The following is a 115343-nucleotide window of genomic DNA, read 5'->3' as shown; positions in this document are numbered from 1 at the left end:
ATTTATTACGTATAGCCTTGCATATTTAGACCGTGCAAACTATGGGTTTGGAGCAGCGGCAGGGTTGGCAGAAGATCTTCATATTACGCCAGGTATTTCGTCTTTATTAGGATCGCTCTTTTTCTTAGGTTATTTCTTTTTCCAAATTCCAGGCGCTCACTATGCTGAAAATAAAAGCGCCAAAAAGCTGATTTTTTGGTCTCTGATTTTATGGGGAGCACTTGCTACAGCTACGGGTATGGTAAGCCACGTCGGATTTTTGTTTGTTATTCGGTTTGCTTTAGGAGTGGTCGAAAGTGCCGTTATGCCTGCTATGCTGGTATTTTTAAGCCACTGGTTTACAAAAGCAGAACGTTCTAGAGCCAACACGTTTTTAATTTTAGGAAATCCGGCAACCGTTCTTTGGATGTCTATTGTTTCTGGGTATTTGCTAGAATCGTTTGGCTGGAGATGGATGTTTATTTTAGAAGGTTTTCCAGCTGTTATTTGGGCATTTTTATGGTGGAAACTAGTAAACGACGAGCCAAAAGATGCAGGCTGGCTGTCGAAAAAAGAAAAAGCAGATTTACACGATGCGCTGCAAAAAGAACAAGAAGGAATCAAACCTGTTAAAGGCTATAAAGAAGCTTTCAAAAATCGTACTGTCATTTTATTAAGCATTCAATATGCTTTATGGAGTATTGGCGTCTACGGATTTGTTATGTGGCTGCCGTCTATTATTAAAGCAGCGCCTAACATGAGTATAGTGAAAACAGGTTGGTTAGCGTCCGTTCCTTACGTATTAGCAGTTGTATTAATGTTAACGGTTTCATATCTATCAGATAAGTTTTTAAAACGAAGCGCATTTGTATGGCCGTTCTTATTAGTAGGAGCGCTTGCTTTTTACGGATCTTATTTAGTTGGCACAAGCAACTTCTGGCTTTCCTTTGCTTTACTCGTTATTGCCGGAGGAACGATGTACGCTCCGTACGGACCGTTCTTTGCGATTATTCCTGAAATTTTACCGCGTAATGTTGCCGGAGGAGCAATGGCTTTAATTAATAGCATGGGCGCACTTGGTTCATTTGCCGGTTCTTATATTGTAGGATTTTTAAATGGATCAACAGGAGGATTTGGCGCTTCATATATCTTTATGGCTGGATCATTATTCCTTGCGGCAGTTTTAACCATTGTGGCAACGAAAAAGCCAAGAGAAGTTCAAAGTGTAAAGCCAGTCGAAACAACGGCTTAATGTAACGATAAAAAAGGAGAATTGAGATGCATATTGAGAAAATTACAAGTAGCGGTATTGTAGCGGTCATTCGAGGAGCAAGTGCTGAGCGAATTATTCCACTTGCCTACGCATTAAAAGAAGGCGGAGTAACAAACCTAGAAATTACAATGGAAAACCCTGCTGCCGTAGAGGTTATTAAAGAGTTGAAAAATGAATTTGACGACTCGATGTTTATTGGAGCAGGAACTGTTCTAGACGAAGAAACAGCACGAATTGCCATTATGGCGGGAGCGTCATTTATTTTTTCTCCTACGGTTAATGAACGAACAATTAAAACGGCTAAAAGGTACGGAGTCATTAGCGTGCCGGGAGCTTTTACACCAACTGAAATACTAACAGCCTATGAATGCGGTGCAGATATGATTAAAGTCTTCCCGGCAAGCGTAGTAGGCCCCGCTTATTTTAAAAATATAGCAGGACCGCTTCCTCATATTCCATTAATGCCAACGGGCGGCGTTACGGCTGAAAATGCGGGCGCTTATATTAAAGCTGGAGCAGCTGCTATTGGGGCAGGAAGCACATTAGTGGATGGAAAGCAGCTTCCAACTCCTGAATACTTACTTCAAGTAACAAAGGAAGCGAAGCGTTTTACTAATGAAATTCAAGAAGCTAGGCTTGCGTACGCTTAATAAATAAAGCCTTCTGCTAGCAAGAAGGCTTTTCCTTTTTCGTTTTTTTCGTTTACACTAGGAGTAGCATAATTTTAGGGATTGAATGAAAAGGACGGATTATGATGCGAAAAGTTACTATGCTGGACGTTGCAAAAGCAGCAAATGTCTCCAAAAGCACCGTATCACAATACATTAACAAACGGTATGAATATATGGGCGAAGAAACACGAAAGAAAATTAAAGAAGCGATTGATACACTCGGCTATCAGCCCAACTATCTAGCAAGGAGCTTAAAACAAAAGCGAACGTCAATGATTGGGATTATTGTCGCAAATATTATGCACAGATTTTCTACTGAAGTCATTCGTGCAATTGAAGACTATTGCCATTCACAAGATATACATGCCATCATCTGTAACGCAGATGATGACCCTGATAAAGAAAAGAAATATATTAATATGTTAAAAGCAAAGCAAGTAGATGGGCTTATTTTATTTCCAACGGGAGCCAATACTTCTCTTTATGAGCAGATGATCAAAGAAGAATATCCGGTTGTTATTATGGACCGTAAAATTCATGATGTAAAAGGAAAAATTCCATCCGTAGTGGCAAACAACCAAGAAGCCACAAAACAGGCTATTTTGCATCTCCTCGAGCTTGGACATAAGCATATAGCGATTATTACAGAACCATTAACTATTACACCCCGGATTGAACGTGTAGAAGGGTACAAAGAAGCGTTAACATCAGCCAATATGCCTGTAAATGAATCCATGATTATCAACTGCAAAAAAGCGGACATGCAAAAAGCGCTTGAGAAGCTATTTGCAGCCGATAATCCGCCGACAGCGCTGCTTGCTGGAAACGATTTAGTATTCATTGAAGTGCAGAAATTTATTAAACAACACGGATTTAATATCCCAAATGATTTATCTTTAATTGTTTATGATAATATTCCTTACGCAGATGTAGCAACGCCTGCCGTTACGACGATTTCGCAGCCCGCTTTTGATATGGGAACAAAAGCAGCAGATTTACTTATTAAACAAATTTTGAAAGAAAAGATAGCTTATGAAGAGTACCAGTATGAGTGTGAATTAATTATTCGAGAAACAACTTTGTCGCATTAAGCTAAAAAGAGCGCCTATGGCGTGCTCTTTTTAGCTCATCAAAATATTGGTTTTTTTTACGTTATTACTAAATCGGTTTAGTATAAAGTGAGGAGAAAAATATGAAGATACAATTAGCATTAGATCGCGTCACAATTGAAGAAGCTATCATCCTTGCCAAGCTGGCAGAACCCTCTGTTGATTGGATTGAAGTAGGTACATCTCTTATAAAAGAGTATGGAATTGAAAGTATTTATAAAATCAAACAGGCATTTCCGCACAAGACGATTGTAGCAGATATCAAAACGATTGATAACGCGGAGTATGAATTTACAATGTGCTATCAAGCAGGAGCAGATATAGCAACAGTCATGGGCGTATCACCTTTACCTACGATAGAGACTTGCGCAAATGTCAGCGAAAAATGGAATAAAAAAATGATGGTGGATTTATTAAACACGTCAAGCAGCTCGCAAAAACAAGTAGGTACTTATAGAAACGCTATTTTTTGCCATCATATCAGCAAAGACGAGCAAGAAAAAGAAGGGAAATCGCTGAGTCGAATAAATTTGCGGCAGTATTTTCATTCAGATGCCCAAATAGCAGTAGCAGGAGGAATTAATCCAGCCTCAGGAGCATCATTACTTCAAATGAAAGCGGACGTCGCGATTATTGGATCAGCGATTACAAAAAGTGCGGATGTGGCAAAGGCATCTGCTGAATTTCAAGACTTATTTATGAGCAGGGGGAACGTATAATGACAAAAACACAAACGATTTTAGACGAAATTACGGCCGTAATGAATCACATAAAAGAACCGCAAATAGAAGAAGTAGCGTTTTCACTTTACCAAGCGAAACGAATTTTTGTTATAGGCGAAGGCCGCTCTGGGCTAATGGGCAAATCATTTGCAATGAGACTGATGCATTTAGGTGCGACAGTATATGTTGTAGGGGAGACCATTACTCCTTCGATTGCAGCAGGTGACGTGTTGGTGGCCGTATCTGGTTCAGGAAAAACACAGCAAGTGGTGAGTGTAGCTAAGAAAGCTAAAGAAGTAGGATGTTCAGTTATCGGCATTTCAGCTAGTACAGAATCGCCGTTAACTGCTCATACTGATGAGCTGCTGCACATTCCCGCTGCAACCAAATATCGAAGCGAAAATGAAGCAGCTTCCATTCAGCCACTTGGCTCGTTATTTGATCAATGTGCGCACGTTGTATTTGATACCATTTGTTTAGAATACGGGAATTTGAATCACACGGATCATGAACAGGCGTTTAAGCAGCATAGCAATTTAGAGTAAATGGAAAGAGGCTAGAACAAAAGTAGGTTATTTAAAAGAAAATCCGAACGAATCCAGATTCTTGATAAAGAATCACATTCGTTCGGATTTTTTCATTGGTATTGGTGAGCTTAGGTTTCATGTGTGTAGTTGCTTCTAGCCGTTGATTGAATCGATGTAGTTATGCCTCACTCTCTTTTGATACAGATAAGTCTAAGTCTGAACGTTTACTTCAGTTTTGTTTATTGCGAGTATATTCCTTCTCTTAAAAGTAAATAACAGCATTTTTATGCTGAAATTGCTATAATATACAAGCCGGTACATATACTAAGGCGACTGAAAATAAAGGAGTTTTGATTAATGACAAAAATAAAATTAATTTCACATAACGATTTAGACGGGGTAAGTCCAGCACTATTGGGTCGGTTAGCGTTTGGCGATGATAACTTTGATTACAGCACGGTAAGCATTGGCCGCATCAATGACACTGTGACACATTTTATTGAAGAAGAAAATGATGGAGACACAGCTTTATACATAACGGATATTAGCGTAAATGAGGAAGTAGCGGAAAAATTAAATGAACTGGTAAAAAAAGGCCAGAAAATCACTCTTATTGACCATCATATCTCTGCTCTTCCACTAGCTGAGAAATACGATTGGGTTCATGTTATTGCAGAAGACGAAAACGGTAAAAAGACGGCAGCTACATCTCTTTTCTACCACTACTTAGTGCGCAACAACATGCTTCAAAAAACGGCGCTGCTTGATGAATACGTAGAACTTGTACGCTTATTTGATACGTGGGACTGGTTCCATGAAAATAATTTGAAAGCAAAGCGCCTTAATCACCTATATTATCTAATCCCGCATGAAGAATTTAAAGAAACCATTCTAGAAACACTTCGTGAATCGTATCATACTGAAAATCAAGAATTTACATTTACGGACAAACACGAAATTTTACTAGAAGCAGAAGAAAAAAAGATTGAAAAATACATTTATGACAAACAAAAACAAATCATAAAAGAAAGTGTTGAAATTGATAACACAGCGTACAATGCAGGAATTGTATTTGCAGATACATATCAGTCTGAGCTAGGAAATGCACTGTGTCTAGAAAACGAAGATATCGACTTTTCCGTTATGGTGGACATGGGACGCCAAAAGATTGGCTTCCGTGCAGTAAAAGACGAAATCAACTTAGCAGAAATTGTTGGACACCTTGGAGGAGGAGGTCATCCAAAAGCTTCTGGATGCAAGCTAACGGCTGAAACATTTGCTCTTTTCGTCACGGATCACTTGTTTAAAGACGAAGAAAAAAAGTGAATAAAGCGTATAAGGAGGAGATGATATGTCGTTTAAAGATTTAGTTGTTGTTGTTACCGGAGCTGCGAACGGAATAGGTAAAGATGTATCCCGCGCATACGCGAAACAAGGAGCAAAAGTGGTACTGGCAGATGTGGACGAAACCGAAGGAGAGCGTCACGCAGAAGCTATTCAAAGACAAGGCGGAGAAGCCATTTTTGTGAAAACAGACGTCCGAAAAGAAGACGACATTTTAAATCTCGTTGAAAAAACGGTCAGTACGTATGAAACGATACATATTTTGATTAATAATGCAGGCGTTTCCCGCTGGAAATCACCGTATGAGCTAACCATTGATGAATGGGATGATATTATCAATACGAACCTGCGCAGCGTGTTTCTATGCTCTCGCGAAGCAGCTAAGGTGATGAGAAAAAACGAAAGCGGAGGCTCCATTGTAAACTTAGCTTCTACGAGAGCTACAATGTCTGAACCTCATACAGAAGCCTATGCTGCTACAAAAGGAGGAATCGTTGCTTTAACTCATGCACTTTCCATTTCACTTAGTGATGACAACATCACGGTAAATGCTATTTCTCCAGGATGGATTGAGACATCTGACTACGATGGCCTTCGTGAAATCGATCATACGCAGCATCCGTCTAATCGGGTGGGAACGCCAGCCGATATCTCAAGAGCGTGTATGTACTTAACAAACGCCGAAAATGATTTTGTAACAGGAACTAACCTCGTAGTAGACGGGGGAATGACGCGAAAGATGATTTACGAACATTAAGTATCTATAAAAAAGGCTGAGATAAAAATATTTTAGACGAAGTGAAAAAATGAACCCTTGATCAAAATTTTTGATTAGCGGTTCGTTTTTTTATTACGGTGAACGGGTTTCACCTGTTTCGTTCCTTCTAGCAGTTGATTGAAGGGCACGACGAAGACTCCTGCGGAAAAAGCGGAACAGATGAGACCCCGCAGGAACGCAAGTGACGAGGAGGCTCAGCGGCCGCCCGCGGAAAGCGAAGTCGTGCACGGAAATCAACTGCGGTATCAAAAGCGGTTCAGCTCATATATCCCATTTGTTTATTTTAGATTGGATTCATTTCGTTATGTCTCAACCTCTTTTGATGATCAACAAAAAAAAATAATTTTTCTGTTGACAGGTAATAATAATCATTGTAAAGTAAGTTACATAAAGTAATTAAATTTCAATTAATATTTTTTTAGTTTAATATCTCGAATTAGAGATATAAGAATTCATTATATCTTGTTTATCTCCTTTTATCAGGGGGAAGGGTATAAACATGCAATTTAAGCTTAAAAAAAACAAACAATTAGGAGTGTGGAAAATGGGTTTTTTAGATAAATTATTTGATAAATCAAGTGATCAACAACAGGTTGGAAAAGATTTTTATGAAGCAATTAAAAACCGACGTTCTATTTATGCAATTGATAAAAATGTAAAAATGTCAGAAGAAAAAATTGAAGAAATTATTAACTTTGCGGTGAAACATACTCCTTCAGCATTTAATTCCCAAAGCGCACGCGTAGTCGTTTTATTTGGCGAACAGCATGATAAAGTGTGGAATATTACGAGAGAAACGCTTCGTAAAATTGTTCCAGCTGAAAATTTTTCAGATACGGATCAAAAAATGAACTTATTCGGAAGCGGCTATGGAACAGTTCTTTTCTTTGAAGATCAAGAAGTAGTTGAAGGGCTGCAAAAGCAGTTTGCATCTTACAGCGAAAATTTCCCGGTTTGGTCTAACCAATCATCAGGCATGCTGCAACATGTGATCTGGACAGCTCTTGAGCTCGAAGGCCTAGGAGCAACTTTACAGCATTACAATCCATTGATTGACGATGAAGTAAAAGCAGCTTGGCATATTCCAAGCTCATGGAAATTAATTGCCCAAATGCCATTTGGTAATCCTGTGTCACCTGCGGGAGAAAAAGAATTTCAACCGCTAACTGAACGTGTAAAAGTATTTAAATAAGCAAAAAAAGAGGTACGGACAAAATTATTTTAGTTGAAGCAAAATCCGAACGATGAATCGTTCGGATTTTTTTATTGGTATGGCAAGCCTAGGTGTTGCGTATGTAACTGCTTCTAGCGGTTGATTTCGTTATGTCTCAGCCTCTTTTTTTCGGTAAATAGTTTGAATATTCTTTTATGTTTAACCTAAGAAAAATGCGGTTAAATAGGAGGAGTAGTCCTCAAATCTTCTGTGGAATTTATGCGCTATACATAAGCAATTCAACGATGTTTTACAAAAAAATAAAGTTTTTAACTTGGTTTTTTAGAGAATATTTGTTAACATATCCACTTGTGAGGTCTTAGTAAGAGGAGGATGATGTAAAGAATCCCATATCGGACGCAAGGGCGTAGATGTGTGGAGTGGAAATTTTAAAGGAGGATATTATGTCTGATCAAGGAAATCAAGGAAAGTTTAAAAAATCAATATCGTTACTTGACCTAACGTTAATTGGGATGGGGGCTATTTTTGGTTCCGCCTGGTTATTTGCGGTTAGTAACGTAGCGTCAAAGGCTGGTCCAGCCGGAAGTTTTTCGTGGCTGATTGGCGGAGTCATCATTTTACTTATCGGTTTAGTGTATGCTGAACTTGGAGCAGCGCTGCCGCGTACCGGTGGAATTATCCGTTATCCGGTTTACTCACATGGTCATTTAGTGGGTTACTTAATTTCATTCATTACCATTATTGCTTACACAAGTTTGATTGCCATCGAGGTAACGGCTGTACGTCAGTATGTTGCGTTTTGGCTTCCTGGTCTAACTAAACATGGTTCTGAATCGCCTACTACAGTCGGCTGGTTATTTCAGTTCGCGTTATTAACGCTATTTTTTATCATTAACTACGTAAGTGTAAAAGCATTTGCTAAGTCAAATGTTATTATATCTGTGTTTAAATATGCGGTTCCTCTTACAATTATCGTCGTGTTAGCTTATCACTTTAAATCAGCTAACTTTACAACTGGCGATTTTACTCCGTTTGGTTTTAATGGTATTCAAGCAGCCATTTCAACAGGTGGCGTTATGTTTGCTTACCTAGGACTTCACCCTATTGTTTCTGTAGCCAGTGAAGTTAAAAACCCGCAGCGTAATATTCCAATCGCGCTCATTATCTGTATTGTACTTTCAGCGATTATTTACACAGCACTGCAAGTATTGTTCATTGGTAACATCCCGGCTGATATGCTATCAGGAGGATGGGGAACAATTCAAGAGCAATTCTCTTTACCATTTAAAGATATTGCACTTATTTTAGGCCTTGGCTGGTTAGTAACGCTTGTTATTTTTGATGCTATTTTATCACCAGGCGGTAACGGGAACATCTTCATGAATACAACTTCTCGTTTAGTTTATGCTTGGTCTCGTAATGGAACATTATTTAAACGTTTCTCAAAAGTAGATAAGAAAACAGGAATTCCACGTGCGTCACTATGGCTATCATTTGGAATGTCCGTATTCTGGACACTGCCATTTCCTTCTTGGGAAGCGTTAGTAAACGTATGTTCAGTGGCACTTATTCTGTCTTATGCGATTGCGCCAATTTCAGCTGCTGCATTCAGAGTAAATGCAAAAGACCTTAAAAAACCTTTTAAATTAAAAGGCATGAGCGTTATTGCTCCTGTTTCATTTATTTTCTGTTCATACATCGTATATTGGTCAGGGTGGACGACAATTTCTTGGCTGCTAGGATCACAGCTTCTAATGGTTGTTATCTACGTAGCGTTTAAGAGATACGTACCAACTGACGTTGTAAAATTTGCACAGCAGCTTAAATCTGCTTGGTGGCTAGTTGCTTATTATATTATTATGCTTGTTATCTCTTATCTAGGTTCATTTGGTGGAGGACAAGGTGTGCTAAGCAACCCGCTTGACTTAATTTTAATTGCTCTTGTTTCACTCGGTATTTTCTACTGGGCGAAATACACAGGTTTACCAAAAGCAGTTATCGATACAGATGATTAATAAAAAACACGGCATGAATTCATGCCGTGTTTTTTATTTGTAGAGTACTTACTCTATTTATTTATCAAACAGCCATGTTTTTAAAATAGCAGCATACTCACGAAAGTAGGCTTGAAGTTTAATTGAATTTGGTGTTTTTGCACCTAAAGGATAAACGTCAAAGCCTTGACGTTTGGCAATAATAGAGGCGCGAAATAAATGAAAATCACTGCTAACAAGCACGACTTTTTTGTGTTGAATATCAACTTTCTGTTTAGTAAAAGTGAAATTCTCAAAAGTAGAAGTTGACTGATCTTCTTTTATAATTCGATTCTTTTTAATTCCTTCTTTTCGCAGAAAACGATAGGCTGCTTCTGCTTCAGAAATTTCTTCATCAGATCCTTTTCCGCCCGTTACGATAACTTTTGTCTGTTGATTTGCTTGTAAATAAGATAAAGCCGTCTTTACTCGTTCTTTTAAACTAGGAGACATTTGATCACCATCTACTTTAGAACCTAAAACGAGCACATAATCCGCGTTTTGTGGAACAGACTTGTGAGCAGTTTGATACATACAAAAAGATATGATTGCTATATAAAGAACAAACACGCTGATAAAGACATAAATGATTTTTTTCTTCAACTGTGAGCACCTTCCTAGCTATTCCATAAGATGTTTGGAAAATAATTGTTATTATAGCATACGAGACCCAAATAAGTATAAACACAGTAATATATAATAATAGAAGAAAATCGTTATTGTGAATGGTTATAAAATTCGTTACAATAAAGAATAAATAATTTTAAAAGTGCCTCTAAGGAGGATAATAGGGAAATCGGTGTAAATCCGGTGCAGCCCCCGCTACTGTAAATGTGGATGAACCTGCAAAGACCCACTAGTCAAACTAGGAAGGGTGCAGAAGTAAAATGAAGCATAAGCCAGGAGACCTGCTTTTAAAAACCCCTTATTTTTCGGTGGGAGAAATAAGTCAAGACAATGTGTTAATGAGCGCATGACCAAACCTTGACTTTTACAGTTAAGGTTTTTTTATGTGGTAGGGAGTGGAAAAAGTGAAAAAAGGAAAACCGCTTATGATTCAAGGAACGCACTCAGACGCTGGAAAAAGCATGATTGCTACAGCATTTTGCCGTATTTTTAAAGAAGACGGCTATCAAACTGCACCGTTTAAATCGCAAAATATGGCGCTTAATTCATACATTACAATGGATGGAAAAGAAATTGGCAGAGCGCAAGGAATTCAAGCAGAAGCGGCTGGAGTAGAAGCAACAACCAATATGAACCCTATTTTAATTAAACCAACTCGTGATCATGAATCTCAAATAGTTGTTCATGGAAAACCGCTACGTAATATGTTTGCTTTTCAGTATCGGCAAGAATTTTTTAATGAAGGTTTGAACGTTATCACGGAAGCTTATAAAGAGCTTGCCAATCATTATGATCGAATTGTGATTGAAGGCGCTGGAAGTCCTGCTGAAGTCAATTTGAACGATCGGGAACTCGTAAATATGCGCGTTGCAAAAATAGCAGAAGCGCCTGTTGTGTTAGTAGGAGATATTGATAAAGGTGGCGTTTTCGCGAGCCTAGTCGGTACCCTTCAATTGCTTCCAGATGAACACAAGTCTAGAGTTATCGGGGTGTTAATTAACAAATTTCGAGGAGATTTAGAACTTTTAAAACCAGGGTTAAAGTGGTTTGAAGAATACACGGGTGTTCCGGTGCTAGGAGTTATTCCTTATATGAACAACGTGGAAATTGATGCGGAAGATTCGTTATCACTTAGAAATTACTCAACGCTTGTGAATCCGTTAAAAGAAATTGATATTGCGGTCATCTCGTACCCGCGCATCTCAAATTTTACAGACATCGATCCTTTAAGCTTAGAAGAAGACTGTCACGTGAGGCTTGTAACCAAGCCGTCGCAATTAGGTACGCCTGATTTAATTGTTTTGCCAGGAAGCAAAAATACGATTGAAGATGCTCAGTTTTTACAAGAAAGCGGCCTGGCTCTAGCCATTAATCAAGTCTTGAACACAACGAACGTTCACGTCATTGGCATCTGCGGAGGATATCAAATGCTAGGGGAGACAATTACAGACCCTGATGCAGTAGAATCTCGGATTGAATCCATTAAAGGGCTGGGCTTGCTTCCAGTGGAAACCGTTATGACAACCAGCAAAAAAACAGAAAGAGTTTCTGGGTATGTCCAGTTAGAAAATGAAAGAGTTTTGATTGAAGGCTACGAAATTCATATGGGAAAGACAGTTTCTAAGAGCACCACGAAAGCTTTTGCAGTGGTAGAGCATGAAAAAGAAGGAACGGTTAAAGACAACGTTATTGGCACGTATGTTCATGATGTGTTTCATAACGATTCTTTGCGCAGAGCTTTGCTTAATCAAATTCGCAAACATAAAAAATTGCCGCCTATTACGGACACATTCAACAGTCGCCTGCAAAAAGAGGAGTCTTTTTCAAAAGCAGCAGCATATGTGAGAGAAGCCGTAGATATGGAAAAGCTATATGAGTTAATAGACAACTATAAAAGCCCGGAGCAAACACAAAAAGTATAGCTTGTAGAGGCTTTCGCTTGTTTTTTTACCGAGAACTTTAGTACGCTATTCTATGTTGCCTAAGTTCAACAGTCTAGCACTCGTAACAAAGAAAAGATGATTGTTTCCAACTTAATGCATGGTGGAAGCATGGTTTATGGACAGGAAAATGAATGGTTAATGTAATGTAAAACATCACGCCTCGTTTCCTAGAGGAGCTGAACGTATTGATTTTTAAACGTATTTTTTTAAACAAAGCATCTATTTTATACATAGTCAGTTTATTTATTGTATGTACTTCGGTAATTATGGCCGTATTTATTGGTACAGTTTCGTTAACCGTAGGAGATACAATCAAAATTATTCTTGGTCACCTTACCGGGCTATCCTTATATCACGGTCCGGAAAACATGGATTTAATCATTTGGCAAATTCGTTTTCCAAGAGTACTGGTGGCATTTTTAGTAGGAGCTTCGCTTTCAATAGCAGGGGCTGCCTTTCAAGGGCTATTAAGAAACTCGCTTGCTGATCCTTATACGATCGGGGTTTCCTCAGGTGCAACCCTTGGCTCTGTCATGGCAATTTATTTTCATTGGAGTATTTTTGGTTTGTCTATCTTCACGCTGCCTGTAGTCGGCATTGTATCTGGTTTTATTACTCTTCTTTTAGTTTTTGGTATTACGAAACTCGCAAGCGGCAATTTGGCCAATGAAACCATCATCTTAGCGGGGATTATTTTATCATCCTTTATGAGCGCACTTATTTCATTAATTGTGGCTCTTTCTCCCGAAGAAGATGTAAGGCAGGTTTTATATTGGCTAATGGGAAGCGTATCAATGAGAGGATGGTCTCATATTCAAATTTTAGGGCCGTTCTTTTTGATCGGTACAATTATGCTGTTGTTACATGTAAAAGAGCTGAACGGCTTAGCATTTGGCGATCAATCCGCTCAGTTTATGGGAATAGACGTAAAGAAGAAAAAAAGAATGATTTTAATAGGTGCATCCGTATTAACAGGAGCTGCGGTATCAGTATCTGGGGCAATTGGATTTGTTGGCTTAGTTATCCCCCACGTAGTGCGTCTCGTAGCGGGAGCTAATCATAAGCATGTACTGCCGCTTTCTATTTTAATTGGAGGAAGTTATTTGGTTTTAGCAGATTTATTGGCACGAACGATATTAGAACCTCGTGAACTGCCTATTGGAGTCGTAACCGCCTTAATTGGTTCGCCGATTTTTACCCTGCTCCTTGTAAAAGAACGTATGCGGAAGAGAGGAATATCATGATTGAACTATATAATGTGACAGGAGGATACGATAAGCAGCAGCCGACCGTTCGTGACATCACGTTCACCGTAGACAAAGGTTCTTTTGTCGCTTTACTAGGACCAAATGGAAGCGGGAAAACAACGCTTATTCGCTTAATTATGAATGTATTAACCATTCAATCAGGAGAAGTGAAGGTGGAAGGAAAGTCAGTGAAGGCTTATTCACCAAAACAACTGGCGCAAAAAGTTGCAGTCATGACGCAAGAAAATCAAATTGGGCTAGAATTTACGGTTCAAGAAATTGTTTCACTTGGACGTTACCCTTATCAGGCAAAAGGATTGTTTAGCACTGTATCAGCACAGGATGAAGAAGTGGTGGAAAGTGTGATGAAATTAACAAACGTCTGGCACTATAGAAATCATACTTTTCAATCGTTAAGCGGTGGAGAAAAACAGCGGGTTTTACTGGCTAAAGCACTAGCCCAAGAACCTGACTACTTACTTCTTGATGAACCAACGAATCACTTAGATGTAAAACATACAATGGAACTGCTTCAGCTGTTAAAAACTTTACAGCAGGAAATGAGCTTAACGGTCCTGGCCATCTTGCATGATCTCAACATCGCCTCGCTGTTTGCAGATAATGCCGTGTTACTGAAAGATGGAAGAGTAGAAGAAACCGGGATGGATGCCATTTTTCAGGATGCAGCTACGTTAAAAAGAGTATATGGCGTTGATTTGCACGTATTTCACCATCCCGCTGTGAATAAGCAACAAATTGCTTTTGTGCCGCCGTATCAATATCCAGAGACGGACTTCGATGAGTTGTATCAGTTGCAAAAGGAACCGGGCAAGCTATGTTTATCCTTTATTCGTCCTTTGAGAACTCTTTCACTGGGTTCCAATGAAACAGGTCTAGACTGGTGTCAAGAAATTGTTCAACAGCAAAGCAGTGCTAACGCGGCGTGGAAATCTGCGTCTTTATCTAGTCATGAAGTTCGCTTAAAAGACGATAAAGGTTACTCGTGGCTGACTGTACTGACACATGGACAAAAAGAGAATGAAATGAATATTGTTCTACTAACAAATACACCGCTTTCGGACGCGAACTTACTTCATGCTGCGATGAAGGTAATTGAATACCGGGCTTTCTTAGGAAAAACAGGCCGTATTGTTGTAGCATCATCTCATCATAAAGAAGAAAATCAAGAAGAAATTTCAGCGTTCTTAATGGAACGCCTACAGAAAGAATTACAACTATTTATGGAAACAAAAATGACCGACAATTGCTTTAAATAAGCAGTAGCGGTCATTTTTTATTCTTCGGAGTGATCAGGCTTTTCTGTTTCACCTCCTGAACTCATCGTTGTCTCAGTTGTATGTTCATCAATCTTTTTTTCTTTTAGCTTAACAGAGAATAAGTCTTTGACTTCTTCATCCACTTGATCAGAGTCAGCGCTGTAAGTTGTACCAATGTTTAAGTGGCCGGTCAAATCTTTAATTCCTAGCTGGCCAAAATTATTACTAAGGTCAATTTTGTCTAACAATACTTTTTCCACCATAATTTTTTCAACAACAATGGACTGCTTTGGCTGAGTTACTTCATCAATCTTTTTGTCAAGAGTTTTCACCATCTCATATAAAGCTGTATTGGACGATTCTTCCTTTAACGCAGAGAGCTGATTTTGAATGTCTTCGAAATTAGGAGCTGACTGCATAGTCGAAAGTAAATGAGCTGTTTGCTCGTGCAGTTGAGACAATGATTGAATAAGATGAGCTGATTCATGTAATTGCTGATGAAGCTCTTCTATTTTAGGAATCGCGTCGGTTAAACGCGTCACTTGATCAATAATTCCCTGCAGGTTCAGCGCTGAATCTGACGAATGAACAGGTTTTGTGAATTCAACTTCATCAGATGTCTTAGGCTCCGTTTGGCTCGGCAACTTCTTTGGCTGCTGAGGGGGTTTCTTTAGATTAGACTGTTTTTTAGTTTTCATCTTTTCGGGTAATTCTTTCCGCTTTTGATTAGAGCTTTGGTCTATGGGACTTACTTTTTTTTTGGTTGGAAGGGAAGACGGATTTATTTTACGGACTGTTTCAATTTTAGGCGATTGTTTAAACCACTTAGAAAACATGAAATTCCCTGCCTTTCATGCTACGTATAGTTCTGCACAATAAATTACAAATCAAATTTCACGTGCAATAGACCATCTTTAAATGATGCGTGACACGGCGCTTCCCCTACAGCAGGTGGAAGGATGATTGATCGTTGAAACGTTCCTTCACGTCTTTCTTTGTGAAGAACATTTGCATCCTTCATCGTTAAAAGAGATGAACCGGATATGTGTAAAGTATTTTCATGCATGGTCAATTCGACGTCTGTTCGTTTAGCACCGGGTATTTCAATCACAACTAACAGTTGATTTGCCCATTCGTATACATCAATTAAAGGATAATCTCGATACTCATTTACAATTTGAGGAGAAGCATCTGCTTCCGTATCATTCTTTTCTTCAGGATCATCGTCAAAAATCTTTTCCCAAAATTTTGTATGGTTTTCTTCTTGTAACGTTTCTGCCCACTTTTTAAACTTTCCATGATTCATATTTGTCACCTTCTTTAAAAAAATAAAACAAGGCCTTTTGCCGCTTTCTATTTTATATGTATGCATGAAAACAGAAAAAAACGTCCACTTTAATCTAAATCGTGGACGTCTATTTGAGACATAGGAATATTAACATGTTTAGGCATCCGGATTTCCAACACCCCGGAACGATATACGGCGCGTGTACCTTTTTTGCGAACCGAACAAGGAAGCTGAATTTCTTCTTTGAAGGATTCTTCTCCATCTATTCCTTCAATCGTACACACGTATGGAGTATGATAGACTTTAATGCTTGATACAATATCGCGGTTAGGAATTTTTAACTGAACAATGCATTCGTCTAATGTATTAATGACGTTTGAATCAAATCTTCTTAGCTGTTGTCCATGACCTTCATTTCCCACATCCTGCTGTTCTTTCATCATGTCTTGGGCTTGCTTAAAGAATTCATTTCCTTGCATAAAATCCGGAAAAGAATGGGACATCGTAGAAGAAATCATTTGCTGAATATATTTATTCATGTCTTTAGATGCCATTCCTTTTGGGATATTTTCCATCATTCCTTTAAACGGAGACTTTCCAAATGGAAACATATTTACACACCTCCTTGTAATGTGCCAAGTAAAACGACAAAATCGTTAAATCTAAATTTGATTTCCAATTGGAGCTGAAGGGTTTGCAATTTGATCTTGATCGCTTACGTCAGGATCTAACACGCCCGTATTCATTTGAGAGCAAGTAGGAGAGAAGTTACCTAAAGAGAAATTTGCGCCGTTAAACTTTGAGTTCGCCGTGTGACTGTTTTGAATGGTGGAACCGAAATCAATATTTGCGTTTTGTGTGACACCGTTTGTTACGATATTAAAAACGTTAATTTGAAGAGGCATAAAGAGACTCCTTACTGTTTTTATTCATTCTACTCCAACGGCCTATTGCGTTCAGAGAGAATGTATTCACCGTTTGTCGTCATGCTGTTGACAAGCATTGCCCTATATCACTGCTGATAACCATTGACATGATCAACGTTTGCAATATCTGTTTGGTCATTTGTATCAGGATCGATATAAATGTTTCGCATTTTCGAGGAAGCAGGTGAGACATCGCCATAAGAAGAGTTCGTACCAGTGGATTTTGAATGAGCCGTGTGACTGTTATGGAGTGCTTCGCCAATGTTGACAGAACCGTTGCTTGAGATACTGTTGATCTTTAAATTATAAATGTTAATAACACTTGGCATAGGCTCTCACCCTTTTCTATGGTTGATTAATGTATCCTATGATGATAAGTGCCTAAACGTTCACAATTCCTCATAACTAAAATCGCCTTTTCCGATTGAAGGAAAAAGCGATTGAGAGAGGATTACTTAATGATATGATGGGCTTATGAAATGGGTGCAATACGATAATTCTTTTTTTCTAAAATGTAAGAGATGCTTTGTTGGACAGTGGAAAATGTTCGCCAATTAAACTGAGAATCTACAAGCGACAGAGCCATTTTTGAAGAAAGACCAACAATAAGGCAAGTGGTACCAATCAAACGCAAAGCATCGTGGAGCGTGTTAATATAATAACCGTGTTCTTCATCTAACGAATGAAGGGAAGATAAATCAATAAGCAAATAGCGCGCCTGTTCTTTTACAACTGCCTCCAATACCGTTTCAGTTAGCTTCTTTCCACGTTCTATATCCATCTTACCAGTAATGGGCACAGCTAAAACCTCGTCCCATATCTTTAATAAAGGAGTGGACAAATCCTCAATTAACCGTTCTTTTTCAAGCTCTGCTTCGGCTTGATCTGTAAAGTCTAATAGCATAAGCAAGTAGCCATAACGCTCGCCGTCTTTTGTATCAATGGGGTGAATCACAGCTTCTGCTACGTATTGACTGCCAATTGTTATACGCGTTCTGTAAGTTGTATGAAGAGAGGTGAGTAATTTTTCCGCTTCTTCAGAATTGGAATGAAAGAAGTCCATATGCTTTCCAATTAACTCTTCGATATGAGATAACTGGTAGATTGGGAGTACTGGCTGGAGTGTTTCAATTGCTCTTGCATTCATCCACTGCACACGATAGTCTTTATCTGCAATGATCATGGTTTCTTGAATATTTTCTAAAATCAAATGTCCATTAAGCTTTTGTGGAAGTCGTCCAATTCCATTCATTCTCCATCTCTCCTTATGCGTGTAGTAAGTTTATGTACATCTACTTTATATTTTACAGTGAAAAGAATAAAGAAGGCTATAAGAAATTTATTAACGTGTATAGGGATTATGGTATGTAAAAAAACGTTGGAGTAAGTACTCGCTTCAATTAAAAAACTCCCCTGTGCAAAAGGGAAGGCCACTTTACTCATATGATTTAATAAAATCAACGTTGTATTTTTCAACGCTTGATAGGTAGGAATCTCTAAATGATGAATCAGGCGTATACCATGACTTTTCATAAAAATAGGCTTGAAGATCTTTCGATTTAAATACATACCCATGCCGCGCATAGATTTCATTTCGAGCTAGCCTTAGTTCACTCGAGCTCAAACTGCTAATATCACTATAGCTTAATTTGTAAGAATCCGAACCAGGAAGAATATAAGAGCTTGAAGTAGCATAAGAGCGCGGCCCAGGCACGATCACTTCTCGTTCTTTTATGACGGTTTTTTCCTTTTCAACGGGTGGCGTTTGTATATTTAACATAATACTTTCTTCACTTTGAATAGTGTAGGGACTGCTTTTGAACGTTGTGCCGTCTTTTTGCACTTCTGCATGAACAGTGACGCTTCCATCCGTGGCAACAGGCCCTATTTGTGATGAGCTATTCATCTGCAGTCCCGTGCTTTTTCCATTTACGAATAAAATAGCGTCATCTCTATTTGATGAGATTGTAACGTAAGCCCCTTTAAATACCACAGATATATTTTCTTCTTTTTGCCGGTGAAAATTTACAGTGGTTTGGTCTGTAAGTTTTCCGTAAGAGCTTTCATAAGAAGCCGTAAGCGGGTAATTTCCAATCATAAAAGGCCCTATTTTTTGCGTTTGATTCTTGGATATCGATTGTTTTGTATCATTGACTGTAACCGTTGCATCCTCTGGCGTGGTGAGGGAGATATAATATGATGACGGCACAACCACGTACTGTTTTTTGAAGAGTAGTGAATGTTTCTGTTCTTTTATTGTAAAGTAGATACTCGATTTATTTTTTAAATCATTTTCAATGTCTCGTAAAATAGAACCATCGGAAGTTGCGTCTAACAGAGCTTGAATAGATGTGTCATTAATAACTATAGTAGACTGCGAAGAATCTAATAACTCTCTTAACACAGCTGTATCTTTCGATTCTAATGCCTCAATAAAGCGGTCAGCCGTCTTTTCTTCTGAGCCAGAGAAAAAGAAATAAAATACAAAAGTTAAAAGAAGTATAAGCGCAATACCCCCGCCAATATACCAGCTCTTTTTATACTTAGCTGCAGCTGGCGACACGGTGAAAGAAAAGCCGCAGTTATTGCAAAATAATTGGTTTGTGCTTGCACTGGCCCCGCATTTTGGACATTGATTCATTCTCACCATTCCTTTCTATTTGTTCCATTAAATGTATGGAACGTGTAGGTAAAACAGACCATTAAATTGGAAAAAGAATAGATTCAATAAGAAAGATAAACACACCAAACATGCACAGAAAAGGTGAGGTATGCTATGATAAGAACTATATATTAATCCGATAGGGACACTCTGTCATATAAAAAGGAGATGAAGCAAATGAGTGTTTCATTTGTAAATAAAAATCAAGAGTCTACGTATGAAAAATTGCTGCCTCTAGTCGAAAAATTTAAGAAACGAGCTTTTAAAATAGATGAAGAAGGTACGTTTCCCTTTGAAAATATTCAAGAGTTAAAAGAAGCGGGCTATACACGTCTTTCTCTCGAAAGCAAATATGGCGGAAATGAATTACGCCTTTATGATTTTTTATTATTTCAAGAATTAATTGCTCAAGGAGACGCTTCTACAGCTCTTAGTATTGGATGGCATATGGGGATTACAATGGACTTGCGTGAAAAACAGCCTTGGAATCAGCAAATGCTCGATTTTATTTTTAAAGAAATAGAAAAAGGTGCACTTATTAACACCGCCGCTACTGAACCGAAGACAGGAAGTCCTACTCGAGGAGGAAAACCGGAAACGACAGCCGTAAAAACAAAAGAAGGCTGGCGAATCAATGGCCGAAAAACATTCACGACGATGTCTCCAGTGTTAAATTACTTTTTGGTAAAAGCAAGCATTGAAGGTGAAGAAGAGATCGGCTTATTTTTAATTCCTCGTGAAACAAGTGGACTTTCAATAGAAGAAACATGGGATATGATTGCAATGCGCGGAACAGGAAGTCACGACCTTGTGCTAGAAAACGTCGATATTAAACACGACTTTCTTGTTGAACGCCTCGGTGGTTTTAAAAAGAATGAGCCAAGCGGCTGGCTGCTTCATATACCAGCTTGCTACATGGGTACAGCCATCGCAGCAAGAGATTATGCTGTCGCATTTGCTACAGAATATTCGCCTAATAGTATTGAAGGAACGATTAGCGAGTTGCCAAATGTGCAGCGTTTAGTAGGAGAGATGGAACTTGAACTTATGCAGGCGCGTCACTTTATGTACAGCGTGGCAAGTAAATGGGATGAAACCAGCGACCGAGCAGCATTAGCGGGAGAGTTAGCAGCTGTCAAACACGTAGTGACCAATAGTGCCTGTACGGTTGTCGACAAAGCCATGCGCATAGTAGGAGCACGTAGCTTGCAGCGCAGTAATCCGCTGCAGCGCTATTATAGAGACGTGCGTGCTGGCCTTCACAACCCTCCAATGGATGATATGACAATTGTTAATTTAGCGAAGCAGGCGTTTACTAGATAAAACTTAATAACATGTTAAATGATGAAAAACTGCTTATTATAGGCTATTCTATAATAAGCAGTTTTTTCGTTGCAAGAGGAGGAATTGAAGATGAAGTCCATGAGAGAAATTCAGCTGACACCCTATAATATCGCGTGGGAAAAGGAATTTTCAAAAGAAGCTGCCACCTTAACAACTATAATGTCAGCTCAAGTTTTAGAGGTTCATCATATCGGAAGCACTGCTGTTCCCGGCTTAAGCGCAAAACCGATTATTGATTTACTTATTGAAGTGAAAGATATAAAAAAAGTAGATACGTATAATCAGAGGATGGAACAGCTTGGTTACGAAGCGAAAGGTGAAAACGGCTTAAAAGGAAGACGATACTTCCAAAAAGGCGGGAATGAAAGAACGCATCATGTTCATATTTATGAAAAAGGCCACCCAGAAATTAATCGGCATATATGGTTTCGAGATTATCTGCGTACTCACCCTGATGCAGCAAAAGAATACGAAACGCTGAAAATAGAACTAGCGCATCGCTATCGCTTTGAACCAGAAAAATATGTAGAAAATAAAACGAATTTTATTCATAAAATAGATGGGCTAGCTTTAAAATGGAGAAAGGGAAGCAGCAATAAGAATAGGAAAGATGATCTTAGATAAAAAGGAGGAACGAGCTTGACTCCAGTTCTAAATCGACAGACAAATACAGGAAAAAAGAAAAAAACAATATGGATCAGCCTGATATCCTTTGTTATTCTTTGTTTTGTACTTTGTACGGCAATTTCTCTTTATGTAGGCATAAGCCTGACAAAACTAGATAAAAATCCTGCTGTGAAAAATCCTAGCGATTACGGCATGCACTATAGCAATCAAGTATTTTTGAGCAAAGACGGGATAACCCATTTAAAAGGATGGATGATTGAACCAACGGAACAGCCAAGAGCGACCATTATTATGTCACATGGATACGGAAATAACCGTGAAGCACAAGGAGCTGGCTTTTTGCCGCTGAGTAAAGAATTTGTAAAAGCGGGATATCGAGTAGTCATGTTTGACTTTAGAGATTCAGGAGACTCAGAAGGAAATCAAACGACGATTGGTGTAAAAGAACAGCTCGATTTATTAGGCGTTATTCAGAAAATGAAAGAAACAACAAAAGAGCCAATTGTGCTCTACGGCATTTCAATGGGAGCCGCCACTTCTTTATTAGCAGCCTCTCAAGATGACGACGTAAAAGCAGTGGTAGCGGATAGTCCTTTTAGCGATTTAACCTCTTATTTAAAAGAAAATCTATCTGTATGGTCTCATTTACCAAACTTTCCGTTTACACCGCTAACCATTGCTATTCTTCCTGTTATTGCAGATGTAAATCCTGCTGAAGCTAGTCCTATTAAAGCAGTCGAGCATATTTACCCTCGACCCATTTTATTTATACACAGCACAGGAGATACAAAAATTCCTTACACTGAAAGTGAAAAAATGGCTAAAACGCACCCGGATGCTTTTCACTTCTGGAAAACTGATAAAGCAGAACACGTTCAAAATTATCATGTATACAAAAAAGAATATGTAAAGCGCGTATTATCTTTTATTGAGCAATCGCTGTAAAAAAAGAGGCTGGGACAAAAATATTTTAGACGAAATGAAAAACGAACCATTGATCAAGACTTTTGATTAGTGGTTCGTTTTTTTGTTAAGACAAACGTAGATTTCATTTGTGTAAATCTTTAGATGGAATTCATTTCGTTATGTCTCAACCTCTTTTAGCCGTTGATTTTACTTTGTTCTATAAGCTCAGCATATAAATTACGAAGAATGTAGGTTTTATAACTTTCTAGCTTTCTTCCATCAATTTTAGAGATATTGGCCGCTTTTAACTGTTGAACAAACCAGCCCTTGGAATAGATATAAGCCATCGTTAACCACTCCTTTAAAAAAGATGCACGCTAAATAATTAACTATATTCATAAAAGGAACTTAAAAGAAGTAAACAAAGCAAATGAATTGACGTTCATTTTTTACAGCGTTATACTGCTCTACAGCTACTTATAAAGGAGGAAATGAACAATGAGTAAACAGTATATAAACGTAAATGGGGTTAATTTGCACTACATAAGCAAGGGACAAGGAGATCTTATGCTATTTCTTCATGGGTTTCCTGACTTTTCGCATATTTGGCGACACCAGATAGATGAATTTTCTAATGATTTTCACACAGTTGCTTTGGACTTAAGAGGATATAACTTATCTGAAAAGCCAAGCGGACTAGAATCATACGAGATTGATGTATTAGTAGAAGATATTCGCCAAGTGATTGAAGGCCTAGGATATAGCTCCTGCACGCTAGTTGTACACGACTGGGGAGCAGGAATCGGCTGGACATTCGCTTATCGCTACCCGGAATATGTACAAAAATTAATTGCTTTTAACGGTCCGCACCCTTATACATTTATGCGTGAGCTTAGAACAAATAAAAATCAGCAAAAAGCAAGTGAGTATATGAAATGGTTTCAAAAACAAGAAGCACAGGACTATATGGAACGAGACAACTTCTCAGGTTTGCGTAAGCTTGTGATCGACCCAGGTGTAAAAAAAGGATATCTAACAGCTGATGATGTTCAAGCATACATGAACTCTTGGGAAAATGGCTCTGTGCTGTCTATGCTAAGTTATTACCGCAATTTAAAGATTTTTACAGAAGAAGACCTTCAAAGAAAATCTTTGTTTCCGTTAGAAGAAAAAGTGTTAAACATCCCGGTACAAATGATTTGGGGAAATCAAGATCCTACTTTTATGCCTGAAAACTTAGATGGTATTGAAGAATATGTGCCAAACATATCTGTTCACCGATTAGCTGAAGCATCTCATGCCCCTCAGCATGAAAAGCCTCAAGAAGTAAACGATGTGATGTGGAATTTTTTAAATAAGTAAAGATAAAAAAAGGCTCAGACAAAAGTAGTTTAGTTAAAAGAAGATCCGAACGATGAATTGAGATTCTTAATGGAGAATCCAACTCGTTTGGATTTTTTTATTGCGCAGGTTTCATATATATAGTGGTTTCTAGCCGTTGATGGCGAAGACTCCTGCGAGAAAGACCCTGCAGGGCGCAAACGACGAGAAGGCTTAGCGGCTGCCTGCAGAAAGCGAAGTCTTGAAAGGAAATCAACAGCGGTGTTAAAAGTGATTCATACTAACTCATTTATCCCATTTGTTCGTCTTTAAATTGAATTTATCTTGTTATGTCTCAATTTCTTTTTCTGTTAAATTTAAAATATTTATTCAAAAAGTGATCCAAATGAATAAGGTGTTCGTTAGGTAAGTAGAAAAGGAAGTACTTCTTAAGAAAAGGCGGTTAAAAACTTTTTTAAAAAAAGTGATCTAACTGAAGAAGGCGTTCGTTAGATAAGTAGAGAGGGAAGGAATTCTTCACGAAGATGACATTTAAAAAAATTTTAAAAAAGAGTGATCCAACATCACTCAGCAATCGTTTAGTAAATAGAAAGAGAATACTTCCTAAAAAGGATCATTAAATGTGAGGGAACATGAAAGGTTAATATATAGAATATTCAAAATGTTCAATCTATTTAATGGTTTAAGATGTAGTAAGAATGAAAAAAGTGGCGTACATCAACTAAAAATGAGGAGAGTGGAAAATGATGAAATTAAGTAAAAAATTAATGATCCCTGTACTAGGAGCTTCACTATTGATGCCGACTATTGCAAATGCAGAGGAAGCAAAACCAACGGCAGTAACAAAAGCTTCAGATCTACGAGCGAACTTAGACTACCTATTATCTGAACACTTTACGCTTGCCGTTGCTGCTATGACAACAGCCTATGACGGTTCTAAAGATGCTGACGCTGCGTTCAAAGCATTGGATCAAAATGCCGTCGACATGGAGCCAGCTATTGCTTCTATCTATGGTGATAAAGGAGCAGCTGAATTTGAACGAATTTTCAGAGAACACAACAATTACACAGATGATTTTGTAAAAGCAACAAAAGAAAACGACAAAGAAGCCATGGCGGAAGTAGATAAAGAAGTAGATCAATTCGTGAATGAATTTGCTAAGTTCTTAAGCACTGCTACGGAAGGTAAACTACCTGAAGATGCAGCAAAAGAAGCGCTTCGCGTGCACGAAGATCAAGTAAAAGAAACGTTTGAAGATTATGTAGAAGGTGACTATGAAGCGGCCGCTAAAACATACCGCGAAGGATATCAGCAAATGTTCGCAATTAGTAAAGCGTTATCAAATGCAATCGTAACGCAAATGCCCGATAAATTCGACAATACCAAAGTAGATACACCAGCAGCAGATTTACGTTCTTCATTAAACAGCTTAGCAGCAGAACATTTTGCTTTAGCAACAATGGGAATGGAAAAAGGGTTTAACGGTTCAAAAGATTACGACTATGTTAGCTGGTTAGAAAATGCTAACACAGCAGATTTTAAAGCTGCAATCGGTTCAGTATATGGCGATGAAGGGGCTGCGCAATTCGAAAAAATTTGGCAAGGAGATCACATCAATGCCCAAGCTGAACTAGTAAGTGCACAAGTAAAAGGCGATGAAGCAGGAGAAAAAGCTGCTAAAGACAAGCTCCATAAATTCGCGCAAGAATTTGGTACATTCTTAGGAACAGCAACAGATGGAAACCTTCCAACTGCAGACGCACAGGCAGCTATAAAAGCACATGAAGATACGGTTATTAAAACATTTGAGCAATATGCATCCGGCGACTACGCTGGAAGTTATGATACGTACCGTGAAGGGTATAAATTAATGTTTGGTGTTGGTCAAGCTTTAGGTGAAGCGATTGTAAAACAAAATCCCGATAAATTTGCTGAGACAGCTATGCCAACAGATATGCCGAAAACAGGTATGGGCGGGGCGTCTGAATCAACGATGAACCCACTAACAGCGATCTATATTGCACTAGGTTCGTTAGCTGTATTAACAGCTGGAGTTATTTTACGCAAGAAACCAGTAAGTAAATAATATTTTTTCTCCTTTTCCTTATGAATTACAAGTCAAGAGTCCTAAAAAAAGAAGAGAGGTTGTTCTCTCTTCTTTTTTATAAACAGCTGTGAAACGAGGTGACGATGTGAAAAAAGCGATTGTTCTCGCCTACTGTATATTAAGTTTAGTCCTGCTTGTTAGCGGCGGACTATATTTTAAAGAACAAATGGTAGAAGCAAAAGAAATGAAGCAACAGAATGCAGCTAAGCAAAAAGAAAAAGAAACACAATCAAAGGATTTAAAAAGCCGGGTAACGCTTGAAGAAGAATTTGCTGTATTAAAAAAGCATAAAACAGAAGCCAAACAGTTAAACAAAGAATTCAAAGGAATCATTCCTGCAAAAGTGTCCATTCCAGCTATTCATGTGGAGACTTCAATTGAACAAGTAGGGTTATTAGACAGCGGTGAAATGGCAGCGCCATCTACAGAAAATGGAGTTGCTTGGTTTGAACCAGGAGCAAAACCTGGCGTAAAAGGAAATGCTGTATTAGCAGGACACGTAGACAGTAAAACTGGTCCTGCCGTCTTTTACAATCTCAAAAACTTAAAAAAAGACGATGAAATTACCATAAGAGATGCACAGGGGACCACGCTTACCTTTGTTGTTAAACGTACAAAAAGCTATCCGCGAGATAAAGCACCTCTAAACGAAATTTTTGGGTACAGCAACAAACGTAATTTAAATTTAATTACGTGTACAGGCACGTTTGACCGTGCGGAAGGAACCCATCAAGAGAGGTTAGTTGTCTATACAGAACTAAAAGCTGACCAAGCAAAAGAATTGGAGCGTGAAGCAACTGCACCAAAACCTCCTACACATGTAAAGATGAGCGGTAATTTACTTACGTGGTACGCGGTACGAGAAGGCAATATTATCGGTTACCGAATTTACAAAAAGAATCCAGGCGGAACATTTGTCCATATTGGCAGCGTTTCGGAATTTGAGCGAAAAAGCTTTGCCGACTCCGACGCATCTCAGTCTCGTTATTATGTAACAGCTGTTAACGAGTCAGGAAAAGAGTCTGCTCCATCTAGTATAGCGAAATAACAAAAAGCTCTCTTCACACGGAGAGCTTTTTGTTATTTTTGATGGTCGATTAAAAAGATATCTTCTGGCTTTCTATTTATCTAAATGCTATTAGTTTTAATAGATAAATAAAAATTCCTTAAAAATAATACTTGAATAATATAAATATTCAGATTATTATGTACTAATAGTCTTTTTGGTAATTAAAAGGAAAAAAAACCAAAAAGAATCTAAAAGAAAAAGGAGAGAAAGTATGGCACAACCTAATTTGCAAACAGAGCAAAAATCACATCCAACAACCTTTCTAAACAAACTATTAGGAAGAGTAGAAGCATTCGGAAACAAACTACCTGATCCTTTTATTTTGTTTGTATGCTTAGCGCTTATTATCGTATTAGCGTCTGTTGCTATTAATAGTATGGGAGTAACGGTGGTCCACCCTGGTACTAATAAGACTCTTCCAATTGAAAGTTTGTTGTCGCATGAAGGCATTCAGTATATCTTAACATCGATGCTGACAAATTTCACTGAATTTAAGCCCCTAGGACTTGTACTTGCTATGATGCTTGGAGTCGGACTTGCAGAAAAAGTAGGTCTGCTTGAAGTGGCCATAAAGAAAACGATTTTAAATGCTCCAAAAGCTCTTATTACATACGCCATCATTTTTACAGGAATTATGGCCAACTTAGCCGCAGATGCTGCTTTTGTCATCGTGCCTCCGCTTGCCGCAATGATATTTTATACAGTAGGAAGACATCCGCTTGCTGGATTAGCAGCAGGGTTTGCTGGGGTGGGATCAGGCTTTACAGCGAATCTTATTATATCCGGAACCGACGGATTGTTATCAGGCATTTCTACTGAAGCTGCTAAAACAATTGACCCAAGCGCTGCTGTCAGCCCTGCAGCGAACTGGTACTTCATGGCGGCTTCTGTATTCGTTTTAACTATTATAGGAGCGATCGTCACTGAAAAGATTGTAGAACCTAGACTGGGTAATTATAAAGGAAAAAAACGCAATGATTTTGGTGAAATCAGTGAGGTAGAAGCAAAAGGATTAAAAAACAGTATCGTTGCTACATGTATTTATGTCGTTGTACTAGCTGTTTTCTTATTTTGGCCCAACTCTCCTTTACGAAATGAAGACGGTGGGATTGTTCCATCTCCTTTTTTAGATGGTATCATTCCGATTACACTGCTGTTTTTTGTGGTAGTTGGCTCTGTTTATGGAATAACAGTAGGGAAAATCAAAAGTTCTAGAGATATACCTGCTTATATGACTGATTCGATGAAAGATATGGCTAGCTATATTGTCCTTATTTTTGCCGCCGCTCAATTTATCGCTTACTTTAATTGGACTAATATTGGAACGTGGATTGCAGTAGAAGGAGCGGATGCATTAAAAGCACTAAATCTAACTGGACTTCCAGTTGTGGTTGGTTTTGTATTTTTAACTGTTGTTTTAAGCCTTCTTATTTTTAGCGGCTCCGCTCAATGGGCACTAGAAGCACCTATTTTTATTCCATTATTCATGCTGTTAGGATACAATCCTGGATTTATTCAAGCAGCTTACCGAATAGCAGATTCGTCTACGAATGTAATCACTCCTTTAAATCCATATATGATTGTCATTTTAGCCTTTATGAAAGAATACGAGCCGAAAGCAGGACTTGGAACCATCATTTCACTTATGCTTCCTTATACTTTAGCCTTCTTAGGAATTTGGATTATAATGTTGATTGTTTTTGCTGTATTCGGTATTCCTCTAGGACCAGGTGTATATATGTATTTGTAAAGAAAAATCCTCTTCTACTCCAAGAAGAGGATTTTTTATGTTAGAAATTCTAACAATCATAAATGATATTGCAGCTTATGTGTACATAGAAGAATAAATAATAAAAAGAAAAGAGTCTAAAAAACAAAAGTTTTCTGAATAAATTTGCAAAAAGTAGTTGCTAAATACATATAAATCAAATATGATAGTAAACATAACAATAGATGTTATATAATCTAACATTAAATTTAGGGGTTATTTATTCGTACTTAAGGGGGAAATCATCATGCAAATGGGCGATTCAGTATTTATGTTTTTTTCAGCATTATTGGTTTGGATTATGACACCAGCTATTGCATTGTTTTACGGGGGCATGGTTCGAAGTAAAAACATGTTAAGTACCGCGATGTATAGCGTAGGTTCCTTAGCTGTTATATCCGTTCTTTGGATAGTAGCAGGCTATTCGTTAGCTTTTTCGACCGGTGGCAATGCTTTTATTGGTAACTTGGACTGGGTAGGATTAAAAGGAGTCGGATTCACTCCAAACGGGGACTACAGTGCTACGATCCCGCATAATATGTTTATGATGTTTCAACTGACATTTGCTGTACTAACAGTAGCTATTATCTCTGGGGCTTTTGCAGAGCGCATGAAGTTTTCAGCATTTATCTTATTTGCTATCCTATGGTCATTATTTGTATATGCACCAGTTGCACACTGGGTTTGGGGAGTTGGCGGATGGCTTCGTGAACTAGGAGCTATTGACTTTGCCGGAGGAAACGTCGTTCACATTTCGTCAGGTGTAGCAGGATTAATTCTAGCTCTTGTTGTTGGAAAACGAAAAAATGCCGATGCCGCAGCACCTCACAATTTACCGTTAACTCTTTTAGGCGGAATGCTGATTTGGTTCGGGTGGTTTGGTTTTAACGTTGGAAGTTCTTTAACTATTAACAGCGTTGCAATGACGGCTTTTATTAACACGAATACAGCGGCAGCAACAGGAATTATCGGCTGGCTTGTAGTAGAGTGGATTATCAATAAAAAACCTACGCTGCTTGGAGCCGTTTCGGGAGCGATTGCTGGACTTGTAGCTATTACACCAGCTTGTGGATTCGTTACACCGTTTGCCTCTATTGTAATAGGTTTTATCGGCGGTGCAGTTTGTTTCTGGGGTATCTTCTCACTTAAAAAGAAAATCGGTTACGACGATGCGTTAGATGCATTTGGTCTTCACGGTATTGGGGGAACGTGGGGAGGTATTGCAACAGGTTTATTTGCCACAACTTCTGTAAATGACGCTGGTGCGAATGGTTTATTCTACGGAGATCCAAGTCTACTTTGGAAACAGCTGGTTGCTATCGTAGCAACATACCTATTTGTCGGTATTGCTACCTTCATTATCGTTAAAGTGGTTGGATTAATCGTATCTCTGCGTGCGACACAAGAAGAAGAAACGCTTGGGCTTGATATTACGCTGCACGGTGAAAGAGCGTATCACGAATCGAATATGTAAAAGGGGTGGACACAGTGAGTGATGTTTTAACAAAAATTGAAATTATTACACGCCCTTCAAAGTTTGAAGAGCTTAAGCAAGAACTGGCGAAAATCGGCGTTAGCGGTATTACAGTTACGGATGCACTGGGGTGCGGGTTGCAAAAAGGCATTACGGAGCTTTATAGAGGCGTTAAAAAACAAGACAATATGCACGCACGAATTAAAGTAGAAATTGTAGTGTGCGAAGTTCCGGTAGCTGACGTTGTTGATAAAGCAAGAAAAGTACTAAATACAGGTCAGCCTGGAGATGGGAAAATATTTATCTATGAATTAAAAAATGCGATTAAGATCCGAACGGGGGAAGAGGGATCACAGGCATTACGAAATAATAGTTAAACTTAGGGAGAAAGAGAAAACAAAGGGTCATATAAAAGGTGCATACTCTGCACCTTTTTTTAGATTGAATAGTTACACGGCATGTTTCCTTACGGTGACATGCTTTTTTGTTATATATATAGCCAAAAAGTATATCGCAAAAAATAAGTGAATATAATTAAAATTATTTTTATAAAATTAAGAAAATTATAAAAATATGTGTCATTATTACTGACAAGTTTGGTGAAATACTGCTGTTTATCCTTTTATAATAGTAAAAAATAACTATATTTTTACTATTTTTAGTTTCTCTTTATATATGAGAGCGAATCTATTATGAAAGGATGTGAAAAAAGATGTACATAAACAGCAAGCTGTTTCACCGTTTTCAAAAATGACATTTGTTGCAAAGATAAAAAGCGTTCTAGACGCGAACAAAGGGAGGGAAAATCGTTATAAAAGACTAGCCGCTATTAAGCGTTTTATAACGATTACTACATGCTAAGTAAAAAAATGTTATCTATTTTAGCAACAACGGTCTTATCGGTAGGGTTTGTAGCTGGCTGTGGGAGCAACAGTACATCGGGAGAAGATAAAGGCAGCAATGTTATTAAAATTGCTACGCAAAGCCCTTTGTCAGGAGGTAGTGCGACATTAGGTGAAGCAATCAAACTGGGAGCTCAGTTAGCTCTTGATGAAGAAAAAGACACGTTTAAAAAATTAGGATATAAACTTCAGCTTGTACCTTATGACGACCAAGGCGACCCGAAAAAAGGCGTAGCGAACGCTCAGTTAATCGGATCCGATAAAGCCGTCTATGGAGTGATAGGACATTTAAACTCAGGGGTTACCATTCCTTCATCTGAAACGTATGAGAAATATTCAATTCCAATGATTTCTCCTGCAAGTACAGCAACGGACGTAACAGACCGAAAGTTAAAAACGGTTAACCGCATTGTAGCGCGCGATGACTTCCAAGGGCCTGCAGGAGCTGGATATGCTGTTAAAGAGTTGAAAGCAAAAAATATTTTTGTCATTCAAGATAAAACAGCTTACGGACAGGGGCTTGCAGACGCTTTTAAAACAGGAGCTGAAAAAGAAGGAGCAAAAATTGTTGGATTTGAAGGAATTACGGTTGGAGAAAAAGATTTTAACGGTGTGTTAAATCAAGTCTCTAAAGAAAAGCCGGATCTCGTTTATTTTGGTGGTCTTTATGCAGAAGGCGGACTTTTAATTAAACAAGCTCGTGACAAAGGAATTACCGCTAAGTTTATGGGAGGGGATGGCTTAGACTCATCAACTTTAGTTGATATTGCCGGAGATGCTGTAAAAGATACGTATCTTACGTCAGTAGCAGGCGATGCTTCCAAGACGCAATTCGCTAAAGATTATGAGAAGAAATTCAATAAAAAAGTAGAGTCATATTCTGTATACGGGTATGATTCCATGAAAGTTATGCTTCAAGGTATTCAAAAAGCAATTGAAGACAATGATAAAAAGCTTCCTTCTCATGAAGCAGTACGTGACGCCGTACGCGGTATTACAGAATATAAAGGAGAACTTACGCAGGTAGGATTTGATGAGAAAGGAGACAATAAATACGCTAAAATCTTTATCTATAAGTTTGACTCTCCTTCATACCCAGCTAAATTAGAAGGAGAAATCTCACAGTAAACCTTAGAAAAGAAAGGTATGGATGTTCCGTACCTTTCTTTTCTTAAAATCGATTTTATAGGACGAAAGGGACGAGGTTATATGTTTGCTCATATTATACAAACGCTGCCGCAAGTGTTAATTGACGGACTAACATTAGGAGCTGTATATGCAATTATTGCCCTAGGTTATACGATGGTATATGGCATTTTAGAACTCATCAATTTTGCACACGGCGAAATTTTTATGTCAGGTGCCTTTATCGGAACCGCTATTTTGATAGGGTTAACAGGCGTAGGTTGGATTGCAGCTTTTCCGGCTGTTGTGACGTTAATTTTAGTTCTTCTTATTACGAGTGTTGCAACTGGGTTTCTTGGTATGGGAATTGAAAGAGTGGCTTACCGCCCTCTGCGCAAGTCTTCTAAACTGATCACACTTATTACAGCTATCGGAATGTCATTTCTATTACAGGACTTTGTGCGCTTCATTACGGAACTTAAGAATGGTAACTATATTGTTAATACCCCAGCTTTATTTTCAGGCAAAGTATCGGTTAGCGCCTCTTCTCTTTCATCATCATTTGATGATGCTACATTTAAAGTAACGTTTATCGTAGTGTTAATTGTTGCTCTTTGCTTAATGATCGGACTTGAAATTTTTGTCAATCGAACCAAATGGGGAATGGCAATGAGGGCTGTAGCCCAAGATCCCGATACAGCTTCACTCATGTCCATTAATGTAAACAAAGTTATTTCTCTTACTTTCTTTATTGGTTCGGCTCTAGGAGGCGCAACCGGTGTGTTATTTGCGCTTCATTACGGAACAATCGATCCTTACATTGGGTTCATATTAGGATTAAAGGCTTTTACAGCAGCTGTTTTAGGGGGAATAGGCAATATACGAGGCGCAATGTTTGGAGGGCTAATGCTTGGCATCCTTGAAATGTTTGCAGCTGCGAATTTATCAACAATCACCGGCAATATTTTAGGAGCAGAGTATAAAGATGTATTTGCATTTGCCATTTTGATTTTGGTGTTAATTTTTAAACCAGAAGGCTTATTTGGAAAAGCCGTTACAGAAAAAGTGTAGGTGATGAAGATGAAAAAATTAATGAGTAGGCTTGAAGGAAACAAAAAGGCGCAAATTATTCTATTTTTTATATATGTAATTGCAACAAGCGGTAGTTTAATGCTTGCCCAGAAGTCCGTTGTCGCATTTTTACTTCTTTTATTTTCATTATTACTTCTGTATTTTATGTCTCTTTCTACTAAATTAAAATGGCTAATAGCAGGGGTCATTTTAATTGTGCTGCTTCCTTTTTCAGCTAGCCAAGGCCCTGCTTATGAATCCTATATGGAAGTATCTACACTAGTAGGCATCTATATTGCTATGGCACTTGGGTTGAACATCGTAGTGGGATTAGCCGGATTATTGGATTTGGGATTTGTTGCTTTCTTTGCAGTTGGGGCTTACACGTATGGAATTTTCGCGACCAATCAAGCTGCTAATTTTATGCCTTTTGGTACGTATCCATTATCAGGAGAAAGCTTTTGGTTTTTTATTATTGCGGGATGCCTAATAGCCGCTTTATTTGGAGTTCTGCTTGGTATACCTGTGCTGCGCGTAAAAGGAGACTACCTTGCTATCGTTACGCTTGGATTTGGGGAAATTATTCGAATTGTATTTAACAATTTGGATAAACCAATCAATATTACAAACGGGGCAATGGGGCTGTCCTCCGTGACGCCGCCTTCTATTTTTGGGATTAACTTAGTATATCCAAGTCAGTTCTATTATGTAGTATTAGTCATCTTAGCTGCAGTTATTTTTATTGTACGGCGATTTGAATATTCTAAAGTAGGACGATCGTGGAAAGCGGTTCGTGAAAATGAAATTGCAGCTCAGGCGATGGGAATTCACCTTGTCAGAACAAAGCTGCTTGCGTTTGCTATCGGTGCCTCTTTTTCAGGCATGATGGGAGTGGTCTTTGCCGCTAAGCAAACCTTTGTTGATCCAACCAGCTTTACGCTGTTAGAATCTATCACGATTTTAGTTATGGTTATTTTAGGAGGAATGGGGAGCGTTCCAGGCGTCATACTTGGAGCGGCGGTTGTAACCATTCTTAATCTTCAAGTATTAACGGAGCTCACCGATTGGTTTAATCAACTGAGTTTAAACGGGGTTATCTCTATACCGGATGCACTTTCGCCAGCTAAAATGCAGCGATTTATTTTTGGCGGACTTCTTATTCTATTTGCTCTATACAGGTCTCAGGGGTTGCTTCCTGCTAAACAGCCTACGTTCGATTTGAAAGAGCTGAAAGAAGAAGCTGAAAAAGAAGAAATACAGTCCGTGATTTCAACGGCTGAGAAAAACGTCAATCTATAGAGGTGAAAGAAATTGTCTATTTTAGAAGTGAAAAATGTAACCAAGACCTTTGGCGGTTTAGTTGCCAATCAAGACGTAACAATGGATATTCAAAAAAATTCAATAACGGCTGTAATAGGACCAAACGGCGCTGGGAAGACTACATTTTTTAATATGGTGACAGGTGTTTATCAGCCAACCTCAGGTGATATTATGTTAAATGGTCAATCTATAACAGGGCTAAAACCTCACAGCGTATCAAAACAAGGGATTTCTCGGACATTTCAAAACATCAGGTTATTTAGTAATATAACGGTGTTAGAAAATGTGTTAGTTGGGATGCACAACCATTTGAAAGCAACCACTTTTGAAACGCTGTTGAATTTACCTCGAGCAAAAAGAGCGGAAAAAGCAGCTAAAAAAGAAGCGTATAAGCTGTTAGAATACGTTGGGCTAGAAGCTTTATATAACGAAGTAGCCACTAACTTATCATATGGAGCGCAGCGCCGACTCGAAATTGCCAGAGCGTTAGCTACTAGACCCTCACTGTTATTATTAGACGAACCGGCTGCTGGTATGAATCCGCGTGAAACAAAAGAGCTGACGGATCTTATTCACACGATACGAAAAGACCGGGAAATAACCATTTTATTAATTGAGCATGACATGAAGCTCGTCATGGAAATTTCTGATCATATTATTGTATTAGATCATGGAATAAAAATTGCAGAAGGAAACGCTGAACATATTCGTACACACCCGAAAGTGATCGAAGCCTATTTAGGAAAAGGAGCGGCAGAGGAGATAGAAAGAAAGGAGAAAAGCACATGACTCTATTAAAGTTAACTGAAATTGATACCTTTTATGGAGGAATTCAAGCACTTAAAGGAATAACGATTGATGTAGAAGAAGGAGAAATTGTGACTCTTATCGGAAGCAATGGAGCCGGAAAATCTACCACATTAAAGTCCATTAGCGGTCAAGCTCCTGTCAAAGCAGGTAGTATCATGTATAAAGGCACCCACATCACGAAATTCCCTCCTCACCAAACGGCCCGTTTAGGAATAGCTCATGTACCAGAGGGAAGAAAGATCTTTCCTAAGATGACGGTAAAAGAAAATTTAACTATCGGAGCATTTTCACTTTCTAATAAAAAAGTAATAGAAGAAAACATGACTAGAGTACTCACCTATTTTCCAAGATTAAAAGAAAGATTGACTCAAAAAGGAGGAACGATGAGTGGCGGTGAACAGCAAATGCTAGCTATCGGGCGGGCACTTATGATGAACCCTTCTATGCTTATGCTAGATGAACCTTCTATGGGGCTTGCTCCTATCATTGTAGAACAAATATTTGAAATCATTATGGAATTAAATAAAAGCGGAATGACCATTTTACTCGTTGAACAAAACGCTTATCAAGCGCTGCAAATCGCGCACCGAGGCTATGTGATTCAAACGGGCGAAATTATTCTGCAAGGGAAAGGGACGGAATTAATTCATAATGAAAAAATAAAAGAAGCTTATTTAGCTTAAAAAACAAACCGCATCGCGTTTTAACGCTGCGGTTTGTTTTTGTTCACAACGGATGATTTGGATAAAGCAAGTAAGCATTGCTATTATCTGGTTTAGTTTCTTAATTAAGTAGGGAACGTTTAAAATAAGATTATTGAATAAGTGAGTAATTAGGCAACTCCCTAGATGAAAGAAATGATTCAATTTAAAGCTTTTTTATAAAAAACAAAAAAAGTTGAAACTTTTTTCATTAAAAAACGTTTATAAAGTAATAGAAAAAAATGGGTACGGTTATTTACACTCAAAAAGGAAGTGAGAGCGTGGCGACGCTGAAAACTAATTATTTGACTGACTTATGCTTAATCTATAGAGAAAGTCAATTTTATGTACTGCAAATACCTAGTTTCTACAAAAAAATGGCTAGCAAATACTTTCAGTTTCAGCCTCAAGAAAAAATTATCGCGTATTTACACAGCTCTTTTATAGCAGGCCTAGATAAAAGGGGAATTTGCTTTACAAATAAGGGGATTTACTGGAAAAGCAGAGGGATGAAAAAAGGAAAAATATTATGGGAAGAGTTCGCTAACATTCAATCCATTACCATTCGAAAAGAAGAAATGATTTGTTTTAATGACGTGGAGAAATTTCAAGTCAATCAAAACGATTACTCAGCTAGAAAGCTAGTATCTCTATTAAAAAAAATCAAGAAATTTATTCGCACCCATTCCCATGAATATATGTGTCAAGACTATATATATCCGTGTGTATCCTCAAAAGAATTAACTTCTATTTGTTCATCTTTTCAAATTCATCAAACCCCTGATCCAAAAGATGTGTTGTCGGTAGAAGGACAGCTATGTGAAGAAGTTGAAAAAGAGATGCGAAACAGGCTCTATTTACCTGCTAAAGAAAAAATTGTAGCTCATTTAAATACATATCCTCTTCAAAAAACCGAGGGGATTACCGTTTGTTCTAAAGGAATTTATTTCTCAAAATCTTTTAAAACAGTTTACTACCCTTGGCACTTATTTCGCCACGTGAGTATTTCAGTGGAAACCGAGGAATTAAAAATTGCTAAAAAACATTCGTTATCTCTCAACTCAGCTGCCGTATCAAGCGGGGAAGTAATGCTGTTTCTCAAACAAATTAAACAGCATGTGCAGGCTTTGCATGAAAAAGAAGTCGATATTAAACAAGATAATAAGTTTGCATGGAAAATGTTAATTTAAAAAACAGGTTACGCGTAATCTGTTTTTTTTATTTTGTAGTTCTTTAGAATTATTTATTTGGAATATTGAAAGACATCATACAAGTAAACAAGACTAGAATATTGGAAGTTAAGAAATTTTTTCCATGACTATAAGGTTAATTTTACCAAAATCTCTTTTCTGTTTGGATAATTATGCTAAAATAGAGCTCGAGTTTATTTTAAGGAGCTGACAACAAGATGGAACGTAATTATTCAATTGATTTTATTAAGTTTTTTGCTACAGTGTTTGTGGTTTGTATTCATGTTAATCCATCACATGACGATTTCTTTTTAGGGAACCAGGAAAATGTGCTAGATGTCATTGTTGACACATTTGCACGATTCGCGGTTCCTTTTTTCTTTATTGTATCAGGTTATTTGTTTATGAATAAAATTCAAAAGCATCCAAAGCCTTCTGCATACTTAAAGAAATACACGTGGAATATTTCCAAGCTTTATGCATGTTGGTTCATCTTTTATTTATTGTTTGGTGTAGTTCTGCGCTTATTTCAAAACCACGGAACATTAGCAGAACGAAAAGGTGCAGTAGCTGATTATTTAACATCATCCATCACATTCAAAGATATTTTTTATTATGGAAGTGACACAAGCGGATTTCAGCTTTGGTACTTGATTGCATTAATTTGGGCTGTTGTCATCGTTTTCTTATTTCAACGATGGAAAAAGATTGGCTTATTAATGTTTATCAGCACCGTATTATATGTAACTGGGTTATTTGGGCAGTCTTATTCTTTATTTTTTCCACTTTCTTTTCAAACGAGAGATGCCCTGTTCTTTGGTTTGTTCTATACAGTATTAGGAGCTATGTTTGCCCTTTATGGCAAGAAAATTCTGTCAGTATTAAACGTAAGGCCAATGATTTATTTAGCCAGCTTTTTTGTGTTTTCAGCGTTAGAGATCGTCGAGCGCTACTGGTTGGTTAATATCCAGCACAGCAAGCCCGGAGACTATTTTATTTCCACAATTTTTTTATCGGCATCATTGTTTTTATTCGTATTGAGCAGTCCAAGTCTTGGCAAAAACTCATTCTTTTCAAAGGTTGGGAAAAATTCAGTTGGCATTTATGTAGTGCATATATGTATATTAAATGAGACCTATCGATTGCTTCGTTCTATAGATTCTTCTTTCTTTACAAATAGTGTCGTTGCCTACGTACTTATCGTTCCAGTAGTTTTTTGGTGCTCGTACTATTTATATAGAGGGATTCAATGGACAAAGGGAAAATTACATGTGAAGCCGCACAAACATTCATTTACAAAGCTACAGCATAAATAAAAAGAGCTGGCTAACTAAGCCGGCTCTTTTTATGATGCAATAGCGTACAAAAGCTGCTTTTGCAGTTGAGGGGATAAAGAAATATTTTGATACAATTCGTAAATATGATGTTCGTTCCGGTGGTAACAAATCCAATCCTTGTATGTTCCTTTTAAGAAGATGCGAAAAAACACGATTCGCTTATTCGTGCCGCCTGTTTTTAATTCAATTTTCAAATCATCTGTTTCTAATGTATACTGTACTGTAGAAGAGGAAAGAGCAAGTTTAGTTGTTTTTTTACTTGTTTTAATGAATTCGGCAAGTTCAATGATCTTCATTTTTTTACCTCACTCTATTGTAAATTAGGGGTATCTTATACGTATGATGTGTACAAGGAAAATAGAATCGTTTTTTTATAGCTTAGAAGAATGATCTTCAGCCCCTTCGTTAAGGGATTTGCATAAAAGGTTGACGTTTTCTTTGAATACAAATAAAATGCATATTAAGAAGTATTTCCCTCATTGTAACTACAGAAAAAGAAGAATTAAGGGGGCTCAATATGTTGACTGACTTAGTTGTAAGTCAAAAAGTAGTCAAGGTAAATGAATTTACTGTTGTAGGAGTGCCTATTCGAACAGATGAACCTGTGGAAGAAACGGGCACAGGTCTTATTCCTGAGCACTGGCAGACTTTTTATAAACAACAGTTAGCTAATAAAATCGCCAATAAAGTAAATGGCAATACATTTGCTCTTTATACAGAATTTGAATACAATCAAAAAATGGATTTTACATTTGCTCTCGGATATGAAGTTTTACCCGGCGGCGAACTGAAAGATGATATGAGAGAGTTCATCATCCCAGAAGGTGAATACATGGTGTTTACAACAGCTGTTGGGCCAGCTAGACAGGTAGTCGTAGAGGCTTGGGCTTATATTCGCGAGTGGGCTAAAAAAAATCATCGTGCCTATAAAATAGATTTTGAATTATATGATGAACGCTGTATTGATCCTGAATACAGTCAAGTCGATATTTATGTTTCAATTTAATAGCTAGTTTTGCTAAGTAGTTAAGATGCAGAGAAGCGTTTTTTGCTGCGTTCTTACTTTTGACGATAGGAATACAAAAGGGGTTTAGCGAGAGTGATCAGCAACGATTTATTACAAGCTTTAAAAGACGGATATAAACAGAGAATTAAATGGGTACTTATAAGTCAAATGGCACTGTTCATCACCGTAGCAGTCATACTTGTATCAAATTTTGTCACTAAATTTTCGTTTAACCAATTAAGCTTTATTTTTGTTTTGGTTAGTATAAGTTCGCTGTTATCAGGGGTAGAGCACGTATTGTTAAAACGTGAGAAGTGGCAATGGATTTTTGATTTTATTTTAGCTGCTTTTTTTATTGGTTTATCTATTTTTTTACACCGTTAAAGCGCCTGATTCAGCGCTTTTTTATTTTGGGCAGCTCCGCACGCAATGTTCGGACCTTTCTAGTATAAACAAAACAAAAATACGTATTTATGGCGAAAATAGTCAGAAAATTTAGTAAAAAAGTCTTGTATCTTGTCTTTATTTCGATTATGATAAGTTTACACCCCTCGTATTCACTTCTTTGGATGTCAGTACCTCTATTTTTACACTACAGAAAAGAGGTGAAGCCATTTCTTCAGTTTTCCTGCTAGCCTGCATACTAACCCTTTTAGCTATTTTATTTAGTAGCAACTACCCTCAAAATTAAAGGAGAGATCCGCGCTTATGTCAAAAGCTCCTGTAAAAAACGATATTGAACTTCAACTATCTGAAACGCATTTTTTCCAACTGCTTGATTTAATTTATTTAGGTAACTGGATGGTCACAGCATGTTCTGGAGTGGAAGATGAGCATGCACAAGAATATACGGATGTAGAAAAACAAATGTTTTCTCATGCAGAGCCTTTCCTTGAAAAAGGACCTTTTCACACGCTAAATAATGAGGTTATGTTTACAGAAGAACATGAAGATTCTCTTCAAGATATTATTGGAGAATACGATAACGAAGTGTTTTGGGAAGCGCTAGCCTATCGCATGGCTAAACGAGATGTGATAGAACAAATAGGACCCCTTAAAGAAATAAAAAATGAAGTTTTTATGCAAATTTTCCATCGAGAAATGGAGTATATACGAGAGTTTGAAACAAATGGAATTAAACGAATAACCATACCGCCTTTGCAGTAAAGGAGACAAATCGGCTTTCAAATTTGAAGGCCGATTTGCTGTTAAGCTGAAGCTTTTCTATTCCGTCTGAGAGGCGGGAAAGATCGGTATGTAAAGCTCCGCCATAACCATTCAAACGGACCGTAATAGAAATAATAAAGCCACCACTTATTAAAAAAAAGCTGGAGTGTATATATAATGAGACAAATAATCGTGCTTTCTGTTAAGGTAAGAGTTCCGTATAAACCAAAGGCTCTAACCATCCACAGGCAAATTAAAGTTTGGCTAAGGTAAGTTGTTAATGCCATTGTTCCACTATACTTAAAAAGACCCAGCATCGAAGCGTAAGGAGAAAATTGCAGGAATAACAGTAAGGTGGTAAGATAAAAAAAACATAGAAAAATGCCGCTCAAACTTGTAAAAAGGTGAATGGCCGCCTGCTGATAGAGTCCATATTTTAAAATTTCTAGTTTTAAGATAGCAAGAATCATAGTTAAAGTAAAACCCGCTGCGCCTGTTATTGACTGAATTTTCTTAACAAAAGAACGGTTTTGTTCGATATTATGTACTAATCCTTTTTTAGCGGTATATAAGCCAAATAAAAACATAGAAAATACGGGAAAGATAGAAAACGGTAGATTTAATAGCATAGGTACCACTTCAACCTTCAAACGATAAAACATCCAAGATAAATAGTCTGCTTGCCTGTAGGTGGATAAATATTGGACTAAGGCATGTTCATGTAAAACTTTATACTCCCGCTGAGCCTCCTGCAGGACGTGGGCTGGAGTGAAAAACTGGATGCAAGCCAAAAGATAAAAAAAGCATAGCAAGCCTATTGCCCACAGCAAAATTGTTTTGGTTTTTCGATTATAAAAAAACAACATTAAAAAACCGCCAATAGCATACACATGCAAAATGTCTCCATACCAGAAAAAGACAAGATGAAAAAGCCCGATTAATAACAAAGAAGCCATTCTTCTGGACCATAAAGCAGCGGCAAAGTAATGCTTTTCTTCAGCTCTATGCAAAAAGATTCCGCATCCAAGTCCAAATAAAAAAGAAAAAATCGTAAAAAACTTTCCTTGAACAAACAGCAGCAGGAATAAATCAATATAAGCATCGATTCCTTTATATTCATAAGGAATATCGTACAGCTGAAAAATAAATATCGGCGAAGCAAAAGCAGGGATATTTACTAAGAAAATGCCTAGCAAAGCAATGCCCCGAATAATATCAAGAACAACAAGGCGTTCGTTAAGGGGAAGTGGAAAAGGCTTCATCACTGGCGCTCCTTTTTGTTAGATATGTACATCTTAACACGACAGTGGCGAAAAAATAGGTGGGAATATAAAAAAATAAGCGGAAAGATTCATAGCTTTATGAACAAAAAAGTTGGATAATAATGGTATGGTTATCCATATCAAATACGAAAGGTGGAGAAAAGGATGAAAACAGCACTTGTGTTAGGTGGAACTCGTTTTTTTGGGAAAAATTTAGTCCAGACATTGCTCTCTAAAGGAGTTAAGGTTACGTTAGCAACGCGAGGTAAAACACCAGATGATTTCGGGAACCGAGTTGAACGGATTCTTCTTGATCGTGTAGAAAAAGATTCTGTAATCGAAACAACACGAGGAAGAAAATGGGATGTTATCTTCGATCAAATATGCTATTCTTCACACGGCGCAGCTGTGGCTGTTGAAGCTTTTCGTCATAGTACGAGTCACTATGTACTCACCTCGACTCTTTCAGTATACGGTTCTTTAGAAAAAACGTGTTATGAAGAAGATTTTGATCCATACAAGTATCCTATTTCATATACACGTCGTGAAAATATTTCCTACCAAGAAGGAAAACGCCAAGCTGAAGCGGTATTTTTTCAAAAAGCACCGTTTTCGGTAACGGCTGTCCGTTTTCCAATTGTAATGGGAAAAGATGATTATACGGATCGCTTACGTTTTCACGTAGAAAAAATTATGCATGAAGAAGAAATTGGTGTACCGGCTATTGCAGCAGAAATGAACTTCATTTCACAGGAAGAAGCCGGTGAATTTTTAGTCTGGTGTGCAGAACAGAAGCTAAAAGGACCGATTAACGCTTGTTCAAATGGTACTATTTCACTCAAAAATTTATTTTCATATATTGAACAAGCAGCGAATAAAACCGCAAAAACAACCTCTCGTTTAACAGATGAAAATAGTTCTCCTTACGGAGTAGATCATTCTTGGACGATGAGCAATGAAAAGGCTAGCTTTTGGGGATATTCATTTACAAACCTGCAGGACTGGCTGCCATCATTAATCAAAGCTTTCGTTGAAAGCGAAAAGAAAGTACCTTTAAGTTAAGAAAAAACAAAGACTGCGCCGTTTAGCAGTCTTTTTGCTGTGACAAGCAGAACATTTTTATTTTATACATAAAAAGGGTACGCTAGGTACACATCATTATATAGAAGAAAGAAGGATAAACTATGGCAAAACATCACTTTCATTTGCAAGCAAATTGGCCAGGAGGCCGAAATGAAGTAGGTACAATTGAATCAGGACAATTAAAAACAAACATTTCTATTCCACCAGAAATGGACGGGCCAGGGGTGGGAACAAATCCAGATGAAATGCTGCTAGGGGCAGCAGCCACTTGCTACATCATCACGCTTGCAGCGATGTTCGAAAGAAGTGGAATTCGTCAGGAGGGTTTAACGATGGAATCAGAAGCTATTGTGGACGTGACGAATGGTGTATTCACATACGAAAAAATTATTCATAAACCTCATGTTATCATCACATCTGAATTTGCGGCTCAAGAAGAAAAAATCAATCGACTTATAAAAAAAGCAGAAACATCCTGTATGATTTCAAGAGCCATTCAAGGAAATGTTGAGATTGAATTAGAGCCTCAGCTCACAGTAAAAGCGTAATGGACCCATTACGCTTTTCTTATGTTTATTTCTACAAAAAGCACATTTAAGATTGTAAAATACTCAAATTTGAATATAATAATTTAAGTAGCTATCATTTTTGTTCATCAAAAAGATGACGCGAAAGGAGGAACTGAAATGGTTTCATCAGAAAAAAATATTCGTTTTATCGTAGCAGGATTGCTGCTCGGTATTTTTATGTCAGCCATGGATAATACCATCGTAGCGACTGCTATGGGGAAAATCATTTCTGATCTAGGCGGGTTAGATAAGTTTGTTTGGGTAACGTCTGCCTATATGGTTGCCGTGATGGCGGGTATGCCGATATTTGGTAAACTATCCGATATGTACGGCCGTAAACGGTTTTTTATTTTTGGATTGACGGTATTTTTACTTGGCTCTGCATTGTGTGGCCTAGCGCAAAGCATTGTGCAGCTAAGTATTTACCGGGCGATTCAAGGAATTGGAGGAGGAGCGCTTCTTCCGATTGCTTTTACCATTGTATTTGATATTTTCCCTCCCGAGAAACGCGGGAAAATGACAGGATTATTAGGTGCCGTTTTTGGCTCAGCAAGCGTTTTTGGTCCGCTTCTTGGTGCATACATTACGGAATACATCAGCTGGCACTGGGTATTTTATGTGAACGTGCCGATTGGACTTTTATCGTTATTTTTTATTGTACGCTTTTATAAAGAATCAAAAAGTCATAAAAAACAAAAAATTGACTGGGCTGGTGCAGCCACTCTTGTAATTTCAGTAGTTAGTTTAATGTTTGCTCTTGAACTTGGAGGGAAAGAGTACGATTGGTCTTCTCCGCAAATTTTATCTCTTTTTGCTATCTTTGCTGTGGCGCTATCACTCTTCTTTTTTGTGGAAAAACGCGCGCAAGAGCCGATTATTTCATTTTGGATGTTCAAGCGCCGTTTATTTGCAACATCACAAATTCTCGCTTTCTTATACGGAGCAACATTTATTATTTTAACGGTATTTATTCCTATTTTCGTTCAAGCTGTCTATGGAGGTTCTGCTACAAATGCAGGTTTAATTTTAACTCCGATGATGTTAGGCTCGGTAGCAGGAAGTGCTATCGGCGGGATTTTTCTAACAAAAACAAGCTTTCGAAACTTAATGATTATGTCCGTTTTTTCATTTGCAGTGGGAATGTTTTTATTAGGAACAATGGAACCTGATACACCTCGTTGGATGCTGACGGTATTCATGATTTTGACTGGGTTTGGCGTAGGATTTAGCTTTTCTCTTTTACCAACTTCGTCAACGCATAAGCTGGATCCACAGTTTAGAGGTTCTGCCAACTCAACGAACTCATTTGCGCGTTCTTTAGGAATGACGCTGGGAGTTACGATTTTTGGAACGATTCAAAGCAATACATTTACAAATGAGCTGCAGCGCAATTTTCAAGGTATGGGGAATGGATCACAAGGAGCATTTTCTCAAATAGGAGATCCGAGTGCAGTTTTTCAATCAAGTGCCCGAAACAGCATTCCGCCTCAAATATTAGATAAGATTGTTGATGCTATGTCTACATCGATCACGTATGCATTTATGCTTGCTCTTATTCCAATTGCAGTAGCTATCATTACTGTCTTTTTAATGGGAAATGAACGAGTGGAAGTTCCCCCTAAAAAGCGGGTAGAAGCAAAGGAACCTGCAGCTCAAAAATAGAAAAAGCGCGAAGATGTTCGTGCTTTTTTTACTAAATAAGATGCATGTCAAGAGGTGAAAGATGTTATGAGTGTTAAATTAGTCATACTGGGCTTATTAATGGAAGGAAATAAGCACCCTTATGAAATTCAGCAAACCATTAATGAAAGACAAATGAAGCACTATATTAAACTTGCAAGCGGTTCTTTATATTACGCTTTTGATACGCTCGAAAAAGATAAGTTGGTGAAAGTAGTCGATGTGATTCGAGAGACGAACAGACCTGAAAAGACCGTTTATTCTATCACGGATGCAGGAAAAGAAGAATTCGAGCGCCTTTATTTTGAACAGCTGTTAAAAAAAGAGCATATGCATAGACCAGTTTATGCTGCGCTTTCATTTACTTCTTACGTCGATCAAGAAAAAGTGGCTTCTGCTCTAGAAAAAAAGATTGAGGAAACGGCAGCTTATTTAGAAAAAATGCAAAATTTGTACCAAGTTAAAAAGGTGGATCATTCCATTGCAAATCTGTCGATCATTATGCGCACGATTATGCATTTGAAAGTAGAACTAACTTGGTTCACTCATTTACTCGAAGCGGCGAAAAGCAACAAGCTTACAGAAGTAGATGATGGTTATTTTGAAGACGTTGAAAAAATCGTAGATGAGTTTTAAAAAAGAAGCAAAACGCTGCTTCTTTTTTTTAATAGTCATAAAATATATTTCAAGCAATTTAATTTTGCCAAAAGCTAGGTCAATAACAATTAATTAACACTTGATTCGACCTTTAATCAGCTTTACTTATAAAACGCTTTCAAAAAGTAGTAAGACTATTAAAAAAGTAAAAAAAATTAAAGAAATATAGCGATTTCATTTTGATTGACGAGTAAAAGAGTGGTAAAATATAAGCAGATATCAGATACACACGCAGTGAGATTTATCACTCGTTGTAAAGATGTCAGACGATAAGGTAATCGACATTCAAAATGGAAAGATTGTTGAGTACGACAATTATTATAACTCGTTGGGGGTTTTATCATGGGTAACGAAACGTCGAATAGAGGGGAGCCTTGGCAAGGATTTTTGGGTCCGAACTATGGCTATGTATTAGAACAGTATGAGTTATATGAAGAGCAGTCAGATCTAGTAGATCCAGAGTTAAAAGAATTATTTGATTATTGGGGTGCTCCTCCATTAAACGAAAGTGAGCAGGTTCAGCAAGCTGAATACGCACAGGCTGCACCTTCAGCTAACACATCTAAAATTGCATCGGCTATTAAGCTAGCGGAAAACATCCGTGCTTATGGTCATCTATACGCATCAATTAAGCCTCTTGAAAGCGAGAAGAAAGATCCTGTCTTGCTTCACTTGGAAGATTACAATTTAACGCAAGAAGATTTAAAATCAATTCCGGTTGATATTTTATGTACGAATGCGCCATCACACGTCAAAAATGGTTTAGATGCAATTAACTATTTAACAGATGTCTACACAAAAACCATTGCGTTTGAATTCCATCACGTACATAACATGGAAGAGAATAAGTGGCTGACTGATATGGTCGAGTCAGGTGCTATTTTCCAACCTCTTTCAAATGAGAAAAGAACTTCTGTATTAAAGCGTTTAACAGAAGTAGAAGGCTTTGAACAATTTTTACACCGTACATTTGTCGGACAAAAACGCTTTTCTATTGAAGGCGTAGATATGTTAATTCCACTTGTAGATGAACTGATTGCACGCTCAGTGGAAACAAGCCCAAAAACGGTTAATATCGGTATGGCTCACCGTGGACGCTTAAATGTATTAGCACACGTATTAGGCAAGCCTTATGAAATGATTTTTGCAGAATTCCAGCATGCACCTAACAAGGAATTAGTTCCTTCAGAAGGTTCAATCGGTATCAACTACGGCTGGACGGGAGACGTAAAATATCACCTGGGTGCCGACAAACAAATTAAAGCAGAGAACACAGTTCGAGCTCGTTTGACATTGGCTAGCAACCCTAGTCACTTGGAGTTTGTTAATCCGGTTGTGGAAGGGTTTACAAGAGCAGCTCAAGATGAGCGTGATGTGAATGGATACCCAACACAAGATGTAAAAAAATCGTTCGCGATTTTAATTCACGGAGATGCTGCGTTCCCTGGTGAAGGTATAGTACAAGAAACGCTGAACTTAAATCAATTGACTGGTTATCAAACAGGTGGAACAATCCACATTATTGCTAACAACATGATTGGATTTACAACAGAAAGCGTCGATTCTCGTTCAACGAAATATGCAAGTGATTTAGCAAAAGGATTTGAAATTCCAATTGTTCACGTAAATGCGGATGATCCGGAAGCCTGTCTAGCTGCTGCTTACTTTGCTTATGAGTATCGCAGACGTTTTAACAAAGATTTCTTGATTGATTTAATTGGATACCGTCGATTTGGCCACAATGAAATGGATGAACCGTCTGTAACGCAGCCGAAGATGTATGAAATTGTGACAAAACGTCCAACGGTTCGTGCTATGTATGCAAAGCAGCTTGAAGAACAAAACGTGATTCAAAGCGGCCAAGCAGATCAAATTAATGAAGAGTTACAAGCGAAGTTAAAAGCAGCTTATGAGAAAGTACCGCCAAAAGCTGAAAAGCAACATAGAATTATGGAAATGCCACAAGCAGTCTTCAAAGGAATTTCAGATATTGATACATCTGTTACAAAAGAAGAGCTGTTTGAAGTGAATCAAGAGCTAGTGAAATACCCTGAAGGATTTAACGTATTTCCAAAACTTGATCGCATCTTATCTAAACGTGCCAAAGCGTTTGAAGAAAATGAAAGCGTAGATTGGTCATTGGGTGAGGCATTTGCATTCGCTACGATTTTAAGAGACGGCACGCCAATTCGTATTACAGGCCAGGATTCTGAACGTGGTACGTTTGCACATAGACATCTTGTTCTTCATGATCATAAGACAGGGGATGTTTACTCACCACTACACGCAATGAAGAACGTAAGCGCTTCCTTTGATATTCGTAACAGTCCATTATCAGAAGGATCCGTTCTTGGATTTGAATACGGCTATAATGTATTTGCTCCTGAAACGCTTGTTCTTTGGGAAGCACAGTTCGGTGATTTTGCCAATGCAGGTCAAGTTATTATTGACCAGTTTATTGCCGCAGGCCGTGCTAAGTGGGGACAAAAATCTGGAATGGTCTTATTGCTGCCACATGGCCATGAAGGTCAAGGACCAGAACACTCAAGCGCTCGTCTAGAACGTTATTTACAGCTAGCTGGTGAAAACAACTGGACAATCGCAAACGTAACAAGCGCTGCACAATACTTCCACTTACTTCGACGACAAGCTGCCATTTTACAGCGCGAAGAAGTAAGACCGCTAGTAGTTATGACACCAAAAAGTTTGCTTCGTAATGCTTTTAGTGTGTCAAACCTTGAAGAGTTTACAAAAGGCTCTTTCCGCTTAGTAGTAGAACAGCCTGGATTAGGTAAAAAAGAAGATGCAGTTGAACGAATCGTTCTGTGCAGCGGAAAAATCAGCAGTGAATTAACGGAACGCTTAAACAAAGCAGAAGATGATAAAGATTGGCTACACGTCCTTCGTCTAGAACAAATTTATCCGTTCCCAAGACGCGTAATTGCTGAAATCTTTGCTCGCTATAAAAATTTAAAAGAGATTGTCTGGTTACAAGAAGAGCCGGAAAACATGGGCGCATGGAACTATGTAGAAGATCGACTGCGTGAAGTAGCACCAGAAGGAGCTACGGTTGACTACATCGGCCGCACAAGACGCTCAAGTCCAGCTGAAGGAGATCCAACAGTTCACAGACAAGAACAAGAACGTATTTTACAAGATGCATTAACTAAAAATGAAATTGCTAACGACGTTGTTACACGATAAGGAAGGGGAATGAACCATGGGAGAGATTAAAGTACCGGAATTAGCAGAATCAATTTCTGAAGGAACAGTTGCACAGTGGCTAAAACAAGTAGGAGATTTCGTTGAAAAAGGGGATTATATCGTTGAACTTGAAACAGATAAAGTTAACGTTGAAATTACAGCTGAAGACTCTGGTGTACTAACGGAACTTCTTGCTGGCGAAGGTGATACAGTGCAAGTTGGTGAAACAATTGCACGTCTTGAAGCGAAAGAAGGAGCTTCAGCACCAGCAGCACCAAAAGCTGAAGAAAAACCAGCAGAGGAAGCACCAAAGCAAGAAGCGGCTCCAGCTCAGCAAAAAACTGTTGAAGAAGTAGCGCCAGCAGCTGAAGCGCCTCAGCAAGGAAATCAAAAACAATGGCTAATTGCTTCTCCTGCAGCTCGAAAAGCAGCAAGAGAACGCGGAATTAAGCTAGATCAAGTGCCAACTACTGATCCTCTTGGCCGTGTGCGCAAACATGATATTGATTCGTATGCAGACCAAAAATCAAATGAGCAAAAGCAGCAGGCACAAGCAAGTAAGCCAGCTAACCCGGTATCTCCGTCTCCAGCGGCAAGTGAAAATAGCGATAAACCTGTTGAACGCGAACGTATGTCACGTCGTCGTCAAACAATTGCCAAACGTCTTGTTGAAGTTCAGCAAACAGCGGCTATGCTAACAACGTTTAACGAAGTAGACATGACTGCTGTTATGGCTCTTCGCAAACGACGCAAAGACAAATTCTTTGAACAGCACGACGTAAGACTTGGCTTTATGTCGTTCTTTACAAAAGCAGTAGTAGCAGCACTTAAAAAGTATCCATTATTAAATGCTGAAATTCAAGGAAACGAGTTATTAATTAAAAAATTCTATGATATCGGTATTGCTGTGTCAGCTCCAGACGGTCTTGTTGTTCCAGTTGTACGTGATGCTGACCGCAAAACATTCGCTGGTATTGAAGGATCTATCGTTGATTTAGCGAAAAAAGCGCGCGACAACAAATTAGCATTAAAAGATTTACAAGGTGGAACGTTCACAATTACAAACGGCGGCGTATTCGGTTCATTAATGTCTACACCAATTTTAAACGGGCCTCAAGTTGGTATTTTAGGAATGCACAAAGTTCAGCTTCGTCCGGTAGCAATTGATGAAGAGCGTATCGAAAATCGTCCGATGATGTACATTGCACTTTCTTACGATCACCGTATCGTTGACGGCAAAGAAGCTGTAAGCTTCCTAGCTACTGTTAAAGAACTATTAGAAGATCCAGAATCTTTATTACTAGAAGGTTGATAAAAAGAACCTGCTATTCTCTCGGAGAATAGCAGGTTCTTTTATGTTCGCTTAATGCCTGCGACATAAGCAGGACCCAAAAACGTCATGCTAGAGAGTGTCAGGGCCATTTCTCGCGGTGATTGCTTCATACCTTGTTCTAACCAGTGCTGAATAACTCCAAGATGCGCTGACGTTACGTAAGACATTAAATGTTCAAGTGGAACAAGCGGAGGCGTTTTATTATCAATGAGCTCTAATTTTTCCAGCATATTGGTTTTCATAACTTCTTTAATTTTAAGATGAAAGCCAGGGTTGCCTTTTGGACCAAGCATAACCTGCATAAAACGTGCATTTTCTTGAATATATTCAAAAAGTGTAATAATAAACGGCAAAGGCTGTTCTTTTAAATTAGCAGACACAATCTCATTGGGATTTGCCTTTTTGATAAATTCTTTTATCTCTTGAATGACTTCATTTTCGCTTTTTTCAAGCAAGTCGTATTTATCTTGGTAGTGTAAATAAAAAGTTCCGCGATTAATATCCGCTTTTTTCGTCAAATCCCTGACCGTTACGCCTTCAAACCCTTTCTCTTCCATTAATTCTGTCAAAGCATCTCGGATAAATCTTTTCGTTCGAATAATTCTGCGATCTGTTTTTGAATTCCCCACAGCTTTTAAAACACCTACTTTTTTCTTTAATAATGAACAGTTATATGCTTTGTGTTAAGTAATCGACATTCCCGCTATTATTGCATATTGAGAATACAGGTAAATTCATTATAATTTACATAGTGATCACTAATCAACATCATGTACATTATCTTTTCGTTAACGTGTATATCCTTAAAACAAAAAGGAGAGATCTATATGAAATTAGGGAATCAAAAGCTTATATATTTTTCACCAATTATAGTAGTCGCTGTTATTTTTATCTTTATTCTAACCTTAATTCCTTCGGCAAGCTCAGCACCTAAGAATTTGCCAATCGCATTCGTAAATGCTGACGAAGGAATGACAGTTCCAGCAAAGGGTAATGTAAATATAGGGAATCAAATCGAACAAAATACGAAAGGGGCAAGTACCGAACAGTCTTCGGTTAAATGGATCTTTGTCTCAACTACTAAAGAAGTTGAAAAAGGGTTAAATAATCAACAATACTACGGGGCGCTTATCATTCCAAAAGATTTCACAAAAAAACAGGCGACTCTTCAGACGGCTAAGCCTGATGCACCTGCTATTAGATTATTAGTGAATCAAGGAATGAATACAGCTGCTTCAACACTAGCAAGTCAGGTGCTAAACGGGACAGTCGATAAGATGAATGAAAATATGCGCTTGCAGCTAGTGAAAAGATTTGAACAAAACGGAACGCAACTAAGTGCAAGCCAAGCATTAGCACTCGCTGCACCAATTCAAAAGACAGTGATAAACGTAAACGAAACAGGGACTCATAGTGTCAACGGAAATGCCCCCGTTTCATTATTTCAGCCGCTGTGGATGGCAAGTATAGCCGGTGCCGCAATTGTCTTCCTCAGCATCCAAAAAATCACGTTTTCTTCTCGTAAAGAGAAACTCGTTAACCAAGTAGGGTTCATAGTCATCGGGGCTATACTTGCTTTAGCTGCTGGTTTCGGGCTAGTGTGGCTTGCTGAAGTAGTTGGAATAAGCGTTCCTTCATTTTTGGATACGGCACTATTCTTAGCTATTGCTTACTTCAGCTTTTTCACCTTGATATCAGCCGTACTTTCATGGCTAGGACTAAAGGGACTTCCAATTTTCGTTATTATTCTATTTTTTGGCGCACCTTTGCTTTCAATGGCCCCAGAAATTATGCCTGATTTTTATAGAGAGTGGATTTATCCATGGCTGCCAATGAGATTTATGGTAGATGGCGTAAGAGAATTATTTTTCTTTGGAGAACATCTGACATGGAATCGTTCTGTATCTGCTCTAGCTCTTATCTCTTTAATAAGTTTGTGTGCTCTGTTTGCTTCTGCTTTACCTGCATCTTCTGTGAAAAAAGAGAAGTCTCGCTCCATATAAAAGATACTGTAACTGAATGAAAAGGAGAGATGATGATGAATCCACAAATCCTAATCGTTGGTGCCGGCCCTACTGGCCTCGTTATGGCCTACAATTTAGCCAGACATAACATTCCTTTTCGAATTATTGATAAAAGCGACGGGCCTGGGCAAGCCTCCCGGGCAATGGCTATTTTACCGCGAACGCTTGAATTTTATCAGCAGTTCGGTTTTGCAGATGAAGTCATAGACCGCGGGATTAAGATGGAAGATGTATACGTCCGAGTAAAGAATAAAATAAAAGCAAAAGTTCATCTAGGGTCTTTAGGAGAAGGATTAAGTCCTTTTCCTTTTGTTCTTACATTTCCACAGGACGACCACGAGCGCTTTCTGCTTGAAAAATTAAAAAATCTTGGAATTGAAGTAGAATGGAAGACGGAGTTACTATCTCTAGCTGAACACGGAGAAGGGGTAAAAACTTTATTAAAAGCCCAGCAAGAGGAAACCGCTTATTTTAAGTATATTTGTGGATGTGACGGAGCGCACAGTACAGTTCGCAAGCAAATGAATATAGAGTTTAAAGGAGAAAAATATAAACAGCATTTTTATGTGATGGATGTTTACGGCTCTGGTGAAGTGATGAAGGATCAAAAAATCAGTATTTCATTTAGCAATGAAGAATTTTTGATTTGTATGCCTGTTAGAAGTAAAGGAACGTATCGAATGATCGGCATTATTCCTTCAGCTTTTGGGGGTCAAAACGATGTAAAAGCTGAAAACATTCACGCTTTTATTCAACGAACATTTGGTACTCAGGTTGAGGGTATAAATTGGTTCTCGACATATCATATCCATCACAGAGTAGCAAGTCGTTTCCGACAGGGGCGTATTTTTCTAAGTGGAGATGCAGCCCATATTCATAGTCCTGCAGGCGGACAAGGAATGAACACAGGAATTGGAGATGCAATCAACCTTTCATGGAAATTAGCAGCTGTCCTTCAACGCAAAGCGGCACTTTCCATATTAGATACATACGAAGAAGAAAGGTTGCCTTTTGCAGAGCTGCTTGTAAATACAACTGATCGCGCTTTTAAGCGAATGGTGGCAAGAGATAAAACGAGTCAATTTTTTAGAAAGCATATCTTTCCGCCTGTACTATCCTTTTTATTTCGTTTCCCTTATCCCCGTCACAAAGCATTTACGATTTTATCTCAAATCCGCATTAAGTATCGAAATAGTGACCTAAGCAGCGGGCAAGGGACAAATGTGCAAAGTGGTGATAGATTACCTTATGTAGAAGGGAATTTTGAATCTTTACAGTCTTTAAACTGGCAAATACATGTCTATGGCACAGCAGCAGAGAAGCTAAAAAAGAGCATGCAAGAAAAAGACTTTTCCTTGCACGAGTTTTCTTGGAACCCTTACTTGAAGAAAGCAGGGCTTCAAAAAGATGCTCTATACGTTATCAGACCGGATGGATACATTGGTTTTATTAGCAGCGAGCAGCGTATAGATCTGCTTCATCAATATTTGAATACGCATAAAATCCTTCCTTTTACAAATGAATATTAGATCTAAAAAACGCCATCTTATATGGTGTTTTTATTTTTGTTTACAATTTCGAAACAACTTGGAGATGTTTTTGCTAAAGCTGTTTGATAAGATAGACGAAGAGAAATATCAAATGAAAGTACGTGATACATTGAATAAAAGGATTTTAGTAGTAGATGATGAAAAAAGTATTGCCACAGCGGTATCTTATGCTTTCAAGCGCGAAGGATATATTGTAGACACAGCATCTGACGGTGAAGAAGCACTTGAAAAAGTAAAAAGCTTTCGACCTGACGTGATGATTTTAGATGTGATGATGCCAAAATTAACCGGCTATGAAGTATGCCGAAAACTTGAGAATCGAAGAGGAATGGGGATTATCTTGTTAACGGTTAAAAATGATATCGTCGATAAAGTTCTAGGTTTAGAGTTAGGCGCTGATGATTACATGACCAAGCCATTTGATGTAAGAGAACTTGTAGCTAGAGCTAAAGCACTTGTTCGGCGAATAGAAAAAAATGAAGCTCCTGAAGCTGTGGGAGAAATCACGGTGGGAAAAGTGAAAGTAAACTTAATTCAGCGCACGTTACATGTTGCCAATGAGTTAGTTAAGCTTACACCAAAGGAGTTTGATCTTATTGCTTTATTGCTTGCCAATTTAGAGAGAGTGTACACACGAGAAGATTTACTAGATCTTGTCTGGGGAATGGATTATGCAGGCGGTACACGTACGGTAGATATTCACATGCAGCGCCTTCGAAAAAAAGTAGGAGAAGCAGAGCCTTATTTGCTTCAAACGGTATACGGGGTTGGATATAAAGCGACTGCAGGGATCAATGAATGAAAATCAGCCTAAAAGCTAAGATGGGACTCGTTCTTGCTTTTTTAATTATTTTAACAGTAACCGTACTGAGCGTACTCGTATTAAAAGGAATTGAGACCAATCAGCGTGATCAGCTAGAAAGTGAACTTATTCAAAAAAGCAAAGCAGCGGAGCAAACGATTCATCAAAGTTATGTAACAGGTGACCCGTCTCTGAATACAGATTCCTTTCTTCAGCAAAAAGGACAGCGCCTTGCATCTTCAATTGCATCACAAAGCGGAATGCAAACAGTCCTATATAATCAAAAAGGACAGGAAGCAGGAAGCTCTATTCCCATCGGCCAAAAAGATGTGGATGTTTCTGATACGCTTAGCTATGCTTTGAAAGGAAAAATAGCCTATCAAATCTCAGGTTCTTCCCTTATTTACTTTGCACCTGTGTCAATCGAGAATCAATTTATTGGAGTCCTTCGTTTTGACCATTCCCTAAAAAATAATCAGCAGTTTATAGCTGACATTAGGCACTTATTTCGTATGGGGGGAACGATTGCAGCGGCAGCAGCTTTTTTAATTGGCTATGCTTATTTTTATCGCATTGCTTCTCTCATCGCTACGCTTCAAAAAACTTCGCAGCAGATTCGAAAAGGCCATTATTTAACTGATGTGCCCTTCAAACGGCGCGATGAACTCGGAGAGCTCAGTCAAGGCTTGTTTTTTATGAGTACGTCGATTGAAAAAAACATCGATCAAATGAATAAAGAAAAAAGAAAGCTTGAGTTCGCCATTTCGAAACTGCAGTCTCTCGAACAGCAGCAAAAGCAGTTTATCGGTAACATCAGCCACGAATTTAAGACGCCTTTAACATCGATCAAAGCTTATGTTGACTTACTTGATATGTATCGAGATGATCCTCAGCTTATGGAAGACGGTGTGCAAAACATTCGTAAGGAAACGAATCGCCTCCATGAAATGGTGGATAAAATCTTAAAGCTTTCAGCACTTGAGAAATATGATTTCGAGCAGCGACCAGAGCAAGTTGAATTGAAACGGCTTCTAGAAGACATATGCGATCGTATGAAAGGAAAAGCTGCTAAATTTGATTTGACTCTTCATACAAATATAAAAGAAGCGGTTGTTTGGGCTGATCGCGAAAGCTTAATACACATTTTTATTAATTTAATTGACAATGCTATTAAATATAATGAACCGGGAGGAAAAGTGGAAGTAGCATCTTATACTTTAGAGAATTCTATCATTGTAGATGTAGCCAACACCGGAATAGGAATTCCACCCGAAGCAGAAGAGAAATTATTCCAACCATTTTTCACCGTAAATAAAGATCGGTCGCGTTTATCCGGAGGAACAGGTCTTGGCTTAGCATTAGCCAAAGATTTAACTGAAAAACAAAACGGTGTTATCAAACTGCATCATTCTGACTCTACATGGACAACTTTTAAAGTGTCGTTTCCTTTAAAAAACGAGAACTGAGTTAGCTAAAAGGAGTGAACCGTTATTGAAACGGTATAGATTAATGATATATATCGCAAGCACTTTTCTTATTTTAGCATCATGCGGCCAAGGAGAAGGTCATAGAGAAACGGTTGAAAAACCAGACAAGAAAATTACTGTATTGGACCACGTAGATCAAGATGGAAAAATAGAAGTGAAAGACGTTCAAGATATTAACGGAGTAAGAGCGTTTCAATTTTTGAATGAAAACACAGTGATTGTTAGTCAAGAAAATAAACAATTTCGGTCGCACGATTTCGGTCCCAAAGAGGTATATGCGCAGAATTTAGCTACTTATAATCTAAAAAACAAGTCTACTTTTGTGTTGCATCCAAGCAATGAAATTCAACATGCGGCGAAGCTTTCTCCAAATGGCAAATATCTTTTTTATAAAGTTGCAAAAGGCGAAGATACATTTGGTTATATAATGAACGTTCAAACAAAAAAAACAGTTGAAATCAAGAATGTTCTTCTCTACCCATCAAGCGGAGAGTGGCTTAATAATTCAGAAGTAATGTTTATTACAATGGAAGGAAAGCTTTCTAAAGCAAATGTAAAAGGAAAAGCAGAACCTCTATTGCACAGAGACGATCGAATCTTAGATGCAGTTAAAGGGATAGGTGGCATTTATTATATTGGTGTAAACAACCAGCTTTTTTTTCTTCATAACGAACAGACGGACCCTGAAAAAATCCGAGATAATGTGGTTTCTATTATGCCGTCTCCAAATGGAAAGCAATTAGCGCTCGTTCAGCAAAAAGATGCCCAAACGAGAACGCTGTCTATCACAGATTTAAAAGGATCAGAGGCCTTTCAGCTTGCTCTGTCCACTCAAATTTTTGGTGTCAGCTGGTCTCCCGACGGTTCGAAATTAGCTTATAATTTTATTTCTGAAAAAGAGGGAGATAAAGGGATATTCATAGCAGATGGATTAACAGGAGATGTTACACACTTAAACGTAAATTTAGACTATGCCGCTGATCAGCTTGCCTGGAGTCAATCAGGAAATAAACTAGTTGCATCGAGCTTTACGCAAAATCAAGTTCATACGTATATTATCTTTTTGAAAAAGACTGCTTAGGCAGTCTTTTTTTTACGCATACTAAACTTCTTTAAGAGTGTTTACAAGTTTGAAACAACTGAATAAAAGACAGAAACATTTATGTTTTATTCTTTCTTTACAGGCTTTTATAGCGTATCAAAAGCCATGTGAAAGGAGTAAGACATCATGAAATACTTTTTATTTATTTGTTCTTTAGCTTTTGCGCTGATGATAGCAGGGTGCGGCACAAGCAATTCTTCATCAAAGCCTGCCGGAGAATTCACAAAAAATGGACAGGCTCAAAAACTAGAAAGCTCATCAGCTTCTTCATCTTTAATGAAATCTAATGTAGACGAAACAGTGGTAATAGCCAATCCAGAATCGGTTACGGCTTTAGTTAATAAAAAGCATCAGCTTCCTGAATCTTACCAGCCTTCCGATTTAGTCTATGCCGACGTTCCGTTTATCTTTAACGAAAAAATAGAAAAACGAATGCTTAGAAAGCCTGCGGCACAAGCGCTTGAAGAACTTTTTCGAGATGCTGAAAAAGAGGGTATCAGCTTACTTGGCGTATCTGGTTATCGATCTCACGAGCGGCAAAAAGAGCTTTTTGCATTTTACGCAAAACGAGACGGTGAAGAACAAGCACGCACTTATAGCGCCTACCCAGGAACGAGTGAACACGAAACGGGACTAGCAATCGATGTCACAGGAGGAAAGGGAATATGTGCTGCGGCAGACTGCTTTGCTGATACACTAGAAGCTCATTGGCTTTCAAAACATGCGTATCAATACGGATTCGTTATTCGATATCCTCAAGGTGAAGAAGAAGTTACCGGTTATAAATACGAACCATGGCACCTTAGATATGTAGGAAAAAAAGCAGCCTCATCCATTTTTAATCAATATATAACGTTAGAAACCTATGCAAGTAAGACAAAAGCTTAATCAAAAGTTCTATAGCTGGAAAACGAAGGAAAGAAAAATGAAAAGTCAGGTTTATCACTCTCACATATGATACAAACTGATACTATAACATGCTTGCTATAGAGGAAGGGTATCGATGTATAAAGATATTGCGATTGAACTGATATGTGGATTTTTAGCGCTATTTATTATGCTGAAGCTTTTAGGTAAGACACAGTTTGCTCAAATTACTCCGTTTGACTTTATTACAACGCTTGTCCTGGGAAATATTGTGGGGGATGCAGCTCTTGAAAAAGGAGTAGAATTAACTGAAATTCTTTATAGCGTTTTGATTTGGGGGCTTCTAATTTACGTAGTGACAAAGCTATCTCAAACCTTTACAGGATTTAGGGGAATTCTTGAAGGCAAGCCTTCAATGATTATTTACAAAGGGAAAATCCTTTATAAAGAGCTTAAGAAAAACAATTTGGATTTGAACCAGCTTCAGCATCTAATGAGACAGCAAGGATATTTTTCACTGTATGAAGCAGAATACGTTATTTTAGAAACGAATGGAGAGGTGAGCGTCGCTCCTAAACACGAATTCGGCCCTCCGACGAAAAATGATTTAAACATCCCTTATTCTCAAACCAATTTACCTATTGCTTTAATCATGGATGGAAAAGTAGTGCCTGGCAATTTAAAAGAAGCCAACGTAGATGAAAAGTGGTTAAAAAAACAGCTGGCAATCAAGAAAATAAAGGAATACAGCGAAGTTTTTTATGCTGAATGGCAGCAAGAGCGAGGACTGGAAATAACAAAATTCTAAAAACCCTTTTCTTTTAAGAAAAGGGTTTTAGCTTTCTTTTAATAGCTTTGCAAAATCTTCAATCGTTGTAGAATACGTGACGTACAGACGGGGAATAAGATAGTTTTCATTTTTTTGTCCGCTTTCAGTAAAAAATTTTGGAATCGTTGAAAGCCCAAATGTATAATTCTTTTTTGTTTCTTCCACTACGCGACTATTGACCTTTCCGTAGGGATAAGCAAGAGCAATAACGGGCTGGCTCGTGATGGCTTCAATTTTCAGCTTTGATTCAGCTAGCTCATAGGATAAATTTTTCATCTTAGTTAAATCCGGATGGGTAGCGGTATGAGACTGAATAGAAAAAAATCCTGAATCAACAAATTTTTTTAGATCCGCTGGCGACAAACGGTTGGGACGGCCAATAAAATCTGAAATCACAAAAATTGTAGCCGCTGGATGAAATTGAGGGCTGGCTGTTCTTTGAAAAATAGGCAAGATAGTAAGATTGTTTTTATATCCATCGTCAAATGTAATAAATATAGGTTTTTTCACATGCTTTAGTTCCTGCCATTTTTCAAATGTTAGCGGCGTATATCCTTGCTTTTTAAGATAAAGAAGTTGTTTCTCAAAATTTTCAGGTGTCACATACAGTTCTTTTTCCCCGTGGCCTGTGTAGGAATCAATAGAGTGGTAAATCAGTATAGGTACTTTCACTTGGCTAAAAGCGGGGGAAGGGAAAATAACAGTTAGCAATAAGATAACAAAAACCGAAATTTTTCTCATAACAATCCTTTCTGTTGCACAGTGGTAACGAGACTGTTTTAGTATGTCAAAACAAAAGGAATGTATAAGCAAAGCTTTCTTTTTTACAAATATAAGCCTTCTTTTTTAAATATTTTATGCAGAACCAAATGCTCAGCAGTGTTCACAACTGCAAACTGTTTTTTAGAAAGAGAATGGGGAGAAAAACGCATTAGCTTAGTAAAGTCTGATGGCAGCGTAGTAGATGAAACATCAGTAGAGAGTATAGGGGCAGACAAAGGTGTTTTCGAACCGATGTGAAAACCCCAATCTCCAAAAGAAGGAATAATGGTGTGGTAGCTCAACGTATAAAACTGAGAAGCTTTCATCGTCTTATTAATGCTCCAAAAAACGATAGGTGTGTCTCTGGGAGAATTTGACTGACACACGACCAAGCCGCTGTGCGATAGTGAACGTTGGAGAAGTGCGTAAAATTCTTTTGTATAAAGAGTACTTATTTTTTTGTTAGTAGGATCAGGAAAATCGATAATGATAATATCATAACACGCTGAATTCAAAGAAAGGTAGTCAACAGCATCTTGAATATGAACGGTGACACGAGAATCTTCAAATGAGCGTTGATTTAACTTCTTTAATTCTTCTACATTCATGGCAGCATTTACAACGTCAGCATCTATTTCTACAAGTTCTATTTCTTTAACTTCTTTATATTTCAGGACTTCTCGTAAAGCTAAACCATCTCCTCCTCCCAGAATAAGAATACGGCGAGGATTTAAGGAAGCTGCAAAGATAGGGTGTACAAGAGCTTCATGGTACGCATGTTCATCCAATGAACTAAATTGCAGCTGTTCATCCAAATACATTCGAATATCAGATGCTTTGATCAGCTGAATATCTTGAATACGATTTTTTTGATGAAACAAAATGTCATGCTGGCCTGATAAAATCTGCTGTAGACTAACGTGATCTGAGTCATCTCCACGATTGAGAAGACGAGTGCTTTCAGCATGCTGACGATTTTTTGTTAGAGTTTCGGCGTGTTGAATTCCGCGAGAAATCGAATACACAACAGCTTTTTTTGAAGCTAATTGCTTCAGCAACGCATAACCAATTTCAATTATTTCTTTGTCTCCGCACGTATAAAAATCTAATGAAGCGTAATTTTCCTCCGGCCACGTATGAATAGACAAGTGAGAGGTAGCTAATACGAGAATGCCTGTAATGCCTTGGGGCGTAAACTGGTGAAAATAACAGTGCAAAACTTCCATCTCTGCATCTAGTGCAGCTTCAACAAGAATTCTCCTTAAGAGTGAGGGGTCGTTTAATATCACTTCATCGCATTCGAACGCATCCATTAGTAAGTGTTTGCCTTTAATATCCACTACTTCAGCCTCCTTTTTGAGCATTATTTTCACTATCTTATGAAACTTTTTCAAAAAAGGAAACGTAAGCACGTTATTTTGTGGATATTTTCGGGAAATAACTAGTTATCTTCCTATAGAAAAGAAGCTGGGACAGACGTATTTTCGCTGAAGGAAGATTCGAACAGTCAATCGAGATTCTTAATAGAGAATTCAACTCGTTCGGATTTTTTCATTGTGATGGTGAACGTAGATTTACCGTATGTAATAACTGTTAATTAGAGGCAAAGCGAAGACTCCTGCGGGAAAAGCGGAACAGGTGAGACCCCCAGGAGCGTAAGCGAAGAGGAGGCTCACCAGCACCCCACGGAAAGCGAAGTCTTGCGCGGAAATTGACTGCACTAGCTCACTTATCCAATTTGTTCGTCTTTACATTTGATTGATTTCGTTATGTCTCAATCTTTCTACTCTTCATCAGTATTAAACCAGCCTTTTCGCTTGAACCATAGAATTAATCCAAGTGTTATCAGTCCCATGAAGCCAAGCACAAAGAAATAGCCATAGTGCCACTTTAGCTCAGGCATATTTTTAAAATTCATTCCGTATACGCCAACGATAAAGGTAAGGGGAATAAAGATAGATGAAATAACAGTCAGTGTCATCATGATTGAATTCATCCGGTTTGAATTAAGAGAAAGATAATTATCGCGCATATCAGACGTCATTTCCCGATTTGATTCAATCATATCGGCTAATTTTAATAAGTGGTCATAGACATCTTTAAAATACCTTTTTTGTTCAGGATGAACATCTAGGCGTTCAGAATTTATAACACGGTACAATAAGTCGCGCATAGGCAAAATGGTTCTTCTGATTTTTAGCAAATCACTTCGAAGTTTGAATACATCTTCCATTAAAACAGAGATGGATTTTTTTGCATCTATGTTTTCTATATCATTCAGCTCATCTTCAATCTGATATACAGTGGGGAAATATTCATCTACCACTTTATCCATCACAGAATACGCAAGATAGCTTATCCCTTTTTCTTGAATCGAAGGTGTATGAAGCAACTTTTCCCATACTTTATCAATTGCAGCTGACGGGTGAAAATGAAAAGTAACGATATAATTTTCGCCGATAAAAAGGTCAACTTCTTCAGCTTCTAACGTTTGACGATTTAACGAATGAAGGACAAAAAAACTGTATCCTTCATAATAATCGAGTTTTGGACGCTGCAGAAAATGAAAGCAATCTTCAATCGCTAACGGATGAAAGTGAAAAGATGATTGAAGCAGCAGCGCTTCCTCTTCAGAAGGGCAGTTAAAGTCAATCCAATAGTACTGAATAGAGGGATCGTGAATCTGATCTAATTGTATATGTTTCACAAGTTTGTCATCGTTCGTAAGAGCTAACGTTCGTATCATTTGAAAACTCCTTTGTGTTTTTATAGCTATTTTCAATGTAGCATAAAATCATAAATTGCACGTATTTAAAAAAATAATTTTCTTTTTTCTCTTTTTATAAAACTAGTAAGGGTGAAAAAGTTGAATTATAATGATAGTAATAGCTGGTATGGAAAGGGGAATCGTTTTGAATAAAAATGAAGCACTTCGAATGTTTTTTTTAAAACATGCAGATCAACTGACGGAAGAATGGTATGAAAGCATTGAAGACAATGACCCAGAATCGGTTTATGCATCTACTCATCCAGAAGTCATTTCAGTATTAAAAGGTCAAAATAATGAATTTCATTTATACATAGCCGATGTATTTATAAAAAGTGAAAAAGAATTTTTTGATTCATTTGAAACGTGGATTTTAAAGATTGCGGAAGACGGAGAACATGTAAGAACGCCTATTCATTATATTATTCGAGAATTTTTCCGAGTTAGAAAACAGTATTTAACGTATTTAAATCAATTTGTAGAAGAGTACGAGCAAGATATTACGCAAGAAGAACTAGACGACTGGAACGAATTGATTGTACGCGTGTTTGATATTACCGTTTATAAATTTGTAGAAGAGCACCATCAGCATTCAAAGCGGTTGCTTGAAGCACACAAAGAGCTGATCAATGAGCTGAGCTCGCCAGTTATTCCATTAAGCGATCATATTGCAATTCTTCCGCTTGTTGGGGATATCGACACAGCAAGAGCGCGCCGAATTTTAGAAAATACGTTAACTCGCTGCGCTGAACAGCAAGTGAATCACCTTTATATTGATATTTCAGGAGTGGTTATTGTTGATACGATGGTTGCTCATCAGATTTTCCAGCTGATTGATGCATTAAAATTAATAGGTGTAGAATCAACTATCTCTGGGGTACGTCCTGAAATCGCGATTACCGCTTCTCATTTAGGTTTATCTTTTGAAAATATATCAACAAAATCAACCCTTGCTAACGCGATGGCTTCACGTATGAGGAAATAAAGCAAACAAGGATTACTTTTAATTCTTGTTTTTTTTATCTCAATTCATACTTGACATATAGGTTAAAGAGGTATTATGATTTTACTAATTTAATAAATAAAAAGAGTCGTATTACATACGCTAATATAAAAATGCATCTCTGTAATTAGCCGACAAGAATTGAACAAATAATATGAAAACGCTTTATATAAAATACGAGAATATTTAGGAGGAAATAGAAATGAACATCTTATGGTTTTTCCCTACAGCAGGCGACGGACATTATCTAGGCACAACCGAAGGAAGCAGAACAAGCGACATTCACTACTTAAAGCAAATCGCACATGGACTGGATTATCTAGGATATGACGGCGCTTTGTTGCCTACTGGTTCAAATTGTGAAGATTCATGGGTGATTGCGTCGGCACTTGCTTCCGTTACGAATCGACTGAAGTTTTTAATTGCACTTCGCCCGGGTGTAATGTCTCCAACACTTTCAGCACGGATGGCTTCTACATTCGATCAAATGTCAAACGGCCGACTTATGTTAAATATTGTGACGGGAGGAGATCCCGTAGAGCAAGCAACGTACGGTAACTATTTAAGCCACGATAAACGCTATGAGTTAACAGATGAATTTTTAACGATTTGGCGAGATGTAATGGAAGGAAAAAAAGTGGACTATAAAGGAGAACATGTTGATGTAACAGGCGCGCACATTCCATCGCCTCCTGTCCAAAAACCGTATCCTCCGCTGTACTTTGGCGGGTCTTCTCCAGCAGGAAAAGAAGTAGGAGCAAAGCATGCAGATGTATATTTGTTATGGGGAGAGCCGCCCGCAGTGATTAAAACAAAAATTGATGAGATGAAAGAAAAAGCTGCAAGCGAAGGCAGGGACATTCGCTTTGGTATTCGCCTGCACGTTATTGTAAGAGAATCAGAAGACGAAGCGTGGGAATCTGCAGATAAATTAATTAAACATGTTAATGATGATACGATCAAAGCGTTTCAAGATAAGTTTGCGTCATTTGACTCCACTGCCCAAAAAACACAGTCAAATTTGCACAGCGGCACAAAAGATCGAGGTGCACTAGAAATCGCTCCGAATCTATGGGCGGGAATTGGCTTAGCACGAGAAGGAGCCGGAACTGCTCTTGTGGGAAGTCCTGAAATTGTAGCGGATCGGTTAAAAGAGTACAAAGAGCTAGGAATTGATACGTTTATTTTATCAGGCTACCCGCATCTAGAAGAAGCATATACGTTTGCTGAGCTAGTATTTCCACATATTCAAAAAGAAAGAAGCAAGAGATAATTCTTGCTTCTTTCTTTTTGAATCGTAAAAAAATAAATAACCCAGTTGACTTATAGGAATTATAGGTGTATTATAAAGATAGTTCATTTAGTCAGAAAATTTGTGGTAAAGGGTGAAGAAAATGGAACGTTATGACGTAATTCAAGGCGCAGAATCTTTTTATTATAAAGGCAACGACATTGGTATACTTGTTTCTCATGGATTTATGGGGACTCCTCAAAGTATGGAATATATCGGAAAAGAATTAGCTGAAAAAGGTTTTACTGTGTACGGTTTGCGACTAACGGGACATGGTACTCACTACTATGATATTGAACAAACAACGTACCAGGAATGGAAGCAAGACTTTTTAAATGGGTATCAGCGTTTGAAGCAAGAATGCCGTCATGTATTTATCTTAGGTCAGTCCATGGGAGGCACTCTTACCTTTCATACAGCAAGCCAAGGACTAGATCTTGACGGAGTTATTGCCATCAATCCGGCTATGACTTCCATTCCTTCAATGGAGCCTTATCGCTCTCGTCATACGCCTCGTTATTTAAAAGAAGATCATCCTGATATTAAAGATCCAAACGTACATGAAATTACGTACGATAAAGTACCAGTGCGCTCTATGCGTGAACTGCTTTCTTTAATGGACGAAACAAAAGAACGCTTATCTTATGTAACGTGCCCGGCTTTAGTACTAACATCAACAGTTGATAACGTAGTACCGCCTGAGAATTCAGCTTATATCTTAAACCATATTCAATCAGCAGAAAAAAGACAGCACATGCTTCGTAACTCTTACCATGTTGCGTCGATGGATTTTGATAAAGACACAATTGTTGCACAAACGGCACAGTTTGTACAAGCAACAGTTGCCAAAAAAAAAGTGCATGAGCGAATTTTTTAATTTTTAAATTCGCTCCGTTTCTTTTTTACTTCAAGTAAGATAAAATGAATCTTGAATGAAAACAAAGGAGTGTACATACATGATTCATTTAGAATGGAACGATCGTCCAACAATTAAACAAGTAAAATGCATACATACAGATGCAAAAAAATTCGTGGTTGAAAATGTTTTAACAGCAGGAAAAACATATGATGTAAAAAACGAAACAGAAGAATTTTATTTTGTTGTTGATAACACTGGCCAAGTCGGCGGCTTTTATAAAGAATACTTTGAAGGCTAAACAAAAAAATCATCGTCTCGGCGATGATTTTTTTATTGCAATAATTATCTGGAGCTTTTCTTAATGAAAACGAATGAACATACTTTTAAAGAGAATTCCATATATCTCATCATTTCGAAAAAAAGCTTCATGATAAAAATAGGATGTAAGACCTAAATTCTTCCGTTTCTTGTTCTGATTAAAAGGGTAACTGACTATAAATACCCATGACAACAATTATTTTACAATGTAAAATGAAAGCGACGCTTAACAGAAAAAGGAAAAGAGGAGGTCATACGATGAAAAAGCGTAATACAGCAGCTTTTACATTTTTAGCATGGACAGCTTTTATTACAGCACTATTAGCTATGTTTATAGGAATTTATACCTTAGATGCATCACTACCGGTAAAAGGTTATTATGCCGTTGGAACTTTATACTTAACGATGTCTGCTTTTGTGCTTCAAAAAACCATTCGTGATAACGAAGAAGATACGGCGCACGAACGCAAATATGACAAAGCAGAAGAAGAATTGTAGAGCTGAAAAAAGCATTTTTCTAGCTCTTTGAAAAACATCTCCATTTTTGGGAGATGTTTTTTTATATAAAAAAACAGGGAACTTGTCACTCCATGTCGTATTAATAAAGAAGGAGGCGATTGAATTGACACAACTAATGATTAATAACGTAAATTTTCACGTTGATATGTTTGAAGAAAAAATGATTACTGATGCGAATACAGGTGAAGAGTTGAAAAGGCTAAACTTTTCTTTTTCGGTTGTAGGCAAAGCAGCTTATGATAAATATGATGCATTTTTTGAGGATCCGTACTTTGAAGTAACAAATATGGAGACAAAAGAAACGCTAACACTAAAAAACATTTCGCACAGCACATTTTATCAGTCACCTGAAATTACCGATCATACAAATATTGTTTTCAGGGTGAAGCTGCAGCAAGAACCTGTTAAAGAAAAAGAACAAGTGAAAAATGAACGGCCAACAGAGAGCACGGTAAACGAAATGCTTTTATCTAGAATAAAGTTTAAGGCTCTTGTCGAAATACTGGAAGAAAAAGGACTTCTAACAGAGAATGAATTGTATACTAAAATTGAAGAAGTAGCAGAACGAGATTTTGATATTCTGCGAGATGAATTAAGTCATTCTAAAAAAGAGGTAAAAGCGTAAAAATACCCCACTCTGCAGGGGGATTTTTTATTTATATCCATTAATGTATAACCCTTTTGATAAATCGTTCATATATTACATCACGATGAAAATAAAAAGGGTGAGGATAATGCCGATTGTTATTAATCATGTAGTGATTCCAAACGTTACAGGAGGAGTCGTTACGTTTGGCGATACGTACTATGTTTCTCCAAAAAGTAACAGTAAAACTGCACAAGGTTCAGGGTCTTCAAATACAGGAATTTGTGTAAATACAAATTCAGGACTTTCTAATACAAATACGCTCGATCCCGATGGTTCTGATCAAAACGGCTTCGGAAACGGATAAGGAAAGAGATGTTTTACTCTTCTTTCTATACGCCTTTTCAGTATTCGTTCTATCCGTATTTTATGCCTTCGTTTGCACGTCCAATTGGATTTGTCGTTTCACCTGATGGAGCGATGGACAACTGGTGGGGCAAAAAACCATCTTGGTGGGGGAAAATCACGCCTTCAGCAGGCGTTTTCCCTCCCATTACCCAGTATTATACGGGCAGTTTAGTTCCTTATAGTTTAAGGAGCTATTATTAATATAAAAAAGAAGTTCAGATTAAGCCACCTTGTTAGCGTCTATTTCCTGAAAATAGGCGTTTTTTTCCGTTTTACTTGATTCAAAGTTATTTTTGCTGAATAATAAGGAAAAGAGAAATTTTAGAAGTAAGCTGTAAGTAAGGAGATGTTCTATCATGACAGATAAATGGAGAGTTCATAAAATAAAAAGTGATTGTGAACCTTGGCTGTTTTTAGAAGGCTGGGAAAAAGATATTATTGAGACCATTGAATTTGAAAAAAAAGAAGAAGCGCTTCGCTACTACGCGATGATGATTTATGAATTTCATCAAAAATACGCAAGCGTGCGAAGTGATGAACTAGCGCTCTTTAGCTTTTGGAACGAAGGCGAAAAGGAATTTTGTGAAGCCTGTGATGATGATCTTCAAATCTTCCATGGTGTTTTATTCGCTAAAAACGATGAAGTCTATTCATTAGAAGAAGATGAAGAAGGATTAAAAATGCTTCGTACTAAATAAAAACGTCCTGCGGGGCGTTTTTTTTATATAAAAAATGAACGATTTCAATCGCTCAAGCGTCATATAGGTGATGAAACAAAAAGGAGGGGTGACCGCTTTGGAACAAGATGATTTCATCCTTGTCCAAAAAGCATTACAAGGTGATGATGATGCCTTTTCATTATTATTTCAGCGCTATCATTCATTTTTATATAAATACCTTTTAAAGCTGACATTAGATGAGGACTTATGCAGTGAATTGTGTCAGGAAGCAATGATGAAATGTTACGTGAATCTTTCTTCATACAAAAATGAAGCAAAGTTTTCGACTTGGATGATATCCATTGCTTCAAGACTGTACATGGATTATTTGCGTAAGCAAAAACGTGAAAAAAGCAGTCTCCAGCGAATAAAGCAGTCTTTATCGCACCAGCTTCAGTGGAAGGCTAAATACAAAGGAGTGGAATGGAGCGAGATGTTTTCCGATTTTAATGAACTCGATTCGCGCTTTCGAATTCCTGTCTTGCTTCGACATTATTACGGATATACATACGATGAGATTGCCCATATGCTGAATATGCGAGCAGGAACGGTCAAATCAAGAGTAAATAAAGGAGTAAACATACTGAGAAAGGAGTGGAAAGGATGAGAGAAGAAAATGACAATCAGTCCTTACATTCTTTAAAAAAAGATTGGGAGCAGCTAGAGAGTTTAGCAAGTCATGAACGTATTTCTCTTCATGCAATTCAAGAACAGCTTCTCATTCAAAAACAAAAGCAGAAAAAAGCTTTCCGGAAAGAGTTATGCTTATTTACATTAACAGCACTTGTTATTTTAACGATAATGGCAACTGCTATTTTACAAATACCTGCCTTATTTATCGCCATTGAAGTAATTGGGATCATTGTTGCTCCTATTTCTTTTATCGTTTTTCACTATAAACGAAAAAAGGAGATGTTTTTATAATGAATGAAAAATGGATTCTTGTGCTGTTTATTTCACCATTTCTCCTTCTCCAAAGCTTTCTACTTTTTATCAATGCAAAAAAACGCGGCGCTCATCCATGGTTTTGGGGAATATGGGGACTGATTCAAATTCCAATGCCAACGCTGTTTTATTGGTTTTTTATTATTTGGCTTCCAGCACGAAGAAAAAGGGGGATGTAAATGAAGGACATTAACTGGTTGTTAATTGCTCCAATTCTATTCTTACAATTGCTTTTAATGATCCCAGCGTTAATAAGCTGCATAAAGCAAGAAGAGACAAACGGACCAAAATGGTTGTGGGGACTCATCATTTTATGTGTAAGTACAGTTGGCCCCGTTTTATATTTTGTTTTAGGACGTAAAAAACAGTGAGGTGGAACGAAGATGTTTATGCAAGTAGAAAGACTGACAAAAGCATATCGTAATATAACCGTTGTGAATAACCTTTCATTTAATCTCGACAAGGGAAAATGTGCAGCGTTGTTAGGCCCTAATGGTGCAGGTAAGACGACTACTTTGCATATGATTGCAGGTCTTACTGCACCTAATAAAGGGAAAATTTCTTTTGAAGATAAACAACACCAAGACGTACGATCATTTATTGGCTTTCTGCCACAGCATCCGACGTTTTTTAATTGGATGACGCCTCAGCAGTATTTAACTTTTTTAGGCCTTTTATCTAACATTTCAAAAAATGTGCTTTCTCAACGAATAGATGAAGTACTTGAAACTGTAGGTTTAAAAGGAAAGGAAAAGCAGAAAATTGCTGGCTTTTCTGGAGGAATGAAACAACGTTTGGGATTGGCGCAAGCCTTGTTACATAAACCTGAACTGCTAATTCTAGATGAACCGGTTTCGGCTTTGGATCCTGAAGGCAGAAAAGATGTCCTAATGATTATCGAAACATTAAAAAAAGATACGACTATCCTTTTTTCAACTCACATTTTGCATGATGCAGAACAAATATGCGATAACATAATCATGATTAAAAACGGACGTATGAAATGGAATGGAACAAAGAGTTCGCTGCGCCAAGAGTTTACGTCTCCTGCTTTTACGATTGAAACAGAAGAAAGGCTCCCTGCATCACTTAGCAGTCTGCCAAGTGAACAGGTGCTGTTTCATTCTCCTTATAAAGCCACTGTAAATGTAAAAGATACATCTCAGCAGCAGCAGCTGCTTCAACTGCTTGTTGATCAGCAAGCAAACCTTGTTTTATTTGAACGAAAACAGCATTCTCTCGAAGATGTGTATCTAGAGGTGATGAACAAATGAACACATTTGGAGTCTTATTTAAAAAGGAACTGCATGAATTATTTGCGAATGGCAAAGGAATTTGGCTGCCAATCTCTCTAATTTTACTAGGCATCACACAGCCTTTAACGAATTATTACATGCCACAAATCATTAATATGGCAGGGAATTTACCAAAAGGAGCAATTATTCAACTTCCTACGCCCACCGGTCAAGAAGTAATGCAAGGTGTCCTTTCACAATATAGCACAATAGGAACCTTACTGATTGTACTAGCAAGCATGAATATGATTTCAAATGAACGACAAAATCATGCTGCTGTACTTGTTATGATGAGACCGGTGAGCATCATTCAATACATTATGAGTAAATGGGCTGCGCAAATCGTACTGGTCATTGGCTCAACGTTTATAAGCTATATAGCAGCATGGTATTATACAAATCTTTTATTTTCATATGTGGATTGGACTCATATGCTAGTTAGCTTTCTTTTATACAGCCTGTGGCTGATTTTTATCTTATCCGTTTTAGTGGCAGCAGGAACATTTCTTTTACAAAGCGGAGGGATTGCTGGAGTAAGCATTTTGATCATTGCGTTACTTTCATTTTTGAGTACTTTGTTTACGAATCAATTAAAGTGGAGTCCTGCAGCGCTGTCACAATACGCCGCTCGCCTGCTTGAACAATTGCACTGGCAACAAAGTGTCACCTATACCGTAGTTGTTACGTTAATGAGCAGCTTTTTTCTTTTAATCGCTGCTGTTCATAGATACAAAAAAGTGGAATATGTATAAAAAGACTTCTTTAACGAAGTCTTTTTTCTAAGGGATTAATTTGCACACCCATGCAATATAAAGAGCAGCGGGGACTAAGAGAATCTGGGCACAGACGGTCCCGCACAAACGAGAGATGACGAGTGTACCAACCATTTTGTTCATAGATTGCTTAGTGGATTCACCTTTCATTACCTTTTCAGTTAAAATGGCTACTTGCGGATCTACAAACACAGCAAGGGTAATCATGGCTAGTCCGTTAATAAGACCAGAAGACATCAGAATTGATTTAGAAAGAGTAGGCTCGAGCGTAGAAGCATAAAGAGTGGAAAGAACACCTACTGTATAAATGGTCGTAGCCATTAAATTTAAAAGAAGCAACCGCTTGGGCACTCCGCCTATTCGCAGCTGAGACAGCATAATCCACCTAGGACGCTTCACGTGTTTTTTTGCTTTTTCCAGCGTATGTATGGAAGTAATGTTTTTCATCATTTTGGGTACAGATCCCGCTACTTCTAAGTGTGAAATCATTCGAGAGAAGATTGATACAAAGCTAGGAATTAACAGAGCACCTGCGATTGTACCAATAGAAGCCGCGAGCAAGATAGTTTGAAGCTGATGAAGCAGAACGGGCAAATCTTCTTTAGACTGAACCGCATCTCCTAATTTGCCGGTCAGCGGAGCTTGCACCATATTAGCTGTTCTTGACACAATGACAATAATATTAAAAAGAGATAAAGCCACGACTAGCTTCCGAGTTTTTAAGCCCGCAAGTCTCACAGAGTAGGCTAGTGTTTCAATCATATGAATAATTCCTACAAACACACAAATAATAAGTAATTTTTCCATCATAATAAGCAAGTTCCTTTCTTTGATACACACACTTCCTTATTATGTATAAATTTGGTTCATTTGTAAATAAAAAGCCGCTTGCTACCAAGAGTAGCAAGCGGCTTTTTATTATCGATGCTGGTTAATATCACGCAGTATATCTTTGCTAGCCTGATAATCTTTTTCTCGTTCTTTTTCCACCTGTAGACGTTTGTCTAGTTTACGGCTATATTCAGCATACCCCACGCCGTGAGAAAGCTGCATGGCCTTTTCCATTTCTGACGTGTACGTTAGGTGAAGTGCGATAATGAATCAATCCTTTCAGCATTTTTCACTTGTGGCACATGTATCGCTGCTCAAGTGTTTGGATGTTTATGATTCTTGAAGTCTTTCTAGAAATCGTTTTCCCTGTCGCTCTGGATCTAAACATCAAATGATTAAAATTTCATAACATTCCAGGTAAAAGCCTTTTTTTCTTGCGTAGTATCCCATATAATAGCAGGAACAACGTTTTTAAAGGAGTTATATATGAACAATACAAAACGAGTATGGTTTGATTTACTTTTTTATATCGCTATTCCTTACCTAATATGGAACCAAGGAAAAGACATTATTGGTGATTACTATGCCATTTTGCTTTCAACAGCACCAGCGTTTGTGTATACCATTTATACATTTATTAAAGATCGCCAGTTTAACGTAACAGGATTGTTTATTGTCATTACGCTGCTGGCACGTACCATTATTGATTTAATTTCAGGAAACGCAGCAACGATGTTAAACAATCAAGTATACTTTATGATTGGACTGGCTGTAGTTGTTCTGTTTACCATTGTAATAAAAAAGCCAATTGGTTTATACTTCTTTGTAGATACGGCTTACTTAATGGGCTATAAGCGAGAAGACTCTCTAAAACTCTTCCACCAGCCTGATTTATTCAAAATGATGAACTGGCTTACAGTACTGTTCGCAGCTCGCTATGTATTTTTAGCAATTGTAAAATACGTATTGATTCAAAAGTACGGAGTAGAAGGGTACGGGAACATGATTGTATTCCGTCAGGCCGTTACGTGGGCATTCTCCATTTTAATTGCCGTCTACACGTATTTTATCTATAAAAAAATTCAAGATAAAACAGGGATGGATAATCCAATGAATCCAAATGTAAATGAATAACAAGAAGCGTGCGTTTAGATAACGTACGCTTTTTTGTTACAAAACAGTGAACAGTGCTCGAAACACTAACATCTCATTTAAAATTAATAGTAAAATAACGCTATTAAAAACGGGATGAAAGTAGGTCAAGAAATGAAACTATTATTAGCATGTCAAAAGCAGCCTTATCGGATTTTAGAAATGATTATGGTGTTTTTCACTTTAATTTTTGCTGTACTGTCGTTCTTCGATTACCGTCAGCTGTTTTTTCTTGTGTTTACCCTTGGAATTGTATTTGCTATTAGGGCGTTTGAAATGCAAGAAGGTGAGAAAAAGACTCAAGGAAACATCTGGCTGCTTGTCGGTATTGTAATGATTTTGCTAGACATAGTTTTATTTGTTGTATATGCCATTAATCAATCTTAACTAAAAGAAAAAAAGCTTCCGTTCAGAGGGGTACCTCTAGATACGGAAGCTTTTTTTGATTAAGGAATCATCCACGATAATACATTAGATTGTAAAAATGTTAATACGCAGACAATCAGCAGTAAAAATAAGCTGTGCTTCACCGTGAAACGAAGCAAATCGGACTCTTTTCCAGCCAACCCAACCGCAGCACAGGCAACGGCGATGGACTGCGGTGAAATCATTTTACCGGTTACTCCACCAGAAGAGTTTGCTGCAAGCGCAAGAAGCGGATCCATTCCAATAGACGTAGCCGTGATTTTTTGCAAGTTACCAAACAATAAGTTGGCTGAAGTATCTGATCCTGTAATAAAAACACCGAGCCAGCCGAGTACAGGAGAGAAAAAGGGAAATAACGCGCCTGTTTTAGCTAACAGCAGTCCTAAGGTTGTACTCATTCCAGACGCATTTGTCACGTAAGCAAATGCCACAACGGACATAATGGTAAGCAGCGGCAACGCTAATTCTTTGCACGTCTCGTTAAACGTAATGAACCAGTCTTTCCAAGAGATGTTGACGATAAATTTTGTGATAACAGCAGACAACAGGATAGCTGTGCCAGCAGCGCCTAGTAATTCTAACTTATACACTGCCGCAATCGGTTCTCCATTTCCATTTAAAATTAAATTATTTAACCAAGGTACTTCTGGCATAAACGTTAAATAATGTCCGATGGAATTGATAGCGCCCAAAAAAGCGTTAGCTCCTTCATAATGTCCTGTCAAAGCGGTTTTAATTTGGGGAATTCCCCATATAGAAATAAAGATCGTTAAAATTAAAAAAGGTGACCACGCCTTTGCAATTTGAGCCCCCGTGAATGCCGGTTGATCTTGAGTTTCTCTTGGCTCAGCGGAAGCGGAAGCTACTTCATGTGCTGCTTTTTCAGATTGAAAGCGAAACGTTGTTTTCGGTTTCCAGAATTTTAAGAAAATAGCGAGCGCAAAAAGTGAAACGAGTGCCGATAAAATATCGGGAAGTTCCGGTCCTAAAAAGTTAGAGCTGACAAACTGGGTAAGGGCAAAAGAGATGCCGGATACTAAAATAGCAGGGAGTACTTCTACTGTTTTCTTAAATCCTGCCATTACAAAAACCAAATACAGGGGAATAAATACAGAAATAAAAGGAAGCTGGCGGCCTACCATTTTAGAGATTTCCATTGCCGCTACTCCAGTAGGACCTTCCATAGCCGTGATAGGAATACCGATTGCACCAAAAGCAACGGGTGCTGTGTTTGCTAATAAACATAAGCCAGCGGCATACAGCGGATTAAATCCTAAACCTACCAGCAGAGCTGCTGAAATAGCAACAGGTGCTCCGAAACCAGCGGCCCCTTCAAGAAAAGCCCCAAACGAAAAAGCAACCAACAAAGCTTGAAGTCTGCGATCTTCTGTAATAGATACGATAGAGGTACGAATAATATCAAACTGACCGGTTTTTACGGTTAGTTTGTAAAGAAAAACGGACGTAATGATAATCCATCCAATCGGCAGTATACCGTATACGGCTCCTTGACTGGCTGACATAAAAGCCATGCTAGCCGGCATTTTATAAGCAAATATTGCAACGGCAAGTGCGACCAGTAAAGTTGTAACTCCAGCCATATAACCTTTCATTCGTTTAATAGCCAGAGCCCAAAAGAAGTAAAGAATAGGAATCAAAGCGATTAATGAAGACCAAATGACGCTGTTTCCTACAGGAGTGAACTGCTGTGTCCATGTCATAACTAACACCTCATTTTCAAATTAGTGAACTATAAATTTAGTAAAACGAAACCATTAAAACTACGATGATAAGGTCATCTGATGACTTATGTAAAAATGAATTCGCTTACATTATATTCTAATCCTTTTAGGATAGGCAAGTACTAAAAGAAACTTTTTTTCAAAAGAACGGACATTTTTTTGGTGATAAGAAGAAAATACTGGTTGAAAATCCCAAGAATAGGTGATTTAATGATTGTAAGCGCTTAAAATATATCTTTTCATCTATTCTACTAATTATCCTTCTTATTAATCTACTACTTTTAGTCGTATTATATATGGCACTTCTTTATGTTATTAGTGAAACGTTGTTTGCTATTACAAAACGAGAGGAGTCAATTTATTGAGTACGTTGAAGCTTCCAGGTCATTTAAAATCCATTTTATCTCATCCTTCCACACTTGAAGAACAGCATATGAATCACTTCCTTGGAAATAACGGGTCCCTGCATATTAAGCCAACTTCAGAACAAGAAATAGCAGCCGTTTTAAAGTATGCGACGGAACACGGAAAAAAAGTCGTCATTGAAGGGAACGGTACAAAAAAAGGGTTTGGGGGACTTATAGATACAGCAGACCTTTTGCTTTCGCTGACTGAATACAGCGGAATTGTTGAACATACAGTAGGTGATATGACGGTTACTGTAAAAGCTGGTACACCGTTTGGAGAGCTGCAAACGTATTTAAAAACGCACAATCAGCAAGTTTCACTTGATCCATCTCTAGGAGACTACGCTACAATCGGCGGAGTTATTGCAGCGAATGAAAGTGGTCCAAAGCGCTTATCTTATGGATCGGCTCGAGATGCAGTAATCGGTATGAGAGTCGTATATTCAGATGGAACCATTGTTCGTTCAGGGGGAAAAGTCGTCAAGAACGTGGCTGGCTATGATATGAATAAGCTGTTTATTGGTTCAATGGGAACGCTCGGCGTTATATCCGAAATAACGTTAAAGCTGCGTCCGCTGCCCAAGTATCAAAGCATTGTTTTTATTTCTTTTTCAACAGGCAATATCGAAGAAATTCATGCGTTTGTTAGCAAAGTCTTAGATTCCATGATAGAGCCTGTTGCTTTGGAGTTATTAAATCCTTCTCTAGCTGAAGATGTAATAGGGCAGCATCTGTTTACACTTGTAATCAGCTTTGAAGATGTGGAAAGTTCCGTTCATTATCAAGAGAATTACATCAAAAGTATTCAGCCGTCTGATACGATTTTAAAAGTGCTGCATGAAAAAGAATCCGAAGTATTTTGGGGATTTTTTAGTAACATGAGTCCAAATGGTGCATGCTGTTCTTCCGAAGAGGAAACGGAAGCCGCGCTAAAAATTGGCGTACCAAATATGAATGTACTCGATGTAATAAACAAAAGTACTGCATTAAAAACGTCCCGTCCAATGCTGATAAAAGCACATGGAGGAGTTGGCCATGGTCTTTGTTCAGTCTACATAAAAGGCTCAGAAGATGCCATTCTTTCCGTTATTACTTCATTTACTGAAACTGCTAAAACGTACGGAGGATATGTGGTCGTTAAACATTTGCCTTTTATACTGCGCCAAAAAGTAAATGTATGGGGAAAAGAACCTTCTCATTTTCCGTTACTGGCAGGAATTAAAGCAAAGATGGACGCTAAAAACGTGCTTAACTATAAACGATTTATAGGAGGAATCTAAGTGAATTCAGCGAAAGCGGATATCAAAGATGCTCCATGTCAAAGCGTTAGCAATTATTTGTGGAAAGACGCGCCAGACGAAAAAAAATGGGCGGATTGTGTACACTGCGGAATGTGCTTGGAGTCTTGTCCTACTTATGAAATAACGGGGCAAGAACAGCATTCACCAAGAGGACGCGTGCACCTTATCAAATCGGTAGCAGAAGGAAAAATAAGCGTGAATGAGCAGTTTACAGACCCTGTGTTTGCCTGTTTGGATTGCCGGGCCTGTACAACTGCTTGCCCTGCAAATGTAGACGTTGGGGGACTCATTGAAGAAGCTCGCGGCCAAATTCGTCAGGCAATGCCTTTGACGGGATGGAAAGGCATGATCAGCAAGTTTTTTCTAAAAGAACTTTTTCCTCACTCTCATCGCTTAGAAGCCGCAGGAAGCTTATTGAAGCTGTATCAAAAAAGCGGAATGCAAAAAATGATGCGCACAACAGGCATGTTAAATATGATGCCGACACATCTAGCGGAAATGGAACATGTAATGCCTAAAATTACCCGTTCTGTTCGAAAAAAATATAAAAAGAAACGCGTTCTAAAAGCAAAAGCCGAAAGAAAAGCAGAAGTTGCTTTTTTAACCGGCTGCATCATGGACGTCATGTTCAGTGATATTAATGAAGCGACTCTTAATGTATTACGAAGAAATGGAAACGACGTCGTTATTCCTCCATCTCAAACGTGCTGTGGTGCTTTGCACGTTCATGCAGGAGACCGAGACATGGGAAGACAGCTTGCCAAAAAAAATATAGAGGCGTTTCAACATGCGGACACTGTTATTGTAAACGCTGCAGGATGCGGCTGCATGTTAAAAGAGTATCCCGAACTATTTAGAGAAGAAGAGCAAGAGTGGCTTGAAAAAGCCGAAGTCTTTGCTGAAAAAGTCCAGGATATTTCAAAATACCTTCACGATACGGGATATCGCCCTCCGCAGACAACGCTGCATAAGCGCATTACGTATCACGACGCTTGCCATTTAGCTCATGGTCAAGGAGTTAGAGAAGAACCAAGAGATATTTTGCTTTCTATTCCGGGAGTGGAAATGGTTCATATGGCTAATGCGGACCGATGCTGTGGAAGTGCAGGAATTTATAATTTAACAAATCCTGATATGGCGGGGGCTGTGCTTCAAAGTAAAATGGAACATGTGCCTCATGACGTAGAAATGATTTCAATGGGAAACCCGGGATGTATGCTGCAGATGGCAGTAGGAGTGAAAAAATATGGACGAAGTCAGCAAATTGTTCACACGGTACAGCTTTTGGAGTGGGCCTATCAAAAAGAAGAGGAGGAAGCACATCGTGTTGAAGAAAAATAGAATAAAAGATCTTCACGTAAAAAATCTTTCTCAACTAGTAGATGCTCATTCTATTTTGCATCATAAAGAAGATTTGCTTGCGTACGACTGCGATGGCTTTACCATTCATAGACATTTGCCTAAAGCGGTGTTATTTCCTCAAAATACGAAAGAAGTTTCTAGCATTGTTAAATACTGCAATGAACATGATTTGCCTTTTCTTGCAAGAGGAGCAGGCACAGGACTGAGCGGGGGAGCGATTCCTCTTAATAACGAAGTGATTATTAGTTTAGTGAAAATGAAGCGCCTTCTTAGCGTCGACTATGAAAACAGGCGTGCCGTTGTAGAGCCGGGATTTATTAATCTTAAATTAACCAATTCAATCTCTGAAAAAGGATATTACTATGCACCAGATCCTTCGAGTCAATATTGCTGCACCATTGGTGGCAATGTAGCGGAAAACGCAGGAGGTGCACACTGTCTTAAATATGGAGTAACCACCAACCATATTTTAGGGCTAGAGGTGGTGCTTCCAAATGGAGATGTGATTGAGCTTGGCAAGCAAGGTATTCCAGATGAACCGGGATATGATTTATTAGGGCTTTTAACAGGATCAGAAGGGACGTTAGGAATCGTTACAAAAATTACAGTACGCATTTTGAAAAACCCCGAAGCAAAACAAACGGTTCTTGCGTATTTCGACCGCGTAGAAGACGGCAGCCAAGCGGTATCAGACATTATATCAGCCGGCATTGTGCCTGCTGCGCTTGAAATGATGGATAAAACCGCCATTGAAGGAGTGGAAGCTGCTGCGTTTCCAGTCGGACACCCTAGAGATATTGAAGCTCTTTTATTAATTGAAGTAGACGGCATTTCAGCCGGTATCGAAGAGCAAATCCTTCGTATTTTAGACGTATGTAAAAAACAAAACGTACGGGAAGTGAAAGTAGCTGAAAGTGAAGAAGAGCGCGCGAGGTGGTGGGCAAATCGTAAAACAGGATTTGGAGCGATGGGAGCCATATCCCCTGACTATCTCGTGCAAGACGGCGTTATTCCAAGAAGTAAACTGCCTCAAGTGCTGAAGCTAATTAACAAAATTAGCGAAGAATCTGGCCTTCGCATTGCCAATATTTTTCACGCCGGAGACGGAAACTTGCATCCGCTTGTATTATTTGATGCTAGAAAGCCCGGGGAAACGGAAAAAGCACTCGACGCCGGAAGCGCATGTTTGCAAGTATGTGCAGAAGTAGGAGGAACGATTACCGGCGAACATGGCGTGGGCATTGAAAAAAAAGAAGAAATGCGATTTGTTTTCAATGAAGATGAAATTCAAGCACAAACGAATATACGTGAAGTATTTAATCCTAAAAATCTATTAAATGCAGGAAAGCTGTTTCCAAGTCCGAGCCGCTGCGCTGAAGTCAAAAAAGAAATGAAAAAAACAGAATATTTTTAGAAAATTCTTGAAAATATATTCGCTCGATGATATGATTTTTTTAACAAAAATAAAACGCTGTTTCGTAATAAGAAACAGTGCCGCATATGTTCGTCTTAATCATTTTGTCGAAAAGAAATGAAAGCGCGTCCAAATTTAAAAATGTAAAAGAGTAAGAGGAGGAAACAGACGGTGACAAACTACAAACAAGTTGGAAATCTGAAAGTAGCTCCAGTTCTCTATCAATTTATCAATGAGGAAGCTCTTCCGGGCAGCGGCCTAAGTACAGAAAATTTTTGGTCTGATTTTGAAGCGTTAGTAACCGAGTTAACACCCGTAAATAAACGTTTGTTAGAAAAGCGTGATCAGCTGCAAGCTCAAATTAATGCGTGGCATCAAGAAAATCCTGACGGTGACTTTAGCGAATACAAATCGTTTTTAACAAGAATTGGCTATTTAGAAGACAAGACAGAAGATTTCCTTATTGGTACAGAAGGAGTAGACAGCGAAATTGCCTATCAGGCAGGACCGCAGCTTGTTGTACCAGTAAATAATGCCCGATATGCTATTAACGCTGCTAACGCACGTTGGGGAAGTCTCTATGATGCTCTTTACGGCACTGATGCAATCAGTGAAGAAAATGGAGCTTCGCGCACGAGTTCTTATAATCCAATTCGAGGAGAAAAAGTTATTGCGTTTGCGAAGAATTTTCTTGATGAAGTTGTTCCGCTCGTTCAGTCTTCTCATGCGGAAGTGGTTCAGTACAGCCTTGAAAATGAAAAGCTTGTCGCTCAATTAAACGATGGCAGTTTAACCGAATTACAGGAAGAAGAGAAATTTGTAGGGTATCAAGGAGAAGAAGAAAGCCCTGATGCTCTTTTATTCAAAAACAACGGCCTGCATTTTGAAGTTCAAATTGATCGTACGGATTCGATTGGTAAAACAGACGATGCGGGTGTAAAAGATATTTTAATGGAAGCGGCTCTTACGACGATTATGGACTGTGAAGATTCAGTAGCGGCAGTAGACGCAGAAGATAAAGTAGATGTTTACCGCAACTGGCTGGGATTAATGAAAGGTGATTTGACGTCTACTTTTAAAAAAGGAAGTCAAAACATGACAAGGCGTTTAAATCCAGACCGTACCTATATTTCTCCGGACAAGAAAAAGATTTCACTGTCTGGCCGTTCGCTTATGTTTGTTCGAAACGTTGGGCATTTAATGACAAACAGCGCTGTTTTAGATCGAAACGGCAACGAAATCTATGAAGGTATTTTAGACAGCGTGATTACTAGTTTAATTGCCAAACACACCTTGCTTAAAAACGGTACGTATCAAAATTCTAAAAAGAGCTCTATCTATATCGTTAAACCGAAAATGCACGGCTCCAAAGAAGTGGCTTTTGCCAATACGTTATTTAATTCAATTGAAGATATGCTAGGGCTTGAGCGTCATACGATTAAAATTGGCGTAATGGACGAAGAGCGCCGCACGACGCTTAATTTAAAAGCGTGTATCAAAGAAGTAAAAGACCGAGTGGCTTTTATTAATACTGGATTCTTGGATCGAACAGGTGACGAAATTCATACCTCAATGGAAGCGGGCGCTGTTATCCGTAAAAACGATATGAAAGCGTCTAAATGGCTTCAAGGCTACGAGCAGTCTAATGTAAATGTAGGATTAGCAAGCGGATTCCAAGGCCGCGCTCAAATCGGAAAAGGAATGTGGGCAATGCCGGATATGATGGCGGAAATGCTTAAACAAAAAGTGGGGCATTTAAAAGCAGGAGCGAATACGGCATGGGTGCCTTCACCAACCGCAGCAACCCTTCATGCTCTTCACTATCATCAAATTGATGTAAGAGATGTTCAAAACGAATTGCTTACTCAGTCTACTGATTTACAAGATGACATTTTGCAAATTCCTGTGGCAGAAAAACCAAATTGGAGCAAAGATGAAATTCAGCAGGAGCTCGACAACAACGCTCAAGGAATACTTGGTTATGTAGTAAGGTGGGTCGACCAAGGAGTAGGGTGCTCAAAAGTACCGGATATTAATAATGTAGGGCTAATGGAAGACCGGGCAACGCTTCGTATTTCCAGTCAGCACGTGGCTAACTGGCTTCATCATGGAATTTGTACAAAGGAACAAGTAACGGAAACGCTAAAGCGAATGGCAAAAGTAGTGGATCAACAAAATGAAAATGATCCTCTGTATCAGCCAATGTCATCGAACTACAGCGCATCCATTGCTTTTCAGGCAGCCTGCGATTTAGTATTTCAAGGCTATGATCAGCCAAACGGCTATACGGAGCCCATTTTACACCGCCGCCGTATCGAAGCAAAGGCAAAAGCAGCTATAAAACAGTAAAAAAAACGGCCTGTCAGCATAGAGATGGCAGGCTGTACTTACATCTTAAGAACCTGACTACCTACGATCCTTATTAAAACAAAGCAAATGGGAAAAGGAGCTATGTCATGAAATTTGTAAGGTTCGCTGTACAAGATAGCCGTCATACAGGTGTACTAAAAAAAGATACGATCAGCGTTATTGAAGGAAATATATTTGAGAAATGGAACTATACAGGACAGACTTTTTCAGTAAATGAAGTAAAGCTTTTGGCTCCTTTAGAGCCGAATCAAATTATTGGAATAGGCGCAAATTATACAGCTGCAAAGTCGGAGCTTCCAAAGGAAATGCCTTCTATTCCTGTCTTCTTTTTTAAGCCCACATCTTCTGTGATTGGTCCAAACGAAGACATTGTTATTCCAACTGCTATTAAGCACGTTAAGTTTGAATCTGAGCTTGCGGTTGTTATTGGAAAAGAAGCAAAGAACATCGCAAAAGAAGACGTACTGGACTATATATTTGGGTATACAATTGGAAACGATGTAACGGCTCCGGATTATTTTCATGAAGACGGGCACTGGACCATTGGAAAATCCTTTGATTCATTTACGCCTCTTGGACCCGTAATCGAAACAGAGCTTGATGTTAAGTCAATTCACGTAAAAGCGTTTTTAAATGGCGTTGAAAAACAAAACAGCTCGACAGATTTAATGATTATTTCCGTTGAGCAAATGATTGCTTACCTATCTACTGTTATGACCCTTAAGCCGGGAGATGTGGTTTTAACAGGAAGTCCGGTCGGCGCGGAACTGGTGAGCGCAAACGATGTTATTGAATGCACCATCCGAGAAATTGGAACTCTCCAAAATCCATTTGTTGCAGAGAAAGAACGTGTAAACGTATAAAAGTGATAAAAAAATGCCCGGCAGTAAAATGACACATAGAGGAGAGAGGAAAAATGGAGAGAGAAAATATGGTTAAGTCTGTAAGCCGGGCATTGGATATTGTCACAATTGTCAGCATGGAAAGAGAAGGGGTAGGAGTCACAGAAATTGCAAAGCAAATGGACATCAACAAAAGCTCCGTATACCGTATTCTAACTACTCTTGCTCAGTATGGCTATATTGAACAAGATCAAGAAAGCGGGCGGTACAAGCTTGGGTATAAGTTTTTAGAAGTAAGTTCAAAGCTTTTAGATTCGATTGATTTACGAACAGAAGCAAAGCCGTTTTTGCAAGAACTTGAAAGTGAAACAAATGAAGTTATTCATCTTGTTGTCTACGATCAAGGTGAAGTAGTGTACATTGAAAAATTAGAAGGAAATCAGACGCTGCGCATGCATTCAAAAGTGGGGAAAAGAGCACCAATGCATTGTACCTCCGTTGGTAAAGCTATTCTAGCTTTTTTACCGCTTAATACGGTAACGAGCATTCTTGAAAGAAAAGGCTTACCTGCTCATACCGATCACACCATTACAGATGAAGAAAGCTTTCTTCAAGAACTTTCAGAAGTGAAACAAAAGGGATATGCGCTGGATTTAGAAGAAAATGAATATGGAATTACCTGCATTGCAGCGCCTATTTTTGATCACCTTGGTCAAGTCGTTGCTGCAGTCAGCATTTCTGGTGCTACGATGCGTATGACAAATGAGCGCTTAACGTATCTTCAAGAACGCATGGTTGATATAGGCAAGAACATTTCGGAGCGGCTCGGCTACAAAACGGAATCTGTGAAAGACAAAAGTTTGTTCTGATTCTTCGAGAACAAACTTTTGCTGTATAATAATCTGTAAAATAACGTAATTATATTATGTAAACTATAGGCTAGGATTTTTAATTGATGTTTTATTCATGATACAATAAAGTCGTTAGAATATATACGTAAAGGAGATAAATTATGGAACAGTTTGAGCACAATATTGAAAAGTACGCCGAGCTGGCTGTAAAAGTCGGTGTAAACATTCAAAAAGGGCAAGTATTAAACATTAATGCCGATATTTCTTCCGCTGATTTTGTTCGTGAAATTGCGAAAAAAGCGTACGAAGCCGGAGCAAAGTCTGTTGATGTAGACTGGCACGACGATCATTTAGTTCGTTTGAAATACGAAAAAGCGGATGAATCTGTATTTAATGAATTTCCTGCTTGGAAAGCTCAAGCAAGAGAAGAGCTTGTGAAAAACGGAGGCGCTGTTTTATCTGTAATTTCAAGCGGTCCTGACTTACTAAAAGGAGTAGACGGCAAACGTATTGCTGCATTCCAAAAAGTAAGCGGAAAAGCAATGAAAAAATTCCGTGAAGCAATCCAATCCGATAAAATCAGCTGGTCCATTGTAGCTGTTCCTTCAAAAGACTGGGCAGCTAAAGTATTTCCTGACGTTCCAGAAGAACAGCAGCAAGAAAAACTGTGGGAAGCTATTTTTAAATCCGTGCGCGTAGACCAAGAAGATCCAGTGGCCGCATGGGAAGAGCATAATGCTTCATTACATACAAAAGTAGATATTTTAAATGAAAAGAAATTTTCTAAGCTTCACTATAAAGCGCCAGGAACAGATTTAACAATTGAGCTTCCTGACAAACATATTTGGGTTGGGGCAGGCAGCGTGAATGAAGACGGCAACTCGTTCATGGCCAATATGCCAACAGAAGAAGTATTCACACTTCCGAAAAAAGACGGCGTAAATGGTCAAGTAACGAGCACAAAACCGCTTAGCTACGCCGGAAACTTAATTGAAAACTTCACGCTAACATTTGAAAACGGAAAAATTGTTGATGTAAAAGCAGAAGAAGGCGAAGAAACGTTAAAGCACTTAATTGAAACAGATGAAGGTGCCAAATACTTAGGCGAAGTAGCCTTAGTACCGCATCAATCGCCAATCTCTCAGTCAAACATCATTTTCTACAACACGCTGTTTGACGAAAATGCATCCAACCATTTAGCCATCGGCAGCTCGTATTCCTTCTGTTTAGAAGGCGGAAAAACGATGTCTAAAGAAGAGCTATCACAAAACGGAGCAAACGACAGCATCACCCACGTTGACTTCATGATTGGCTCAGCTGAAATGGACATCGAGGGCATTAAAGCTGACGGTACAAGCGAGCCCGTGTTTAGAAAAGGGAACTGGGCGTTTTGAATTAAATAAATAACAATGATAAAAGCTTCTGCGCTACATCCGCAGAAGCTTTTATTATGGCCACTAAATTTCTGTAAAACTGAGATTTATATACCTTACACGCTATTACGCTTTAAAATAAAACGATAGCAAATTAACTTTAAGTTTGTACATCAGTTGTAGAATCAGGAGCAAAGTTAACAACTTCCAAAACTACAGGAGAACCTGTTAAAATGCTAGATCCTGCAGGAACAGTAATAGCTAAAGAACCGACACCCGTAGCTCCTGGCGTATATGTGGAAAGGCCAGCCATTTGTAAAACGCCGTTGATATACACATTGTAATAGCTGTTATCGGTAGCTAAAGCAGGGAGTGCAGTAGCCGCGCCACCTGTGTCACCAAAAAAGTCAGCCGCATCGATTGTTAAAGTAGCTGCACCCGTAGTTGTAGCAGTGGCTGCATAGAAAAAACGTGAGACGGTTGGGCTGGCTGTTACAGTAGTAGCAGCAGCTATAGCAAGTTTCATAATTTGAAGAGGCATAAATGTGTTACCTCCTTTCATGTTCTATCCTTCAATATATGCAGTTGTTCCTTCTGAGGGATAGGTTTAATGGCATAAATTTAATTCTTAAAGACTATAACTAAACTAAGTACATCTGTGAAGGAGAGTCTTTCTTGAAAAAAAAATCTTACGGCTGCGATCAGTATGCATCCTCTTGTTCAACACCTTTTATTAAGCTTCCCGTGTTGCCTCAGCAGGAATTTAGGTATATATTCCCGAAAAAAGTTCGCATCTTTGAATACTATGCGGTAGCCGGAGGCAGCAAGCGCATTTTTACAGATCAAGACGCGTTAAAAGAATACGGCACTCAGCATATATTGGATCCTGAGAGCTATTCATACAGTAATTTATTTATCAACGGTGTGTTACAGCCTTCCTCCAATTACAGCGTCCAAAAAGGACTTCTTATCATTAACACAGAGGATATTCCTTTAGAAAAGTCACCCGTCATTTTACAAATGATTAAAGTCATTTAGCTTTCAGCCTTCAAATGCCATGAGCACATGTCCACACATAAAAAAAACAAGGTGAACATTAGTCAGTTCCACCTTGCTGTGATTCTTCTTTTTTAACCGGAGCGTCACGCTTGAACATGTGATAGTAGGTAAACCCTAAGCATAGAGCGCCAGCGATTGAACAAAAATATTGCAAAAAACGGACGAAATCCATTGGAATGACCTCCCATTTTCAGTTTCGCTTCTAGTATGTACAGGGAAGTGAAATAATATGTGAAAAAGGGAGGTTTTCTCTTATAGTTCGTATGGTTCTTGGAGAGTAAGGTAAGGCTGCTGATCTTCAAGACCAAGACGCTTATTTAATTGTCTTTTCATTAAATCGTACTGGTAGATGAGGTGAAATTGATTTTTTTTCGGTGTTTCACAGCGAATGTAGGTTTCTTGCCCGTTCTTGTCTGTGAAATGAATAGTTAGTTCACCGAAATAGCGTTGAACAGGAGCTCCGTGAAGGCCTTTTTCATTTTTGACAACCTTTGAAAATTCTGCTCGTTGAATACGGTTAAATGGAATAATAGCTACTTGATTGATAACAAGACGCTGATCGTACATGTCAATTTTAGATATGGAAATTTGATTAATCCCTTCTGCAAATTTAACATGTCCGTTTACAGAAACAAGCGGTTTGCGATCCTCAGGATCAACAGCGCCTTGAGGCCGCTTAATGACGTAGAAGCTAGCTACGCCAAGTGCTACGATACCAACCACAACAATAAGTGCAAACATCATTTTGCATTCCACCTCCTGAGTATAGATGTGTAATCTGAATTTAACAGCAAGCTGTTTCAGTTGCCATATTGCCTCAACAATGAGGGTAGAGAAAAGCAGTTCGGCAGTTCATTATAAGTATATACATACGTTCGACAATATGGTGTGATATTCCTTCTTATTATGACTTTTTTACGACAAAATGGGCAAAACTCTTTTCGAAAATGAAGCAAATCAGTTACAATTTAAGGATAAGGTACCAAATTTCTTTTCTATCTCAAAAAAGTGCAGAAAAGCGTAAAAAATTCTAGGTATTTTCTCATATTTTTACTATTTTTATAGAATTTATCCCAATTTCTAATCCTTTATCGTGTATAATCTCTTGTGTGCAGCATGATATACATAAAGGTGTAAGGAGGCACAGTTCATTGTCTTTATCAGCAAAAAAGATATTATTATTAGTTTTAGTAGTTATATGTTTAGTTTTAGTTGTGATGCAATTCATAAATCGATCAGCAGAGCCGACTTCTGAACAGGCCCAAGAAACACTGAGTAAGCTTCCTGAACAAGAAACCGTTAAAGAAAAAGCAAAGGGTGACGAGGAAGCGCACAAATATCGAGTGTATTATATTACTATTGAAAAAATCGAAAATGGTACATACAGCGGAACAACAAAAGAAGGAACGGGCATTAAATTTTCCGATAAAAATTTAAATGAACCGATTCCAAGTAATTTGAAAAAAGGGGATATCGTTAAAGCATACTTTGATCTTGAATATAGCACGAAAGGTCTAGTCAAAGTAGAAAAGGTAGACGAGATACCAGATGATGACGAGAGCTCAAGTTAATTGAGCTCTTTTTTTGTATTTTACGAATGTGGTAAAATATTGAATATATATAGACGCGGTATAGGGGGAAGAAGATGATAGCAGCAATTATAGTAGGAGCGGTAATTCTTTTAGCTTTGATTATTAAAGGGACTGTAAAGTCTAGAAGCTTTCGCTTGTATAAAGAGGAGCTTCCAGATGAGCTTGGAATACATAAAGATAATGGTTTTGAAGATATTGTTCATTCACTAGAAGATTCTTTACCGGCAGCCTATGTTCAACAGGTGAAACAGCGTATGAAAGGGCGAAATACAAAAGCTGATGAAGTAGAATGGACGTTTTTTGAGATGAAGCGCTACTTTTTATTAAATGCAGTCATCAAAGACGTACCGATGTTTAGTGAAAAAGTGGATGAAGTGTGGCACGAAATGATTATGTTTACAGTAGATTATGAGCGTTTTACAGAACACTTTTTCAACCGCTTTTTGCATCACCAGCCAAATGTAGATACAGCTCCGTCTCCACAGCCGGATAAGCGAGCATTTTTCGATTGGATGTATGCTCATTTGTTTGACATAACGGGTAACAGCCGACTGCTTTGGGGGAAATTTTTTCAGCATCCGCTTGGTAAAAATACACTTCAAGATTTTCAAAGATTGTCAGAAGATGAATTACTAGATCGCTATTTTTTAAGAAACGGCAAATGGGAAAAACAGCAGAGAGCCCTGGTTCAAACGTTAAAAGAAGAAGTCACTGCTGCTCGAAAAAGAAAAAAAACGGGCGGATCAACTTATTTTAAAAAAGCGGCTAAAAAAGGAAATGTATCAAACGAACTTCTTCTTCAAGGCTTTGTTTTTTATTCTCTCTACAAAGCCACCAGCTTTTCAAGCCATATGAATGAGCTGCTGCTATATAAAAAGACGATGTATGCGGGAGATACAGCCTCTTACAGCGGGTATAGCTGTTCAAGCCCCTGGGAAGACAACCGCCACCATCACCACAACGATGGAGGTCATCACCATCATGACAGCGGCAGCAGCTGTTCGAGTTCAAACTGCAGCAGCTCTAGCTGTTCAAGCTCCAGCTGCGGGAGTGGGTGCAGCAGCAGCTGATAAAGTAAAAAAACTCGTTTTATACGAGTTTTTTTACTTTAAATGCAACAACGACAAAATGATTCACTGACAAGCAATGAAAAATTTGGTATAATCGTTACGTTTTTAAAAAAGGAGAGACAGTGAAAATGAATATTTTATGGGACTTTGATGGAACCATCTTTGATACCTATCCAACGATTGTAAAAGCATTCAAAGAATTACTAACAGATCAAACAATCTCAGAAGATGATATTTTGAAACAAATGAAGATATCTTCTGACGTAGCAATTAAGCACTTCGATATTGAAAAGTCTTTGTTTGATAAACACTTCCATGTGCTTGAACAGAAAATCAATCCTAAAGATAAGCCTGCTTTTCCTCACGTAGAAGACGTACTGAGCTTTGCGGATACAAATGTAATTGTTACGCATAAATCTAGACAGTCTACTCTTGATATTCTGGCATTTTTTAATATGGAGCACTATTTTACGGAGATTATTACAAAAGATGATGGCTACAAACGAAAGCCTGATAGCGGCGCTTATGCCTATCTTCACGATAAGTATCAGCTTGATTTAGTGATTGGAGACCGCGAGCTCGACTTAAAACCTGCCCGTGAACTTGGAATCAAAACATGTGCATTTCAAAATAACGACATCGAAGCAGATTATCACCTTACATCATACGATCAATTCTTTACAACTATCGTAAATAAAAACTCGTGAAGCTATTCTTCACGAGTTTTTATTTGTTCAGGGTTATGTACTTCGGGAATTTCACCGAGCGTATAGTTCGCTACTTTTGTAATGTTACTATTAGCAAAGAAGTAAAATTCTCCGTCAACTCCGCGAATTTTTGTCGTGCGCAATCCAATTTCTTCAACAGTTCCTTTCGTATCATTTATGGATACGTGATCTCCTACTGAGAATTGATCTTCAAATAGAATAAAAAAACCGTTTAAAATATCTTTAATCAAATTTTGTGCACCTAAGCCGGTAATAAATCCTGCTACGCTAATACCAGCTAAAAGAGCTTTCATATTAATTCCGATTGCTTCTAAAGATGTGATAAGTACAATAAAATACACGACGTACATGACAATGCTCAGACAAAGCTTTTTCAGCGTTATTTCTTTACGTTCGTTGTACCTCAGCAGCTTGGTTTTAAATCTGAAATCAAAGATTTTATTAATTACACTACGAGCAAACCTGATAACGATTTGAGCAATAATAAAAATCAAGATAATCTTTATAATTACTTCACTAATGTCAATCCACTTACCCGTATTAAATAAAGTTTGCTGTACCCACTGTATGTCTTTCATGACTAAGTCCCTTTCTTGCTTTATAAAATTTTCTCTACTGAATAGTATAATTTATTTTTAAAAATATACTACTAGAATTTATGAAGAGACGTTTGAACTATTGTTTTATTTTAATTTATTTGTATTTGGTATATGTAATGAAAACTCCTTAATTTAGAAAAAGTGAAAATCCTCAGGTATAGATATTTTTAAAACATTTCTTTATACAAATATTAAATAAAAACTTATAGCAGAAATTAGTATAGATCTTATTAACAAACATTATATACAGATATTAAAGAAAGAAAAATCCTGTAAAAACCCAATGATACCAAGGGTTAGAGAGGAAATTGCTTTTCAATAAATAACTGTGTGGAAAATAGACCTTTTTTGTGAACAGCATTCTTTAGCTAAAAGATGTTTTTTATAACAACAGATATGGAAACTATTTTATTCACTATGTTTTTTCTTCTGCAATAGACGGATTTTAAAACTTATAGTATGAAAATTTCTATTAAAAGTATGAATTATTTCCACTGTGGATAAAAATAGTCGTGTTAAAGAGTAAATAATCTGGAAATTATCGTTAATAAAAAATAAAAGGGATGTTTTTATTAACAAAGAGGATGATATAACATTAATTGAATATGTTTTCTTTCTTTTGTGGATAAGTATGAAGGTATTTTTTTAGCCATATTCCATAGTTATACACAAGAAATATCATTTATTTGAACTCATTCCGTTTAGATAGATAGGATAATGGAGTTGGATAGCTGCAAAAAGGGGTGTTTGTTTGCACTATTTGTATCAAAAAGAGAAGAGAAAGGAGAGAAAATAAAAAAAAGACATGCCAAAGAAGCCCCTTATGAAGCTGTAAGTTCGGCAGGGACTTGATCTTGAAGATTTTTTGAAAGCTCTTTTCGAATGAGCGTACGGATTTTTCCACCGTAATTTTCAACGACTTGAGCATCATGGCTGAAGAAGGCCTGTTCAATCAGAGAATAAAGGGCAGACTTCACTCGTTCAATACCATATTCAAAAGAAAGCTGAACCAAATCAGCGATGTCTTCGTTTTGGAATGAAGACATAACAATTCCAGTAGAATCTGTGCTGTGTCCAGATAATTTTACAAAAGTCTCTTCAATAGTACGTCGAATCGCCGCATCGTATTGATCTTTCTTTTCTTGTTTTGACATCTTGCCATTTTTAGCTCCGTCTTTTAAAACAAAGAAAATAGTAGATCCTTGGACAACAGTTTTAAATGCGCTTGTCTGTGTTTCAGCTATTTTTTGCATCATACCTTTGTAGTGAGTATATTTCGGCGTGAAAATTTTATAGTCATTAAAGCTAATTTTTGAAGTGTTTTCTCCAGGATTAAACTGACGCTTAATCGTATCGTTGTCATAAACCAATTCTTTGCGCAGCTCTAAGCGAAGGGCATTTACGTTTTCAATTAGAATAAGTTCTTCAAAGCGAGTATATTCTAATTCCATAAACCCAAACCCGTGTTCTTCAAAATATTGAGGATAGGGAACAATACAAATATTGATTCCTTTGCCGCTGCGAGAATAGGAAATTAATTCTGTTTCCGCTAATACTATATTGTTGTTGCGAACTGTTCGAACTGTACAATCCAAAGCAGCTGCAATCTCTTTTTCAGAAACATCACAAATAATACCTCTTTCATCAACGTGAAGGAAGTGATAAAAAATTAATTGTGAAATTTGAGATTTAGATAAACGGTGATGCTCTGCCACTGTTTTGATTGTAGGGTTCCCATGAGCGTCTAGGTCCATGTGATCTTCAATATCTTTATATTTTTCTACGGTGCTAGACAATTGGCGAATAATTTGTTTTCCAATTTTCGCAAATTCTTTTTTTATCATGAGAATCCCTCCAATCTATTTCATATCAACAATAATTTATTAGGGTAAAATAACAAAGAATACCTTGTGAAAATTATATCAATAAGAAACAGAATCGCAAACGAACGAGTAGTACGCTAAAAACGGCAAAAGGTTCAAAGAATGCTGTCATATCAAGGGATGCAGCGTATAGGTTTTTTAGTACGACAAAAACGGCAAAAGCAAGCAAGCGCCGGCAGAACAGTGTTTGTTACGATCAGTAAAAATCAAAAAAAACTTTATGCGTTTTAGTACGTAAAAAACGGCAAAAGGCTCAGTATAGTACGCCAAAAATAGCAAAAGTGAAGAGTAGTACGCTAAAAACAGCAAAAGCTATCTTGATTTACCTAAAAAAAGGTAAAAAAATCACTTCTCTGATCGTTGTAAATAACACAATGAATTTCATCAGTACGTCAAAAATGGCAAAAGCTATTTTTAGTACGTGAAAAACGTCAAAAACGACGCAGTAGTACGACAAAAACAGCAAAAGTTTTTGTTTAGTACGTCAAAAATGGCAAAAGCTTTATATATGCTGCGAAAAAAATAAAAAATGGGGTTTGAAAAGGCAATAACAAAGGGAAAAGCAAAGTTTAGTACGCAGAAAACGGCAAAAGTAGTGAAGGAGTACGTCAAAAACGGCAAAAGTAGTGAAGGAGTACGTCAAAAACGGCAAAAGGTAGGATTGCTTTACGGAAAAAAGAGAATAATTAACAATTAATAAGGAATTAAGAGTAAATAAAATGAATGTAGTACGTCAAAAATGGCAAAAGAATCAGAGTGGTACGACAAAAACAGCAAAAGGTAGTAATTAGTACGTCAAAAACGGCAAAAGAAGCAAAGAGGTACGTCAAAAACGGCAAAAGCTTCTGGTTAGTACGTTAAAAATGACAAAACTTCCAAACTATGAAATAAAAGTAGAGGGATATTTTGTATTTATAAGCTGAAAGTGGCAAAATATCAAATAAAAAAGGAAGGGAACAATTTACCCTTCCAATGTTTCTCTATGTTCTCCTCCAAAATAGTCTTGAATTTCATAATTTTGAAGAGGAATAAAAGAGATTTCAAATCCTTGAAGTTTTTGCTGATAACTTTGGATCAGTACTTGATTGCTAACAAACTCTGCTAGAGATTCATTAATTAATTTTAGATTGACATCAATTTTCTTTGAACGAAAACGAACTTTTGAAGCAAAATATTGATACGGGTAAAAATGGGTGTAAGACTTCTCTTGTAAATAACAATCTAATCGCTCTTTTTGAAATGCATACAGCAGCAAAGAAGACAGCGAGTTATCTTTAAACTTTTTAATAACATCACTGTAAATTTGTACAAACTGCTGATTTAAAAAGCCTTGATGCGTATCGTCGCTAAATACGATGGTTGCATATCGTCTGCCCGTTACTTCATCGGTTTCAATAACAGCTTTTTGGAAGAAGTTTATCGCAAATTTTGTATCTCTGGAATTTTTCTTCTTCGCTACACCTTCTACGTGATATCTGGCAATTTTCATAATGCGGGCTTCAACCGCTTCGTAGTTTTTTACACCTTTTGAATTATAAATTTCTTTCACGATATCCGCTAAATCAAGCGTCACCGTTTTTTCTTTATAAAACATCTCGTCGCGCTGTGAAAGGGCAAACTGGATAATTTGGGAATCCTTTGGGTCTAATACCATATTTCGCTTGGAAAGAACCGTTTGATTATCATTCACAGGGATAATGGTGCGAATGAAATATTCTTCATCAACTTTATAGTCATTATATAAAACGACTTCTTGGGAGTTTGTTTTAACTTCCATATTGGTTTTAAGAGAATGACTTTCATTTGAGAAGATAGGGGCCTCTACCCATGAATTTAATCGTTTATCAATCCAGTTGCTTAAATTTCCGTTGTATTTTTCTAATATGATTTCAGCAATTAAAAAAGTAAAGTCCGTGTGAAATGCTTTCTCTATTTGATAATTCATTTTTGAATCTAAATAAGGAAAATCGGTAATGTTTGTTTTTTTACTTTTAGCCCATGTCTCTACTTCTTTTAACTTTATCTTTAAAATATCTTCAGGTTTTTCTACGCCAAACAGCTTTTTTAAGTGTTCGGTATCCACTTTTTTATCCATCACCTTTTTGGCCAATTCAATGTCTTCAAAAATAGGATTAGGCTTTTCTGCTTTAATATCTTTTTTTAACGTTTGCAGCCAGTTTTTCTTATTTGATTGTCTTCTTTTATAGGCTGGGTTTCGTATTTCCTTAGGATTTATTAATTTATTCTCTAAAACAAACGTATCTTGCAATATATTTAAAATGTAGTCTTCTATAAAATCTTTTTCATTCGAAAAAAACGAATGAGAATCATATAAACAGTCTATGCACTTTGCTTTGATATTGTCATCGATCGCATCGCTGATTTGTTTAATAAGATAAGGAGAAAAATTGGATGGTTCGTTCATGTTGACCTCCTCTGTATGTATTTAATCTGTAACACTCTTATTATATCTTTTTTGAACGATACTCTAAAGGCTAAAAGGAAAATTCGTTTTTGTGAATGCTGTTTTATATCAAATTAGCCTAACCAGCTATTAGTATATAAAGGCTTATTGCAAAGATAAAATTCTTTCTTTATAGCGCTTGTACAATTTTAGATGTAAGGAGAGCATTATAGTAGTTTTATAAAAGAGAAAAGCAAAGTACATTCATTGAGTTTGAAAATGGAAAAGTTTATACTTGCCAAGTACACTCTTTTTACAAATAGGGGGAATAAATATGTTGTTAAAACCTAAAGCAATTTTTTTAGATATGGACGGTACGATATTAAATCGCTCCAATAAAGTAAGTGTTCAAACAAAAGAAATCATTGACGAATTACGAAAACAGGGAATTTTTGTTTTTATTGCTACGGGAAGAGCGTTTGATGAAATAGAAGAGTTAGTTCCTGACGGCTTTCAAGTGGATGGATTTATCACGTCAAATGGTATGGCAGGGTACGTAGGAAAAGAATCAGTCTTTCAGCACTCGCTTTCGCTTCAATTGGTGGAAACTATTATTGAAAAAGCAAGAGCGAACAAGGTATACTACGAGCTTTTCCCGTATGGCACATCTCGCGTGACGTTAAAACAAGATCAGTCCTATGTGGAAAATGAAATTAGAGAGCCAAAGCCAGACAGTGTGGAAATTAACGAATGGCTTTCTCGTAAACAAGCGATTAAAGAAGAAATTGACTGGAAAGATTCCGTAGAAGGAAGCGAATTTTCAAAGTTCTATTTCTTTGCAAGAACGCACGAGCATATCGATAAATGGAAAGAGGAGCTTGAAGAACTTAAAAAAGAAATCGACTTTACAACTTCTACTTCATCTAAACACAATGTTGAAGTGATGGTGGCAAACGTAAATAAAGCAACGGGGATTCAGCAAATGCTAAAACATTTTAATTTGCCCGAGCAAGACATTCTAGCAATTGGCGACAGCAATAATGATTTACCAATGTTTCAGTTTGCCAGCTATGCCGTAGCGATGAAAAATGCGCCGGATCATATTAAAGAAATTGTCGATGACGTAACGGAATTTAACTGTGACGAAAACGGCGTATCCCATTATCTTTCTAAATTTTTATTGCAAAAATCTACTAGAAGTAATCCCGTTTTATAAAAATTAATCTATTTCACCACAATGCATTATAACCAGCCCTTCAAAACATCGTCTTTTAGGCGGTGTTTTTAGTATACATAAGATGAAAAGTAAACCGTTCATTATTTTTAGTTATAGCACTCTTAGCTAAAAAGAATAGCTAAGAATAAATCTTCTATAACTTAAAAATTATGTTATAAACAACATAATTATATAACTATCCTCGTAACTATCCCTGCAAAACACCTCTCAGCCCTGATGAGTCCCACCATGCCAAAGCATAAAACATTTTAAAATCTAAACTTTTTCTTTCTTTAAACTTTTTATAAAATGCGCAGAAAAGGGATTGTATCTCCGTATATTTAATGCTAATATAACATTTAATGAAAATAGTATAACATATTTAGTTTTATTTTATAATTAGTATGACATAAATGTTGAGTTCAATCGTTTTTTTTTGAAGTGTTTATAATCACAGTTTCCACAATATTAGTCCACTCATTACCAATAAAATATGTATCTTGCAAGCTACTAAATGATAGTTGAACAAAAAATGCTAGCGTTATTAAACTATTAAAATCAAAGAATAGGAAGGTTTAATGTGAATAAAAGAAAAATTGTCTATATAGTTTCCGACTCAGTAGGTGAAACGGCTGAGCTGATGGTAAAAGCAGTTTTAACTCAATTTAGTGGAGAAGATATTGAAATTCAAAATACTTCTTACGTAGAAGATGAGCGAAATATTGATAATATCATTGCTGAAGCAAGGTGTAACGAGGCCATCATTGCGTATACTATCGTCATCCCACCTTTAAAACAATATCTTGACCAAAAGGCACAAGAAGAAGGAATTGTAGCCATTGATTTAATGACCCCACTTATGAGTGCCTTTAGCCAAACCTTTAATAAAGAACCTAATCTCCAACCGAGATTAACGAGAAAATTAGACGATAACTATTTCCGAAGAGTAGAAGCAGTTGAATTCGCTGTTAAATATGATGATGGACAAGACTTCAGAGGCATCAAGCGAGCTGATCTAGTGTTGATTGGTGTTTCGAGAACATCTAAGACGCCACTTTCTATGTATTTAGCTCATAAAAGTCTTAAAGTAGCGAATATACCTTTAGTTCCAGAAGTGACTCCTCCTGATGAACTTTTTACTATTCCGAAAAATAAATGTATTGGTTTAGTTATTACACCGGATAAGCTCAATGAAATCCGAAAAGAACGATTAAAAAATTTAGGTTTAGCGTCTCAAGCCAATTATGCCAATGTAGATCGAATCCTTGAAGAGCTGGACTATGCTGAGAAAATTATGAAGCGCATTGGCTGTCCTATTGTTAATGTCTCAGGTAAAGCAGTTGAAGAAACCGCTGAAGTGATATTGAGCATGTTAAAAAAGGACAAGATGAAAGGGTATGTATAAAAATGCCCATTATGTAAGACAGATAACTTGTCAGACATACTTAATCTGTAGAGAGTCAGGTAGAACAGGCGTGTTGCTAAAAGGTGCTTTTTTAAAATATAAAAGATAAGGAAGATTTTGATGAGCAATGTATATAAAAAAACAGACGTTATCTTAATTGGGGCCGGAGTGATGAGCGCAACGTTGGGATCTTTACTAAAAGAGTTAGCGCCGGAATGGGAAATCAAAGTATTTGAGAAACTCGCAGATGCAGGAGAAGAAAGCTCGAATGAATGGAATAACGCAGGGACTGGCCATGCTGCACTGTGCGAGTTGAACTATACATCTGAACAAGCTGACGGATCTATAGATATTACGAAAGCAGTGCAGATTAATGAACAGTTTCAGCTTTCAAGACAGTTTTGGTCGTATCTTGTAAGCAGTAATTTAATTCATCATCCGCAAGAGTTTATTATGCCAATCCCTCATATGAGTTTCGTACAAGGAGAAAAGAATGTATCCTTTCTGAAAAAGCGTTTTGAAGCGCTATCAAATAATCCGTTGTTTCAAGGAATGGAGTATTCGGACCATCCTGAAAAGTTAAAAGAATGGATGCCGCTTGTCATGAAAGGCCGTACATCCCCTGAAGCAATTGCGGCAACTAAAATAGACTCGGGGACGGACGTGAACTTTGGGGCTTTAACTCGTATGTTGTTTACACATCTAAAGAATAAAAGCGTAGAAATTAACTATAACCACAGCGTTGAAAATCTAACACGTAACGCAGACGGCTTGTGGGAAGTGAAAGTACATGATATTCATAGCGGCAAACAGGAATACCACACGGCGAAATTTGTTTTTATCGGAGGAGGGGGCGGAAGTCTGTCTTTACTCCAAAAAACGGGTATTCCTGAGTCCAAACATATTGGAGGGTTCCCGGTAAGCGGATTATTTATGGTATGTAATAATCCCCAAGTGATAGAGCAGCATCACGGGAAAGTGTACGGGAAAGCGAAGGTTGGTGCTCCGCCAATGTCGGTTCCGCACCTTGATACACGCTATATCGACCGCAAAAAAACACTGTTGTTTGGACCTTTTGCCGGATTTTCACCAAAGTTCTTAAAAACGGGTTCAAATTTGGATTTACTCAGTTCTGTAAAACCGAATAATATTTTAACGATGTTAGCAGCAGGCGTCAAAGAGATGGGCTTAACGAAATACTTGATTCAACAGGTGCTGTTATCTAATGAAAAGCGTATGGAAGAACTTCGCGAGTTTATTCCAAACGCAAAAAGCGAAGACTGGGATATCGTCGTAGCGGGTCAGCGTGTACAGGTAATCAAAGATACGGAAGCCGGAGGTAAAGGCACTCTTCAATTTGGTACAGAAGTTGTGAGTTCAGCTGATGGTTCCGTTGCTGCATTGCTCGGTGCTTCGCCAGGTGCTTCGACTGCCGTTCATGTCATGCTTGAAGTGCTGGAAAAGTGTTTCCCGGAGCATATGAAGAAATGGGAATCAAAAATAAAAGAAATGATTCCTTCTTACGGCTTGTCACTGGTAGAAAATCCAGCGCTTTTTAACGAAATTCATGCTTCTACAGCACAAACGCTTGATTTAAGTAAAAAAGAACTTGTGTACCAATGATTTTAGGCAGCCTTTGATACGTATACTCTATATTAAAAGAGTTTTTTAGATAGTTAAAGCATTTAAACGACATGTGAAATCTATAAGAAAAAATGAGGGAAGTTCGTTATATAACGGACTTCTTTTTATTTATTTCCTTTACTAGCAGAATTTACTTCGTATTCATGATATAATTACTTATTAGTAAGCGTTTACATATAATGGGGTGGAAAATTGGAAAATAGCTATTTCGAGGAGCCGATAAAAGATGATTCTAACTAATACATCTTTACTAACGAAAGAACAAACGATTTTTAACCATACAGGGAATAAAATTAAATTAGAAGACAGAGAGATTGATATTGTTGCTCGATTTGAAGAGCCTCTTGTTCTAGTTTTAGGAAATGTCCTAAGTAACGAAGAATGTGACGAACTTATACAGCTATCCAAAGATAAAATGCAGCGATCAAAAATTGGTGCTGCACGTGAAGTAAACAGTATTCGAACGAGCAGCGGCATGTTTTTTGAAGAAAGCGAAAACGAGCTTGTACATCAAATCGAAAGACGACTTTCTAAAATCATGGGACCATCTATTGAATATGCTGAAGGTCTTCAAGTTTTAAAATACTTGCCTGACCAAGAATACAAAGCACATCACGATTATTTCACTTCTGCAAGTAAAGCATCTAAAAACAACCGTATTAGTACATTGGTTATGTACTTAAACGATGTCGAAGAAGGAGGAGAAACTTATTTTCCTAAGCTGGGTCTTTCCGTATCTCCGACAAAAGGAATGGCCGTGTACTTTGAATATTTTTATAGTGATGCTGAACTTAATGATCGTACTCTCCACGGGGGAGCTCCTGTTATAAAAGGAGAAAAGTGGGTCGCTACCCAGTGGATGCGCAAACAAAAAATTCGATCGTAAAAACAAAGGTTTGAAGAGCCCTATTAGCTATTGGTAATGAGGGCTCTTATTTATGTTACAAAAAAATAGCAATCATGTTAGCCAGTTATTATATTGAAATATTCACACTTATTCTATTTGTGCGGCTATTCCTTATTCTTATAAGGCGGTAGACGATAAATGTATTTGTAGTGTAAAATATCCTCATGATTAAAAATCTGGATACAAAAAAATGAAAAATGTGTTCGAGAGATAAAAATAAAATAAATGCTATTTAAAATAATGACTTTAAAACAGGTAACCAATTTTTATAACAGTTGCACGAAAAAACTCGTGAAAGGTATTTTCACGAGTTTTTGTTTTTAGGTGATTTACACTATTTATAAAATCATTTTACTTTTATATAGTAGATAGGGAACGTGTTAAAGGAGGACCCGGGTTTTGAAAGAAATAAAAGCAATTATTTACGCGATGCTCGCGACGTTTATGCTGCTTCTTACTGGATGCAGCGATGAGCAGGCAAGTCATTCAAGCACATCTTCTGCCGATACAAAACAAGCAGTTCAAGTAGAAGATTCATCAGATCAAGAAGACGATCATAGTCCTTCTAAAGCAAATCGTGAAGATGTAGTAGGTGAGGCGGCTACGGTAGAAAGAGTAGTGGACGGTGATACGCTTAAAGTGAAAATGCTGAACGGAAAGACGGATCGAGTGCGACTACTTCTTGTTGATACCCCCGAAACAAAGCATCCCAAACTAGGCGTACAGCCCTTTGGTCCAGAAGCATCTGCTTACACCAAAAAAAGGCTAGAAGGACAGGAAATCACCCTTGAATTTGATGTGCAAGAGCGTGATCAATATGGACGTTTGCTTGCTTATGTATGGATAGACAATGAGCTGTATAATGAAGAGCTGCTAGCAAAAGGGTTAGCCCGCGTAGCAGTATTTCCTCCTAATACAAAGTACGTAGATGAATTTAAGAAAATACAGGAGCAGGCTAGAAAAAGCGAAAAAGGCATCTGGAGTATTGAAAACTATGCACAAGAAAAAGGATACAATACGGATGCTGTAAAAAATCGGTCCTCTTCTAAACAAAAGGATACTCAGTCCGCCAAAAGCTGTGAAGGTAAAATAAAAGGAAATCAAAACTCTAAAATTTATCACGTGCCAACTGGGGCGCACTACAATCAAACCATGAACAACGTCATTTGGTTTTGTACCGAAAAAGATGCGCAAGAAGCAGGATACACAAAAGCAAAAAACTAATAAAGAAATTCAGTAACTGCTGAATTTCTTTTTTTTGAGTTAAGTAAGTATTTGTATAGGAGTGGCTAAATACCATCCAACAAAGAGCGACCAATCCGTATAAGAAGACGCAGTGGCCATATGAGCAGCTGAGGCACTTGTAAAAGAATTTCTGCTAAAACTTCCCATCCACTTACTGTAGTATCTTTCTGCTGACGGCGTTTTTTCATAGTCATCATCCATTCATTTGAAAATATACATTAATTATACAATGAAAGGAAGATTAGGAGTTAATTTTTTCTTTCTTTTCTTTTTCGTGTTAAAGTAGATAGGTAAGAAGGTTTGCTACAAATAACGCAAGCGAAGAGAATAAAGGGAGTTTGAAAATCGTGAAAATAAGGAAAGCAAGAAAAGAAGATGCTTCTGCTGTAACGGAATTACTTTATGACATGCTTGGCAGTATTGCGCGCTCTCACACAGCGGCTACAACGAATGAAGAAGCGCTTTTAAGGCTTAAAGCGTTTATTCTGTCTGAGAAGAATCGCTATAGCTATCATCATATTACAGTCGCAGAAGTCGACGAGAAAGTAGTTGGACTTATGCTTTGCTACGAAGGAAGTATGTTACAAACGCTTTATGAACCAGTTAAGCGTTTTGTACGTGCTAAACTTAATAATCCAGCGTGGGAAATTGATATAGAAACTGAACATGGAGATTATTATATTGACTCTCTATGTGTAGATGAAGCTTATCGTGGAAAAGGGATAGGAACGGCTCTTTTAAATGTAGCCAAGCAAGAAGCCAAAAAGCGTAAGATGTTTTTATCGTTAAACGTTGAATATAATAACGTAGAAGCCAAAAAATTGTATCAGCGTATAGGCTTTCAAGAGCATAAAACCATTTTTATTGATAAAAAACCATTTTTTTATATGAAGACTGCCTGAGCATCTTTACGGTAGTATTTTTTGTGATAAAATGGATATATAAGTAAAATAATAAGAACCAACAGCTCAGCACTTTTGCTGAGCTTTCCTGTAAATCGCGTAAACGTATCAAAATGGAAAGAATCCTACATCCAATGGACCATAAGCAAGCGGTCATGAAAGTATGTTTGCTGATGTGCCACATGAAAGGAGCGTGCATGAACATCAGAGATCTTCCGTTTAATATGAGTTATCGATTTAATGAACAGCTTCGAGAAGTTCCGGTTAACCCACACCAAATGAAGCAGGGAATTATCTATTTAAAGAAACGAGCTCTTGAAGAAGAGGATGAGTGTGCCGCTGCAAAAACATATGGACACATTGGTGTATATGAGCGCATACTTGGGGAATTAACGAGCAGTGAAAGACATCTGCTGCTGGCCATTTATCTATATGACCGACATGCTGATACAATAGGTGAATTTTTGAATACGATCCGGCTTGGACATACATATCACTGGCAAGAACAGTGGGATAAAGCGAATGAAACGTTTCAGCTACTCATTGAACAATTAAAAGCAGATGAAGACCTTCACATATATGAAGACTTTGTCTATCAGCATTATGGAAAATGTTTACTTGATCAGCGGATTGTTTCCAGAGCACACCACTATTTTCAACGCGCGTTAGAAATTCGATTAAAAAAAGGCGATAAAGAATTAATTGAGTCAACTAATTCCTGCATCCGTCTTTGTTTAAATAAATTAAAACATTCCTAGTATACATAAAAGATAAATGACTCATCGCCTTGGTTACACATAATGCATAAACTTTCCGTTTGACAAACGTATGTGAACATATTATAGTCATACATGGCAATTTAAGAATACGTAATATAAAAACTAAACATAAGCGTCTCTTCTCTTTTGGAGAAGGGGCTTTTTTATGTGAATTTTTATGCCGAGGAGGGTTTAATCGATGGGTAAAACAGTAAAAGATGTCATCTTTTTATTAATAGGCTCGTTTGTATTTTCACTTGCAGTTAACATGTTTGTCATTCCAATAGGACTAGGTGAAGGCGGCGTTACGGGTATATCAATTATTTTATATTATACAACGCATCTTTCAACGGGCATCACTAACTTTATTTTAAACGGTATCTTGCTTATCGTAGGGTATAAATTTTTAGAGAAAAAAACCATCGTCTATACGATGATTACGATTATCGCTACATCTATTTTCCTTCACGTAACTGAAGGCTGGGGTCTTCATCTTCATGAAGAGCTCATTGGCATGGTTTTTGCCGGTGTACTGCTAGGCGTTGGAATTGGGATGATTTTGCGAGTTGGTGGAACAACAGCAGGTTCAGCCATTATTGCTCGAATTCTAAATAAATTTTTAAACTGGAAAGTCAGTCATGCACTTTTAATTGTTGATTTACTAGTGGTATTGGCTTCTTATTTTATTATTGGAATCGAAAAGCTACTATTTACAATCGTCATGCTGTACATTACAACAAAAGTAATTGACTTCGTTATTGAAGGGTTCGATGCGAAAAAAGCCGTTACCGTTATTTCAAGCAACAAAAACGAAGTAGCGGATCAAATTAATGAACAGCTTGATCGCGGAGTAACGATTCTAAACGGTCGAGGGAACTATACAAAAGAATCAAAAGAAATCTTGTATGTGGTCATTAATAAACAAGAGCTTATTAAACTTAAAAAGCTGATTAAAAAAATTGATGATGAAGCATTTGTGATTGTACACGATGTACGAGATGTAATTGGAAAAGGATTTTTAAGCGCATAAAGCTGTGGTTCTTGGCAATTTTTTCTGACGTTGGTGTTCTCCGAAAAAGTATGATATAAGTGTGTCTAGAGACAATTCAATATACGAAAGGAAGAACCCATATGCGTAATAAAAGGCATGTAAAACGTCTTCTTCAACGTCGAATTCGTTCTTTACGATACGTTGTCTTGATTTTATTTACGATACTGATCTTAAAGTACGTTAGTGAAATTATGTAACTTTTTTGTATGAGTCTTATCGCTCATTTGGAGTGCTTTTTCTTTTAAATTAGTAAACCAATTTGTATAATAGGTTTTAAGAAGGAGGAGTTCCATGAGCATTCCCAAACCATTAGTTCAGCTTAATCAACTCTTTATCGTTATAACGGTTTTGATCGCTTTACTTGCGGCAAAGTGGCTTTTACTTTTGCCTTTTCTTGTTGGAGTAGTCACACTTGCAACAAAGCGTAATCCCGTAATTATGGCAGGGAAAACGCTTCTCAAAAAGCCTGCTTCTTCTTATCAAATGGAAGACCGGGATCAGCAGCTTTTTAACCAATGGATTGCAACGATATGTATGGGGGTTGCTTTCATTTCATTTTTAATGGGTTATACGCTTGTCGGCTATGTATTTAGTATAATGGTGATTCTTGCTGCGGGTGTAGCGCTGATGGGATATTGTGTAGGCTGCACGATTCGTTATCGATATATGATGTGGAAATATAAAAGAAAAAAACACGCTGCATAAACAAAGCCTCGCGAAGGCTTTGTTTTTTTATGCTCATTTGTATGCGTTATCAATAAATTTAATCATCATAACGGGTGAAAACAAGTGTTAGAGCGTCTATATCCTTTAAAAACCTTTGTTGACAAAGTAAGGTAAACAAATTAAACTTTTTATGATAATAATAATCGTTACGATTTAAAGGAGGTAAGTTATAGTTAAAGACCGTACATAAAAGAAAGATAGTTTTGAATAAAGGAGGGGTTTATATGAAAAAAAGGATAAGTCTGCTATGCTTAATGCTTGCTGCGATAGGTCTGCTAGCGGCATGTTCGAGTAACTCTGCGAGTACCGAAGAAAAGAGTAAAAAGAAATCACTTACTTTTGTATCGAATTTTCCAAGTGATACGCTCGATCCACAGTTAAATTATACAACTGTACGAGCCGGTATTGCCGAAACGTTAGTAAAAGTTAATGAGCAATTACAGATTGAACCGTGGCTTTCAAAAAAATGGAAAACAGAAGATGGTGGGACGACCTGGGTATTTGAGATTAGAGACGGAATTACGTTTCAAAATGGCAAGGATCTAAATGCTGAAGCCGTGAAACATTCGTTAGAAAGAACGATAAAAGAAAGCGAAGCAATGAAAAGTGCACTTAAAATTAAAGAAATGAAAGCCAGTGGCCAAATCTTAACCATTACAACAACAGAGCCGCTTGCCACGCTGCCTTCTGAACTTGTTCATCCAAACACAGCAATTATTGATGTAGATGCTCCAGATACAAAAAGTAAACCCGTGGGAACAGGGCCATTTAAAGTAGCTTCGTTTAAACCTGATAATGAAATGAAAGTAAAAAAATATAAAGAATACTGGGGCGGGGAACCAAAATTGGATGAAGTTGTGTTAACATTTAATGATGATGAAAATGCACGAACGTCCGCTTTGCAATCAGGTGAAGCCGATATTGTGTACCGTCCGGCTATTGAAAGCTTAAACACGTTAAAAAAAGATTCTTCAATTGTAGTAGATATACAGCCGAGCCTGAGAAATCAAATGCTTTTCTATAATTCAAGGCAAGAAGCGTTTAAAGATAAAAATGTGAGAAAAGCGTTTGGTGTATTATTAAATCCAAAAGATGTTGTCGATACAGCGCTTGCAGGTCAAGGATCCCCTGCAAATGGTCCATTTTTAAAGAGTTTAGATTTTTCGAACGATCAAAAAACGAAAACCTATGGACCAAGTGAGGCTCAAAAATATTTAGAAAAAGCCGGTTATATACTCAAGGGTGGAAAAGCAATAAAAAATGGAAAACAGCTTTCCTTTAAGCTTGTTACATACCCTTATCGTCCAGAACTGCCTTTAATGTCACAAATGCTTCAGTCAGAAGCAAAAAAAATTGGTGTGAAAATAGACATTCAACAAGTGGAAAATATGGACGAGTATATGACAACAAAAAATGATTGGGGAATCGTTACATACAGTCTAGTAACCGCGCCGCGAGGAGATGCAGGATATTTCTTTAATGCTCTTTACATGGAGGGAGGAGCATTTAATGTAGGTCATTTTCATGAACCAGCATTAACTTCCATTATTAATAAACTCAATAAAACCGTTGATCAAAAAAAGCGCAATAAGTTAGCAAGACAAGCCGGAGAAATAGCAGAAAAGGAAACGCTGCACTCTTCGATTGTTCATCCGAATAATTTTGTAGCCTATAGAAAAAATGTAGAAAATTGGGTTACAACTAAAAGTGAATACTATGTGATAACAAAGGATTTAGATGTGAAATAGATATGAAATTAATTGGTAAAAGAATAATAGAATTACTTATTTTTTTAGTTATCCTATCGTTTCTCAGCTTTGTTTTGATGAAGCTGGCTCCAGGAGACCCAGTTAAGCAAATGCTCCGCGTAGATGACGTGGCAGTTTCTGAGGAACAAATAAATAGTTTGCGAACAGAGCTAGGGTTTAATGAACCTGTATATATTCAATATGTAAAGTGGCTGAAGCGCTTTTTTCAGTTTGATTTAGGGTCTTCGTATATGACAAAAGAGCCTGTCATTGATGAATTAGCCGCGAAGTTTCCGGCTACGCTGCGCTTGACGGCTGCATCTTTGGTTGTGATGCTGCTAATAGCTGTGCCACTCGGAACGCTGTCAGCACTATACCAGAATAAGTGGATTGATTATCTCAGCAGAAGTGTGTCCTTAATTGGAGCATCTATTCCCAGCTTCTGGCTCGGTCTTTTGTTTATACAGCTGTTCTCCGTGTGTCTTCAATGGCTTCCTTCAATGGGGACAGGCACAGCAGCTCATCTTGTGCTGCCTTCTTTAACGCTTGGTTTTGCCATGTCCGCTGTGTATATGCGAATGGTTAGAGCTAGTCTGCTAGAAGGACTGAAACAAGATTTTGTACGATCCGCTCGAGCAAGAGGAATAAGTGAAAGCCGCATTTTTATTTTTCACGCGTTCCGGTATAGCTTAACGCCCATCCTTACCATTTTAGGGACGAGCTTAGGCAGTTTGCTTGGAGGAACGGTCATTATTGAAGTGCTTTTTGCTTATCCTGGCATTGGAAAATTAGTTATTGATGCGATTATGAATCGTGATTATCCTGTGATTCAAGGGTATATTTTGTGGATGGGCTTGTTTGTTGTGTTAATTAATTCACTTGTGGATTTGAGCTACAAATATGTAAATCCCCAGCTCTATGTAAAGGGAGGGGATAAAACGTGAAAAAGCCGCAGCTTCCTTTTGTAGTGATAAGCGTTTTTGGTATTGCGCTTATTTTATTTTGTCTGTTTGGAAGTCAGCTAACACCGATGGATCCCACACAAGTCAATATGCAAGACCGGCTTCAAAAATCCACCGGTGATCACTGGTTAGGAACTGATCACTTAGGCAGAGATCTCTTTTCACGAATCGTAGCTGGAGCTCAGACCACAATTGGGACTAGTTTTCTTGTCTTAGCTCTTTCTCTTTTGATTGGAGTACCTGTTGGCTTAGTTTCAGCGTATATTGGAGGAAAAATAGACCGCTTTTTAATGAGAATTGTAGACGCTTTTTTAGCTTTTCCTGACTATATTGCAGCCATCGTCTTAAGCGGACTGTTAGGGCCTGGATTATTGAACTTAATTGCTGCGATGGTTATTGTAAAGTGGGTTGGTTATGCAAGGGTAGTGCGCAGTATTGTGCTTCAAGAAAAGTCAAAAGAATATGTGCTGGTTGCTAAATTAAACGGAGTGGGAACACTACCTTTAATCCTGCGCCACTTTCTTCCTCATGTGGGAGGACATATTCTTGTTCTTGCTACGCTGGATATAGGGAAAATTATTTTAATGATGGCTTCACTATCCTATATTGGACTAGGGACTCAGCCGCCTACTCCGGAATGGGGAACGATGCTAAATGAAGGCAGGGCCTACTTTTACAATGCTCCGCAGTTAATGTTGATACCAGGCTTGGCCATTATTTTATTTGTGCTGGCGTTTACAGCTTTAGGTGAATATATTCGAGGGAAATATCAAGTTAGTCGGTAAAAGAGGTGATCGTCATCGTTTTAGAAATAAAACATCTAGTCATTCATAATAAAACAAAACAAATTGTAAAGGGCATTTCTCTTAAAATCGAGCAAGGACAGTGGATGGCGCTCATTGGAGAAAGCGGAAGCGGTAAAAGTATCACTGCTGCATCAATAGGAAGGCTGTTGCCGTCAGGTGTCACGCTTAAAGGAGGCTCTATTACTTTTAAGCAGGAAGGATATGTGCCTATCCTTGGAAAAGATATTTCGTATATCTTTCAAGATTATCGAAGCGCTTTTACGCCTTTTTTAACAATCGGAAAGCAGTTTGATGAAACGATTCGTACACATAGTAAACTGTCTAAAAAAGATAGGAAAGTTGCTATTTTTCAGGCTTTAAAAGCTGTGAATTTACCGAATGAACGCGTGTATAAAAGCTATGCTTCTCAGCTGAGCGGTGGACAGCTTCAGCGAGCAGCGATTGCTTTAGCACTGGTGATGAAGCCTGCCTTGATTATTGCAGATGAGCCAACCACTGCTTTAGATAGTGTGGCAGCAGCTGAAGTTCTTCAGCTGCTGCATAAGCTGAAAGAAGAAGCAGGCTGTGCCATTTTATTCATTACCCATGATTTGCGTCATGTGCGGAAATATGCAGACCGAGCAGCCATTATGTTAGCAGGAGAGATCGTGGAAGAAAACAGTATCGAATCTCTGTTTCACGCTCCGGATCACTTTTATACAAAAAAACTGTTTAACGCCATTCCTTCTTTACAGAAAACGCCTGATCGATTGTTAGATACGCAGAAAAAAGTGTTGATATAGGAGTGAGATATGAAAGAAAAAAGTATATTACGCGTCACGCAGCTGGTAAAACAGTATAAAGACGTTAAAGCGCTAAATAATGTTTCCATGCATATCGATAAAGGGGAATGCGTAGGGATTGTTGGAGAAAGTGGAAGCGGAAAAAGTACGCTTGTAAAAAGTGTGCTAAGGTTAACAGAAATTCAGCAGGGAGAAGTATGGTTTGCAGAGAAACCTCTTCACCGGTTAAAAGGAAAAAAACTGCAGCAAGCTCGTCTAGGTATGCAAGTTGTATTTCAAAACCCCGCGGCTTCTTTTAATCCAAAAGTAAAAATCATCGATTCTTTGCTCGAGCCTTTGCGGCAGCAGCGAACCGTTCCTTCATTTTTATCTCATGTGAGCAGAAACGAAAAAGAAATCGCTTTTTATTTGTTAGAAAAAGTCGGGATTAGCGCAGAATATGCGTTGAATTATCCTCATGAACTCAGCGGTGGACAGCTTCAGCGTGTAGCGATTGCGCGTGCCATTAGCGTAGGTCCGTCTCTGGTACTATTAGACGAGCCAACAGCGAGTCTTGATGTTACGGTACAAGCGAAAATTTTAAATTTATTAAAAGATTTGCAAGAGACGTTTCAGCTATCTTATTTGTTTATTTCGCATGATTTAGCAGCGGTAAATTTTATGAGTACCCGCATGATAGTTATGCAGCAAGGTGAGGTTATTGATCAGTTTGAACGTGCAAAGCTATTTGATAAAAACAGACATCCCTATACAAAAAAGCTTGTGCGTTTATTTGAATAGAGAGTAAAGCTCTTCGTTTAATATACTAAACGAAGAGTTTTTTTATAAATGAGAATGAGACAAAGTCAGGGACGTGGCGGTGGGGTATGCATATGTATAAAATGATAGCCTGCTTGGCAGAGCATGACAAAACTAATGCCGAGTACAAGGAGAGGAATTAGCTTGTTTTTTCCTCGTTCTTCATATAGTCCGGCTGCGCTTAAAAGGAAGCCAACAGTAGCTAAAGGAGGAGAGACGCGAAAGAATAAATCTGCAGCGGTAAACGCTTGGTTTGTATATTTATAATAAAAAAATAGACCTGTAATCAATAAAAATAGTCCAATCCAAAACAGCGTAAGTTTTCCAAAAAGGGTTTTAGGCACTATGATCTCACTCCTTTTGTCAGTCAAGTACCATAAAATACTAGCATAAAATGTTCTGGTTTGCATTAGAGAAAAAGAACGTGAATTATACAATAAGTGTGAAAAAACAGGTTTGAAGTAGGAGGAGATGAAGTATTCAAAGCGCTTCATGTAAAAAAATACATATCGTTGGATCTGTTGGAAGTGGAAAAACAACTCTTGCCCGTTTATTATCCCATGAATTAAAAGTTCCTCACTACGAACTCGATAATATTATGTGGGAACGAACATATGAAGGAGATAAAAGAAGAAGTGAAGCGGATAGAAAAAAGTGTTTACATCATATTTCAGCTTCAAAAGAATGGATTATAGAAGGCGTACACTATACGTGGGTGAATGAAAGTTTTAATAGAGCTGACCTTATTATTTTTCTCGATATCCATTATCTAAAAAGAATATGGTTTATTATAAAAAGGTATGTTCTGTAAAAAGCTAAAATAGAAAAAGCAAATTATGCACCGACGTTTTCTATTTTCATTAAAATGTTTCAGTGGAATTCAGACTTCGAAAAGCAAAGTAAACCTGAAATTTTGCATATCCTTCGTACGTCATATAACGATAAACTTATAATAGTGAAAAAGAGAGAAGAGATAGAGCACTTTATATCGTAAGAAAACGCCGCTCATCAACTGAGCGGCGTTTTTTAGTTTTTATTCTATCAACATAGAATCGCCTTTTTTTTCACAAGCTTTTGCAAGGTTTTTGAGCAACTGATTAAGAAACTCTTTGTCCATTTTAAGCCACTCTTGTTTTTGCAGCCCTTCTACGATATAGGAAGAAAAAACCCACACGTCGTTTTTGATGGCAGAGCGATTTGTTTCAGCGATTACGGTTAATGCCTTAATGACAGCAGACATCACGGAAACATCTTCTTTCCCATAATGACGAATTTGATAGAACGCTTTGTACAAATAATCCATAAAAGAAGGTTTTTCTAGCATGACGCGAATGCATCCTTTTTCATCGTAATAATAAGGAGAAGAAGAATAGCTTTGCCCAAGTTTGATAAACACTTGCGTGAGCTGTTCAATGCAGTTAATAGCTGTTTCAGGATCATTAATAGCGGGTGAAATAGCTCTTAATGCAATTTCACTCAGCTTTTGAATCCCTAACTTCACATCTTGAATCGACTCTTGATCATTTGTAATAAACAAACAATGAAGAAATTTTTCGTGTTCTAATGATTGATCGTGATGAATTACGCTTAACAGAGGTGTGTCTTCTTCGACATACTCACCGGGTGCTTTTTCAAGTTTCACAATAACATTATATTTAGATGCTAGTGTAGTTAAATGCTTGAGTTCAATATAGTGAATATATCCTTGTTTGTTACTTTTAATTTGAAGCGTGTTTTCACTATCAAAATTAAGCTGTTCTTCATTTTTTGATTGAGGTGATTTTTGCTGTTCTAGCTGTCGTTCTTCAATGGTTAGCATCGTTTTTTTGGCAATGTTTGAAATTAAGTTGCCGACTTTAATCCAGTTAATAACATGATGAATTAAAAATACAAACATACCTAGACAAATGAAAGCTACCAAAATGGCTAGTGAAGGAACAATGAAAGTGTTGCTGACTTGATTGCTTCGAACTTGAATAAGCAGTACAAGCACGTACACATACCCACCGATAAAAGTGCCAAGCACACGCTGGGTTTTGGCATCTGTATTAAAATTTTGAATCGTTCTAGGAGAAAACTGGCCTACAAACGTAGTCAGTACCACTAACACAGAAGAAAACGTAATCGTCGTCATCGTTAATAAGGAGTTTGACACTGAACTCAAAATAGTATGAGCAAGCTCTTTATCCGTTAGAAATACAGAAGGAACCAACTTTAACCACTGTTTATGAGCTGTTAAAAATCGGTCTATAAACGTACTAATAGTGGCTAAAACAAAAGCAACGATTCCGTATATAGAAGGAGTAATCCAAAAATTAGCTTTGATTCGATTTTGCTGTAGCTTTATTGACATAACGAAATCTCCCGTATCATGATTTAATAAGTTCGGACTTCTTTTAGCATGGAGAAAAAAGTTAGTCATACTTATCCACCTATTATTACCCGCATCTGCATGTGAAAAACTTCTTTAAGAAAAGTTTTATTGTCCATTTGTAAAGGGTAGAGATCAAAAAGGAGGAGAGAGCCGTGGCATTTGATTATTCACTTGACTTTGAGCATATGGATTTTAGAAAACATCCTGAAAAGTATAGAGTAGGAAGAGGAGAACAAGGAGTTCTCCTTGTTGAGCCATATAAAAGTGAAATTCTTCCTCATTGGCGTTTTCGAACACCTGAAATTGCTGAGGAATCGGCGGACGCCATTTATCAGCTTTTTTTAACCTACAAAGAAAAAAGCGATTTTGTTGGAATGGACATGGCCCGGAAATTTCTCCAAATGGGATACACGCGATCCAGGCGCTACGCGAACTATAAAGGCGGAAAGAAATACAGCAAAGGCGGAGAGCGTAACGAACGGCAAATTGATGAACAAAAAGCAGAATCGGCGGCTATTTTTATGAAAAAATGGAAGGAGGTACGAGAGAATAAAGAGTACTTAAAATTTAAAAAAGAGCATCAAAAAAAGTACGGATAATCAGCTGTTATCCGTACTTTTTTCCTTTGTTATTTCGATTCGTTTAATATGGTGATGTTCAATATCAATGACTTTAAATGAAAAACTTTCGTTTGTGATGCTGTCCCCTTTAGCAAGATCAAACTTTTCGGTCAGCATCCAGCCGCCAATGGTATCAACGTCTTCTTGTTCAATATTTGTTCCGAGTAAGTCATTTACTTCTTCAATCAACACCTTCGCATCGAGTACGTAATGATTTTCATTAATTTTGTGTACGTCCGGTATTTCATCATCATCAAATTCATCACGAATTTCACCAACAATTTCTTCTAAAATGTCTTCTACCGTTACAAGCCCTGTTGTTCCTCCGTACTCGTCTATTAAGATGGCCATGTGAATTCTGTCCTTTTGAATTTTAAGCAATAAGTCGTAAATGGCGATGGAATCAATGACTTGAATGATGGGTTTCATATACGTTTGCACGGTACGTGGTTTAATATCATCTTCTTTTATGTAATCCGCTAATATTTCTTTAATATTAACTAATCCCACCACTTGATCTTTGTTTCCATCTACAACTACTGGATAGCGAGTATATTGCTCTACTCTAGCCATTTTTAAGAATTCTTCTATCGTTTCTTCTGCTGATACGCTAACAATTTCTGTACGAGGCACCATGATTTCTTTAGCCGTACGATTATCAAATTCAAAAATATTATTCATGAACTTAAATTCCGATTGATTAATTTCACCGCTCTCATAGCTTTCAGATAAAATAATTCTAAGCTCTTCTTCACTATGAGCTACTTCATTTTCAGAAGCTGGCTTCAGGCCAAATAATCCGACAACGCCTCTTGCTGAGTGGTTTAAAAGCCAAATAAACGGATAAAGTAACTTAGAAAAAAGAATAAGAGGACGGGAAAATAACAGCGTCACTTGTTCGGCTTTTTGAATCGCCACTGTTTTGGGTGCAAGTTCCCCAGCTACCACATTTAAAAATGTGACAATCGAAAAAGCAAGAACAAAAGATATGACATGCGAAAGTGATGCAGCAAAAGGAAGCATGTCAATAAGCGGCTCTAATAAATGACCTACCGTAGGTTCACCTATCCAGCCTAGACCCAGTGCGGTAACCGTAATGCCCAGCTGTGTGGCTGAAAGATAACCATCTAAATTTGATACTACTTTTTTTGCTGCTAAAGCGTTTCGGTTTCCTTCTTCAATTAACTGGTCGATTCTAGTCGACCGTACCCTAATGACGGCAAATTCCGTTGCAACAAAAAAGGCTGTTAATATGATTAATACGATAAATAAAATGACATTTACTGTTTCCAAATTTATCTCCTTACCCCGTTGAAACGGATAAGGGAACACCTCCCTTACAAAAGTTTGATGAGCTGATTTATATGGTAAATAAAGAATATCATGTATACTGTTCCCTTAATGTCCGCAGAAATAAACTTACCGAAAAGAAAGAGCACTTTTTAATAACCCGCAACATTTTTTGGCAGAAAAAGCGTAAACTAAACACTATAAAATGAATGAAAAGAGATAACGTGATACCTTTAAAAGGATGTAAATAGAAGTAGGAGTCGATTGTTTTTATGGAATTTTTTCTGACGATATTAGTCTTATTGGCTTTGATTGGTCTATCTAATATCATTAATCATTTTGTACCATTTATTCCTGTTCCATTAGTTCAAATAGCTTTGGGAGCAGGGCTTGCTATCTTGCCATTTGGCGGAGATGTACATTTAGAGCCTGAGTTATTTTTTATTTTATTTATTGCCCCGCTATTATTTAATGATGGGAAAAACGTGTCAAGAGCTGCTCTTTGGAAGCTTCGTACACCTATTTTATTACTAGCGCTGGGACTGGTTTTTGTAACGGTGGCAGTAGGGGGATATCTAATCAATTGGCTCATTCCTTCCATTCCGTTACCGGCGGCATTTGCACTAGCCGCTATTTTGTCCCCAACAGATGTAGTGGCTGTAGGAGCTATGGCGAGCCGAGTAAAGCTGCCTAAGCGAATTATGCATTTGCTGGAAGGCGAAGGGCTGATGAATGATGCCTCTGGTCTTGTAGCGTTTCAAGTAGCAGTAGCTGCTACCGTAACGGGCGTCTTTTCAATAGTAGATGCTACATTTCAGTTCCTTTGGGTAGCGCTGGGCGGTTTGTTTGTAGGAGCATTTATCGCTTTTCTGATTATCAGACTGCGTGTACTTGTTCGACGTTTAGGAATGGAAGATATTACGATTCATATGTTAATACAAATTCTAACTCCATTTGTTGTCTTCTACATTGCTGAACATTTTCATTTATCAGGAATCTTGGCAGTTGTAGCAGGCGGCATTGTGCATGCGATTGAGCGCGACCGAGAGGAATCACCTAACCAGCAGCTAAAAGTAGTATCAAAAAGTACTTGGACGGTTATTTTATATTTGTTAAATGGCTTGGTGTTTGTACTGCTTGGTCTGCAAATACCTAAAGTGGCG

The 115343-nt window shown here is 37.8% G+C and carries 116 protein-coding genes and 1 riboswitch (2 of these 117 only partly in view); of the genes, 88 read left to right on the top strand and 28 right to left on the bottom strand.

Annotation, left to right across the window (positions count from 1 at the left end):
• The 9 genes from ACFX4E_RS11710 to ACFX4E_RS11670 form a co-directional block, all read left to right on the top strand.
• On the top strand, positions 1–1231 hold the 3' portion of the coding sequence (locus tag ACFX4E_RS11710; protein ID WP_028409101.1) for an MFS transporter. It extends 50 nt beyond the left edge of the window; 1231 of the gene's 1281 nt are visible here — the last part of the coding sequence; the start codon falls outside the window, past its left edge; it ends in the stop codon at positions 1229–1231.
• A 26-nt stretch (positions 1232–1257) separates the two neighbouring features.
• Positions 1258–1902, top strand: coding sequence for a bifunctional 4-hydroxy-2-oxoglutarate aldolase/2-dehydro-3-deoxy-phosphogluconate aldolase (locus ACFX4E_RS11705; protein WP_028409100.1), 645 nt, complete (start codon positions 1258–1260; stop codon positions 1900–1902).
• A 101-nt stretch (positions 1903–2003) separates the two neighbouring features.
• Complete coding sequence (locus ACFX4E_RS11700; protein WP_377258988.1) at positions 2004–3014, top strand: LacI family DNA-binding transcriptional regulator; 1011 nt, start codon at positions 2004–2006, stop codon at positions 3012–3014.
• A gap of 101 nt (positions 3015–3115) precedes the next feature.
• On the top strand, positions 3116–3751 hold the full coding sequence (gene hxlA / locus ACFX4E_RS11695) for a 3-hexulose-6-phosphate synthase (RefSeq protein WP_098248166.1): 636 nt from the start codon (positions 3116–3118) through the stop codon (positions 3749–3751).
• A complete protein-coding gene (hxlB, locus tag ACFX4E_RS11690; RefSeq protein WP_028412834.1) occupies positions 3751–4299 on the top strand; it encodes a 6-phospho-3-hexuloisomerase in 549 nt (182 codons plus the stop codon). The genes hxlA and hxlB overlap by 1 nt, the downstream gene beginning before the upstream one ends.
• Before the next feature lie 339 nt (positions 4300–4638).
• The gene (locus ACFX4E_RS11685) at positions 4639–5607 is read left to right on the top strand and encodes a DHH family phosphoesterase (RefSeq protein ID WP_377238144.1); all 969 of its coding nucleotides are present in this window, start codon (positions 4639–4641) and stop codon (positions 5605–5607) included.
• Between the two features lie 25 nt (positions 5608–5632).
• Complete coding sequence (locus tag ACFX4E_RS11680; RefSeq protein WP_377238143.1) at positions 5633–6382, top strand: SDR family oxidoreductase; 750 nt, start codon at positions 5633–5635, stop codon at positions 6380–6382.
• A gap of 565 nt (positions 6383–6947) precedes the next feature.
• Positions 6948–7595 carry a nitroreductase family protein gene (locus ACFX4E_RS11675; RefSeq protein WP_377238142.1) on the top strand — a complete coding sequence of 216 codons (648 nt, stop codon included), beginning with the start codon at positions 6948–6950 and terminating at the stop codon, positions 7593–7595.
• A 425-nt stretch (positions 7596–8020) separates the two neighbouring features.
• Positions 8021–9592, top strand: a complete 1572-nt coding sequence (locus ACFX4E_RS11670) for an APC family permease (protein WP_377238141.1) — start codon at positions 8021–8023, stop codon at positions 9590–9592.
• 57 nt (positions 9593–9649) lie between these two features.
• On the opposite strand, the gene ACFX4E_RS11665 is transcribed toward ACFX4E_RS11670, so the two are convergent.
• A complete protein-coding gene (locus ACFX4E_RS11665) occupies positions 9650–10213 on the bottom strand; it encodes a YdcF family protein (RefSeq protein ID WP_028409094.1) in 564 nt (187 codons plus the stop codon).
• A 147-nt stretch (positions 10214–10360) separates the two neighbouring features.
• A riboswitch (cobalamin riboswitch) is annotated at positions 10361–10540 on the top strand.
• Positions 10541–10632: 92 nt separating this feature from the next.
• On the opposite strand from ACFX4E_RS11665, the gene ACFX4E_RS11660 reads away from it, so the two are divergent.
• The 3 genes from ACFX4E_RS11660 to ACFX4E_RS11650 all read left to right on the top strand — a co-directional run bounded on the left by ACFX4E_RS11660 (position 10633) and on the right by ACFX4E_RS11650 (position 14704).
• A complete protein-coding gene (locus tag ACFX4E_RS11660; RefSeq protein WP_081732037.1) occupies positions 10633–12159 on the top strand; it encodes a cobyric acid synthase in 1527 nt (508 codons plus the stop codon).
• 206 nt (positions 12160–12365) lie between these two features.
• Positions 12366–13424, top strand: a complete 1059-nt coding sequence (locus tag ACFX4E_RS11655; RefSeq protein ID WP_028409092.1) for a FecCD family ABC transporter permease — start codon at positions 12366–12368, stop codon at positions 13422–13424.
• Positions 13421–14704: an ABC transporter ATP-binding protein gene (locus ACFX4E_RS11650; protein WP_377238140.1), complete on the top strand. Its 1284-nt coding sequence runs from the start codon at positions 13421–13423 to the stop codon at positions 14702–14704. Before ACFX4E_RS11655 ends, ACFX4E_RS11650 begins: the two co-directional genes overlap by 4 nt.
• A 17-nt stretch (positions 14705–14721) precedes the next feature.
• On the opposite strand, the gene ACFX4E_RS11645 is transcribed toward ACFX4E_RS11650, so the two are convergent.
• The 7 genes from ACFX4E_RS11645 to ACFX4E_RS11615 form a co-directional block, all read right to left on the bottom strand.
• The gene (locus tag ACFX4E_RS11645) at positions 14722–15540 is read right to left on the bottom strand and encodes a hypothetical protein (protein WP_048019032.1); all 819 of its coding nucleotides are present in this window, start codon (positions 15538–15540) and stop codon (positions 14722–14724) included.
• A gap of 44 nt (positions 15541–15584) precedes the next feature.
• Positions 15585–16010, bottom strand: coding sequence for an Hsp20/alpha crystallin family protein (locus tag ACFX4E_RS11640; RefSeq protein WP_028412844.1), 426 nt, complete (start codon positions 16008–16010; stop codon positions 15585–15587).
• 89 nt (positions 16011–16099) lie between these two features.
• Positions 16100–16603, bottom strand: a complete 504-nt coding sequence (locus ACFX4E_RS11635; RefSeq protein ID WP_028412845.1) for an Hsp20/alpha crystallin family protein — start codon at positions 16601–16603, stop codon at positions 16100–16102.
• Between the two features lie 51 nt (positions 16604–16654).
• Positions 16655–16897: a spore germination protein gene (locus ACFX4E_RS11630; protein WP_013057626.1), complete on the bottom strand. Its 243-nt coding sequence runs from the start codon at positions 16895–16897 to the stop codon at positions 16655–16657.
• A 107-nt stretch (positions 16898–17004) separates the two neighbouring features.
• Complete coding sequence (locus tag ACFX4E_RS11625; protein ID WP_013057625.1) at positions 17005–17247, bottom strand: spore germination protein; 243 nt, start codon at positions 17245–17247, stop codon at positions 17005–17007.
• A 143-nt stretch (positions 17248–17390) separates the two neighbouring features.
• On the bottom strand, positions 17391–18170 hold the full coding sequence (locus ACFX4E_RS11620; protein ID WP_013057624.1) for an STAS domain-containing protein: 780 nt from the start codon (positions 18168–18170) through the stop codon (positions 17391–17393).
• 183 nt (positions 18171–18353) lie between these two features.
• The gene (locus ACFX4E_RS11615) at positions 18354–19559 is read right to left on the bottom strand and encodes a TcaA 3rd/4th domain-containing protein (protein ID WP_377238139.1); all 1206 of its coding nucleotides are present in this window, start codon (positions 19557–19559) and stop codon (positions 18354–18356) included.
• Positions 19560–19757: 198 nt separating this feature from the next.
• Between ACFX4E_RS11615 and ACFX4E_RS11610 the strand changes: the two genes are divergently transcribed.
• The 3 genes from ACFX4E_RS11610 (at position 19758) to ACFX4E_RS11600 (ending at position 22496) form a co-directional block, all read left to right on the top strand.
• Positions 19758–20903 (top strand): acyl-CoA dehydrogenase family protein, encoded by a 1146-nt coding sequence (locus ACFX4E_RS11610; RefSeq protein WP_377238138.1) that lies wholly within the window; start codon positions 19758–19760, stop codon positions 20901–20903.
• 90 nt (positions 20904–20993) lie between these two features.
• A complete protein-coding gene (locus ACFX4E_RS11605) occupies positions 20994–21548 on the top strand; it encodes a GrpB family protein (protein ID WP_098332841.1) in 555 nt (184 codons plus the stop codon).
• 15 nt (positions 21549–21563) lie between these two features.
• Complete coding sequence (locus tag ACFX4E_RS11600) at positions 21564–22496, top strand: alpha/beta hydrolase (protein ID WP_102813046.1); 933 nt, start codon at positions 21564–21566, stop codon at positions 22494–22496.
• A 155-nt stretch (positions 22497–22651) separates the two neighbouring features.
• Here the strand turns inward: ACFX4E_RS11600 and ACFX4E_RS11595 are convergent, their stop codons facing one another.
• Positions 22652–22804, bottom strand: coding sequence for a YflJ family protein (locus ACFX4E_RS11595; protein ID WP_081085308.1), 153 nt, complete (start codon positions 22802–22804; stop codon positions 22652–22654).
• A 151-nt stretch (positions 22805–22955) separates the two neighbouring features.
• Between ACFX4E_RS11595 and ACFX4E_RS11590 the strand changes: the two genes are divergently transcribed.
• The 13 genes from ACFX4E_RS11590 to ACFX4E_RS11530 all read left to right on the top strand — a co-directional run bounded on the left by ACFX4E_RS11590 (position 22956) and on the right by ACFX4E_RS11530 (position 38652).
• A complete protein-coding gene (locus tag ACFX4E_RS11590) occupies positions 22956–23819 on the top strand; it encodes an alpha/beta fold hydrolase (protein ID WP_028409083.1) in 864 nt (287 codons plus the stop codon).
• Between the two features lie 722 nt (positions 23820–24541).
• On the top strand, positions 24542–25885 hold the full coding sequence (locus ACFX4E_RS11585) for a hypothetical protein (RefSeq protein ID WP_014459522.1): 1344 nt from the start codon (positions 24542–24544) through the stop codon (positions 25883–25885).
• 106 nt (positions 25886–25991) lie between these two features.
• Entirely contained in the window at positions 25992–26954 is a 963-nt protein-coding gene (locus ACFX4E_RS11580) for a class F sortase (protein WP_098965060.1), read from the top strand.
• Between the two features lie 232 nt (positions 26955–27186).
• Complete coding sequence (locus ACFX4E_RS11575) at positions 27187–28725, top strand: AbgT family transporter (protein WP_377238136.1); 1539 nt, start codon at positions 27187–27189, stop codon at positions 28723–28725.
• A 265-nt stretch (positions 28726–28990) separates the two neighbouring features.
• The gene (locus ACFX4E_RS11570) at positions 28991–30217 is read left to right on the top strand and encodes an ammonium transporter (protein WP_013057612.1); all 1227 of its coding nucleotides are present in this window, start codon (positions 28991–28993) and stop codon (positions 30215–30217) included.
• A 14-nt stretch (positions 30218–30231) separates the two neighbouring features.
• Positions 30232–30594: a P-II family nitrogen regulator gene (locus ACFX4E_RS11565; protein ID WP_028409080.1), complete on the top strand. Its 363-nt coding sequence runs from the start codon at positions 30232–30234 to the stop codon at positions 30592–30594.
• Between the two features lie 477 nt (positions 30595–31071).
• Positions 31072–32247: a branched-chain amino acid ABC transporter substrate-binding protein gene (locus tag ACFX4E_RS11560; RefSeq protein ID WP_377258985.1), complete on the top strand. Its 1176-nt coding sequence runs from the start codon at positions 31072–31074 to the stop codon at positions 32245–32247.
• An 81-nt stretch (positions 32248–32328) separates the two neighbouring features.
• Positions 32329–33315 (top strand): branched-chain amino acid ABC transporter permease, encoded by a 987-nt coding sequence (locus ACFX4E_RS11555; RefSeq protein ID WP_026106630.1) that lies wholly within the window; start codon positions 32329–32331, stop codon positions 33313–33315.
• 9 nt (positions 33316–33324) lie between these two features.
• Positions 33325–34614: a branched-chain amino acid ABC transporter permease gene (locus ACFX4E_RS11550; protein ID WP_098248179.1), complete on the top strand. Its 1290-nt coding sequence runs from the start codon at positions 33325–33327 to the stop codon at positions 34612–34614.
• Positions 34615–34626: 12 nt separating this feature from the next.
• Complete coding sequence (locus tag ACFX4E_RS11545; RefSeq protein ID WP_060746891.1) at positions 34627–35424, top strand: ABC transporter ATP-binding protein; 798 nt, start codon at positions 34627–34629, stop codon at positions 35422–35424.
• On the top strand, positions 35421–36128 hold the full coding sequence (locus tag ACFX4E_RS11540) for an ABC transporter ATP-binding protein (protein WP_098248181.1): 708 nt from the start codon (positions 35421–35423) through the stop codon (positions 36126–36128). The genes ACFX4E_RS11545 and ACFX4E_RS11540 overlap by 4 nt, the downstream gene beginning before the upstream one ends.
• 299 nt (positions 36129–36427) lie before the next feature.
• Positions 36428–37336, top strand: coding sequence for a hypothetical protein (locus ACFX4E_RS11535; RefSeq protein ID WP_028409075.1), 909 nt, complete (start codon positions 36428–36430; stop codon positions 37334–37336).
• 218 nt (positions 37337–37554) lie between these two features.
• The gene (locus ACFX4E_RS11530) at positions 37555–38652 is read left to right on the top strand and encodes an acyltransferase (RefSeq protein ID WP_221841307.1); all 1098 of its coding nucleotides are present in this window, start codon (positions 37555–37557) and stop codon (positions 38650–38652) included.
• Between the two features lie 29 nt (positions 38653–38681).
• Here ACFX4E_RS11530 and ACFX4E_RS11525 read toward each other — a convergent pair whose 3' ends face one another.
• Entirely contained in the window at positions 38682–38969 is a 288-nt protein-coding gene (locus ACFX4E_RS11525) for a hypothetical protein (protein ID WP_028409073.1), read from the bottom strand.
• 221 nt (positions 38970–39190) lie between these two features.
• Between ACFX4E_RS11525 and ACFX4E_RS11520 the strand changes: the two genes are divergently transcribed.
• From ACFX4E_RS11520 to ACFX4E_RS11510, 3 genes are all read left to right on the top strand, one after another.
• Positions 39191–39679, top strand: a complete 489-nt coding sequence (locus ACFX4E_RS11520) for a GyrI-like domain-containing protein (RefSeq protein WP_013057602.1) — start codon at positions 39191–39193, stop codon at positions 39677–39679.
• A gap of 93 nt (positions 39680–39772) precedes the next feature.
• The gene (locus tag ACFX4E_RS11515) at positions 39773–40063 is read left to right on the top strand and encodes a hypothetical protein (RefSeq protein ID WP_013057601.1); all 291 of its coding nucleotides are present in this window, start codon (positions 39773–39775) and stop codon (positions 40061–40063) included.
• Positions 40064–40387: 324 nt separating this feature from the next.
• The gene (locus tag ACFX4E_RS11510) at positions 40388–40846 is read left to right on the top strand and encodes a hypothetical protein (RefSeq protein WP_136789936.1); all 459 of its coding nucleotides are present in this window, start codon (positions 40388–40390) and stop codon (positions 40844–40846) included.
• A gap of 41 nt (positions 40847–40887) precedes the next feature.
• On the opposite strand, the gene ACFX4E_RS11505 is transcribed toward ACFX4E_RS11510, so the two are convergent.
• On the bottom strand, positions 40888–42108 hold the full coding sequence (locus tag ACFX4E_RS11505) for a DUF418 domain-containing protein (RefSeq protein WP_377258982.1): 1221 nt from the start codon (positions 42106–42108) through the stop codon (positions 40888–40890).
• Between the two features lie 165 nt (positions 42109–42273).
• Here ACFX4E_RS11505 and ACFX4E_RS11500 point away from each other — a divergent pair, with 165 nt between their 5' ends.
• The 6 genes from ACFX4E_RS11500 to odhB all read left to right on the top strand — a co-directional run bounded on the left by ACFX4E_RS11500 (position 42274) and on the right by odhB (position 50613).
• Positions 42274–43170 carry an NAD-dependent epimerase/dehydratase family protein gene (locus tag ACFX4E_RS11500; protein ID WP_377238132.1) on the top strand — a complete coding sequence of 299 codons (897 nt, stop codon included), beginning with the start codon at positions 42274–42276 and terminating at the stop codon, positions 43168–43170.
• Positions 43171–43292: 122 nt separating this feature from the next.
• Positions 43293–43739, top strand: a complete 447-nt coding sequence (locus tag ACFX4E_RS11495) for an OsmC family protein (protein WP_028409068.1) — start codon at positions 43293–43295, stop codon at positions 43737–43739.
• A gap of 138 nt (positions 43740–43877) precedes the next feature.
• Positions 43878–45422, top strand: coding sequence for an MDR family MFS transporter (locus ACFX4E_RS11490; protein ID WP_043981557.1), 1545 nt, complete (start codon positions 43878–43880; stop codon positions 45420–45422).
• Positions 45423–45488: 66 nt separating this feature from the next.
• On the top strand, positions 45489–46076 hold the full coding sequence (locus ACFX4E_RS11485) for a PadR family transcriptional regulator (RefSeq protein WP_098248187.1): 588 nt from the start codon (positions 45489–45491) through the stop codon (positions 46074–46076).
• Positions 46077–46439: 363 nt separating this feature from the next.
• A complete protein-coding gene (gene sucA, locus ACFX4E_RS11480; protein ID WP_060746884.1) occupies positions 46440–49301 on the top strand; it encodes a 2-oxoglutarate dehydrogenase E1 component in 2862 nt (953 codons plus the stop codon).
• Between the two features lie 16 nt (positions 49302–49317).
• Positions 49318–50613, top strand: a complete 1296-nt coding sequence (odhB, locus tag ACFX4E_RS11475) for a 2-oxoglutarate dehydrogenase complex dihydrolipoyllysine-residue succinyltransferase (protein ID WP_014459542.1) — start codon at positions 49318–49320, stop codon at positions 50611–50613.
• 41 nt (positions 50614–50654) lie between these two features.
• Here the strand turns inward: odhB and ACFX4E_RS11470 are convergent, their stop codons facing one another.
• Positions 50655–51263: a TetR/AcrR family transcriptional regulator gene (locus tag ACFX4E_RS11470; RefSeq protein WP_060746882.1), complete on the bottom strand. Its 609-nt coding sequence runs from the start codon at positions 51261–51263 to the stop codon at positions 50655–50657.
• A gap of 198 nt (positions 51264–51461) precedes the next feature.
• On the opposite strand from ACFX4E_RS11470, the gene ACFX4E_RS11465 reads away from it, so the two are divergent.
• The 7 genes from ACFX4E_RS11465 to ACFX4E_RS11435 all read left to right on the top strand — a co-directional run bounded on the left by ACFX4E_RS11465 (position 51462) and on the right by ACFX4E_RS11435 (position 59274).
• The gene (locus ACFX4E_RS11465; RefSeq protein WP_377258979.1) at positions 51462–52637 is read left to right on the top strand and encodes a YhgE/Pip domain-containing protein; all 1176 of its coding nucleotides are present in this window, start codon (positions 51462–51464) and stop codon (positions 52635–52637) included.
• Positions 52638–52672: 35 nt separating this feature from the next.
• The gene (locus ACFX4E_RS11460) at positions 52673–54187 is read left to right on the top strand and encodes an FAD-dependent monooxygenase (RefSeq protein ID WP_377238129.1); all 1515 of its coding nucleotides are present in this window, start codon (positions 52673–52675) and stop codon (positions 54185–54187) included.
• A gap of 130 nt (positions 54188–54317) precedes the next feature.
• Entirely contained in the window at positions 54318–55010 is a 693-nt protein-coding gene (locus ACFX4E_RS11455) for a response regulator transcription factor (protein ID WP_028412871.1), read from the top strand.
• Positions 55007–56476 carry a sensor histidine kinase gene (locus tag ACFX4E_RS11450; protein WP_028412872.1) on the top strand — a complete coding sequence of 490 codons (1470 nt, stop codon included), beginning with the start codon at positions 55007–55009 and terminating at the stop codon, positions 56474–56476. The genes ACFX4E_RS11455 and ACFX4E_RS11450 overlap by 4 nt, the downstream gene beginning before the upstream one ends.
• Positions 56477–56501: 25 nt before the next feature.
• Positions 56502–57578: a TolB family protein gene (locus ACFX4E_RS11445; RefSeq protein WP_377238128.1), complete on the top strand. Its 1077-nt coding sequence runs from the start codon at positions 56502–56504 to the stop codon at positions 57576–57578.
• A 147-nt stretch (positions 57579–57725) separates the two neighbouring features.
• Positions 57726–58487, top strand: coding sequence for a M15 family metallopeptidase (locus tag ACFX4E_RS11440; RefSeq protein WP_257042607.1), 762 nt, complete (start codon positions 57726–57728; stop codon positions 58485–58487).
• Between the two features lie 115 nt (positions 58488–58602).
• Positions 58603–59274, top strand: coding sequence for a DUF421 domain-containing protein (locus ACFX4E_RS11435; protein ID WP_257042608.1), 672 nt, complete (start codon positions 58603–58605; stop codon positions 59272–59274).
• 27 nt (positions 59275–59301) lie between these two features.
• On the opposite strand, the gene ACFX4E_RS11430 is transcribed toward ACFX4E_RS11435, so the two are convergent.
• The 3 genes from ACFX4E_RS11430 to corA form a co-directional block, all read right to left on the bottom strand.
• On the bottom strand, positions 59302–60036 hold the full coding sequence (locus tag ACFX4E_RS11430; RefSeq protein WP_377238127.1) for a polysaccharide deacetylase family protein: 735 nt from the start codon (positions 60034–60036) through the stop codon (positions 59302–59304).
• 83 nt (positions 60037–60119) lie between these two features.
• The gene (locus tag ACFX4E_RS11425) at positions 60120–61397 is read right to left on the bottom strand and encodes a polyamine aminopropyltransferase (RefSeq protein WP_377238126.1); all 1278 of its coding nucleotides are present in this window, start codon (positions 61395–61397) and stop codon (positions 60120–60122) included.
• Positions 61398–61840: 443 nt separating this feature from the next.
• Positions 61841–62803: a magnesium/cobalt transporter CorA gene (gene corA / locus ACFX4E_RS11420; RefSeq protein WP_028409056.1), complete on the bottom strand. Its 963-nt coding sequence runs from the start codon at positions 62801–62803 to the stop codon at positions 61841–61843.
• A gap of 130 nt (positions 62804–62933) precedes the next feature.
• Between corA and ACFX4E_RS11415 the strand changes: the two genes are divergently transcribed.
• From ACFX4E_RS11415 to ACFX4E_RS11345, 15 genes are all read left to right on the top strand, one after another.
• Complete coding sequence (locus ACFX4E_RS11415) at positions 62934–63809, top strand: STAS domain-containing protein (protein WP_051421101.1); 876 nt, start codon at positions 62934–62936, stop codon at positions 63807–63809.
• 220 nt (positions 63810–64029) lie between these two features.
• Positions 64030–65100: an FMNH2-dependent alkanesulfonate monooxygenase gene (gene ssuD, locus ACFX4E_RS11410; protein ID WP_377238125.1), complete on the top strand. Its 1071-nt coding sequence runs from the start codon at positions 64030–64032 to the stop codon at positions 65098–65100.
• Positions 65101–65221: 121 nt separating this feature from the next.
• Positions 65222–65995 (top strand): alpha/beta hydrolase, encoded by a 774-nt coding sequence (locus tag ACFX4E_RS11405; protein WP_028409054.1) that lies wholly within the window; start codon positions 65222–65224, stop codon positions 65993–65995.
• Positions 65996–66074: 79 nt separating this feature from the next.
• The gene (locus ACFX4E_RS11400) at positions 66075–66275 is read left to right on the top strand and encodes a DUF6501 family protein (protein WP_013057578.1); all 201 of its coding nucleotides are present in this window, start codon (positions 66075–66077) and stop codon (positions 66273–66275) included.
• 278 nt (positions 66276–66553) lie between these two features.
• A complete protein-coding gene (locus ACFX4E_RS11395; RefSeq protein ID WP_013057577.1) occupies positions 66554–66793 on the top strand; it encodes a YiaA/YiaB family inner membrane protein in 240 nt (79 codons plus the stop codon).
• Positions 66794–66917: 124 nt separating this feature from the next.
• Positions 66918–67439 carry a hypothetical protein gene (locus ACFX4E_RS11390; RefSeq protein ID WP_028412881.1) on the top strand — a complete coding sequence of 174 codons (522 nt, stop codon included), beginning with the start codon at positions 66918–66920 and terminating at the stop codon, positions 67437–67439.
• A 109-nt stretch (positions 67440–67548) separates the two neighbouring features.
• Positions 67549–67767 (top strand): spore germination protein, encoded by a 219-nt coding sequence (locus ACFX4E_RS11385; protein ID WP_013083687.1) that lies wholly within the window; start codon positions 67549–67551, stop codon positions 67765–67767.
• 8 nt (positions 67768–67775) lie between these two features.
• Positions 67776–68009 (top strand): hypothetical protein, encoded by a 234-nt coding sequence (locus ACFX4E_RS11380; protein WP_050690561.1) that lies wholly within the window; start codon positions 67776–67778, stop codon positions 68007–68009.
• Positions 68010–68164: 155 nt separating this feature from the next.
• Entirely contained in the window at positions 68165–68506 is a 342-nt protein-coding gene (locus ACFX4E_RS11375) for a DUF1033 family protein (protein ID WP_013057574.1), read from the top strand.
• A 97-nt stretch (positions 68507–68603) separates the two neighbouring features.
• On the top strand, positions 68604–69134 hold the full coding sequence (gene sigY, locus ACFX4E_RS11370) for an RNA polymerase sigma factor SigY (protein ID WP_377238124.1): 531 nt from the start codon (positions 68604–68606) through the stop codon (positions 69132–69134).
• Positions 69131–69451 (top strand): YxlC family protein, encoded by a 321-nt coding sequence (locus ACFX4E_RS11365; protein ID WP_028409037.1) that lies wholly within the window; start codon positions 69131–69133, stop codon positions 69449–69451. The genes sigY and ACFX4E_RS11365 overlap by 4 nt, the downstream gene beginning before the upstream one ends.
• Positions 69451–69651, top strand: coding sequence for a hypothetical protein (locus tag ACFX4E_RS11360; protein ID WP_013057570.1), 201 nt, complete (start codon positions 69451–69453; stop codon positions 69649–69651). Before ACFX4E_RS11365 ends, ACFX4E_RS11360 begins: the two co-directional genes overlap by 1 nt.
• Positions 69652–69843, top strand: coding sequence for a PLD nuclease N-terminal domain-containing protein (locus ACFX4E_RS11355; RefSeq protein ID WP_013057569.1), 192 nt, complete (start codon positions 69652–69654; stop codon positions 69841–69843).
• Between the two features lie 12 nt (positions 69844–69855).
• Positions 69856–70746: an ABC transporter ATP-binding protein gene (locus ACFX4E_RS11350; RefSeq protein WP_098658278.1), complete on the top strand. Its 891-nt coding sequence runs from the start codon at positions 69856–69858 to the stop codon at positions 70744–70746.
• Entirely contained in the window at positions 70743–71519 is a 777-nt protein-coding gene (locus tag ACFX4E_RS11345; RefSeq protein ID WP_098579439.1) for an ABC transporter permease, read from the top strand. Before ACFX4E_RS11350 ends, ACFX4E_RS11345 begins: the two co-directional genes overlap by 4 nt.
• A gap of 27 nt (positions 71520–71546) precedes the next feature.
• On the opposite strand, the gene ACFX4E_RS11340 is transcribed toward ACFX4E_RS11345, so the two are convergent.
• Entirely contained in the window at positions 71547–72350 is an 804-nt protein-coding gene (locus ACFX4E_RS11340; protein ID WP_060746869.1) for a lipid II flippase Amj family protein, read from the bottom strand.
• A gap of 108 nt (positions 72351–72458) precedes the next feature.
• Positions 72459–72605 carry a YuzK family famiily protein gene (locus tag ACFX4E_RS11335; RefSeq protein ID WP_014459567.1) on the bottom strand — a complete coding sequence of 49 codons (147 nt, stop codon included), beginning with the start codon at positions 72603–72605 and terminating at the stop codon, positions 72459–72461.
• 252 nt (positions 72606–72857) lie between these two features.
• On the opposite strand from ACFX4E_RS11335, the gene ACFX4E_RS11330 reads away from it, so the two are divergent.
• On the top strand, positions 72858–73505 hold the full coding sequence (locus tag ACFX4E_RS11330) for a VC0807 family protein (protein WP_377238123.1): 648 nt from the start codon (positions 72858–72860) through the stop codon (positions 73503–73505).
• Between the two features lie 132 nt (positions 73506–73637).
• Complete coding sequence (locus ACFX4E_RS11325) at positions 73638–73910, top strand: hypothetical protein (protein ID WP_252123408.1); 273 nt, start codon at positions 73638–73640, stop codon at positions 73908–73910.
• Between the two features lie 59 nt (positions 73911–73969).
• Here ACFX4E_RS11325 and ACFX4E_RS11320 read toward each other — a convergent pair whose 3' ends face one another.
• Positions 73970–75670: an L-lactate permease gene (locus ACFX4E_RS11320; protein ID WP_377258976.1), complete on the bottom strand. Its 1701-nt coding sequence runs from the start codon at positions 75668–75670 to the stop codon at positions 73970–73972.
• Positions 75671–76052: 382 nt separating this feature from the next.
• Here ACFX4E_RS11320 and ACFX4E_RS11315 point away from each other — a divergent pair, with 382 nt between their 5' ends.
• The 7 genes from ACFX4E_RS11315 (at position 76053) to ACFX4E_RS11285 (ending at position 85632) form a co-directional block, all read left to right on the top strand.
• Positions 76053–77378 carry an FAD-binding oxidoreductase gene (locus tag ACFX4E_RS11315; RefSeq protein ID WP_098524693.1) on the top strand — a complete coding sequence of 442 codons (1326 nt, stop codon included), beginning with the start codon at positions 76053–76055 and terminating at the stop codon, positions 77376–77378.
• Positions 77379–78740: a (Fe-S)-binding protein gene (locus ACFX4E_RS11310; RefSeq protein ID WP_028409029.1), complete on the top strand. Its 1362-nt coding sequence runs from the start codon at positions 77379–77381 to the stop codon at positions 78738–78740.
• Positions 78724–80175, top strand: coding sequence for an FAD-linked oxidase C-terminal domain-containing protein (locus ACFX4E_RS11305; protein ID WP_028409028.1), 1452 nt, complete (start codon positions 78724–78726; stop codon positions 80173–80175). The genes ACFX4E_RS11310 and ACFX4E_RS11305 overlap by 17 nt, the downstream gene beginning before the upstream one ends.
• A gap of 171 nt (positions 80176–80346) precedes the next feature.
• Positions 80347–82524: a malate synthase G gene (locus ACFX4E_RS11300; protein WP_098579437.1), complete on the top strand. Its 2178-nt coding sequence runs from the start codon at positions 80347–80349 to the stop codon at positions 82522–82524.
• A 107-nt stretch (positions 82525–82631) separates the two neighbouring features.
• Entirely contained in the window at positions 82632–83408 is a 777-nt protein-coding gene (locus ACFX4E_RS11295) for a fumarylacetoacetate hydrolase family protein (RefSeq protein ID WP_098524691.1), read from the top strand.
• A 53-nt stretch (positions 83409–83461) separates the two neighbouring features.
• Positions 83462–84256: an IclR family transcriptional regulator gene (locus tag ACFX4E_RS11290; protein ID WP_028409025.1), complete on the top strand. Its 795-nt coding sequence runs from the start codon at positions 83462–83464 to the stop codon at positions 84254–84256.
• 143 nt (positions 84257–84399) lie between these two features.
• Entirely contained in the window at positions 84400–85632 is a 1233-nt protein-coding gene (locus tag ACFX4E_RS11285) for an aminopeptidase (protein WP_377238121.1), read from the top strand.
• A 139-nt stretch (positions 85633–85771) separates the two neighbouring features.
• Here ACFX4E_RS11285 and ACFX4E_RS11280 read toward each other — a convergent pair whose 3' ends face one another.
• Positions 85772–86152, bottom strand: a complete 381-nt coding sequence (locus ACFX4E_RS11280) for a DUF4183 domain-containing protein (protein ID WP_098248207.1) — start codon at positions 86150–86152, stop codon at positions 85772–85774.
• Positions 86153–86286: 134 nt separating this feature from the next.
• Here ACFX4E_RS11280 and ACFX4E_RS11275 point away from each other — a divergent pair, with 134 nt between their 5' ends.
• Positions 86287–86649: a DUF4183 domain-containing protein gene (locus ACFX4E_RS11275; protein WP_255256563.1), complete on the top strand. Its 363-nt coding sequence runs from the start codon at positions 86287–86289 to the stop codon at positions 86647–86649.
• A gap of 58 nt (positions 86650–86707) precedes the next feature.
• On the opposite strand, the gene ACFX4E_RS11270 is transcribed toward ACFX4E_RS11275, so the two are convergent.
• Together ACFX4E_RS11270 and ACFX4E_RS11265 are read right to left on the bottom strand one after the other, a co-directional pair.
• Entirely contained in the window at positions 86708–86842 is a 135-nt protein-coding gene (locus ACFX4E_RS11270) for a hypothetical protein (RefSeq protein ID WP_013083673.1), read from the bottom strand.
• An 80-nt stretch (positions 86843–86922) separates the two neighbouring features.
• Entirely contained in the window at positions 86923–87414 is a 492-nt protein-coding gene (locus tag ACFX4E_RS11265; protein WP_028409022.1) for a hypothetical protein, read from the bottom strand.
• A gap of 407 nt (positions 87415–87821) precedes the next feature.
• On the opposite strand from ACFX4E_RS11265, the gene ACFX4E_RS11260 reads away from it, so the two are divergent.
• The 3 genes from ACFX4E_RS11260 (at position 87822) to ACFX4E_RS11250 (ending at position 90039) form a co-directional block, all read left to right on the top strand.
• Positions 87822–88241 carry a hypothetical protein gene (locus ACFX4E_RS11260; protein ID WP_014459592.1) on the top strand — a complete coding sequence of 140 codons (420 nt, stop codon included), beginning with the start codon at positions 87822–87824 and terminating at the stop codon, positions 88239–88241.
• Between the two features lie 74 nt (positions 88242–88315).
• A complete protein-coding gene (locus tag ACFX4E_RS11255) occupies positions 88316–89332 on the top strand; it encodes a glycine-rich domain-containing protein (protein WP_098248209.1) in 1017 nt (338 codons plus the stop codon).
• A 128-nt stretch (positions 89333–89460) separates the two neighbouring features.
• Positions 89461–90039 carry an HAD-IA family hydrolase gene (locus ACFX4E_RS11250; protein ID WP_377238120.1) on the top strand — a complete coding sequence of 193 codons (579 nt, stop codon included), beginning with the start codon at positions 89461–89463 and terminating at the stop codon, positions 90037–90039.
• A 2-nt stretch (positions 90040–90041) separates the two neighbouring features.
• On the opposite strand, the gene ACFX4E_RS11245 is transcribed toward ACFX4E_RS11250, so the two are convergent.
• The 3 genes from ACFX4E_RS11245 to ACFX4E_RS11235 all read right to left on the bottom strand — a co-directional run bounded on the left by ACFX4E_RS11245 (position 90042) and on the right by ACFX4E_RS11235 (position 94967).
• On the bottom strand, positions 90042–90638 hold the full coding sequence (locus ACFX4E_RS11245) for a mechanosensitive ion channel family protein (protein WP_129710273.1): 597 nt from the start codon (positions 90636–90638) through the stop codon (positions 90042–90044).
• Positions 90639–91480: 842 nt separating this feature from the next.
• On the bottom strand, positions 91481–92503 hold the full coding sequence (locus ACFX4E_RS11240) for a hypothetical protein (protein ID WP_098332883.1): 1023 nt from the start codon (positions 92501–92503) through the stop codon (positions 91481–91483).
• A 1000-nt stretch (positions 92504–93503) separates the two neighbouring features.
• On the bottom strand, positions 93504–94967 hold the full coding sequence (locus tag ACFX4E_RS11235; protein ID WP_377258970.1) for a hypothetical protein: 1464 nt from the start codon (positions 94965–94967) through the stop codon (positions 93504–93506).
• A 313-nt stretch (positions 94968–95280) separates the two neighbouring features.
• Between ACFX4E_RS11235 and ACFX4E_RS11230 the strand changes: the two genes are divergently transcribed.
• The 5 genes from ACFX4E_RS11230 to ACFX4E_RS11210 all read left to right on the top strand — a co-directional run bounded on the left by ACFX4E_RS11230 (position 95281) and on the right by ACFX4E_RS11210 (position 101342).
• The gene (locus tag ACFX4E_RS11230) at positions 95281–96162 is read left to right on the top strand and encodes an HAD family hydrolase (protein ID WP_098524689.1); all 882 of its coding nucleotides are present in this window, start codon (positions 95281–95283) and stop codon (positions 96160–96162) included.
• A 580-nt stretch (positions 96163–96742) separates the two neighbouring features.
• Positions 96743–97567, top strand: a complete 825-nt coding sequence (locus tag ACFX4E_RS11225; protein ID WP_028409016.1) for a pyruvate, water dikinase regulatory protein — start codon at positions 96743–96745, stop codon at positions 97565–97567.
• A 120-nt stretch (positions 97568–97687) separates the two neighbouring features.
• On the top strand, positions 97688–99190 hold the full coding sequence (locus ACFX4E_RS11220) for a malate:quinone oxidoreductase (protein ID WP_377238118.1): 1503 nt from the start codon (positions 97688–97690) through the stop codon (positions 99188–99190).
• 247 nt (positions 99191–99437) lie between these two features.
• Positions 99438–100097: a 2OG-Fe(II) oxygenase gene (locus ACFX4E_RS11215; RefSeq protein ID WP_013057538.1), complete on the top strand. Its 660-nt coding sequence runs from the start codon at positions 99438–99440 to the stop codon at positions 100095–100097.
• A gap of 420 nt (positions 100098–100517) precedes the next feature.
• The gene (locus ACFX4E_RS11210) at positions 100518–101342 is read left to right on the top strand and encodes a thermonuclease family protein (RefSeq protein WP_377238117.1); all 825 of its coding nucleotides are present in this window, start codon (positions 100518–100520) and stop codon (positions 101340–101342) included.
• Between the two features lie 65 nt (positions 101343–101407).
• Here ACFX4E_RS11210 and ACFX4E_RS11205 read toward each other — a convergent pair whose 3' ends face one another.
• Positions 101408–101551: a hypothetical protein gene (locus ACFX4E_RS11205; RefSeq protein WP_153254062.1), complete on the bottom strand. Its 144-nt coding sequence runs from the start codon at positions 101549–101551 to the stop codon at positions 101408–101410.
• A 159-nt stretch (positions 101552–101710) separates the two neighbouring features.
• Between ACFX4E_RS11205 and ACFX4E_RS11200 the strand changes: the two genes are divergently transcribed.
• From ACFX4E_RS11200 to ACFX4E_RS11160, 9 genes are all read left to right on the top strand, one after another.
• Positions 101711–102265: a GNAT family N-acetyltransferase gene (locus ACFX4E_RS11200; RefSeq protein ID WP_013057535.1), complete on the top strand. Its 555-nt coding sequence runs from the start codon at positions 101711–101713 to the stop codon at positions 102263–102265.
• A 197-nt stretch (positions 102266–102462) separates the two neighbouring features.
• Positions 102463–103023, top strand: a complete 561-nt coding sequence (locus ACFX4E_RS11195) for a hypothetical protein (protein WP_025751320.1) — start codon at positions 102463–102465, stop codon at positions 103021–103023.
• A gap of 199 nt (positions 103024–103222) precedes the next feature.
• Positions 103223–104053, top strand: a complete 831-nt coding sequence (locus ACFX4E_RS11190) for a YitT family protein (RefSeq protein WP_028409014.1) — start codon at positions 103223–103225, stop codon at positions 104051–104053.
• Between the two features lie 312 nt (positions 104054–104365).
• On the top strand, positions 104366–104779 hold the full coding sequence (locus ACFX4E_RS11185; RefSeq protein ID WP_377238116.1) for a DUF4395 domain-containing protein: 414 nt from the start codon (positions 104366–104368) through the stop codon (positions 104777–104779).
• A gap of 245 nt (positions 104780–105024) precedes the next feature.
• On the top strand, positions 105025–106548 hold the full coding sequence (nikA, locus tag ACFX4E_RS11180) for a nickel ABC transporter substrate-binding protein (protein WP_377258967.1): 1524 nt from the start codon (positions 105025–105027) through the stop codon (positions 106546–106548).
• 2 nt (positions 106549–106550) lie between these two features.
• The gene (nikB, locus tag ACFX4E_RS11175; protein ID WP_377258964.1) at positions 106551–107492 is read left to right on the top strand and encodes a nickel ABC transporter permease; all 942 of its coding nucleotides are present in this window, start codon (positions 106551–106553) and stop codon (positions 107490–107492) included.
• On the top strand, positions 107489–108295 hold the full coding sequence (gene nikC, locus ACFX4E_RS11170; protein ID WP_028409010.1) for a nickel transporter permease: 807 nt from the start codon (positions 107489–107491) through the stop codon (positions 108293–108295). The genes nikB and nikC overlap by 4 nt, the downstream gene beginning before the upstream one ends.
• A 5-nt stretch (positions 108296–108300) precedes the next feature.
• A complete protein-coding gene (locus ACFX4E_RS11165) occupies positions 108301–109098 on the top strand; it encodes an ABC transporter ATP-binding protein (protein ID WP_028409009.1) in 798 nt (265 codons plus the stop codon).
• A gap of 9 nt (positions 109099–109107) precedes the next feature.
• Positions 109108–109878 carry an ABC transporter ATP-binding protein gene (locus tag ACFX4E_RS11160; RefSeq protein ID WP_377238114.1) on the top strand — a complete coding sequence of 257 codons (771 nt, stop codon included), beginning with the start codon at positions 109108–109110 and terminating at the stop codon, positions 109876–109878.
• Between the two features lie 65 nt (positions 109879–109943).
• Here the strand turns inward: ACFX4E_RS11160 and ACFX4E_RS11155 are convergent, their stop codons facing one another.
• Positions 109944–110240, bottom strand: a complete 297-nt coding sequence (locus tag ACFX4E_RS11155; protein ID WP_098248221.1) for a hypothetical protein — start codon at positions 110238–110240, stop codon at positions 109944–109946.
• A gap of 689 nt (positions 110241–110929) precedes the next feature.
• Positions 110930–112318: a DUF2254 domain-containing protein gene (locus tag ACFX4E_RS11150; RefSeq protein WP_132018555.1), complete on the bottom strand. Its 1389-nt coding sequence runs from the start codon at positions 112316–112318 to the stop codon at positions 110930–110932.
• A gap of 104 nt (positions 112319–112422) precedes the next feature.
• On the opposite strand from ACFX4E_RS11150, the gene ACFX4E_RS11145 reads away from it, so the two are divergent.
• A complete protein-coding gene (locus ACFX4E_RS11145) occupies positions 112423–112869 on the top strand; it encodes a DUF4385 domain-containing protein (protein ID WP_028409004.1) in 447 nt (148 codons plus the stop codon).
• On the opposite strand, the gene ACFX4E_RS11140 is transcribed toward ACFX4E_RS11145, so the two are convergent.
• Positions 112870–114183 carry a hemolysin family protein gene (locus ACFX4E_RS11140; RefSeq protein WP_060746842.1) on the bottom strand — a complete coding sequence of 438 codons (1314 nt, stop codon included), beginning with the start codon at positions 114181–114183 and terminating at the stop codon, positions 112870–112872.
• Between the two features lie 269 nt (positions 114184–114452).
• On the opposite strand from ACFX4E_RS11140, the gene ACFX4E_RS11135 reads away from it, so the two are divergent.
• Positions 114453–115343 carry the start of a Na+/H+ antiporter gene (locus ACFX4E_RS11135; RefSeq protein ID WP_028409002.1) on the top strand. Its footprint extends 1143 nt past the window's final position, so only the first 891 of its 2034 coding nucleotides appear in the window; it begins with the start codon at positions 114453–114455; the stop codon falls past the right edge of the window.

The organism is Priestia sp. YIM B13491 (assembly GCF_042787605.1).
GTDB classification, from domain to species: Bacteria; Bacillota; Bacilli; order Bacillales; family Bacillaceae_H; genus Priestia; species Priestia megaterium_E.
This window is presented reverse-complemented; position numbering and strand designations above follow the sequence as displayed.

Coding starts and splice junctions, on each gene's coding strand:
- ACFX4E_RS11465 (WP_377258979.1), top strand. CDS start 51,462: ATGAAATTAGGGAATCAAAAGCTTATATATTTTTCACCAATTATAGTA.
- ACFX4E_RS11675 (WP_377238142.1), top strand. CDS start 6,948: ATGGGTTTTTTAGATAAATTATTTGATAAATCAAGTGATCAACAACAG.
- ACFX4E_RS11540 (WP_098248181.1), top strand. CDS start 35,421: ATGACTCTATTAAAGTTAACTGAAATTGATACCTTTTATGGAGGAATT.
- ACFX4E_RS11330 (WP_377238123.1), top strand. CDS start 72,858: ATGAACAATACAAAACGAGTATGGTTTGATTTACTTTTTTATATCGCT.
- ACFX4E_RS11215 (WP_013057538.1), top strand. CDS start 99,438: ATGATTCTAACTAATACATCTTTACTAACGAAAGAACAAACGATTTTT.
- ACFX4E_RS11630 (WP_013057626.1), bottom strand. CDS start 16,897: ATGCCTCTTCAAATTAACGTTTTTAATATCGTAACAAACGGTGTCACA.
- ACFX4E_RS11435 (WP_257042608.1), top strand. CDS start 58,603: ATGTATAAAGATATTGCGATTGAACTGATATGTGGATTTTTAGCGCTA.
- ACFX4E_RS11625 (WP_013057625.1), bottom strand. CDS start 17,247: ATGCCAAGTGTTATTAACATTTATAATTTAAAGATCAACAGTATCTCA.
- ACFX4E_RS11620 (WP_013057624.1), bottom strand. CDS start 18,170: ATGAATGGAATTGGACGACTTCCACAAAAGCTTAATGGACATTTGATT.
- ACFX4E_RS11325 (WP_252123408.1), top strand. CDS start 73,638: ATGAAACTATTATTAGCATGTCAAAAGCAGCCTTATCGGATTTTAGAA.
- ACFX4E_RS11570 (WP_013057612.1), top strand. CDS start 28,991: ATGCAAATGGGCGATTCAGTATTTATGTTTTTTTCAGCATTATTGGTT.
- ACFX4E_RS11610 (WP_377238138.1), top strand. CDS start 19,758: ATGAGTGTTTCATTTGTAAATAAAAATCAAGAGTCTACGTATGAAAAA.
- ACFX4E_RS11335 (WP_014459567.1), bottom strand. CDS start 72,605: ATGGAAAAGGCCATGCAGCTTTCTCACGGCGTGGGGTATGCTGAATAT.
- ACFX4E_RS11195 (WP_025751320.1), top strand. CDS start 102,463: ATGAACATCAGAGATCTTCCGTTTAATATGAGTTATCGATTTAATGAA.
- ACFX4E_RS11255 (WP_098248209.1), top strand. CDS start 88,316: ATGATAGCAGCAATTATAGTAGGAGCGGTAATTCTTTTAGCTTTGATT.
- ACFX4E_RS11595 (WP_081085308.1), bottom strand. CDS start 22,804: ATGGCTTATATCTATTCCAAGGGCTGGTTTGTTCAACAGTTAAAAGCG.
- ACFX4E_RS11240 (WP_098332883.1), bottom strand. CDS start 92,503: ATGATAAAAAAAGAATTTGCGAAAATTGGAAAACAAATTATTCGCCAA.
- ACFX4E_RS11250 (WP_377238120.1), top strand. CDS start 89,461: ATGAATATTTTATGGGACTTTGATGGAACCATCTTTGATACCTATCCA.
- ACFX4E_RS11190 (WP_028409014.1), top strand. CDS start 103,223: ATGGGTAAAACAGTAAAAGATGTCATCTTTTTATTAATAGGCTCGTTT.
- ACFX4E_RS11485 (WP_098248187.1), top strand. CDS start 45,489: ATGAGTGTTAAATTAGTCATACTGGGCTTATTAATGGAAGGAAATAAG.
- ACFX4E_RS11460 (WP_377238129.1), top strand. CDS start 52,673: ATGAATCCACAAATCCTAATCGTTGGTGCCGGCCCTACTGGCCTCGTT.
- hxlA (WP_098248166.1), top strand. CDS start 3,116: ATGAAGATACAATTAGCATTAGATCGCGTCACAATTGAAGAAGCTATC.
- ACFX4E_RS11245 (WP_129710273.1), bottom strand. CDS start 90,638: ATGAAAGACATACAGTGGGTACAGCAAACTTTATTTAATACGGGTAAG.
- ACFX4E_RS11550 (WP_098248179.1), top strand. CDS start 33,325: ATGAAAAAATTAATGAGTAGGCTTGAAGGAAACAAAAAGGCGCAAATT.
- ACFX4E_RS11645 (WP_048019032.1), bottom strand. CDS start 15,540: ATGTTTTCTAAGTGGTTTAAACAATCGCCTAAAATTGAAACAGTCCGT.
- ACFX4E_RS11400 (WP_013057578.1), top strand. CDS start 66,075: ATGATTCATTTAGAATGGAACGATCGTCCAACAATTAAACAAGTAAAA.
- sucA (WP_060746884.1), top strand. CDS start 46,440: ATGGGTAACGAAACGTCGAATAGAGGGGAGCCTTGGCAAGGATTTTTG.
- ACFX4E_RS11340 (WP_060746869.1), bottom strand. CDS start 72,350: ATGATGGAAAAATTACTTATTATTTGTGTGTTTGTAGGAATTATTCAT.
- ACFX4E_RS11205 (WP_153254062.1), bottom strand. CDS start 101,551: ATGAAAAAACGCCGTCAGCAGAAAGATACTACAGTAAGTGGATGGGAA.
- ACFX4E_RS11235 (WP_377258970.1), bottom strand. CDS start 94,967: ATGAACGAACCATCCAATTTTTCTCCTTATCTTATTAAACAAATCAGC.
- nikA (WP_377258967.1), top strand. CDS start 105,025: ATGAAAAAAAGGATAAGTCTGCTATGCTTAATGCTTGCTGCGATAGGT.
- ACFX4E_RS11365 (WP_028409037.1), top strand. CDS start 69,131: ATGAGAGAAGAAAATGACAATCAGTCCTTACATTCTTTAAAAAAAGAT.
- nikB (WP_377258964.1), top strand. CDS start 106,551: ATGAAATTAATTGGTAAAAGAATAATAGAATTACTTATTTTTTTAGTT.
- ACFX4E_RS11575 (WP_377238136.1), top strand. CDS start 27,187: ATGGCACAACCTAATTTGCAAACAGAGCAAAAATCACATCCAACAACC.
- ACFX4E_RS11230 (WP_098524689.1), top strand. CDS start 95,281: ATGTTGTTAAAACCTAAAGCAATTTTTTTAGATATGGACGGTACGATA.
- ACFX4E_RS11150 (WP_132018555.1), bottom strand. CDS start 112,318: ATGACTAACTTTTTTCTCCATGCTAAAAGAAGTCCGAACTTATTAAAT.
- ACFX4E_RS11520 (WP_013057602.1), top strand. CDS start 39,191: ATGTTGACTGACTTAGTTGTAAGTCAAAAAGTAGTCAAGGTAAATGAA.
- ACFX4E_RS11510 (WP_136789936.1), top strand. CDS start 40,388: ATGTCAAAAGCTCCTGTAAAAAACGATATTGAACTTCAACTATCTGAA.
- ACFX4E_RS11320 (WP_377258976.1), bottom strand. CDS start 75,670: ATGACATGGACACAGCAGTTCACTCCTGTAGGAAACAGCGTCATTTGG.
- ACFX4E_RS11375 (WP_013057574.1), top strand. CDS start 68,165: ATGACAGATAAATGGAGAGTTCATAAAATAAAAAGTGATTGTGAACCT.
- ACFX4E_RS11605 (WP_098332841.1), top strand. CDS start 20,994: ATGAAGTCCATGAGAGAAATTCAGCTGACACCCTATAATATCGCGTGG.
- ACFX4E_RS11345 (WP_098579439.1), top strand. CDS start 70,743: ATGAACACATTTGGAGTCTTATTTAAAAAGGAACTGCATGAATTATTT.
- ACFX4E_RS11615 (WP_377238139.1), bottom strand. CDS start 19,559: ATGAATCAATGTCCAAAATGCGGGGCCAGTGCAAGCACAAACCAATTA.
- ACFX4E_RS11415 (WP_051421101.1), top strand. CDS start 62,934: ATGATAGTAATAGCTGGTATGGAAAGGGGAATCGTTTTGAATAAAAAT.
- ACFX4E_RS11640 (WP_028412844.1), bottom strand. CDS start 16,010: ATGAATCATGGAAAGTTTAAAAAGTGGGCAGAAACGTTACAAGAAGAA.
- ACFX4E_RS11220 (WP_377238118.1), top strand. CDS start 97,688: ATGAGCAATGTATATAAAAAAACAGACGTTATCTTAATTGGGGCCGGA.
- ACFX4E_RS11380 (WP_050690561.1), top strand. CDS start 67,776: ATGTTTTACTCTTCTTTCTATACGCCTTTTCAGTATTCGTTCTATCCG.
- ACFX4E_RS11680 (WP_377238143.1), top strand. CDS start 5,633: ATGTCGTTTAAAGATTTAGTTGTTGTTGTTACCGGAGCTGCGAACGGA.
- ACFX4E_RS11185 (WP_377238116.1), top strand. CDS start 104,366: ATGAGCATTCCCAAACCATTAGTTCAGCTTAATCAACTCTTTATCGTT.
- ACFX4E_RS11670 (WP_377238141.1), top strand. CDS start 8,021: ATGTCTGATCAAGGAAATCAAGGAAAGTTTAAAAAATCAATATCGTTA.
- ACFX4E_RS11395 (WP_013057577.1), top strand. CDS start 66,554: ATGAAAAAGCGTAATACAGCAGCTTTTACATTTTTAGCATGGACAGCT.
- ACFX4E_RS11440 (WP_257042607.1), top strand. CDS start 57,726: ATGAAATACTTTTTATTTATTTGTTCTTTAGCTTTTGCGCTGATGATA.
- corA (WP_028409056.1), bottom strand. CDS start 62,803: ATGATACGAACGTTAGCTCTTACGAACGATGACAAACTTGTGAAACAT.
- ACFX4E_RS11530 (WP_221841307.1), top strand. CDS start 37,555: ATGGAACGTAATTATTCAATTGATTTTATTAAGTTTTTTGCTACAGTG.
- ACFX4E_RS11650 (WP_377238140.1), top strand. CDS start 13,421: ATGATTGAACTATATAATGTGACAGGAGGATACGATAAGCAGCAGCCG.
- ACFX4E_RS11505 (WP_377258982.1), bottom strand. CDS start 42,108: ATGAAGCCTTTTCCACTTCCCCTTAACGAACGCCTTGTTGTTCTTGAT.
- ACFX4E_RS11700 (WP_377258988.1), top strand. CDS start 2,004: ATGATGCGAAAAGTTACTATGCTGGACGTTGCAAAAGCAGCAAATGTC.
- ACFX4E_RS11490 (WP_043981557.1), top strand. CDS start 43,878: ATGGTTTCATCAGAAAAAAATATTCGTTTTATCGTAGCAGGATTGCTG.
- odhB (WP_014459542.1), top strand. CDS start 49,318: ATGGGAGAGATTAAAGTACCGGAATTAGCAGAATCAATTTCTGAAGGA.
- ACFX4E_RS11555 (WP_026106630.1), top strand. CDS start 32,329: ATGTTTGCTCATATTATACAAACGCTGCCGCAAGTGTTAATTGACGGA.
- ACFX4E_RS11350 (WP_098658278.1), top strand. CDS start 69,856: ATGTTTATGCAAGTAGAAAGACTGACAAAAGCATATCGTAATATAACC.
- ACFX4E_RS11385 (WP_013083687.1), top strand. CDS start 67,549: ATGCCGATTGTTATTAATCATGTAGTGATTCCAAACGTTACAGGAGGA.
- ACFX4E_RS11500 (WP_377238132.1), top strand. CDS start 42,274: ATGAAAACAGCACTTGTGTTAGGTGGAACTCGTTTTTTTGGGAAAAAT.
- ACFX4E_RS11685 (WP_377238144.1), top strand. CDS start 4,639: ATGACAAAAATAAAATTAATTTCACATAACGATTTAGACGGGGTAAGT.
- ACFX4E_RS11590 (WP_028409083.1), top strand. CDS start 22,956: ATGAGTAAACAGTATATAAACGTAAATGGGGTTAATTTGCACTACATA.
- ACFX4E_RS11585 (WP_014459522.1), top strand. CDS start 24,542: ATGATGAAATTAAGTAAAAAATTAATGATCCCTGTACTAGGAGCTTCA.
- ACFX4E_RS11295 (WP_098524691.1), top strand. CDS start 82,632: ATGAAATTTGTAAGGTTCGCTGTACAAGATAGCCGTCATACAGGTGTA.
- ACFX4E_RS11705 (WP_028409100.1), top strand. CDS start 1,258: ATGCATATTGAGAAAATTACAAGTAGCGGTATTGTAGCGGTCATTCGA.
- ACFX4E_RS11635 (WP_028412845.1), bottom strand. CDS start 16,603: ATGTTTCCATTTGGAAAGTCTCCGTTTAAAGGAATGATGGAAAATATC.
- ACFX4E_RS11560 (WP_377258985.1), top strand. CDS start 31,072: ATGCTAAGTAAAAAAATGTTATCTATTTTAGCAACAACGGTCTTATCG.
- ACFX4E_RS11495 (WP_028409068.1), top strand. CDS start 43,293: ATGGCAAAACATCACTTTCATTTGCAAGCAAATTGGCCAGGAGGCCGA.
- ssuD (WP_377238125.1), top strand. CDS start 64,030: ATGAACATCTTATGGTTTTTCCCTACAGCAGGCGACGGACATTATCTA.
- ACFX4E_RS11430 (WP_377238127.1), bottom strand. CDS start 60,036: ATGAGAAAAATTTCGGTTTTTGTTATCTTATTGCTAACTGTTATTTTC.
- hxlB (WP_028412834.1), top strand. CDS start 3,751: ATGACAAAAACACAAACGATTTTAGACGAAATTACGGCCGTAATGAAT.
- ACFX4E_RS11290 (WP_028409025.1), top strand. CDS start 83,462: ATGGAGAGAGAAAATATGGTTAAGTCTGTAAGCCGGGCATTGGATATT.
- ACFX4E_RS11405 (WP_028409054.1), top strand. CDS start 65,222: ATGGAACGTTATGACGTAATTCAAGGCGCAGAATCTTTTTATTATAAA.
- ACFX4E_RS11360 (WP_013057570.1), top strand. CDS start 69,451: ATGAATGAAAAATGGATTCTTGTGCTGTTTATTTCACCATTTCTCCTT.
- ACFX4E_RS11355 (WP_013057569.1), top strand. CDS start 69,652: ATGAAGGACATTAACTGGTTGTTAATTGCTCCAATTCTATTCTTACAA.
- ACFX4E_RS11285 (WP_377238121.1), top strand. CDS start 84,400: ATGGAACAGTTTGAGCACAATATTGAAAAGTACGCCGAGCTGGCTGTA.
- ACFX4E_RS11160 (WP_377238114.1), top strand. CDS start 109,108: ATGAAAGAAAAAAGTATATTACGCGTCACGCAGCTGGTAAAACAGTAT.
- ACFX4E_RS11525 (WP_028409073.1), bottom strand. CDS start 38,969: ATGAAGATCATTGAACTTGCCGAATTCATTAAAACAAGTAAAAAAACA.
- ACFX4E_RS11265 (WP_028409022.1), bottom strand. CDS start 87,414: ATGATGTTTGCACTTATTGTTGTGGTTGGTATCGTAGCACTTGGCGTA.
- ACFX4E_RS11280 (WP_098248207.1), bottom strand. CDS start 86,152: ATGCCTCTTCAAATTATGAAACTTGCTATAGCTGCTGCTACTACTGTA.
- ACFX4E_RS11270 (WP_013083673.1), bottom strand. CDS start 86,842: ATGGATTTCGTCCGTTTTTTGCAATATTTTTGTTCAATCGCTGGCGCT.
- ACFX4E_RS11450 (WP_028412872.1), top strand. CDS start 55,007: ATGAAAATCAGCCTAAAAGCTAAGATGGGACTCGTTCTTGCTTTTTTA.